Source organism: Burkholderia humptydooensis (assembly GCF_001513745.1).
GTDB lineage: Bacteria > Pseudomonadota > Gammaproteobacteria > Burkholderiales > Burkholderiaceae > Burkholderia > Burkholderia humptydooensis.
The window spans coordinates 2112766-2226797 of the sequence record NZ_CP013380.1 but is presented as its reverse complement, the minus strand read 5'-3'; the positions used below and the strand labels follow the sequence as shown (position 1 = coordinate 2226797).

The 114032-nt window shown below is 68.4% G+C and carries 94 protein-coding genes, 8 pseudogenes and 2 riboswitches (2 of these 104 only partly in view); of the genes and pseudogenes, 53 read left to right on the top strand and 49 right to left on the bottom strand.

The window, feature by feature from the left end:
* Together AQ610_RS10020 and AQ610_RS35930 are read right to left on the bottom strand one after the other, a co-directional pair.
* Positions 1-1364 carry the 5' portion of a cyclic peptide export ABC transporter gene (locus tag AQ610_RS10020; RefSeq protein ID WP_006026681.1) on the bottom strand. 325 nt of this gene lie to the left of the window's left edge, so 1364 of the gene's 1689 nt are visible here — the first part of the coding sequence; the start codon lies at positions 1362-1364; the stop codon falls past the left edge of the window.
* 71 nt (positions 1365-1435) lie between these two features.
* Positions 1436-1765, bottom strand: a complete 330-nt coding sequence (locus tag AQ610_RS35930) for a hypothetical protein (protein WP_144411939.1) — start codon at positions 1763-1765, stop codon at positions 1436-1438.
* Positions 1766-1770: 5 nt separating this feature from the next.
* On the opposite strand from AQ610_RS35930, the gene mbaJ reads away from it, so the two are divergent.
* From mbaJ to AQ610_RS09995, 5 genes are all read left to right on the top strand, one after another.
* Entirely contained in the window at positions 1771-11778 is a 10008-nt protein-coding gene (mbaJ, locus tag AQ610_RS10015; RefSeq protein WP_006026683.1) for a siderophore malleobactin non-ribosomal peptide synthetase MbaJ, read from the top strand.
* A 43-nt stretch (positions 11779-11821) separates the two neighbouring features.
* Positions 11822-16930, top strand: coding sequence for a non-ribosomal peptide synthetase (locus tag AQ610_RS10010; protein WP_006026684.1), 5109 nt, complete (start codon positions 11822-11824; stop codon positions 16928-16930).
* A gap of 128 nt (positions 16931-17058) precedes the next feature.
* Entirely contained in the window at positions 17059-18480 is a 1422-nt protein-coding gene (locus tag AQ610_RS10005) for a lysine N(6)-hydroxylase/L-ornithine N(5)-oxygenase family protein (protein WP_009912371.1), read from the top strand.
* 47 nt (positions 18481-18527) lie between these two features.
* Positions 18528-20747, top strand: coding sequence for a ferric malleobactin receptor FmtA (gene fmtA / locus AQ610_RS10000; protein WP_009912370.1), 2220 nt, complete (start codon positions 18528-18530; stop codon positions 20745-20747).
* A gap of 64 nt (positions 20748-20811) precedes the next feature.
* Complete coding sequence (locus AQ610_RS09995; protein ID WP_009912369.1) at positions 20812-21651, top strand: formyltransferase family protein; 840 nt, start codon at positions 20812-20814, stop codon at positions 21649-21651.
* 86 nt (positions 21652-21737) lie between these two features.
* On the opposite strand, the gene AQ610_RS09990 is transcribed toward AQ610_RS09995, so the two are convergent.
* The 5 genes from AQ610_RS09990 to AQ610_RS09970 form a co-directional block, all read right to left on the bottom strand.
* The gene (locus AQ610_RS09990; protein WP_043282594.1) at positions 21738-22310 is read right to left on the bottom strand and encodes an inclusion body family protein; all 573 of its coding nucleotides are present in this window, start codon (positions 22308-22310) and stop codon (positions 21738-21740) included.
* A 202-nt stretch (positions 22311-22512) separates the two neighbouring features.
* Positions 22513-23874 (bottom strand): cobyrinic acid a,c-diamide synthase CobB, encoded by a 1362-nt coding sequence (locus AQ610_RS09985; RefSeq protein ID WP_006026689.1) that lies wholly within the window; start codon positions 23872-23874, stop codon positions 22513-22515.
* Between the two features lie 4 nt (positions 23875-23878).
* Entirely contained in the window at positions 23879-24481 is a 603-nt protein-coding gene (gene cobO / locus AQ610_RS09980) for a cob(I)yrinic acid a,c-diamide adenosyltransferase (protein WP_006026690.1), read from the bottom strand.
* 44 nt (positions 24482-24525) lie between these two features.
* Entirely contained in the window at positions 24526-24963 is a 438-nt protein-coding gene (locus tag AQ610_RS09975) for a cobalamin biosynthesis protein (protein WP_006026691.1), read from the bottom strand.
* 409 nt (positions 24964-25372) lie between these two features.
* Positions 25373-26488, bottom strand: a complete 1116-nt coding sequence (locus tag AQ610_RS09970; protein ID WP_006029871.1) for an ISAs1 family transposase — start codon at positions 26486-26488, stop codon at positions 25373-25375.
* Between the two features lie 148 nt (positions 26489-26636).
* A riboswitch (cobalamin riboswitch) is annotated at positions 26637-26895 on the top strand.
* 326 nt (positions 26896-27221) lie between these two features.
* Between AQ610_RS09970 and AQ610_RS09965 the strand changes: the two genes are divergently transcribed.
* The 6 genes from AQ610_RS09965 (at position 27222) to AQ610_RS09940 (ending at position 36299) form a co-directional block, all read left to right on the top strand.
* On the top strand, positions 27222-28283 hold the full coding sequence (locus AQ610_RS09965; protein WP_006026693.1) for a HoxN/HupN/NixA family nickel/cobalt transporter: 1062 nt from the start codon (positions 27222-27224) through the stop codon (positions 28281-28283).
* Positions 28284-28367: 84 nt separating this feature from the next.
* Positions 28368-29441, top strand: coding sequence for a cobalamin biosynthesis protein CobW (cobW, locus tag AQ610_RS09960; RefSeq protein ID WP_006026694.1), 1074 nt, complete (start codon positions 28368-28370; stop codon positions 29439-29441).
* Positions 29442-29497: 56 nt separating this feature from the next.
* Positions 29498-33451 carry a cobaltochelatase subunit CobN gene (gene cobN / locus AQ610_RS09955; protein ID WP_006026695.1) on the top strand — a complete coding sequence of 1318 codons (3954 nt, stop codon included), beginning with the start codon at positions 29498-29500 and terminating at the stop codon, positions 33449-33451.
* Between the two features lie 158 nt (positions 33452-33609).
* Positions 33610-34815, top strand: coding sequence for a magnesium chelatase ATPase subunit I (locus tag AQ610_RS09950; RefSeq protein ID WP_043282671.1), 1206 nt, complete (start codon positions 33610-33612; stop codon positions 34813-34815).
* A gap of 71 nt (positions 34816-34886) precedes the next feature.
* On the top strand, positions 34887-35501 hold the full coding sequence (locus AQ610_RS09945; protein WP_006026697.1) for a vWA domain-containing protein: 615 nt from the start codon (positions 34887-34889) through the stop codon (positions 35499-35501).
* A 111-nt stretch (positions 35502-35612) separates the two neighbouring features.
* Positions 35613-36299 (top strand): alpha/beta hydrolase, encoded by a 687-nt coding sequence (locus AQ610_RS09940; protein ID WP_006026698.1) that lies wholly within the window; start codon positions 35613-35615, stop codon positions 36297-36299.
* Positions 36300-36402: 103 nt separating this feature from the next.
* Here AQ610_RS09940 and AQ610_RS09935 read toward each other — a convergent pair whose 3' ends face one another.
* Both AQ610_RS09935 and AQ610_RS09930 read right to left on the bottom strand, forming a co-directional pair.
* Positions 36403-36675 carry a hypothetical protein gene (locus AQ610_RS09935; protein ID WP_009912344.1) on the bottom strand — a complete coding sequence of 91 codons (273 nt, stop codon included), beginning with the start codon at positions 36673-36675 and terminating at the stop codon, positions 36403-36405.
* 203 nt (positions 36676-36878) lie between these two features.
* Entirely contained in the window at positions 36879-38240 is a 1362-nt protein-coding gene (locus AQ610_RS09930) for a T2SS-translocated chitinase (RefSeq protein ID WP_009912343.1), read from the bottom strand.
* Here AQ610_RS09930 and AQ610_RS37900 point away from each other — a divergent pair.
* Positions 38227-38355: a hypothetical protein gene (locus AQ610_RS37900; protein WP_009912341.1), complete on the top strand. Its 129-nt coding sequence runs from the start codon at positions 38227-38229 to the stop codon at positions 38353-38355. The two genes, AQ610_RS09930 and AQ610_RS37900, sit on opposite strands and share 14 nt — an antisense overlap.
* A 136-nt stretch (positions 38356-38491) precedes the next feature.
* Here AQ610_RS37900 and cobJ read toward each other — a convergent pair whose 3' ends face one another.
* The 4 genes from cobJ to cobG are packed head-to-tail and all read right to left on the bottom strand — an operon-like array spanning position 38492 to position 43116.
* Positions 38492-40330 carry a precorrin-3B C(17)-methyltransferase gene (gene cobJ, locus AQ610_RS09925; protein WP_043282596.1) on the bottom strand — a complete coding sequence of 613 codons (1839 nt, stop codon included), beginning with the start codon at positions 40328-40330 and terminating at the stop codon, positions 38492-38494.
* Positions 40327-41061, bottom strand: a complete 735-nt coding sequence (locus AQ610_RS09920) for a precorrin-2 C(20)-methyltransferase (protein WP_006026702.1) — start codon at positions 41059-41061, stop codon at positions 40327-40329. Before AQ610_RS09920 ends, cobJ begins: the two co-directional genes overlap by 4 nt.
* Positions 41058-41684, bottom strand: coding sequence for a precorrin-8X methylmutase (locus AQ610_RS09915; protein WP_006026703.1), 627 nt, complete (start codon positions 41682-41684; stop codon positions 41058-41060). The genes AQ610_RS09920 and AQ610_RS09915 overlap by 4 nt, the downstream gene beginning before the upstream one ends.
* Positions 41677-43116, bottom strand: coding sequence for a precorrin-3B synthase (cobG, locus tag AQ610_RS09910; protein WP_006026704.1), 1440 nt, complete (start codon positions 43114-43116; stop codon positions 41677-41679). Before cobG ends, AQ610_RS09915 begins: the two co-directional genes overlap by 8 nt.
* Before the next feature lie 109 nt (positions 43117-43225).
* A riboswitch (cobalamin riboswitch) is annotated at positions 43226-43434 on the bottom strand.
* Between the two features lie 85 nt (positions 43435-43519).
* Between cobG and AQ610_RS09905 the strand changes: the two genes are divergently transcribed.
* The 4 genes from AQ610_RS09905 (at position 43520) to cobM (ending at position 47400) form a co-directional block, all read left to right on the top strand.
* Positions 43520-44746 carry a bifunctional cobalt-precorrin-7 (C(5))-methyltransferase/cobalt-precorrin-6B (C(15))-methyltransferase gene (locus AQ610_RS09905; RefSeq protein WP_006026705.1) on the top strand — a complete coding sequence of 409 codons (1227 nt, stop codon included), beginning with the start codon at positions 43520-43522 and terminating at the stop codon, positions 44744-44746.
* Complete coding sequence (locus tag AQ610_RS09900; RefSeq protein WP_006026706.1) at positions 44743-45837, top strand: cobalt-precorrin-5B (C(1))-methyltransferase; 1095 nt, start codon at positions 44743-44745, stop codon at positions 45835-45837. Before AQ610_RS09905 ends, AQ610_RS09900 begins: the two co-directional genes overlap by 4 nt.
* Positions 45834-46604 (top strand): cobalt-precorrin-6A reductase, encoded by a 771-nt coding sequence (locus AQ610_RS09895; protein WP_045554848.1) that lies wholly within the window; start codon positions 45834-45836, stop codon positions 46602-46604. Before AQ610_RS09900 ends, AQ610_RS09895 begins: the two co-directional genes overlap by 4 nt.
* Before the next feature lie 70 nt (positions 46605-46674).
* Positions 46675-47400 (top strand): precorrin-4 C(11)-methyltransferase, encoded by a 726-nt coding sequence (cobM, locus tag AQ610_RS09890; RefSeq protein WP_006026708.1) that lies wholly within the window; start codon positions 46675-46677, stop codon positions 47398-47400.
* A gap of 37 nt (positions 47401-47437) precedes the next feature.
* Here cobM and AQ610_RS09885 read toward each other — a convergent pair whose 3' ends face one another.
* Both AQ610_RS09885 and AQ610_RS09880 read right to left on the bottom strand, forming a co-directional pair.
* Positions 47438-49009, bottom strand: a complete 1572-nt coding sequence (locus tag AQ610_RS09885) for a glycoside hydrolase family 10-like protein (protein WP_009912322.1) — start codon at positions 49007-49009, stop codon at positions 47438-47440.
* A 99-nt stretch (positions 49010-49108) separates the two neighbouring features.
* On the bottom strand, positions 49109-50281 hold the full coding sequence (locus tag AQ610_RS09880; RefSeq protein ID WP_006026710.1) for an MFS transporter: 1173 nt from the start codon (positions 50279-50281) through the stop codon (positions 49109-49111).
* A gap of 123 nt (positions 50282-50404) precedes the next feature.
* On the opposite strand from AQ610_RS09880, the gene AQ610_RS09875 reads away from it, so the two are divergent.
* A complete protein-coding gene (locus tag AQ610_RS09875) occupies positions 50405-50896 on the top strand; it encodes a MarR family winged helix-turn-helix transcriptional regulator (RefSeq protein WP_006026711.1) in 492 nt (163 codons plus the stop codon).
* A gap of 164 nt (positions 50897-51060) precedes the next feature.
* On the opposite strand, the gene AQ610_RS09870 is transcribed toward AQ610_RS09875, so the two are convergent.
* Positions 51061-51906, bottom strand: a complete 846-nt coding sequence (locus tag AQ610_RS09870; protein ID WP_231748909.1) for a ferritin-like domain-containing protein — start codon at positions 51904-51906, stop codon at positions 51061-51063.
* Between the two features lie 220 nt (positions 51907-52126).
* On the opposite strand from AQ610_RS09870, the gene AQ610_RS09865 reads away from it, so the two are divergent.
* Positions 52127-52591, top strand: coding sequence for a hypothetical protein (locus tag AQ610_RS09865; protein WP_043282598.1), 465 nt, complete (start codon positions 52127-52129; stop codon positions 52589-52591).
* A gap of 443 nt (positions 52592-53034) precedes the next feature.
* A complete protein-coding gene (locus AQ610_RS09860; protein WP_099975924.1) occupies positions 53035-54942 on the top strand; it encodes a hypothetical protein in 1908 nt (635 codons plus the stop codon).
* Between the two features lie 677 nt (positions 54943-55619).
* Here AQ610_RS09860 and AQ610_RS09855 read toward each other — a convergent pair.
* Positions 55620-56255 (bottom strand): DUF6988 family protein, encoded by a 636-nt coding sequence (locus tag AQ610_RS09855; protein ID WP_009917522.1) that lies wholly within the window; start codon positions 56253-56255, stop codon positions 55620-55622.
* Positions 56256-56437: 182 nt separating this feature from the next.
* Between AQ610_RS09855 and AQ610_RS33165 the strand changes: the two are divergent.
* The 4 genes and pseudogenes from AQ610_RS33165 to AQ610_RS09840 all read left to right on the top strand — a co-directional run bounded on the left by AQ610_RS33165 (position 56438) and on the right by AQ610_RS09840 (position 59909).
* Positions 56438-57011 (top strand): annotated as a pseudogene (locus tag AQ610_RS33165) (recombinase family protein).
* 4 nt (positions 57012-57015) lie between these two features.
* Positions 57016-58122 (top strand): annotated as a pseudogene (locus tag AQ610_RS09850) (transposase family protein); the annotation flags it as partial.
* 396 nt (positions 58123-58518) lie between these two features.
* Positions 58519-59055 carry a MarR family winged helix-turn-helix transcriptional regulator gene (locus AQ610_RS09845; protein WP_006026716.1) on the top strand — a complete coding sequence of 179 codons (537 nt, stop codon included), beginning with the start codon at positions 58519-58521 and terminating at the stop codon, positions 59053-59055.
* Positions 59052-59909, top strand: coding sequence for a DMT family transporter (locus tag AQ610_RS09840; protein ID WP_006026717.1), 858 nt, complete (start codon positions 59052-59054; stop codon positions 59907-59909). The genes AQ610_RS09845 and AQ610_RS09840 overlap by 4 nt, the downstream gene beginning before the upstream one ends.
* Before the next feature lie 30 nt (positions 59910-59939).
* Here the strand turns inward: AQ610_RS09840 and AQ610_RS09835 are convergent, their stop codons facing one another.
* The 5 genes from AQ610_RS09835 to AQ610_RS09815 all read right to left on the bottom strand — a co-directional run bounded on the left by AQ610_RS09835 (position 59940) and on the right by AQ610_RS09815 (position 65111).
* Positions 59940-60710: a class I SAM-dependent methyltransferase gene (locus AQ610_RS09835; protein WP_006026718.1), complete on the bottom strand. Its 771-nt coding sequence runs from the start codon at positions 60708-60710 to the stop codon at positions 59940-59942.
* 284 nt (positions 60711-60994) lie between these two features.
* A complete protein-coding gene (locus AQ610_RS09830) occupies positions 60995-62107 on the bottom strand; it encodes a branched-chain amino acid ABC transporter substrate-binding protein (protein WP_009912315.1) in 1113 nt (370 codons plus the stop codon).
* 222 nt (positions 62108-62329) lie between these two features.
* On the bottom strand, positions 62330-62827 hold the full coding sequence (locus tag AQ610_RS09825; protein WP_006026720.1) for a MarR family winged helix-turn-helix transcriptional regulator: 498 nt from the start codon (positions 62825-62827) through the stop codon (positions 62330-62332).
* A 434-nt stretch (positions 62828-63261) separates the two neighbouring features.
* A complete protein-coding gene (locus AQ610_RS09820) occupies positions 63262-63966 on the bottom strand; it encodes a glutathione S-transferase N-terminal domain-containing protein (protein ID WP_006026721.1) in 705 nt (234 codons plus the stop codon).
* A 224-nt stretch (positions 63967-64190) separates the two neighbouring features.
* Positions 64191-65111, bottom strand: a complete 921-nt coding sequence (locus AQ610_RS09815) for a LysR family transcriptional regulator (RefSeq protein ID WP_006026722.1) — start codon at positions 65109-65111, stop codon at positions 64191-64193.
* A gap of 97 nt (positions 65112-65208) precedes the next feature.
* Between AQ610_RS09815 and AQ610_RS09810 the strand changes: the two genes are divergently transcribed.
* Both AQ610_RS09810 and AQ610_RS09805 read left to right on the top strand, forming a co-directional pair.
* Entirely contained in the window at positions 65209-65658 is a 450-nt protein-coding gene (locus tag AQ610_RS09810) for a GlcG/HbpS family heme-binding protein (RefSeq protein ID WP_006026723.1), read from the top strand.
* Complete coding sequence (locus tag AQ610_RS09805) at positions 65655-66449, top strand: SDR family oxidoreductase (RefSeq protein ID WP_006026724.1); 795 nt, start codon at positions 65655-65657, stop codon at positions 66447-66449. The genes AQ610_RS09810 and AQ610_RS09805 overlap by 4 nt, the downstream gene beginning before the upstream one ends.
* Positions 66450-66587: 138 nt before the next feature.
* On the opposite strand, the gene arcC is transcribed toward AQ610_RS09805, so the two are convergent.
* The 9 genes from arcC to osmF form a co-directional block, all read right to left on the bottom strand.
* A complete protein-coding gene (gene arcC, locus AQ610_RS09800) occupies positions 66588-67529 on the bottom strand; it encodes a carbamate kinase (RefSeq protein ID WP_006026725.1) in 942 nt (313 codons plus the stop codon).
* A 76-nt stretch (positions 67530-67605) separates the two neighbouring features.
* Positions 67606-68616, bottom strand: a complete 1011-nt coding sequence (locus tag AQ610_RS09795; RefSeq protein ID WP_006026726.1) for an ornithine carbamoyltransferase — start codon at positions 68614-68616, stop codon at positions 67606-67608.
* A gap of 61 nt (positions 68617-68677) precedes the next feature.
* Positions 68678-69934, bottom strand: a complete 1257-nt coding sequence (arcA, locus tag AQ610_RS09790; protein WP_009912313.1) for an arginine deiminase — start codon at positions 69932-69934, stop codon at positions 68678-68680.
* A gap of 17 nt (positions 69935-69951) precedes the next feature.
* On the bottom strand, positions 69952-71412 hold the full coding sequence (gene arcD / locus AQ610_RS09785; protein ID WP_006026728.1) for an arginine-ornithine antiporter: 1461 nt from the start codon (positions 71410-71412) through the stop codon (positions 69952-69954).
* A 154-nt stretch (positions 71413-71566) separates the two neighbouring features.
* Positions 71567-71899 carry a hypothetical protein gene (locus AQ610_RS09780; protein ID WP_009912310.1) on the bottom strand — a complete coding sequence of 111 codons (333 nt, stop codon included), beginning with the start codon at positions 71897-71899 and terminating at the stop codon, positions 71567-71569.
* A gap of 503 nt (positions 71900-72402) precedes the next feature.
* Positions 72403-73230 carry an ABC transporter permease gene (locus tag AQ610_RS09775; protein ID WP_006026730.1) on the bottom strand — a complete coding sequence of 276 codons (828 nt, stop codon included), beginning with the start codon at positions 73228-73230 and terminating at the stop codon, positions 72403-72405.
* A complete protein-coding gene (locus AQ610_RS09770; protein WP_006026731.1) occupies positions 73227-74165 on the bottom strand; it encodes an ABC transporter ATP-binding protein in 939 nt (312 codons plus the stop codon). Before AQ610_RS09770 ends, AQ610_RS09775 begins: the two co-directional genes overlap by 4 nt.
* Entirely contained in the window at positions 74162-75382 is a 1221-nt protein-coding gene (locus AQ610_RS09765) for an ABC transporter permease (protein ID WP_006026732.1), read from the bottom strand. The genes AQ610_RS09770 and AQ610_RS09765 overlap by 4 nt, the downstream gene beginning before the upstream one ends.
* The gene (osmF, locus tag AQ610_RS09760) at positions 75379-76323 is read right to left on the bottom strand and encodes a glycine betaine ABC transporter substrate-binding protein OsmF (RefSeq protein WP_045554845.1); all 945 of its coding nucleotides are present in this window, start codon (positions 76321-76323) and stop codon (positions 75379-75381) included. The genes AQ610_RS09765 and osmF overlap by 4 nt, the downstream gene beginning before the upstream one ends.
* A 349-nt stretch (positions 76324-76672) precedes the next feature.
* On the opposite strand from osmF, the gene AQ610_RS09755 reads away from it, so the two are divergent.
* Positions 76673-77443: a class I SAM-dependent methyltransferase gene (locus AQ610_RS09755; protein ID WP_009916585.1), complete on the top strand. Its 771-nt coding sequence runs from the start codon at positions 76673-76675 to the stop codon at positions 77441-77443.
* Between the two features lie 110 nt (positions 77444-77553).
* Complete coding sequence (locus AQ610_RS09750; protein ID WP_006026735.1) at positions 77554-78234, top strand: GNAT family N-acetyltransferase; 681 nt, start codon at positions 77554-77556, stop codon at positions 78232-78234.
* Between the two features lie 93 nt (positions 78235-78327).
* Here the strand turns inward: AQ610_RS09750 and AQ610_RS09745 are convergent, their stop codons facing one another.
* The gene (locus AQ610_RS09745; RefSeq protein ID WP_009916587.1) at positions 78328-78702 is read right to left on the bottom strand and encodes a hypothetical protein; all 375 of its coding nucleotides are present in this window, start codon (positions 78700-78702) and stop codon (positions 78328-78330) included.
* A gap of 82 nt (positions 78703-78784) precedes the next feature.
* A complete protein-coding gene (locus AQ610_RS09740) occupies positions 78785-80773 on the bottom strand; it encodes an acyl-CoA synthetase (RefSeq protein WP_006026737.1) in 1989 nt (662 codons plus the stop codon).
* Between the two features lie 396 nt (positions 80774-81169).
* On the opposite strand from AQ610_RS09740, the gene AQ610_RS09735 reads away from it, so the two are divergent.
* Both AQ610_RS09735 and AQ610_RS09730 read left to right on the top strand, forming a co-directional pair.
* Positions 81170-81364 (top strand): DUF3562 domain-containing protein, encoded by a 195-nt coding sequence (locus AQ610_RS09735; RefSeq protein ID WP_009916446.1) that lies wholly within the window; start codon positions 81170-81172, stop codon positions 81362-81364.
* A 311-nt stretch (positions 81365-81675) separates the two neighbouring features.
* A complete protein-coding gene (locus tag AQ610_RS09730; RefSeq protein WP_006026738.1) occupies positions 81676-82188 on the top strand; it encodes a chemotaxis protein CheW in 513 nt (170 codons plus the stop codon).
* A gap of 87 nt (positions 82189-82275) precedes the next feature.
* Here AQ610_RS09730 and AQ610_RS09725 read toward each other — a convergent pair.
* The 3 genes and pseudogenes from AQ610_RS09725 to AQ610_RS09715 form a co-directional block, all read right to left on the bottom strand.
* Positions 82276-82554, bottom strand: a pseudogene (locus tag AQ610_RS09725) (DMT family transporter); the annotation flags it as partial.
* A 55-nt stretch (positions 82555-82609) separates the two neighbouring features.
* Positions 82610-82813 (bottom strand): annotated as a pseudogene (locus AQ610_RS37275) (NAD(P)-dependent alcohol dehydrogenase); the annotation flags it as partial.
* A 208-nt stretch (positions 82814-83021) separates the two neighbouring features.
* Entirely contained in the window at positions 83022-83324 is a 303-nt protein-coding gene (locus AQ610_RS09715; protein WP_006026740.1) for a hypothetical protein, read from the bottom strand.
* Positions 83325-83538: 214 nt separating this feature from the next.
* On the opposite strand from AQ610_RS09715, the gene AQ610_RS09710 reads away from it, so the two are divergent.
* From AQ610_RS09710 to AQ610_RS09690, 5 genes are all read left to right on the top strand, one after another.
* Positions 83539-84333: a hypothetical protein gene (locus AQ610_RS09710; RefSeq protein WP_006026741.1), complete on the top strand. Its 795-nt coding sequence runs from the start codon at positions 83539-83541 to the stop codon at positions 84331-84333.
* A gap of 167 nt (positions 84334-84500) precedes the next feature.
* Positions 84501-85316 carry a MipA/OmpV family protein gene (locus AQ610_RS09705; RefSeq protein WP_006026742.1) on the top strand — a complete coding sequence of 272 codons (816 nt, stop codon included), beginning with the start codon at positions 84501-84503 and terminating at the stop codon, positions 85314-85316.
* Between the two features lie 136 nt (positions 85317-85452).
* The gene (locus AQ610_RS09700) at positions 85453-85725 is read left to right on the top strand and encodes an EF-hand domain-containing protein (RefSeq protein ID WP_006026743.1); all 273 of its coding nucleotides are present in this window, start codon (positions 85453-85455) and stop codon (positions 85723-85725) included.
* A gap of 55 nt (positions 85726-85780) precedes the next feature.
* Entirely contained in the window at positions 85781-86548 is a 768-nt protein-coding gene (locus tag AQ610_RS09695) for a response regulator (RefSeq protein WP_006026744.1), read from the top strand.
* Positions 86545-87834: an ATP-binding protein gene (locus AQ610_RS09690; RefSeq protein ID WP_006026745.1), complete on the top strand. Its 1290-nt coding sequence runs from the start codon at positions 86545-86547 to the stop codon at positions 87832-87834. The genes AQ610_RS09695 and AQ610_RS09690 overlap by 4 nt, the downstream gene beginning before the upstream one ends.
* A 275-nt stretch (positions 87835-88109) precedes the next feature.
* Here AQ610_RS09690 and AQ610_RS33155 read toward each other — a convergent pair.
* From AQ610_RS33155 to AQ610_RS33145, 3 genes and pseudogenes are all read right to left on the bottom strand, one after another.
* Positions 88110-88346, bottom strand: a pseudogene (locus tag AQ610_RS33155) (PAAR domain-containing protein); the annotation flags it as partial.
* Between the two features lie 12 nt (positions 88347-88358).
* Positions 88359-88895, bottom strand: a complete 537-nt coding sequence (locus AQ610_RS33150; RefSeq protein WP_080595050.1) for a hypothetical protein — start codon at positions 88893-88895, stop codon at positions 88359-88361.
* Between the two features lie 9 nt (positions 88896-88904).
* Positions 88905-89312 carry a hypothetical protein gene (locus tag AQ610_RS33145; protein ID WP_231748908.1) on the bottom strand — a complete coding sequence of 136 codons (408 nt, stop codon included), beginning with the start codon at positions 89310-89312 and terminating at the stop codon, positions 88905-88907.
* Between the two features lie 308 nt (positions 89313-89620).
* Between AQ610_RS33145 and AQ610_RS09685 the strand changes: the two genes are divergently transcribed.
* Positions 89621-90826 carry an IS110 family RNA-guided transposase gene (locus AQ610_RS09685; RefSeq protein ID WP_006029866.1) on the top strand — a complete coding sequence of 402 codons (1206 nt, stop codon included), beginning with the start codon at positions 89621-89623 and terminating at the stop codon, positions 90824-90826.
* A 16-nt stretch (positions 90827-90842) separates the two neighbouring features.
* On the opposite strand, the pseudogene AQ610_RS38360 reads toward AQ610_RS09685, so the two are convergent.
* The 3 genes and pseudogenes from AQ610_RS38360 to AQ610_RS09675 form a co-directional block, all read right to left on the bottom strand.
* Positions 90843-91223: pseudogene (locus AQ610_RS38360) on the bottom strand (lytic transglycosylase domain-containing protein); the annotation flags it as partial.
* Positions 91136-92753 (bottom strand): annotated as a pseudogene (locus AQ610_RS09680) (DUF2345 domain-containing protein). The pseudogenes AQ610_RS09680 and AQ610_RS38360, both read right to left, overlap by 88 nt.
* Positions 92754-93210: 457 nt before the next feature.
* Positions 93211-93420, bottom strand: coding sequence for a hypothetical protein (locus AQ610_RS09675; RefSeq protein ID WP_006026749.1), 210 nt, complete (start codon positions 93418-93420; stop codon positions 93211-93213).
* Positions 93421-93607: 187 nt separating this feature from the next.
* On the opposite strand from AQ610_RS09675, the gene AQ610_RS09670 reads away from it, so the two are divergent.
* The 10 genes and pseudogenes from AQ610_RS09670 to AQ610_RS33130 all read left to right on the top strand — a co-directional run.
* A complete protein-coding gene (locus tag AQ610_RS09670; protein ID WP_006026750.1) occupies positions 93608-94234 on the top strand; it encodes a TetR/AcrR family transcriptional regulator in 627 nt (208 codons plus the stop codon).
* Positions 94235-94296: 62 nt separating this feature from the next.
* Entirely contained in the window at positions 94297-96471 is a 2175-nt protein-coding gene (locus AQ610_RS09665; RefSeq protein ID WP_197417868.1) for a TonB-dependent siderophore receptor, read from the top strand.
* Complete coding sequence (locus AQ610_RS09660) at positions 96468-97292, top strand: energy transducer TonB (protein ID WP_006026752.1); 825 nt, start codon at positions 96468-96470, stop codon at positions 97290-97292. The genes AQ610_RS09665 and AQ610_RS09660 overlap by 4 nt, the downstream gene beginning before the upstream one ends.
* Before the next feature lie 18 nt (positions 97293-97310).
* Entirely contained in the window at positions 97311-98051 is a 741-nt protein-coding gene (locus tag AQ610_RS09655; protein ID WP_009917247.1) for a MotA/TolQ/ExbB proton channel family protein, read from the top strand.
* Positions 98051-98461 carry an ExbD/TolR family protein gene (locus tag AQ610_RS09650; protein WP_006026754.1) on the top strand — a complete coding sequence of 137 codons (411 nt, stop codon included), beginning with the start codon at positions 98051-98053 and terminating at the stop codon, positions 98459-98461. The genes AQ610_RS09655 and AQ610_RS09650 overlap by 1 nt, the downstream gene beginning before the upstream one ends.
* A gap of 23 nt (positions 98462-98484) precedes the next feature.
* Positions 98485-100380 carry an extracellular solute-binding protein gene (locus AQ610_RS09645; protein ID WP_006026755.1) on the top strand — a complete coding sequence of 632 codons (1896 nt, stop codon included), beginning with the start codon at positions 98485-98487 and terminating at the stop codon, positions 100378-100380.
* 7 nt (positions 100381-100387) lie between these two features.
* Positions 100388-101437 (top strand): ABC transporter permease subunit, encoded by a 1050-nt coding sequence (locus tag AQ610_RS09640; protein WP_009917248.1) that lies wholly within the window; start codon positions 100388-100390, stop codon positions 101435-101437.
* A 14-nt stretch (positions 101438-101451) separates the two neighbouring features.
* The gene (locus AQ610_RS09635) at positions 101452-102552 is read left to right on the top strand and encodes an ABC transporter permease (RefSeq protein WP_006026757.1); all 1101 of its coding nucleotides are present in this window, start codon (positions 101452-101454) and stop codon (positions 102550-102552) included.
* Complete coding sequence (locus AQ610_RS09630; protein ID WP_006026758.1) at positions 102549-104129, top strand: ABC transporter ATP-binding protein; 1581 nt, start codon at positions 102549-102551, stop codon at positions 104127-104129. Before AQ610_RS09635 ends, AQ610_RS09630 begins: the two co-directional genes overlap by 4 nt.
* Before the next feature lie 469 nt (positions 104130-104598).
* Positions 104599-104893: pseudogene (locus tag AQ610_RS33130) on the top strand (integrase core domain-containing protein); the annotation flags it as partial.
* Here the strand turns inward: AQ610_RS33130 and sseE are convergent.
* The 7 genes from sseE to AQ610_RS09595 all read right to left on the bottom strand — a co-directional run bounded on the left by sseE (position 104866) and on the right by AQ610_RS09595 (position 109880).
* Entirely contained in the window at positions 104866-105285 is a 420-nt protein-coding gene (gene sseE / locus AQ610_RS09625; RefSeq protein ID WP_009917250.1) for a type III secretion system effector protein SseE, read from the bottom strand. The pseudogene AQ610_RS33130 and the gene sseE overlap by 28 nt on opposite strands.
* A 12-nt stretch (positions 105286-105297) precedes the next feature.
* A complete protein-coding gene (gene sseD / locus AQ610_RS09620) occupies positions 105298-105876 on the bottom strand; it encodes a type III secretion system translocon protein SseD (protein WP_015602295.1) in 579 nt (192 codons plus the stop codon).
* Positions 105877-105903: 27 nt separating this feature from the next.
* Positions 105904-107292 carry a type III secretion system translocon subunit SseC family protein gene (sctE, locus tag AQ610_RS09615; protein WP_231748906.1) on the bottom strand — a complete coding sequence of 463 codons (1389 nt, stop codon included), beginning with the start codon at positions 107290-107292 and terminating at the stop codon, positions 105904-105906.
* Positions 107293-107395: 103 nt separating this feature from the next.
* On the bottom strand, positions 107396-107881 hold the full coding sequence (locus AQ610_RS09610; RefSeq protein ID WP_045554901.1) for a SycD/LcrH family type III secretion system chaperone: 486 nt from the start codon (positions 107879-107881) through the stop codon (positions 107396-107398).
* A 47-nt stretch (positions 107882-107928) separates the two neighbouring features.
* Positions 107929-108489 (bottom strand): type III secretion system translocon protein SseB, encoded by a 561-nt coding sequence (sseB, locus tag AQ610_RS09605; RefSeq protein WP_015600588.1) that lies wholly within the window; start codon positions 108487-108489, stop codon positions 107929-107931.
* Between the two features lie 40 nt (positions 108490-108529).
* Positions 108530-108907: a hypothetical protein gene (locus tag AQ610_RS09600; protein ID WP_231748905.1), complete on the bottom strand. Its 378-nt coding sequence runs from the start codon at positions 108905-108907 to the stop codon at positions 108530-108532.
* Positions 108908-108944: 37 nt separating this feature from the next.
* Positions 108945-109880 (bottom strand): secretion protein EspA, encoded by a 936-nt coding sequence (locus AQ610_RS09595; protein WP_231748904.1) that lies wholly within the window; start codon positions 109878-109880, stop codon positions 108945-108947.
* Between the two features lie 173 nt (positions 109881-110053).
* Between AQ610_RS09595 and AQ610_RS09590 the strand changes: the two genes are divergently transcribed.
* The 8 genes in view from AQ610_RS09590 to sctW are tightly spaced (at most 13 nt apart) and all read left to right on the top strand, a layout consistent with a single transcriptional unit that may run on beyond the window.
* Positions 110054-110776, top strand: coding sequence for a helix-turn-helix transcriptional regulator (locus tag AQ610_RS09590; protein WP_006026766.1), 723 nt, complete (start codon positions 110054-110056; stop codon positions 110774-110776).
* Between the two features lie 13 nt (positions 110777-110789).
* Positions 110790-111005: a type III secretion system needle filament subunit SctF gene (gene sctF / locus AQ610_RS09585; protein WP_006026767.1), complete on the top strand. Its 216-nt coding sequence runs from the start codon at positions 110790-110792 to the stop codon at positions 111003-111005.
* Positions 111002-111301, top strand: coding sequence for an EscG/YscG/SsaH family type III secretion system needle protein co-chaperone (locus tag AQ610_RS09580; protein WP_006026768.1), 300 nt, complete (start codon positions 111002-111004; stop codon positions 111299-111301). The genes sctF and AQ610_RS09580 overlap by 4 nt, the downstream gene beginning before the upstream one ends.
* The gene (gene sctI / locus AQ610_RS09575) at positions 111301-111639 is read left to right on the top strand and encodes a type III secretion system inner rod subunit SctI (RefSeq protein ID WP_006026769.1); all 339 of its coding nucleotides are present in this window, start codon (positions 111301-111303) and stop codon (positions 111637-111639) included. Before AQ610_RS09580 ends, sctI begins: the two co-directional genes overlap by 1 nt.
* On the top strand, positions 111636-112379 hold the full coding sequence (gene sctJ / locus AQ610_RS09570; protein WP_006026770.1) for a type III secretion system inner membrane ring lipoprotein SctJ: 744 nt from the start codon (positions 111636-111638) through the stop codon (positions 112377-112379). Before sctI ends, sctJ begins: the two co-directional genes overlap by 4 nt.
* Entirely contained in the window at positions 112376-112984 is a 609-nt protein-coding gene (locus AQ610_RS09565) for a type III secretion system domain-containing protein (RefSeq protein ID WP_006026771.1), read from the top strand. The genes sctJ and AQ610_RS09565 overlap by 4 nt, the downstream gene beginning before the upstream one ends.
* Positions 112981-113670: a hypothetical protein gene (locus AQ610_RS33125; RefSeq protein WP_006026772.1), complete on the top strand. Its 690-nt coding sequence runs from the start codon at positions 112981-112983 to the stop codon at positions 113668-113670. The genes AQ610_RS09565 and AQ610_RS33125 overlap by 4 nt, the downstream gene beginning before the upstream one ends.
* A protein-coding gene (gene sctW, locus AQ610_RS09555) for a type III secretion system gatekeeper subunit SctW (RefSeq protein WP_006026773.1) crosses the window boundary here: on the top strand, positions 113657-114032 show its beginning. The gene runs 728 nt beyond the window's last position; the window shows 376 of its 1104 coding nt (coding positions 1-376); its start codon is at positions 113657-113659; its stop codon lies off the right edge, out of view. Before AQ610_RS33125 ends, sctW begins: the two co-directional genes overlap by 14 nt.

The following is a 114032-nucleotide window of genomic DNA, read 5'->3' as shown; positions in this document are numbered from 1 at the left end:
ACCTTGTGGTCGAGCGAGAGCTTCGCGACGAGCGCGTTCGCGCGCGCGTCGGCCTGCGCGCGCGCCGCGTCGCTCGGGTCGACGATGCCGAGCAGCGCGTCGAACAGATGGAAATCGTTGAACACCGCCGAGAAGCGCTCGCGGTACGCGGCGCGCTCGGCGAGGCCGACCGGCTTGCCGTCGAGCTCGATCGTGCCGCCTTCGGGCTCGTACAGGCCCGTCAGCACCTTCGCGAGCGTCGTCTTGCCGCTGCCGTTGCCGCCGACGATGAACACGAGCTCGCCCGGCTTGAGCGTCAGGTCGATCGGCCCGACGCGGAACATCCGCTCGTCACGCTCGTGGAAATACGAATGCGTGACGCCGCGCAGCGCGAGCGTGTCGAACGGCACGTGCGACGCGGTCTCGTCGGGCGGCGGCGCGGTGCGCAGCGCGCCGAACTGCGCCATCAGCTTCTCGATCCGCTCGAGCGATACGCGCGCCGCGTTCAGCGTCGGCACGTTGTTGAGCAGGCCGTCGAGCGGCAGCAGCATGAACAGGAACACGACGACGTAGCCGGACGCCGCGGGCCCGTCGCCGCGCACGCCGAGCGCGGGCCAGAACGCCGCGACGCCCAAGAACACATAGAACAGGAACACGATCCAGCCCACGCCGATCGCGTACGCGCTGAACGCGCGGCGGCGATGGTCGCGCACCTCGGCGATCGCCGCGCCGAGCTGCCCGTCGACGAACTGGCGCGAGCGCGCCTGATGCAGCTTCAACTCCTTCGCGCCCGAAAAGAGCGCGCCGAGATAGCCGAACAGCCTGTCCTGCGAGCGGCCCGCATCCTCGAGCCAGGCGATCGCGCGCTTGTCGCCCGCGTGATAGCCGAGCGAGCCGACGAGGATCGCCGCGACCGCGAGCAGGCACACGGGCCACGACAGCCACGCCAGATAGCCGAGGCAGCCGAACACGATCGAGCCGTGCATCACGAGATTGGGCAGCGCGAAGAACAGCATCGACACGTTGGTCGCGTCGTCGGTCAGCACCGACTGGACCGGCGCCGCGCCGATCCGCTCGACGTCCTGCAGCTCGGCCGCCGCGACGCGCCGCGCGACGTGCTCGCGCAACTGCGCCATCGTGTCTTGCGACAGCCGCGCGAACAGCACGCCCGTGACGATCCGGGTGACGAGCGCGATCACCGCGCACAGGCCGAAGCGCCATGCGAGCGACGCGTCGGCGGCTTGCGGCTCGGAGAGCGCGCGGCTCAGCGTCGCGACGAGCAGCACGCTCGACGCGCCGTTCATCACGCATGCGGCGAGCGCGATCGCGAACGCGCCGCGGGAGCGCTTGAGCAGCGCGACTATCAGGCGCCGCGCGTGCTTCACGGCGGGGCGGGAATCGGTCGAGGGCGGGGCGTCGAGACGCCCGGTGGCATCGGTCATCGGCGGAGCACGGGTCAGTGAAGGAAACGAATCGGCGCTTCGGCGGCGAAGCGAACGGCAAGGCGCGGGGCGCGCCTCTTCTGTCTGCTAGACGAATGGGCGCGCCGAATCTTTACCTGTGCTTCATTCGCGCGGTGCTTGCGCCGGTGCTTGCGCTTTACCCGCGCCGCGCATCTGCGCGTCGCCGGCGTCGCGCTGCGCTGCGCGACACGCCGTTCGTCGACGAAGGTAAAAACAGCCCGGTAAAAAATTTCGCGCGCGATTCGTCTCACTGTTGAAGCGGCCCGCTTGCGGCCGGCGACTTGAACGAAACGGCCGAGGCGGCCGGAATCAACGGACTTCACGCCCTATGACGAGCTTTCCGACTGCGCTGCATCATCGAATCCACGCGCTCGCGCGACTCGACCCCGACGCGCCCGCGCTCGCGTCGTTCACGCCCGACACCGTGCGCCTGTCGCGCGGCGAACTCGACGACCGCGCCGCGCGCCTGGCCGCGCAACTGCGCGCGGCGGGCGTGGCGGCGGAGGTGCCGGTCGGCGTGTGCGTCGCGCGCGCGTGCGACCTGTTCGTCGCGCTTTTCGCCGTGATGAAGGCGGGCGGCGTGTTCGTCGCGCTCGATCCGCGCCATCCGGCCGCGCGGCTCGACTGGGTCGCGCGCGACGCGGGGCTCGCGCACGGGATCGTCGATGCGTCGGCCGACGCCGCGATGCGCGCGCGCTTCGCGCAGTGCTTCGACGTCGCGAGCGTCGCGGCGGCGGACCCGGCCGCGCCGCGCGAGCACGGCGCGGCGGTGCATCCGCGCGCGGCCGCGTACATGATCTACACGTCCGGCTCGACGGGCACGCCGAAGGCGGTCGTCGTCGAGCACGGCCCGCTCGCCGCGCACGGCGACGCGCTCGCCGAGTCGCTGCCGATCGGGCCCGGCGATCGCGTGCTGCATTTCGCGTCGGTGAACTTCGACGTCGCGATCGAGGCGTGGCTCGTGCCGCTCGCGGTCGGCGGCAGCGTCGTGATCAGCGATCCGCCGCCGTTTCCGCCCGACGCCGCGCATGCGCTGATTTCGCGCGAGCGCGTGACGAACACGACGCTGCCGCCCGCGTACCTGCGCGAGTTCGCGGCCGTGTGCGCGCGCGAAGGCGTGCCGCCGTCGCTGCGCGTGCTGCTGTTCGGCGGCGAGGCGATGTCGCAGGACGCGTTCGACGAGATTCGCCGCGTGTTCCCGGCGATCCGCCTCGTCAACGGCTACGGGCCGACCGAAACTGTGATCTCGCCGATGCTCTGGCCGGTCGATCCGGGCACGGTGCCCGCGCTGGACGACGGCAACGGCTACGCGTCGTTGCCGATCGGCTGGCCGATCGGCTGGCGCGCCGCGCGCGTCGAGCATGCCGACGGCACGGTCGCGCGCGGCGACGCGGGCGAGCTGCTGCTCGGCGGCGCGTGCCTCGCGCGCGGCTATCACGGCCGCCCCGCGCTGACGGCCGAGCGCTTCCTGCCCGATCCGGCGGGCGAGCCCGGCGCGCGGATCTACCGGACGGGCGACCTCGCGCGCGAGCGCGCGGACGGCGCGTTCGACTATCTCGGCCGGATCGACGATCAGGTGCAGGTGCGCGGCGTGCGCGTCGAGCCGGGCGAGATCGCCGCGTGCCTGCTCACGCATCCGGGCGTGCGCGACGCGGGCGTGCTCGCCGAGACGGCGGGCGGGCGCACGCAACTGATCGCATGCGTCGCGCTCGCGGCGGCGCAGCGCGAAACGTCGGCCGGCGATGCGCGTTCCGATGCGCGGCCGGACGACGACGCGCTGCGCGCGCACGTCGCCGCGCATCTGCCGGCCGCGTGGCTGCCGCATCGGTTCGTGCGCTTCGACACGCTGCCGTACACGCTGAACGGCAAGCTCGACCGCGCCGCGCTGCGCGACGCGGTTGCGGCGCAGCCGGCCGGGGCCGCCGCGGACTTCGACGCGCCGCGCACCGACACCGAGCGCCGCGTCGCCGCGCTGTGGCAGCGGTTGCTGCACGACCCGGCGCCGATCGGCCGCGTCGACCGCTTCTTCGTGCGCGGCGGCGATTCGCTCGCCGCGATGCAACTGCAGGCGGCGATCCGGCTCGACTGGCGCGTCAACCTGCGGCTCGACGCGATTTTCGACGACGCGCCGCTCGCCGAACTCGCCGCGCGCATCGATGCGGCCGAGCGCGAAGAGCAGCGGCCGGCCGCGATCGGGACGCCTGCGACGCGCTCGATCACGGCCGATGCAATCGACGCGGGCAACGTGGACAAAGTGGGCGGGGCGGACGAGGCAATCGAAACAATCGAAACGGCCGGCGCGTTCGAGCGTCCCGCCTCGTTCGCGCAGCAGCGCTTCTGGGTGCTCGCGCGCACGCAGGACGCGGGCGCCGCGTATCACGTGTCGTTCCACTGGGACGTCGACGGCGCGCTCGACCCCGGCACGCTGCAGCGCGCGCTCGACACGCTGATCGCGCGTCACGAGGCATGGCGCACGACGCTCGTCGAGAACGACGACGGCGTCGTCGTGCAGCGCATTCACGCGGCGCTGCCGGTGCGGATCGCGGCCGTCGACCTGCGCGGCGAGGCCGGCGCGTCGCGCGCCGCGCGCCTGGCCGAGTTGACCGAGCGCCACGCGAGCGCGCCATTCGACCTGTCCGACGGCCCGCTCGTGCGCGCGCTGCTCGTCACGCTCGCCGACGGCGCGCAGCGCTTCCTGCTGACGACGCACCACGCGGTCAGCGACGGCTGGAGTTCGCGCTGCGCGTTCGCCGAGCTGACGGCCGCGTACGCGGCGCTCGCCGAGGGCCGGGCGCCCGAGCTGCCGGCGCTGCCGATCCAGTACGCCGACTACGCGCAATGGCAGCGCGACGCGCTCGACGCGAACGAGACGGCGCGCCAGCTCGCGTACTGGCGCGCCGCGCTCGCGAACGCGCCCGGGCCGCTCGCGCTGCCGCTCGACCGGCCGCGCGCGGCCGAGCGGGACTATCGCGGCGGCCGGCTCGCGCGGCGTCTTTCGCCCGCCGCGTCGGACGCGGTGCGCGATGCCGCGCGGCGGCTGCATGCGTCGCCGTTCACCGTGCTGCTCGCCGCGTTCGACGCGTGGCTCTTTCGCCTGACGGGCGAGCGCGATCTCGCCGTCGCCGCGCCGATCGCGCAGCGCGCGCGGCCGGAAACCGCGCCGCTCGTCGGCCTGTTCCTCAACACGCTCGCGCTGCGCGCGCGCGTGTCGCCCGCGCAGTCGTTCGAATCGCTCGTCGCTTCGGTGCGCGACGCCGCGTTCGGCGCGTTCGCGCATCAGGACGTGCCGTTCGACAAGGTGGTCGACGCGGTGAAGCCGCCCGTGCGGCGCGGCGACGAGTGGCTGCGCGTGAAGTTCGCGCAGCAGTTCGATCTGGCGCTCTCGGCGACGCTGCCGGGCGCGACCGTGCGGATGGCGCCGGGGCTCGATCCGGCCGCGCGCTTCGATTACGCACTCGATTTCACCGACGATGCGCGCGGCATCGAATTCGTCGCCGCGTATGCACAGGACGGGATCGACGAGGCGACCGCGCAGGCGTGGCTCGACAGCTTCGCGGCGCTCGTCGAGGACGCGGTGCGCGATCCGCGCCGCACGATCGCCGAGCTCGCGGTCGCGCAGGGCGGCGCGCCGCGCGCGCTGCTCGCGGGCCGGCCGCTCGCGACCGCGCCCGACGTGCTGGCGCTCTTCGCGCGCGAGGCGGCCGAGCATCCGCATCGGATCGCGCTCGCGGACGCCGACATGCAGCTCACGTTCGCCGAGCTCGACGACGCGTCGAACCGCGTCGCGCTCGCGCTGCGGCGCGACGGCGCGCGCGTGAAAGCGTCCGGCGTGGCGACGCCCGGCATGGAGACGCCCGTCGCGATCTGCATCGAGCGTTCGGCGCGCTTCGTCGTCGCGTTCGTCGGCGTGCTGAAGTCGGGCGCGTATGCGGTGCCGCTCGATCCGGCGTCGCCGCGCGAGCGGATCGCCGCGGCGCTCGCCGCGTGCGGCGCGCGCCGGATGCTCGCGGCGGGCGATCCCGGCGCGCTCGGCGATTTCGACGGCGTGGCCGTGCAGGACGTCGACGCCTGCGCGCACGACGCGTCGCTCGCGAACGCTGCGGCGCCACGCGTGCCGCCGCAGCCCGAGCAGGCCGCGTATCTGATTTTCACGTCGGGCTCGACGGGCGCGCCGAAGGGCGTCGTCGTGTCGCACCGCTCGCTCGCCGATTACGTCGCCGGGATGCTCGACGAGCTCGCGTTCGCGCCGGACGCATCGATGGCGATGGTGTCGACGGTCGCGGCCGACCTCGGCCACACGACGCTGTTCGGCGCGCTGTGCTCGGGCCGCACGCTGCATCTGCTGCCCGCGCACGCGGCGTTCGATCCGGACCGCTTTGCGCAAGAAATGGCGGCGCGCGAGGTCGGCGTGCTGAAGATCGTGCCGAGCCATCTGCACGCGCTGCTCGACGCGCAGCGCGCGGCCGACGTGCTGCCCGCGCACGCGCTCGTCACGGGCGGCGAGGCGCTGCCGTGGTCGCTCGTCGAGCGGATCGCCGCGCTCAAGCCCGGCTGCCGCGTGATCAATCACTACGGGCCGACCGAGGCGACCGTCGGCGCGCTCGTGTGCGACACGTCCGCGCCCGCGCAGGCCGATTTGCGCGCGGGTGTGACGAGCGCGAGCGAAGCGGGCGGCGCGCCGGCGCGCGGCGTGCCGCTCGGCCGCCCGCTGCCGAACGCGCACGCGTGCGTGCTCGACGCGTACGGCGCGAGCGTGCCCGTCGGCGCGATCGGCGAGCTGTATCTGGGCGGGCCGGGCGTCGCGCGCGGCTACCTGGGCCGCGCGGCGGCGACCGCCGAGCGCTTCGTCCCGCATCCGCACGAGGCGGGCGCGCGCGTCTACCGGACGGGCGACCGCGTGCGGCTGCGCGCGGACGGCCGGCTCGATTTCCTCGGCCGACTCGACGATCAGGTGAAGATCCGCGGCTACCGCGTCGAGCCGGGCGAGGTGAGCGCCGCGCTGCGCGCGCTGCCGGGCGTCGCGCAAGGAGAGACGCTCGCGGTCGGGCACGAAGGACGGCTGCGCCTCGTCGCGTTCGCGACGCCCGCTGCCGGCGCGCGGATGTCGGGCGACGCGCTGCGCGATGCGCTCGCCGCGCGCCTGCCCGACTACATGGTGCCCGCCGCGCTCGTCGTGCTCGATGCGCTACCCGTGACCGCGAACGGCAAGATCGATCGCGCGGCGCTGCGCGCGCTCGCCGAGACACCCGCGCCCGCGCCCGCCGCCGACGAGGACGCGCCGCAAGGCCCCGTCGAAGAGACGCTCGCGGCCGTCTGGCGCGACGTGCTGAAGGCGACGCGCATCGGCCGTCACGACAACTTCTTCGAGCTCGGCGGCGATTCGATCCTCGTGTTGCAGGTGATCGCGCGCTCGCGCAAGCGCGGCGTCAGGTTCACGCCGAAGCAGTTGTTCGACGGCCCGACGCTCGCCGAGCTCGCGCGCGTCGCGGCGGCGATCGAGGCCGCGGCGCCGAGGGAGGGCGCGGCCGCCGACGCGAGCGCCGCCGCCGCTGCGCGACCGCCGTCAGCCGCGCGACCGGACGAAGCGCGGCTCACGTCCGCGCAGCGGCGTTTCTTCGATCTTGACATCCCGCGCCGCGGCCACTGGAACCAGTCGATCGAGCTCGACGTTTCCGGCGTGTTCGATTTCGACGCATTCGCGCGCGCGTTCGACGCGCTGCTGACCCACCACCCCGTGTTCCGCGAGCGCTTCGCGCAAACGGGGGAAAACGGCGCATGGCAGATGTGCGCCGCGCCGCGCGCGTTCGACACGCTGCCGCTCGCCGCCGCCGCCGTGCGCGACGAGGCGGATGCGCTCGCGCAGTTCGACGCGCTGCAGGCCGCGCTCGACCTGACGCGCGGCCCGCTCGCGTGCGCGTTCGCGGCGGCGCTGCCGGCGGGCGCGACGAAGCTCTATCTGGCGATTCATCACGCGATCGTCGACGGCGTGTCATGGCGCGTGCTGCTCGACGATCTCGACGCCGCGTATCGCGCCGCGTGCGAGCGCCGCGCGGTGCGGCTCGGGCCGACGGGCGCGAGCGCGTCCGAATGGGCGGCGCGTCTTGCGCGCGCGGCCCGCGATCCGGCCGGGCCATTCGCGGGCGAGCTGCCGTACTGGGCCGCGCTCGCCGCGCCGCACGACGATCTGCGGCTCGACCGTCCCGACGCGGCGGCGACCAACGCGGACGCCGACGTCGTGATCCAGACGCTCGACGCGTCGCTCACGCGCGACGTGCTGACCGACGCGAACGCCGCGTACCGCACGCACGCGGTCGAGCTGCTGATCGCGGCGCTCGTCGCCGCGCTCGGCCGCCACACGGGCGCGGCGGCGTGCCGGCTCGAGCTCGAGGGGCATGGTCGCGAGGCGCTCTTCGACGACATCGACGCGAGCCGCACGCTCGGCTGGCTGACGAGTCACTATCCGGTCGCGTTCGCGGTGGAGCCGACGCCCGCAGCGACGCTCGCCGGCGTGAAGGACGCGCTGCGCGCGGTGCCGAACAAGGGGCTCGGCTTCGGCGTGCTGCGCCATGACGGCGACGACGCGACGCGCGCCGCGCTCGCGCAGGTCGCGCGTCCGCGCGTGACGTTCAACTACCTCGGCCAGTTCGATGCGCCGCGCGACGCCGCGCTCGTGCCGCGTTTCGGCGGCGCGGGCCGCGAGCGCGACCCGGCGGGGCCGCTTGGCAACGCGCTCGCGATTCACGCGTATGTCGACGAGAACGACGGCCGCGCGCTGAAAGTGCACTGGGTGTACGGCGCGACGCAGTTCGACCGCGCGACGATCGACGCGCTCGCCGCGCAGTTCGACGCCGCGCTGCGCACGCTCGCCGCCGCGTGTCGCGCGCGCGTAGCCGAGCGCGGCGCGGGCGCGACGCCCGGCGACTATCCGCTCGCGCGCGCGGCCGGCCTCACGCAGGCGGCGCTCGACCGGCTGCCGTTCGACGCGCGCGCGATCGACGACATTTATCCGCTGTCGCCGATGCAGCAGGGCATCCTGTTCCATTCGCTGTTCGCGCCGGAGCGCGCGACGTACGTGAACCAGCTCGTCGCGACGCTCGTCGAGCCCGACGTCGAGCGGCTGCGCGCCGCGTTCGACGCGGCTGTCCCGCGCCACGACATCCTGCGCACCGGCTTCGCCGCGCACGAGGCGGCGCCGATGCAGATCGTCCACCGCCATGCGCGGATGCCGGTCGAGATCATCGACTGGCGCGGCGCGCACGCGTCGGCCGGGGAGCGCGACGCGGCGCTCGATGCGTGGCTCGCCGGCGACCGCGCGCGCGGCTTCGATCTCACAGCGCCGCCGCTGATGCGCGTGACGCTGATCCGCACGGGCGAGACCGACTGGCGGCTCGTCTGGACCCGTCACCATCTGCTGCTCGACGGCTGGAGCACCGCGCGCCTCTTCGCGGACGTGCTGCGCGACTACATCGAGCCGCCGCGCGCGAATCCGTTCGCCGCGCCGGCGCGCACGCGCTACCGCGATTTCATCGCGTGGCTCGCGCGGCGCGATGCCGACGCGGACCGCGCGTTCTGGCTCGAACGCGTCGCGCGGCTCGACGAGCCGACGCGCGTTGCCGAGCGCGAGCACGGCGCGATCGGCGCATCCGTCGCGGCATCGGACAGCGCACCGGGCGAAGTACCGGGCGACGCATCGAGCGACGCATCGGACGACAGCGCGGCCGCGCGCGAGACGGCCGGCCGCGCGAACTGGCGCGCGACGCTGCCCGCCGCGGACACCGCGCGCCTTGCCGAGGCGGCGCGCCGGATGAAAGTGACCGTCAACACGATCGTGCAGGGCGCGTGGGCGCTTGCGCTGCAGCGAATGACGCATCGCACGGCGGTCGCATTCGGCGCGACGGTCGCGGGGCGCCCGGACGCGCTGCCCGACGTCGACACGGTGCTCGGTCTCTTCATCAATACGCTGCCGGTGATCGCCGCGCCGCTGCCGCAGCTCGCCGCGCGCGACTGGCTCGCGAGCCTGCAGCGCGACAACGCGGCGGCGCTCGAGCACGCGCACACGCCGCTCTACGAGATCCAGCAGTGGGCGGGCCTGGGCGGCGCGCTGTTCGACACGCTCGTCGTGTTCGAGAACTATCCGGTCGACGAAGCGTGGCAGGGGCGCGATGCGCGCGCGCTGCAAAAGCGCGACCTGCGCAACATCGAGGCGACCGATTTCGCGGTGACGCTCGTGATCGAAGCGGGCGACACGCTCGCGATCGACTACGGCTACGATCCCGCGCGAATCGGGCAGGCGCGCGTCGAGGCGCTGCACCGCGCGTTCGCCGCGTGCATCGCGGGCCTCGTCGGCGATCCCGACGCGCCGCTCGGCGCGATCTCGTGCGCGGGCGCCGACGATCTCGCGCTGATCGCGCGCAGCAACGCGACCGATGTCGACTGGCCCGCCGCGCAGCGCGCACCGCTTTTCGCGCAATTCGAGGCGGCCGCGCGCGCGCGGCCCGACGCGATCGCGCTCGAAATTGCCGATGCCGGCGGCGGCGGCACGGTCGCGCAGATGCGCTACGGCGAACTCGATGCGAAGGCCGGGCGCGTCGCGGCGGCGCTCGCCGCGTGCGGCGTGCGGCCCGATTCGGTCGTCGCGCTGTGCGTCGAGCGCTCGTTCGACATGGTCGTCGCGCTCGTCGGCGCGATGAAGGCGCGCGCCGCGTATCTGCCCGTCGATCCCGACTATCCGGCCGAGCGGGTCGCGTACCTGCTCGGCGACGCGAAGCCGCCCGTCGTGATCACGCAGGCGCATCTGCGCGCGCGCGTCGGCGCGGCGCTGGCGGGCGCGGATGCCGTCGTCGTCACCGTCGACGAATTGCTCGAACGCGCGCCGGCCGCTCGTCCGGGCAAAACCGCAACCGCAACCGAAAACGGAGCCGACCGCATCGCGGCGGCGGCCGACGTCGCGCCGGACCAGCTCGCGTACCTGATCTACACGTCCGGCTCGACCGGCCAGCCGAAGGGCGCGGGCAACACGCACGGCGCGCTCGCGAACCGGATCGCGTGGATGCAGCGCGCGTACCGCCTCACGCCCGGCGACGTCGTGCTGCACAAGACGCCGTTCGGCTTCGACGTGTCGGTGTGGGAGTTCGTGTGGCCGCTCGCCGTCGGCGCGACGCTCGCGATCGCGGCGCCCGGCGATCACCGCGATCCGGCGCGCCTCGTCGCCGCGATCGACGCGCATCGCGTGACGACGCTGCACTTCGTGCCGTCGATGCTCGCCGCGTTCGTCGCGTATCTCGACGATTTCGGCGCGGCCGCGCGCTGCGCGAGCGTGCGCACGATCGTCGCGAGCGGCGAGGCGCTCGCGCCCGAGCTGGTCGCGCGCGTGGCCGCGCTGCTGCCGCACGCGCGGCTCGACAACCTGTACGGCCCGACCGAGGCGGCGATCGACGTGTCGCACTGGCGCTGCACGGCCGACGACGCCGCGGCCGCCGCGGTGCCGATCGGCCGGCCGATCGCGAACGTGCGGTTGCACGTGCTCGACGCGGCGCTGCACGCGGTGCCCGTCGGCGCGACGGGCGAGCTGTATCTCGGCGGCGCCGGGCTCGCGCGCGGCTACCTCGGCCGCGCGGCGCTGACGGCCGAGCGCTTCGTGCCCGATCCGTTCGCACCCGGCGCGCGCCTGTACCGCACGGGCGACCTCGCGCGGCGGCGCGCCGACGGCGCGCTCGACTATCTCGGCCGGATCGACACGCAGGTGAAGCTGCGCGGCCAGCGCATCGAGTTGGGCGAGATCGAGGCGCTGCTGCGCGCGGCGCACGGCGTGCGCGACGCGGTCGTGATCGTGCGTGACGAGCGGCTCGTCGGCTACGTCGCGTGCGCGGCGCCCGCCGAATTCGACGCGGCCGCGCAGATCGAGCGGCTGCGCGCGCAACTGCCCGCGTACATGGTGCCCGCGCAGCTCGTCGCGCTCGAGGCGCTGCCCGTCACGCCGAACGGCAAGTGCGACCGCCGCGCGCTGCCGGCGCCCGTGTTCGACGCGCGCGTCGTCGACGCGCCGCGAACCGACACCGAGCGCGCGCTCGCGGCGATCTGGCAGCGCGTGCTGAAGCTGCCCGACATCGGCCGCGACGACGATTTCTTCACGCTCGGCGGCCATTCGCTGCTCGCCGCGCAGGCGAACGCGCAGGCGAATCTGCAGTGGTCGCTCACGCTGCCGCTGCGCACGATCTTCGACGAACGCACGCTCGCGCGCTGCGCGGCGGCGATCGACCGCGCGCACGAAGCCGGCCGCGACCACGACGCCGCGAGCGCGATCGACGCGCTGCTCGGCGAGTTCGAAGCCCAGTAAGGCGCCCAATCAAGAGCACAGGAACCCGCATGAAGGAGCCCGCATGACCTCCCCCGATCTGCTGTCGCTCGCCGCGCGCTTCGCGCGGCTGCCCGACACGCAGCGCAAGCAGTTCCTCGCGAAGCTCGGCGACGCGGGGATCGATTTCCGGATGCTGCCGATCCCGCCGCGCGAGGACCGCGCGGCGAGCGTGCCGGCGTCGTTCGCGCAGACGCGCCTCTGGCTGCACGCGCGCCTGCTCGGCGAATCGGCCGCGTACCACATCACCGAGCGGCTGCACCTCGACGGCGCGCTCGACGCGAACGCGCTGCGGCTGTCGTGCGACGCGCTGATCGCACGCCACGAGGCGCTGCGCACGACGTTCGCCGAAGGCGCCGACGGCGTGCTGCAGACGGTGCACGCGCCGATGCGCTGCCCGTGGCGATTCACCGATCTCGCCGGCGCGAGCGCCGCGGCGCGCGACGCGCGCGCGGCGGCCGTCGCCGAGCGCGACGAGACCGAGCCGTTCGATCTCGCGCACGGCCCGCTCGTGCGCGCGCACCTGATCCGGTTCGATGCGGCCACGCACTGGCTCGTGCTGACGACGCACCACATCGTGTCGGACGGCTGGTCGGCCGACGTGATGCTCGCCGAGCTGTCGTCGTTCTACCGGTCGTACACGACGGGCGACGCGGTGTCGCTCGCGCCGCTGCCGGTGCAGTACGCGGACTACGCGCTCTGGCAGCGCCGCTGGCTCGACGCGGGCGAGGGCGAGCGGCAGCTCGCGCACTGGCGCGCGACGCTCGACGCGAGCCGCGACGTGCTGCTGCTGCCGGGCGCCGCGACGCGGCCCGCGCGGCGCGGCGCGAGCGGCGCGCGCCATGCGTTCGACGTGCCCGCCGCGCTCGCGCAACGCACGCGTGCGCTCGCGCAGACGCGCCGCGCGACGCCGTTCGCGGTGCTGCTCGCCGCGCTCGCGACGCTGCTCGCGCGCGCGAGCGGCGAGCCCGAGATCCGGATCGGCGTGCCGTCGGCGAATCGCGAGCGCGGCGAGACCGTCGGGCTGATCGGCTTTTTCGTCAACACGCTGACGCTCGCGGCGAAAACGCCCGCGGCGCTCGCGTTCGACGCGCTCGTCGACGCGACGCAGCGCGGCCTGATCGATGCGCAATCGCACCAGGACGTGCCGTTCGATCAGGTGGTCGACGCGCTCGGCGTCGCGCGCAGCGCGAGCCACCATCCGCTCTTTCAGGTGATGGCGGCTTACGGCGCGCGGCGCGTGCTGCCGTCGTTCGCCGACGTGCGCGCGACCGAGCTGCCGTCGGGCATGCCGTACGCGAAATTCGATCTCGCGCTCAGCTTCGACGAGCGCGACGACGGCGGGCTCGACGCGCGCTTCGTCTATGCGACCGACATTTTCGACGCCGACGCGATCGAGCGTTTCGCCGCGCGCTACGTCGAACTGCTCGCGCACGCGCTCGACGCGCCCGGCGCGGCGCTCGGCGACCTGCAATGGCTGCCTGAGGCTGAGCGCCGTCAGCTCGCCGCGTGGAACGGGCAGACGCATGATTTCATCGATTTCTCGGGTCACGAGGCGCGCCGGGCAGCGCCGGAGCGCGGCGTCGGCGCGAGGCTCGGCGAGCCATTCGTCTCGGTCCACGACCGGATCGCCGCGCATGCGCGCCGCTGCCCGGACGCGCGCGGCGTTGCCGACGTCGAGCGTGCGCTCACGCGCGGCGAGGTCGACGCGCGCGCGGCGCGGCTCGCGAAGCGCCTCGTCGCGGCGGGCGTGCGCGCGGAGATGCGCGTGGGCGTCGCGCTGTCGCGCTCCGTCGATCTGCTCGTCGGGCTGATCGCCGCGCTCAAGTCGGGCGGCGCGTTCGTGCCGCTCGATCCGAGCCACCCGCGCGAGCGCCTCGCGCAGATGCTCGACGACGCGCAGATCGCGCACGTGATCACCGAGCGCGGCAGCGTCGACGCGCTGCCGCTCGCGGGCGCGACGCGCGCGTGGCTCGTCGACGATGCGATCGCCGACTCGGAGATCGACGGCGTCGCGCTGCCCGACGTCTCGCCGCATCAGGCCGCATACGTGATCTACACGTCGGGCTCGACCGGCAAGCCGAAGGGCGTCGTCGTCGATCACGGCGCGTTCGCGCGCCATTGCGAGGCGATCGCCGCGCGCTACGGCGTGACCGGGCGCGACGTGTTCATGCTGTTCCAGTCGGTCAATTTCGACGGCGCGCACGAAGGCTGGTTCTCGCAGTACCTGTCGGGCGCGGCCGTCGCGGTGACGGCCGACACGCTGTGGCCGCCCGCGCGTACCTGCGAGCTGATCGCGCGCGAGGGCGTGACGATGACTTACGTGCCGCCCGGCTGCGCGACGCAGCTCGCCGAATGGGCGCTCGAGCACGGCGCGCCGCCGTCGCTGCGCTCGATCACGGTGGGCGGCGAGGCGACGTCGCGCGAGGCGTTCGCGCTGATGCGCCGCGCGTTTCCGAACGCGCGTGTCGTCAACGGCTACGGGCCGACCGAAACGGTGATCACGCCGATGCTGTGGATGTTCGCGCCGGGCGACGATCCGGCCAGGCTCGCGGACGCCGCGTATCTGCCGATCGGCACGCTCGTCGGCGCGCGCACCGCGCACGTGCTCGACGCGCGCCTGAATCCGCTGCCTGTCGGCGTGATCGGCGAGCTGTATCTGGGCGGCGAGGGCATCGGGCTCGCGCGCGGCTATCTGGGGCGCGCCGCGCTCACGGCCGAGCGCTTCGTGCCCGATCCGTACGGCGCGCCCGGCGCGCGGCTGTACCGCACGGGCGACCTCGTGCGCCGCCGCGCGGACGGCGTGTTCGACTTCATCGGCCGCATCGACCATCAGGTGAAGCTGCGCGGGTTGCGGATCGAACTGGGCGAGATCGAGGCGCAGCTCGCCGCGCACGACGACGTGCGCGAGGCGGTGGCGATGGTGTTCGGCAAGGGCGCGCAGGCGCGGCTCGTCGCGTTCGTCGAGCTGACGGGCGACGCGCGCGAGCGCGCGCGGCGCGCCGACGCGGCCGGGCTCGACGCGCATCTGCGCCGCACGCTGCCCGACTACATGGTGCCCGCGCACATCGTCGTGCTCGACGCGCTGCCGCGCAACGCGAACAGCAAGGTCGACCGCGCGGCGCTGCCCGAGCCCGCGCACGTCGCGCGCGCCTACGAGGCGCCCGAGGGCGACATCGAGACGGCGCTCGCGGGGATCTGGCGCGAAGTGCTCGGGCTCGAGCGGGTCGGCCGCGCCGATCATTTCTTCGAGCTGGGCGGCCATTCGCTCGCGGCGGTGCGCGTCGCGACGCGCGTCGCCGAGCGGCTCGCGCGCGACGTGCCGGTGCGCGCGCTGTTCGAGGCGCCGATTCTCGCGCCGTATGCGCAGTGCGTGGCCGCCGCCGCGCAGGCGCACGCGCCGCACGGCGCGCCCGGCGCGAGCGCCGCAGCGCATGCGCCCGACGCCGACGGCGTGCTGCCGCTGTCCGCCGCGCAGCGCGGCCTGTGGTTCCTGTGGCGCGCGCAGCCGGACAGCGCCGCGTACAACATTCCGGTTGCGCTGCGGCTGCGCGGCGCGCTCGACATCGATGCGCTCGCCGATGCGTTCGCGCGCGCGGCCGCCCGGCATCCGGCGCTGCGCACGCGGATCGTCGCGCGGGCGGACGGCGCGCCGGGGCAGCGGATCGTGCCGGCGCGGCGCGTCGATTTGCCGATCGTCGACCTGCGCGCCGATTCGCGCGCCGCGGACGACGACGCGCGGCTCGCCGCCGCCGTCGCGCTGACCGACGACGACGCGCTCGCGCCGTTCGATCTTGCCGCCGATGCGCCGCTGTGGCGCGCGCGCGTGGTCCGGCTCGGCGCGCACGATCACGTGTTGTCGCTCGTCATCCATCACATCGTGTCGGACGGGCAATCGATCGATCTGTGGCTCGACGAGGTTCGCGCGGCATACGTCGCGCGGCGCGTGGGCGAATGGACGCCGGCGGCGCCGGATGCGCGGGCCGGGACGCGGGCGGATCGGCATCCGGATTCGCGCGACGCCCTGGTGCTGCCCGCCGCCGCGCCGCGCGCGCGCCTCGCATTCTGGCGCGAGGCGCTCGCCGGCGTGCCGTCGCACGCGCTGCCGCCGCCGCGCACGGGCCGCGCGGCGGCGCCGCGCTGGGACGCGGGCCGTCTCGCGTTCGCGCTCGACGGCGCGCTCGTGCGCCGCGCGCGCACGATGGCGCTCGCCGCGCACGCGACGCTGCCGATGCTGCTGCACGCGGCGCTGAACGCGGCGTTCTACCGCGCGACGGGCTCGACCGATCAGCCGGTCGGCGTGCTCGCGTCGACGCGCGAGCTGACGGGCGACGCGGCCGAGCGCGCGCTCGGGCTCTTCATCAACGCGGTCGTCGTGCGCACGCGGCTGTCGGGCGCCGATACGCCGGCCACGCTCGTCGCCGCCGTGCGCGACGCGGCGCTCGCCGCGTATGCGCACGCGGACGCGCCGTTCTGCGACGTCGTCGCCGCGCTGCGCGCGCCGCGCGCGGTCAACGGCAATCCGCTGTTCCAGGTGATGTTCAACTACCTGCGGCCGGCGGGCGCCGCCGCGCGCGACTGGGCGGGGCTTGCGGTCGACGAATTCAACGACGTCCGGCACCGCGTCGTGTTCGAGCTGGAGCTCGACATCGTCGAGCATCCGGACGGCCGCGTGACGGGCGCGTTCTCGTATGCGACCGAGCGCGTCGACGGCGCATTCGTCGCCGCGCTCGCGGCCGACTATCTGGACGTCGTGCGCGGCTTCGTCGACGCGCCCGCGCGCGCGCTCGGCGCGTGCGCCGCGCGCTTTCCGCTCGATATGCACGATATGCACGATGGGCGCGCCGCGCGGTCGCCGTCGTCGCACGCGGCAAGCGAGGCCGAGCGCCGCGCGCACGCGCTCGCCGACGTGTGGCGCGCGGCGCTCGGCCTCGCCGCGCCCGCGCCGCACGACGACCTGTTCGAAGCGGGCGCGACATCGTTCGACGTCGTGCGCTTCGTCGACGCGGCGCGCGCGGCCGGCTTCGCGCTCGCAATCGCCGACGTGTTCGCCGCGCCGAGCCTCGCGGCGCTCGGCGAGCGCGCCGCGCATGTGGCGGGCCAGCCGGCCACGGAGGCGCGCGATGCCGATTGAGCGCCGCCCGCCGTATTCGCCGCGCCGGGAGCGGATCGGCCGCATCGGCGATGCGCTCGATCCGCATTGCGTTTTTGTCCGGCCGGCGCCGTCCGCGCGCCGGCCACACCGTTAAGGGAATCAGAGACATGCAGAGAGATACCGTATTCGACCTGATCGGCGTCGGCTTCGGACCGTCGAACCTCGCGCTCGCCGTGCGCCTCGCTGAAGCGGGCGACGCGGCCGCGTTCACGCATTGCTACGTCGAGCGCCAGCCGGCATTCGGCTGGCACCGCGGGATGCTGCTCGACGACTGCCGGATGCAGATCTCCTTCCTGAAGGATCTCGTCACGCTGCGCGATCCGAAGAGCCGCTTCACGTTCATCAACTACCTGTACGAGCACGGGCGCCTGAGCGAATTCGTCAACCTGAAGAACTTCTACCCGACACGCGTCGAGTTCAACGATTACCTGAGCTGGGTCGCGAGCGCGTTCGGCGAGCGCGTCCACTACGGCGAGACGGTGACGGCGATCGAGCCCGTCGCGGCACCGGGCGCGCCCGGCGAGATCGACGCGCTGCGCGTGTTCTCGAAGGGCGCCGACGGGCGCGAGCGGCACCGCGTCGCGCGCGCGCTGTCGATTGGCGTCGGCGGCGCGCCGAGCGTGCCGGACGCGTTCGCCGCGCTCGGGCCGGCGTGCGTCGCCCATTCGTCGAACTACCTGACGTCGATCGACCGCTTGGTCGGCGCGCCGGACGCCCGTGCGCCGAACGCCCACGTGAAAAAACGCGTCGCGGTGATCGGCGCGGGCCAAAGCGCGGCCGAGGTGTTCGTCGATCTCGCGCGGCGCTTCCCGCACGTCGACGCGAGCCTCGTGATCCGCTCGGGCGCGCTCAAGCCCGCGGACGACAGCCCGTTCGTCAACGAGATCTTCAATCCGGCGTTCACCGACGTCGTCTACGCGCAGCCGGCGAGCGGCCGGCGCTCGCTCATCGAGCGCTTTCGCGACACGAACTACGCGGTGGTGGACCGGCCGCTCATCGAGCAGATCTACGAAATGCTCTATCTGCAGCGCGTGCCCGGCGCGTCGGACGGCGCGCCGCGCCACCGGCTGCTCGCGAACACCGCGATCGAATCGGCCGCGCGCACGGCGGATGGACAAGTCGAGCTCGCGTTGCGCGACCGCCTGACGGGCGACGCGCGCGCCGAGCGCTTCGACGCGCTCGTGCTCGCGACCGGCTATCGCCGCGACACGCATCTGCCGCTCCTCGACGCTCTCGCGCCGCATCTGGGCGACGCGCTCGCGGCGGGCGACGTCGCGCGCGACTACCGGCTCGCGACGCCCGCGCACTTCAAGCCGCGGATCTATCTGCAAGGCTGCTGCGAGGACAGCCACGGGCTGTCCGACACGCTGCTGTCGGTGCTCGCGCGGCGCGCGGACGAAATCGCCGCGTCGCTCGCCGATGGGGGCGACGCGGCCGAACACGACACAGCCGACCGGCGCGAAGACCGCGCGCGGCCACGACATGACAACAACGGGGTGAGCGACGGCCGGCTGGCCATCGCTCTTTGATGAAGGGGGCGGCCTCGCGGCCGCTTTGCAACTTGGAGCAAAGGAAGATGGAGTGGGCAACCAGCACGCGCGTGCGTGCGATCGCAGCCGCGGCAGGCGTGGCGTTCTACGCGGCGGCGGCGAGTCATGCGCAGGCACAGGCGACGCAGCCAGGAGGAGACCTGCGGCAGCCGGGCAGTCAGGTGAACGGGGGCACCGCGGCGGGCGGTACGTTGCCCGCGATCTCGGTGTCGGAGCAGACGGAGCGCGACGCGGCCGTCGGCCTCGTCGCGCGGCGCAGCACGACGGGCACGAAAACCGATACGCCGATCATCGAGATCCCGCAGACGATCAACATCGTCACCGCGCAGCAGATCGAGGCGACGGGCGCGACCGATATCAATCAGGCGTTCCGCTACATCCCGGGCTTCTCGAGCTACGGGTCGGACAACCGCTCGGACTGGTACGCGGCGCTGCGCGGCTTCACGCCGACCGTGTTCGTCGACGGGCTGCAGGTGCCGAACACGCTCAACCTGTCGAGCTGGCGCGTCGATCCGTACATGATCGACAGCATCGCCGTGCTGCGCGGCCCGACGTCGGTGCTGTACGGGCAGGGCGACCCCGGCGCGATCGTCGACGTGCAGAGCAAGCTCGCGAACGGCGAGCGCATCCGCGAGGTCGGCGTGCAGATCGGCAACTACGCGCGCAAGCAACTGATGTTCGACGTCGGCGACACGATCGACAAGGACGGCACGCTGTCGTACCGGATCGTCGGCGTGGGCCGCGACGGCAATGCGCAGACGGGGCCGCTCGCCGACCAGCGCGTGTCGTTCGCGCCGTCGCTCAAGTGGCAGCCGAACGCGGACACGTCGCTCACGCTCGCCGCGACGTACCTGCAGGACTGGGGCGACACGTCGACCAACTTCCTGCCGTCGCGCGGCACCGTGCTGCCGAATCCGAACGGCACGATCTCGAACGACCTGTACACGGCCGATGCGAATTTCGACCATTACCGCAAGAAGCAGTGGTCGCTCGGCTATCAGTTCGAGCACAGGCTGAACCCGGTATGGACGTTCCGGCAGAACGTGCGCTGGATGCACCTGTCGCTCGACGACGCGTCCGTGTACGGCGGCGGCCTCGACGACGCGGACCCGACGATGGCGACGATGACGCGCTACGCGGGCCTCTTCCAGTTCAACTACAGCCGCTTCGACGTCGACAACCAGGCGCAGGCGAAATTCGCGACGGGGCCGTTGAGCCACACGCTGCTGTTCGGCTTCGACTACAACCGGCAGACAACGACCGACAGCGAATGGCTCGCGAAGGGGCCGAGCCTGAATCTGTACCGGCCGGTCTACGCGCCGATTCCGGCCGACATCTTCAGCGGGCCGAACGCGTACCCGCGCACCGACACGAAGACGACGCTCAACGCGTTCGGCCTGTACGTGCAGGACCAGATCAAATGGCAGCGCTGGGTGCTGACGCTCGGCGGCCGGCAGGACTGGACGCGCACGTCGCAGGACGACATCGCGAACTCGGCGAGCTTCAGGCAGAACGACCACGCGTTCAGCGGGCGCGTCGGCCTCACGTATCTCGGCGACTACGGCCTCGCGCCGTATCTCAGCTATTCGACGTCGTTCAATCCGCAGATCGGCCTGAAGCTCGCGGGCGGCGGGCTCGCAACGCCGACCAAGGGCCGCCAGATCGAGGCCGGCCTGCGCTGGCAGCCGCCGGCCAGGAACCTGATGCTGAACGCGGCCGTCTACCAGATCAACCAGACGAACGTCGCGATGAGCAATCCGAACGATTCGACGAGCAGCACGTTCGTGCAGGTCGGCGAGGTGCGCTCGCGCGGGATCGAGCTGAGCGCGGTGGGCAACCTGTCGCGCGAGCTGTCGGTGATCGCCGCCTACGTCTACCAGGACGTGAAGAACGTGCAGGCGAACGACGACACGCTGAACAAGTGGCCCGTCGACGTGCCGCGCCCGCGCCAGATCGCATCGCTGTGGGCAGACTGGACGTGGCGCAACGGGCCGCTCACGGGCTTCGGCGTCGGCGCGGGCGTGCGCTACATGAGCGCGTCGGCGGGCGCGGCCGACAATTCGCTGACGGTGCCGAGCTACACGCTGTTCGATGCGGCGCTGCACTACGAGCTGCGCAACTGGCGCTTCGCGCTCAACGCGACGAACCTGTTCAACCGCCGCTACGTGGCCGGCTGCCAGTCGGATTCGGTGTGCCTGTACGGCAACCAGCGCACCGTGATCGCGACGGCGAAATACAACTGGTAAGCGCGTTTCATCATCCCAAGGGCGGCGCGGCGGCGCGCCGCCCGAACGAGAGGACAACACTGCGATGGCAAGGAAGAAGCTCGTCTACATCTGGTCGCTGAGAAACGCCGCCGCCGACAGGGCGGGGCAGCAGATCGACTACAAGGGCGGCACGCGCTACATGAAGTCGGTGCTCGAATCGCTCGTCGACGCATTGAACGACACCGAGCTCGGCGACGCGTACTCGCTCGAGCGCGTGATCTACGACGACGACGCGGGTTCGCCGCTCGACCGCGAGAAGCTCGCCGAATACGGCTTTGCGCACGAGCCCGGCAAGCGCTGGTTCTATCCGCCGGAGCTGCGCGTGCAGGGCCGGCTCGTGAACGATCTGCTGCTCGCGATTCCGTCCGGATACCGGCGCGAGCCGCTCGGCTCGCCCGCGCGGCCGGCGGGCAAGCACGCGTTCGAAGCGCGCCTGCGCGAGACGCTCGACGCGCTCGGCGCCGATCTCGTCGTGCTCGACGGGCTGCTAGTGATCCTCGACGAGCTCGTGCGGCCGGGCGCGCCGTATTGCCGGCGGGTCGTCAACATCCATCCGGGCATCACGCGCGCGGAGTCGCCATACGAGCGGCGCGGCGCGTATGCGACGCTCGACGCGCTGTTCGGCGCGCGCGGGCAGAAGGTCGTCGACTGGACGACAAAGCGGACCGTGCCGGTCGAGCCGCTGCGGATGACGGGCGCGTCGTTCCATTACGTCGACAACGGCGTCGATTCCGGCGAGGTGATCCACGACGTGCTGAACACCGAGATCGACCCGGACGACACGATCCTGGAGCTGCGCTGGAACAACTTCAACCGCAGCCTGTTTCCGGCGCTGCACGAGGGGCTCGCGATGATGGCGGGGCTCGACGCGCGCGTGGCGTGAGCGCGCGCGGGCGCGCCGCGGATGCGGCGCGCCCGCCTCGCGAGAATCCGTTCGGACGATACCGCGACGAGCGAGCGGATGACGGGTCAGGCGACGTTGACCGTCGGGTCCCACTTGACGTATCCGGCGAGCACCTGCTTTTCGCCGCTGTCGTCGAGCGTAAACAGCGCGGCCCACACGTAGAAGTTCTTGGCCTCTCCTTGCTGGGCCACCTTGGCGTCGCAACTGGAAAACGCCACCGGTCCGGTCGTGAACGGATAGCCGTCGGGCGGGGTCGGCTGCGCCGCGTTCTGGAGCTTGATCACGTTCACGTGGGACGGATCGAGTTGCGGATCGCCGCCCGTCAGCCTGTAGATGAAAGCGGCGTATTCGGAATTGCCGCTCGTGCTCGTGCAGTAGAACGACAGCGTGTCGGCGACATGGGCGTTGAGCGTGATGTTGCCGGGATCGTTGCCGACGCTCCAGCCGCGCGGGTCGTCCGACGACATGTAGATGTACTTGTGGCCGATCGGCGTTGCCGTGTCCGGCGTTTGCCCCAGATTTTTCTCTTGCGCCCTGACCTCGTCGATGATCGCGGCGACGTCCATCACCGTCATGACGTTGATCGTGATGTGGCTCGACGCGCTCGCGCTGTCGATTCTCGAATTGACCGTGACCATGATCTACCTCGTTCTGATGTGAAATATCCGTTTTTTGTCGAGCATTGCGCAGCGCGATCCGCGATCGCGATCCGGGCGAATGCCGCCCCGTGCCCGCTGTCGCCGGCGATGAGCGCCGACGATATGACCATGCTAGAAAGGCGCGAAGCAATGCGCCATTACACGGAATTACACCCGCATCTTCGAGGCGATCGCGCGACGGCTACAGCGCGTCGCGCGCGAACAGCGCCGCCGCCGCGCGCGGATTCGACGGCCAGTACGCGTGCAGATACGTCGCGACGATCGGCCCGTGCCGATAGACCGCTTCGCCCGCCGCGCCGTCGTCGGGCCGCGTCGCGCCGTGCCTCGGCGCAAGCGGCGTCGAAAACCGCGAGTAGTGGAACGTGTGCCCCGTCAGCACGCCGAAACGGGTCGCGAGCGTTTGCATGCCCAAGGCTGCGAAACGGCGCTGCATCGTCGCATGCCCCGGCACGAGGCCGAGCATCGGCGTCGTCACGCCGTCGGCGTCGGTGAGCGTTTCGCTCAGGTACAGCATCCCGCCGCATTCGGCGACGACCGGCTTGCCCGCCGCGACGTGCGCGGCAATCGAGCGCGCGGCCGTCGCGTTCGCCGCGAGCCGCGCCGCATGCAGCTCCGGATAGCCGCCCGGCAGGTAGAGCGCGTCGGAACCGTCGGGCACCGGCTCGTCGGCGAGCGGCGAGAAGAACGCGAGCCCGGCGCCGAGCGCTTCCAGTTGGTCGAGGTTCGCCGGATAGATGAACGAGAACGCCGCGTCGCGCGCGATCGCGATCCGCTTGCCGGCGAGGCTTGGCCCGGCGTCGGCGGCGCGGGCCGATGCGAAAGACGCGCCGCTGCCGTCTGCCGCGCGACTCGTCGCCGCATTCGCTTCGCCGTCGAACGCGAACTCGACGACGGGCGGCAGCTCGGCGAGCGCCGTGTGCGCGATCGCGTCGGCCGCGCGGTCGAGCCGCGCGTCAAGATCGGCGACGTCGTCCGGCTGATGCAGCCCGAGGTGCCGCTCCGGCAGCGCGATCTGCGCATCGCGCGGCAGATGGCCGAGCCAGCGGATCGATTCGGGCAGCGCGCTGCGCAGCAACTGCGCGTGGCGCCCGGAGCCGACGCGGTTCGCGAGCACCCCGTGAAACGGCACGCCGGGCCGGAAATGCGCAAGCCCGAACGCGAGCGCGGCGAACGTCTGCGCCATCGATTGCGCGGCGATCACCGCGGCGACGGGCACGCCGAACGCCTGCGCGAGATCGGCGCTCGACGGCGTGCCGTCGAAGAGCCCCATCGCGCCTTCGATCAGGATCACGTCCGCTTCGGCCGCGGCGCGCGCAAGCAGTGCGCGGCAGCCGCGCTCGCCGACCATCCCGAGATCGAGCGAATAGACGCTCGCGCCGCTCGCGCGCGCGAGCAGCATCGGATCGAGAAAATCCGGGCCGGTCTTGAACACGCGCACGCGCCGGCCGAGCCGCCAGTGATGGCGCGCGAGCGCCGCCGTCACCGATGTCTTGCCCTGGCCGGACGCGGTGGCGGCAACGAAGAGTGCGGGGCAGGCGGGCATCGCGTCAGAACTCCACGCCGCGCTGCGCCTTCACGCCTTGCTCCTTGTACGGATGCTTGACGAGCCGCATCTCGGTGACGAGGTCGGCCGCGTCGACGAGCGCGTCGGGCGCATGCCGGCCCGTCACGACGACGTGCAGCGCCGGATCGCGCGCGGCGAGCGTCGCGAGCACTTCGTCGAGCGGCAGGTAGTCGTACTTGAGCACCGTGTTCAATTCGTCGAGGATCACCATCCGGTAATCGCCGCTTTCGATCATCCGGCGCGCCTCGTCCCAGCCGCGGCGCGCGGTCGCGATGTCGGCGTCGCGGTTCTGCGTGTTCCACGTGTAGCCGTCGCCCATCGTGACGAAATCGCATTGCGCGTGCGCGCCGAGGAAATCGCGCTCGGACGTGTGCAGCGCGCCCTTGATGAACTGCACGACGCCCGTGCGCATCCCGTGGCCGAGCATCCGCACGGCCATCCCGAACGCGGCCGTGCTCTTGCCCTTGCCGTTGCCGGTGTGGACGATCAAAAGCCCCTTCTCGACGGTCGCGGCGGCCTGTTTCTTCTCGTGGCCCGCGCGGCGGCGCTCGGTCATGCGTTGATGCGATTCGGAATCGGTTTTCATCGACTGGAGTCCTGTGAGTCGTTGGGTTCGGGGATCGGCGCGCGTCACAGCGGGCCGGCGAGCGCGACCGTCACGCCGTCGAGCGCGAGCTTGCGCACGATGAGCGCGCCGTTCGGCGCGGCGAGCAGCGCGCACGGCTCGCAAACGCCGTCGATGCCGAAGCGCGCGCGCACGGCCGCGGACGGCGGGGCGCTCGCCGCGAGCGACGCGTCGCGGCCGAGGTGCGCAACGTGCGCAAAGTGGGCGAGACGGGCGAGGTGCGCGGCGATCTCGTCGCGCGAGAACGCGGCGAGCGGCCAGCCGTGGCGCGCGCAGCATGCGACGAGGCCGGGCTCGCGCGCTTTCGCGTCGAGCGTCGCGACGACGCCGACATCGGCGAGCGACGCCTCCGGCAAGCGGGCGAGCGCCGCGCGGATCGCCGCCTCGATCGCGTCGGCGGGCCGCCCCGCGCGGCAGCCGATGCCGAGCGCGACGCGCATCATCGGACGGCCGCGCGCGCATCGCGCTCGCGCGGGTTCCGGTGGCGTGAATCGGATCGGATCATGCGGTCTCGGCGATCGACGGCCGGCTTGCCGGCCGGGTGTCGGATCGCATGGGTTGCGTGGATGACGCGCCCGCTTCCGTCCCCGCGGAACCGGGCGTTCGGCGAGCGCGGCTCGCCCCGTGCGTCGGCCGGTATCCGGGCTGAGCGCTTGCCATCCCGCCGCCTTCCCGTCCGTGAAGACAGTGGCGCGTGGGCGGGATGCGCGACGCGCGGCGGGCACCGAACGCGCGCATACGATAGCACAGCGCCGGCGGGGCGGCCCGCCGCACGATCGCGGCGGCGCCTTTTGTTCTCCTTTTTGTTTGCTCTTTTGTCGGCGCTTCAGGGCTTCCGCATGAAGAGGCATGTCAGGCAAGGCCGAGGATGGAGTCACGCATAGCGGTATCCCATGCGGCGAGGTTACGGATGTTCTTCAGGCTCACCTTCTTGGGCTGCCGACTCTGAGCCAGCCGGGCGAGATTGAGTGTGATCTTGCGCAGACTGGCCATGTTGCGGGCGGCCAGGGTGTCGCGGATCAGGCTGGCATCCTCGCCCCACGAGACATCGAGGACCCAGTGCAGTTGGTTTTCGATGCCCCAATGAGCACGGATGATCGGAGCCATCTCAGTTGCTTTCACCGCTTTCGAGCTGATGTAGTAACAGCGCTCGGTCGTCACTTTCTCGCCAATCTGGCGTGTGCGCTCAAGCATCACCAGCCGCTGGAGACCCGCCCAGTGCTGTCCTGTCCCGCTCAGCCACGCCACATCATCGCTGACCCGGCAAACCCGGGTCTCCAGCCGCCCGTGGCCTTTGTCATGTTCGGTGTGCTCCCAGTACGAGCTTTCGAGCTTGCCGTCCTGGGCAGCCGCAAACCACTGGCGCACGCCTTCGGCCAGTCGCGGCTGATTGTCCTTGACCGCCAGAACGTAGTCGGCCCCGGCCTCCACGATCGTGCGTGCGATCTCGTGCTGCGTGCCGATCGCGTCGATCGTTATCGTCGCGCCCTGCAAATCGAGCGCGGCCAGCAATTCCGGGATCGCCGTGATCTCATTGCTCTTATCGGCCGTGCTCACTTGCCCGAGGCTCAAGCCGTTGTTCGAGCACCATGCCGACACCAAATGCAGCGCCGCATGCGTGCCGCTACGGTTGCCGCGCACCGCCTTGCCGTCAATCGCCACATGCTGGCCAGCCAGCGCCGGACACAGTTGCCCGACCCAGTCGATGAAGCAGCGCTCAAACGCTTTCGCACTGAGCGCGCCGAATACCCGCCGGAACGTATCGGGCGACGGCACGCCGTTCTCATACGCCAGATGGCTACGCAGCCAAGCAAGCTGCGTGCGGCCCCACAGTGTCATCGTTTCCCAGTCCTCGACGCCGCATAAAACCGCGCACAGGGCGGCAAACAGGATTTCCTGCAACGGATAACGGCAGGCGCGGCAGCGCGGGTCTCGCAGTTCGGCAAACGCGTCCATGATCGTTGGCATCTCTCGTCCGGCAAAAATCGAGAGTAAACCTGAGACGCCAAATGTTTACAACAACCTTTTCCGCTCTCAGCCTTGATTCATGGGGGCCTTCATGCGGAAGCCCTGGTCGGCGCTTTTGTCCGCCTTGACGCACCGCGCCCGCACGGCCTACACTCGCTCGCGTTTCGGTGCTCGCGTGCGGCTTCTGTCGCACGCAGTCAAACGGGAAACAGGGAGCGTCGCCGCGTCGCGGCTCGCCAACCTGTGCTGCCCCCGCAACGGTAAGCGAAGGCATCGCGCAAGCGGTGCGACGCCGGCTTCTCCGCGTGCCTGACGGCATGCGCGGCCAACCACTGGACGCATCGCGTCCGGGAAGGTGAAGCGGCGTTTTCGTCAGCCCGGATACCGGCCGAGACACGGGGCCCGTTCGCCGGTCGTGCGCATGCGCGGCCGCGGCGGCGAGCGGCCCCGAGGTTCAGCGCCGCGGGGATGCGGCGTATCGTCCACGGCTGCATCGCGCCGCTTGACGCGGCTTGCCTGCTTCATCCCCGTCCGCCGCCGCGCGCTTCGGCGCGCGCCGCGCATGTCGCGAACGCGCATGTCGCAAACGCGCATGTCGCGAACGCGCCGCCGCAGACGCATACCGGCGCGCGGGCGATCGACGCAAGGAAGGAGCGGGGAGCGCGCGCATCGCGCGCGATGCCGCGCGTGTTGGCATTCATCGTGTTTGTCGACCGTTCGCAAAGGGAGCGCCATGCTCAAATCGTTTCTCCGTCTCTTCAACGACAGCCCCGTCGAGTTGCGCAGCAAGATCGTCGGAATCTACGCGATGCTGATCGCGTTCAACGTCGGCGCGTGGGTCTGGGCGTTCGCCGCATTCCACGGCCAGCCGGTGCTGCTCGGCACCGCGCTCCTCGCGTACACGTTCGGGCTGCGCCACGCGGTCGACGCCGACCACATCGCCGCGATCGACAACGTCACGCGCAAGCTGATGCACGAGAAAAAGAACCCGCTCGGCGCGGGGCTCTTCTTCTCGCTCGGGCATTCGAGCGTCGTGCTGCTGATGACGGTCGCCGTCGCGCTGACGGCCGCGACGCTCGCCGAGCGCTTCGAAGGAATGAAGGCGTGGGGCGGCACGATCGGCACGAGCGTATCGGCATTCTTCCTGCTCGTGCTCGCGTTCGCGAACCTGCTGATCCTGATCTCGGTGTACCGCACGTTTCGCGCGGTGCGGCGCGGCGAGCCGCTCGTCGAGCAGGATCTCGACCTCCTGCTCAACCAGCGCGGCTTCTTCGCGCGGATCTTCCGGCCGCTGTTCGCGATCGTGTCGCGTAGCTGGCACCTGTATCCGATCGGCTTCCTGTTCGGCCTCGGCTTCGACACCGCGACCGAGATCGCGCTCTTCGGCATCTCGGCGACGCAGGCGCACGGCGGGCTGTCGTTCTGGTCGGTGATGGCGCTGCCCGTGCTCTTCACCGCGGGCATGACGCTCGTCGACACGACGGACGGCATCATGATGATGGGCGCGTACCGCTGGGCGTTCGTGCGGCCGATCCGCAAGATCTACTACAACATGACGATCACGTTCGTGTCGGTGCTCGTCGCGGTCGTGATCGGCGGCATCGAGGCGCTCGCCCTCATCGGCGGCAAGCTCGCGCTCAAGGGCGGCCTGTGGGACTTCGCAGCGATGGCGGCCGAGCACTTCGGCGTTCTCGGCTACGTCGTGATCGGCCTGTTCGCCGCGAGCTGGATCGTCTCCGCGCTCGTCTACCGGATCAAGCGCTACGACGACATCGACGTGACGATCTCCGCATGAGATCCGCGCGTGAAATTGCCTCGTGAGCCGCGCGCGTTCGCGCACCGCCCCGACACTGACCCGATACCGACCAACGGAACCACCATGCAGATGCGCAAAATCCCCGTGACGATCGTCACGGGCTTTCTCGGCAGCGGCAAGACGACGCTCTTGCGCCACATCCTCCAGCACGCGGGCGGCCAACGGATCGTCGTGATCGTCAACGAGTTCGGCGAGCTCGGCATCGACGGCGAGATCCTGAAGGGCTGCGGCATCGGCTGCGACGAAACCGGCCGCGAAGCCGACGGCCGCCTCTACGAGCTCGCGAACGGGTGCCTGTGCTGCACCGTGCAGGAGGAGTTCTATCCGGTGATGGAAAAGCTCGTCGAGCGCCGCGCGGACATCGATCACGTGCTGATCGAGACGTCCGGCCTCGCGCTGCCGAAGCCGCTCGTGCAGGCGTTCAACTGGCCGTCGATCAGGAACGGCTTCACGGTCGACGCGGTGCTGACCGTGGTCGACGCGCCCGCCGCCGCGCTCGGCCTGTTCGCCGAGAACCCGGTCGCCGTCGACGCGCAGCGCCGCGCCGATCCGAACCTCGATCACGAATCGCCGCTGCACGAGCTGTTCGCCGATCAGTTGTCGTGCGCCGATCTCGTGATCGTCAACAAGACCGATCTGCTCGACGACGCGGCGCTCGCGGCCGTCGAGACGACGATCCGCGACGAAGTTCCGCCGCAGGTGAAGCTCGTGCGCGCGCAGCGCGGCGAGCTCGATCTCGCGACGCTGCTCGGGCTGAATGCCGCGTCCGAGGAGACGATCCATCTGCGGCACGACCACCACGGCTCGGCCGACGATCCCGATCATCACCACGACGAATTCGATTCGGTCGTCGTCGAGGCGCGCGTGAGCTCGCGCGAGGCGGTGCTCGACGCGCTCGCGGCGCTCGTCGAGGCGCACACGGTTTATCGCGTGAAGGGCTTCGCCGCGCTGCCGGGCGCGCCGATGCGGCTCGTCGTGCAGGGCGTCGGCCGGCGCTTCGACAGCTATTTCGACCGCCGCTGGCGCGACGGCGAAGCGGATGCGAGCCGCTTCGTGCTGATCGGCGAGGATCTCGACGCGGCCGCGCTGCAGCGCGCGTTCGACGCGGCGCTCGCCGCGCGCGGGCAGGCCGCGTGACGCGGCGGCGGGCGAAGCGCGGCGCAGCCGGGCGCGATTGAAGCGGGAGTAGAGCGATGCATCTGTTGCGCACCACGCCGGGCGGTTTCGTCGACGATACGGCGGGCGTCGTCCGGATCGACCAGCGGCCGGCCGACATCGTGATCCTGAGCTCGGCCGACACCACGCTGTCGCTGCTCGCGAGCGTCGTGCCGACGCTCGGCGACGGCTTTCCGAGCGTGCGGCTCGCGAACGTGACGTTCCTCAGGCAACCGGCGTCGGTCGATTTCTACGTCGACGACGTGCTGCGGCATGCGCGCGCCGTCGTGATCGACCATCTCGGCGGCGAGACGTACTGGCCGTACGGGATCGAGCAGGCGGTCGCGCTCGCGGACCGCGCCGGGCAAAAGCTCGCGATGTTCTCGGGCGACCTGCAGGAAGATCCGAACCTGATCGCGAAGAGCACCGTCGCGCCCGGGCTGTGTCGGTTGTGGTGGCGCTATCTGCGCGAGGGCGGGCCGGCGAACGCGCAAGCGCTGTTGCGCAGCATCGCGCATCACGCGCTCGGCGTGGGCGGCGAGCCCGAGCCGCCGCGCCCATTGCCCGCCGCCGCGCTCTATCATCCGGGGCTCGCGAGCCCGAGCCTCGACGACTGGCGCGCACGCTGGCGCGAGCATGCGCCGGTGGTCGCGATCCTGTTCTACAAGGCGCACTGGCAGGCCGCGAACACCGCGGTGTTCGACGCGCTCGCCGACGCGCTCGCGCGCGCCGGCCTGAATCCGCTGCCGATCGCGGTAACGTCGCTGAAGGACGCGATGAGCCGCGCGGTCGTCGACGCACTGTGCGCGGAAGCGAACGTGTCGCTCGTGCTGAACACGACCGCGTTCGCCGCGGGCGCGCTCGACGCCGCCGAGCCCGAGGCGCTGGCGGGCGATGCGCCCGTGCTGCAGGTGATCCTGTCGGGCGGCAACCGCGACGCGTGGCTTGCCGATCCGCACGGGCTGAACGCGCGCGACATCGCGATGCACGTCGCGCTGCCCGAGGTCGACGGCCGGATCGTCACGCGCGCGGTGAGCTTCAAGGGGCTTGCGTACCGTTGCCCGCACACCGAGGTCGACGTCGTGCGCTACCAGCCGGACGACGAGCGGATCGCGTTCGTCGCCGAGCTGAGCCGCCGCTGGTGCCGGCTGCGCACGCTCGAGAACGCCCGCAAGCGCGTCGCGCTCGTGCTCGCGAACTATCCGGCGAGCGAAGGGCGGATCGGCAACGGCGTCGGGCTCGACACGCCGGCGTCCGCGCTCGCGGTGCTCGCGATGCTGCGCGACGAAGGCTATCGGATCGACGCGCTCCCGGGCGACGGCGACGCGCTGCTCGCACGGATCACCGAGGGCGTGACGAACGATCCGTCGACGCGCGCGTTGCGCCCGGCGTTCCAGAGCTATCCGCTCGACGATTACCTGCGCCGCTTCGCGCAGTTGCCGGCTGCGGTGCGCGATGCGCTCGACGCGCGCTGGGGGCCGCCCGAAGCGGACCCGACGCTGCGGCAGCGGCGCTTTCCGATCGCCGGCTGGCGCGCGGGCCACGTGTTCGTCGGCGTGCAGCCGTCGCGTTCGCACGGCAACGACGATTACGCGAACTACCACGACGCCGATCTCGTGCCGCCGCACGCGTATCTCGCGTTCTACTTCTGGCTGCGCGACGCGTTTTGCATCGACGCGGTCGTCCACGTCGGCAAGCACGGCAATCTCGAATGGCTGCCGGGCAAGAGCGTCGCGCTGTCCGATGCGTGCTGGCCGGATCTGATCCTCGGGCCGATGCCGCATCTGTATCCGTTCATCGTCAACGATCCGGGCGAGGGCAGCCAGGCGAAGCGGCGCGCGCAGGCAGTGATCGTCGATCACCTGATGCCGCCGCTCACGCGCGCGGAGAACTACGGGCCGCTGCAGGATCTCGAGCGGCAGGTCGACGAATACTACGACGCGCTGATGGTCGACGCGCGCCGTGCGAAGGTGCTGCGCGAGACGATTCTCGCGACCATCGTCGAGCACAAGCTGCACGAGGAATTGAGCATCGCGCCGCCTGCCGGGCGCGACGCGGAGGATGCGCTGCTCACGCGCGTCGACGCGTGGCTCTGCGAGCTGAAGGAGGCGCAGATCCGCGACGGGCTGCACACGTTCGGCAGTTCGCCGCGCGGCCGGCAGCGGCGCGACACGCTCGCGGCGCTCGCGCGCTTTCCGTCGGGCGACGGGCGCGGCGAGCACGCGGGGCTGATCGGCGCGCTCGCGCACGATCTCGCGCTCGGCGAATCGTTCGATCCGCTCGCGTCCGACTGGGCCGCGCCGTGGACGGGGCCGCGGCCCGCCGCGCTGTGCGCGATCGGCGACGAGCCGTGGCGGCACGCGGGCGACACGCGCGAGCGGCTCGAAGGGCTCGCGAGCCGGTTGATCGAGCGGATCAGCGCGGACGGCCGCGATGCGCACGGGCGTGGCGGCAAAGCGCTGCTTTGCGCGCATGCGTCGAGCGCCGCGCACGACCGCGCCACCGAAAGCCTCATCGGCCCAAGCGACGCGTCACGCGACGCCGGGACGCCGAACGACGCGCCGCGCCCGAACACAGCGGACTTCGCAGATCCCGCCTACGTCGCCGCGCACTGGCCGCGCACGCACGCGGTGCTCGAACGCATCGCGCGCGACGTGCTGCCGCGCCTCGACGCATGCGGCGACGAGGAACTGCGTCAACTGCGACGCGGCCTCGAAGGCCGCTTCGTGCCGCCGGGGCCGAGCGGCTCGCCGTCGCGCGGCCGGCCGGACGTGCTGCCGACGGGCCGCAACTTCTACTCGGTCGACACGCGCGCGGTGCCGACGCAGGCCGCGTGGACGATCGGCCTCAAATCGGCGCAGCAACTGATCGAGCGCCACCTGCAGGAGCACGGCGACTACCCGCGCGCGGTCGGCCTGTCGGTGTGGGGGACGGCGACGATGCGCACGGGCGGCGACGACGTCGCGCAGGCGCTCGCGCTCCTCGGCGTGCGGCCGAAGTGGGCGCCCGGCAGCCATCGCGTGACCGATTTCGAGATCCTGCCGATCGAGATCTTCGACCGGCCGCGGATCGACGTGACGCTGCGCGTGTCGGGCTTCTTTCGCGACGCGTTCGCGAACGTGATGCATCTGTTCGATGCGGCCGTGCAGGCGGTCGCCGAGCTTGATGAGCCCGAGCACCTGAACCCGGTGCGCGCGCGCGTGCGGCGCGAGGCCGACGCGCTCGTCGCGCGCGGCATGCCCGCCGACGAGGCGCGCCGGCGCGCCGGCTGGCGCGTGTTCGGCGCGCGCCCGGGCGGATACGGCGCGGGATTGCAGGCGCTGATCGACGGCCGCCGCTGGCAGACCGACGCCGATCTCGCGCACGCGTACCGGAACTGGGGCGGCTACGCGTACGCGCAGAACAGCGCCGGCGAAGCCGCGCACGACGCGTTCGGCGCGCGCCTCGCGATGATCGACGCCGTCGTGCAGAACCAGGACAACCGCGAGCACGACCTCCTCGATTCGAACGACTACTACCAGTTCCAGGGCGGGATGGCGGCCGCGGTGCGCCACGCGTCGGGCCGGCAGCCGGGGCTCTATCACGGCGACCACAGCAATCCGGCCGCGCCACGGATCAACACGCTGCGCGAGGAGATCGCGCGCGTGATCCGCTCGCGGGTCGTCAATCCGAAGTGGATCGACGGCGTGAAGCGGCACGGCTACAAGGGCGCGGCCGAGATCGCCGCGACCGTCGATTACCTGTACGGGTACGACGCGACCGCCCGCGTCGTCGCCGATCACCAGTACGCGCTCGTCGCCGACGCGTACCTGCACGACGCCGACACGCGCGCGTTCCTCGAGCGCTACAATCCGCACGCGCTGCACGGGATCTGCGAGCGGCTCGTCGAGGCGATGCAGCGCGGCCTGTGGCAGGCGCCGGGCGCGCACCGCGACGCGATCGAAGGCTATCTGCTCGCGAGCGAGCAGCGGCTCGAAGGCGGGCGGCGATGAGCGGCGGGGCGATCGACAGCGGGAGTGTCGCGCGCGGCGCGAACGGCATGAACGACGTTGCAAGCGCGGCGCGCGTCGCGAAACGCGCGGTCGAGCCGACCGTCGCGCCCGGCATATCCGATGCATCCGGCGCAACCGTCACCATCACGGGAACTCAGGTGAACCAAACGAACGAAGCCGGCGCGGCTGCGGCCGCCGCCTCCGACGACCGCGCACTGCCGGCCGTCTATCCGTTTTCCGCGCTGATCGGCCAGGCTGCGCTGCAGCAGGCGCTGCTGCTCGTCGCCGTCGATCCGGGGCTGGGCGGCGTGCTCGTCAGCGGCCCGCGCGGCACCGCGAAGTCGACCGCCGCGCGCGCGCTCGCCGAGCTGCTGCCCGAAGGGCGCTTCGTCACGCTGCCGCTGTCGGCGACCGATGAGCAGGTCACGGGCTCGCTCGACCTCGCGAGCGCGCTTGCCGACAACGCGGTGCGCTTCTCGCCCGGCCTCATCGCGCGCGCGCATCTCGGCGTGCTGTACGTCGACGAGATCAATCTGCTGCCGGACGCGCTCGTCGACGCGCTGCTCGACGCGGCCGCGAGCGGCGTCAACACGGTCGAGCGCGACGGCGTCTCGCACAGCCACGCGGCGCGCTTCGCGCTCGTCGGCACGATGAACCCGGAAGAGGGCGAGCTGCGGCCGCAACTGCTCGATCGCTTCGGGCTGATGGTCGAGCTCGCGAACTGCTACGACGCGGCGACGCGGCAGCGGATCGTCAAGGCGCGGCTCGCGTTCGATCTCGATCCGCACGGCTTTCGCGCGCAGTACCGCGACGCGCAGGCAGCGCTCGCCGCGAAAATCCGTGCGGCGCGTGCAGCGCTGCCAGCGCTTGCGTTCGACGACGCCGCGCACGCGCGCGTCGCCGAGCTGTGCATCGACGCGGCCGTCGACGGCTTGCGCGGCGACCTCGTGATGCTGCGCGCCGCGCGGGCGCTCGCGGCGCTCGACGGGGCGGCGAGCGTCGATGTGGCGCACGTCGGGCGCGTCGCCGCCGACGTGCTGCGCCATCGGCGCACGCGGCCCGAGTCTCGGTCTGAATCGTGGCCCGAATCGAAGCCCGAAGCGGCGACGGATGCCGCCGAGCGCGAAACCGCGACCGATCCGGCGCATCGCGATGCGCCGCCGCGCGATGCAGGCGGCGCGCGGCTGGCCGACGCGGCCGGATCGGCGCGTGATCGGGGGGCTGCGCCGTCCGATGCGGACCGACAAGCGGCGGGCGAGCGCCGCGCAGCCGCCGACGACAGCGACTGGGGCTATCTGCCGCCCGAGCCGGTGGGCATCGCGTCCGTCAAAGGCGTGATCCCGCTGCCGCTAAAAAAACGCTGAGCCATCGGACGGATGCCGCCGCTGTCGCCGCGCACGCGCCGGACAGCGGGCTTCGATGGCTCGAACGAGGCATGCGCCGCGACGATGCGCGAGGCCGCCCCGGCACGCGCATCGCATGGCGCGCGACGCTCGCGGCGAAGCGTGGCGAGGCGCTGCGCGCCGACCATCTGCGCTATCGGCCGCAGGCCGGCTCGCCGGGCGCGCTGCATTGCTTCGTGCTCGACTGCTCGGCGTCGATGCTGACGGCCGAGCGGCTTGCGCGTGCGAAGGGGCTCGTCGTCGCGCTGTTCGATTCGCTCGCGCGCGAGCGCGCCGACGCGGCGCTCGTCTGCTTCGGCGGCGGCTCGGCCGACGTGCGCTTCGGGCCGGCCGTGCCGCGCTGGTGGAACGAGCGCTGGCTCGCGCCCGTCGGCGGAGGCGGCGGCACGCCGCTCGCGCAGGGCATCGGCGTTGCGACGCGGCTGCTCGCGCGCGCCGCGCGCCGCCGCCCGCGGCAGCAGCGCTGGCTGTGGCTGCTGTCGGACGGGCGAACGGCCGAATCGCCGGCGCGGCCGGCGCTCGCCGACCGGGTCGTCATCGTCGACTTCGACGACGCGGCCGTGAGGCTCGGCCGCTGCGAGCGGCTCGCGCAGGCGTGGGGCGCGACGTTCGTCGCGCCCCACGCGCTCGCGCGCGGGAGCGTGTGACGGAACGGCGGGACTCGGCTGCCCATTGCACGCGCCGCGCGCCGATCGCCATCTCGATATGCGATCATCGACGCACTGTCCCCGATCCATCCCATCCCACGGAGCCTCAGCATGCTCGACGACCCGCCGACGATCGAAATCGAAACCGGCCCCCATCCCGCGTTCGCGGTGATCCTGATGCACGGCCTCGGCGCCGACGCGAACGACTTCGTGCCGCTCGTCCCCGAGCTGCGGATCGCGAACGGCCCGGCCGTGCGCTTCGTGTTCCCGAACGCGCCCGAGATCGCAGTCACCGCGAACAACGGCTATGTGATGCGCGCGTGGTACGACATCCTGTCGTTCGAAGGCGTGAACCGGCAAGTCGACGAAGCGGGGATCGACGCGTCGTGCGCGACCGTGCGGCGCCTGATCGCAGAGCAGAACCGGCGCGGCATCCCGACGTCGCGGATCTTCGTCGCGGGCTTCTCGCAGGGCGGCGCGATGACGTACTCGGCGGGCCTCACGCATCCGGATGCGCTCGCGGGCCTGATCGTGCTGTCGGGCTACGTGCCGTCGCCGCGCTTCATCGACGAGCGGCTCGCCGACGCGAATCGCACGACGCCGATCTTCGCCGCGCACGGCACCGACGACGACATCCTGCCGATCCGTCTCGGCGAGGTCGCCCGCGATTTCGCGCGCGAGAAGGGCGCAAGCGTCGACTGGCACGCGTACCCGATGCCGCATTCGGTGTGCATCGAGGAACTCGACGCGCTGCGCCAGTGGCTGCACGCGCGGATCGCGGCGCTTCAGACGGCATGATCACGCCCGTTCGGGGCCGCCGCCCGCGCGCAAGTGCGCTTGCGCGATGCCCTCGAACGCGTGCGCCGCGGACGGCGTGCGCGTCGCGTATGTCACGCACGCATCAAGGATGCGAATAGAAGCTATCGCTCCGCACGCTGCGCGCGCGGCGGTGCGTCCGATGATGCTTGCTCCGGTGCACGGGATGCCGATGCGGTTTCGCCTGACGCGTGCGCGCCTGCGCGGGCGCGGAAGCCGGCTGTGACGTGACGCCCGTCGGCGTCGTGCCGCCTTCGTCGAAATGGTAGGTCTGCTTTTGAGCCTGCGCGACGGATGCGACGAGTGCGACAGCCAGCGCGAGGCAGGAGAGGGTGACGCGTGACAGGAAGCGTTTCATGGCGGCTCCGGAAGGATCGGTGCGCTCAGGATACTGCAGCCGCGCGGCGTTGCTCCATCGTCCGATCGTCATATTGCAGCCGCGCCGACATCCGATCCGCCGGCGCGGCTCGCATCGCGATCCACGCGGGAGAGGCCCGCCCGCGGCCGGTCCCGCCGCGACAGCCGGCTACTGCGCGCCGGCGCGCGGCCCGGCCGGCGCGCTCACGCTCTCGCCCACGGCCCGCCCGCGGTCGGCACGTCGCCCTGCGTCCACCATTTCGCGCAATACTTCGCGCCCTGATACATCACGCACGCGCCGCCCGGATACGCGGCCGTCGACGACCACGCCGGCACGTTGCCGCCGACGGGCTTCCACACCGCCGCCTGCCCCGGAATGTCGCCCTGCGTCCACCATTGCGCCTGGTAGGTCGTGCCCTGGTACGTGACCGTCGCGCCCGCCGTGTAGACCTGCGTCGCCGACCACGGCGCGCCCGGCTGCGGCGTGCCGCCGCCGTCCGAGCCGCCGCCGTAGTTCGGGTCCTGCGTGACGCCCGAGCCCCAGTGGCCGCCCAGTTGCTTGAAGACCGACGAAAACGCATACGGCTGCTGCGCGACGCCCGAGCAGATCGGCGACGCGTATTGCGAGCCGCCGTCGCACGCCTTGTCGCGCGTGATCGACCAGATGCCGACGACGCCGTAGCCGTTGTTCGCAGCCGTCGTCTGCACGCTCTGCGCGTTCGCGAGCGTGAAGACCTCGCCCGCCACATCGTTGACGCCGATCATCGGCGTCACGCCGACGAGCTGCTTGAGCTGCGCGTCGGTCTGCGGCTTGCCCACCGACTTGTAGGCGGTGTCGAGCTGCGAGTAGAGGCCCTGCGCGGCGCTGATCGCGGCCGCGCCCATGTCGATGCCGGACGGGCCGTAATCCATCGTCATGATGTTCACCGCGTCGAGCGTCACGCTGTTCGCGAGCGCCGCGTTCAGCACGTTCAGGCCGTCCTGCACGAGGCCCGTGGGCATCGCCGGCAGCGTCAGCGTCACGTGCAGCGGCTTGCCTTTCGCCGCGTAGTCGGCCTGCAGTTGCGCGACCGCCTGGAAGTTGCGCGCGACGGCGGCCGAATCCTGCTGCGACGCGCCTTCGATGTCGAAATCGACGTGCGTGAGGCTGTACGTGTCGATCACGGTCTGGTACGCGCCCTTCAGCGCGGCGACGCTCGCGCACGCCTGCATCAGCGGCTGGCCGGCCGCGCCGCCGAACGACACCGCGACGTCGCCGCCTTTCGCGCGATAGGCCGCGACCGATGTCGCGATCTTGTCGAGCAGATCGCCCGTCGCGCCGTTGCCGATCGGCTGCACGCCGCCCCATGACGGCACGCACTGGTTGCCGCCCGACACGACGAACGCGAGCATGAATTGCTGGATGCCTTGCTGCACGCCGATCTGGTCGACGAGCGGCGTCGGATAGAGCGTCACGTCGACGTAGGGCGCGTAGACGCCCGCCGCCTGCGACGCGCCCGCCGCCGCGAACAGACAGCCCGCCGCGATCGCGCGCGGGACGATGCGGGACAACATGCTGAAGTTCATTGTTCTCTCCATGTTGATGGGTGGATATGCTGGCCTGCATATCGCCGTCGCGTCGCCGCGCTCGATGGGCGGTCGGCGCTTCGGCTTGCACATCATGGAGGAATCCACCGCATGATGGAATCGTTAGTCATTCTTTTTATTATTCGGATTCAAGGTTTGACGGACGACTTGATTTGATATCCGAAACGATTGGGCGTATTGGATTCACGGGTGAGATCGCGGCGCGTGCCGGGCGTCGCTGCGCCGCGGCGTCAGCGATACCAGCGCGGCGTGTACACCCAGTCGCGCGCGCCGTCGCGCACGATGCGCCGCGTCGTCGACGAGCCGACGATCACCATCGTGCGCATGTCGACCTGCTGCGCGGACAGCGCGGCGAGCGTCGTCGTCGCGAGCGTCGCGCCGGGGCGGCCGATGTCGCGGCCGAGCACGACGACCGTGTCCGGCGCGCGATGCCGGCGCACGATGTCGAGCGCGCGATCGAACTGCACGGGCCGCGCGCGCGACACCGGGTTGTAGAACGCGAGCGCGAAATCGGCGGCCGCCGCGTGGTCGATGCGCTTTTCGATGATCGCCCACGGCTTCAGGTTGTCCGACAGCGAGATGAGGCAGAAGTCGTGGCCGAGCGGCGCGCCGGCTTCGGCCGCCGTCGCGAGCGCGGCCGACACGCCGGGCACGACGTCGAGCTCGACGGCTGCCCAGCGCGCGTCGCCGGCGCCGTCGAGCGCTTCGAGCACGGCCGCCGCCATCGCGAATACGCCGGGGTCGCCCGACGATACGACCGCGACGCGCCGGCCCTGCGCGGCGAGCTCGAACGCGTGGCGCGCGCGCTGCAGTTCCTCGCGGTTGTCGGAGATGTGCAATTGCTGGTCCGCGCGGAACGGGCCCGCCATGTTCACGTAGGTCGCGTAGCCGACGATGTCGGTCGCGTCGGCAAGCGCCGCGCGCGCGGCGGGCGTCATCAGGTCCGCGCGGCCGGGGCCGAGGCCGAGCACCGTCAGGCGGCCGCGCGCTGCGCCGAGCGCATCGGCGTCGACGGGCGCGCCGGCGATGGCGATGGCGATGTGGCGCGGCGTCGGCGACGGCTCCGCATCGGCGCGCGGCGCATCGGCGCGGCGCGCGAGCGTGGCGGGCAGCGCGGCATCGAGCACGCCCGAGGCGTCGTGCGCGTTCGTCTCGATGAAACGCAACGGCACGCGCAGCGCGCGCGCCGCATCGGTCAGCGCGCGATCGGCGATGCGTCGCGCCGGCGCGACGACGGCCGCGAGCGCGAGCGTCGCGAGATCGTGCGCGGCGAGCGTCGCGACGATGCGCGCGGCGAGCGGCGGCAAGCCGGGCGATGCGGCGTTCGCGTTCGCCGCCGCGTTTGCAGGGGTGGATGCGAGTGCATCGTGATCCGAAGCGTTGCTCGCAACGTCGCCGATGCCGTTGGCGTCGCCATCGCCATCGCCGTCACCGAGCGCGACGACGACGCTACGCGGATGAATCAGCAATTCGCGCGCGTCGCCGCGCGACGCATGCGGCGTGACGCGGATCGCGTGCGGCGCGTGCGCGTCGCGCGGCAGCGCGACGTCGTCGAGCCACCGTGCGTCGCCTTCGATGCGCGTGCTTTCGCCCGCGAGCAGATCGGACACGAAGCGCTTGCCCGCGTCGAGATCGGCGAGCGCGTAGCCTTCGGGCGGATTCAGCATGCACGCGCCGAAGCGCAGCTCGCCGCTCGTCGTGATCGCGGCGGCGACGCCGAGCGCGTCGGCGATCTCGCGCGCGAGCACGTTCGCGCCCGCGAGGCCGCCCAACAGCGGCACGACCGCGCTGCCGTCCTCGGCCACGGCGAGCACGGGCGGCTCCGCGCCCTTGTCGGCGAGACACGGCGCGACGCAGCGGATCGCGATGCCGGCCGCGAACAGCGCGACGATCGGCGCGCCGCGCGCATACAGCTCGCGCAGGTGCGCGCCGAGCTCGGAAAACGCCACGTCGGCGTCGGCGCGCCCCGCGAGCGCGTGCACCTGCGCGCCGTCGAATCGCGCCTGGAGCCGGCGCGCGGTCGCGAGCGCGCCCGGCCCGAGTATCACGATCGCGGGCGCGATAGTCATCCTTGCCATTTTTCCCCCGGCACGACGAGCAGCGAAAAATACGGCGACGCCATTGGATCGACGTCCGCGAGCGGCACGATCCGCTGCGCGGCCATCGTCGCGCGCTCGACGTACAGCGCGCGCCGCGCGAGCCCGAGCTCGTCGAGCACGCGGCGCACCTTGTCGAAGTTGCGCCCGAGCTTCATCACGACGGCCGCATCGGCGCTCGCGAGACGCTCGCGCAACTCGTCCTCGGGCAGCACGCCGGAGAGCACCGAGAGGCTCTGGTTCCGGTAGACGAGCGGCACGCCGAGCACCGCCGCGCCGCCCAGCATCGAGCACACGCCCGGCACGACCTGGGCGTCGTAGCGCGGCGCGAGCCGGTCGTGCAGGTACATGTACGAGCCGTAGAAGAACGGATCGCCTTCGCAGATCACCGCGACGTCGCGGCCCGCGTCGAGGTGCGCGGCGACGAGCGCGGCCGCCGTGTCGTAGAAATCGGCGATCACGGTTTCGTAGCACAGGGGCGGCGGCAGTGCCTCGGTCGTCACCGGGTAGACGAGCGGCAGGTGCGTCTGCGCGTCGCCCAGGTGCGCCTCGACGATGCTGAACGCGTTGCCTTTCTTGCCCTTCGCGACGAAGTACGCGACGACGGGCGCGGCCTGCAGCATCCGCAGCGCCTTGATCGTCAGCAGCTCGGGGTCGCCCGGCCCGACGCCGAGCCCGTAGAGGCGCCCAGTCCTGCGCGTCATTCGGCCTCCGAAGCGAGCGCGTTGACGGCGGCGGCGACCATCGCGCTGCCGCCGCGGCGGCCCGCGACCGCGACGAACGGCACGCCGCGGCTGTCGGCCGCGAGGAGCGCCTTCGATTCGGCCGCGCCGACGAAGCCGACCGGAAAGCCGAGGATGAGGGCGGGGCGGGGCGCGCCCGCGTCGATCATGTCGAGCAGATGGAAGAGCGCGGTCGGCGCGTTGCCGATCGCGACGACGCTGCCCGCGAGATGCGCGCGCCACAGTTCGAGCGCGGCCGCCGAGCGCGTGTTGCCGATCTCGCGCGCGAGCCGCGGCACGTCCGGATCGCCGAGCGTGCAGATTACCGGGTTGTTCGCGGGCAGCCGCGCGCGCGTGACTCCTTCGGCGACCATCCGCGCGTCGCAGAGGATCGGCGCGCCGGCCGCGAGCGCCGCGCGGCCCGCTTCGCCCGCGCCGTCGGAAAACCGCAGGTCGCGGACGACGTCGACCATGCCGCACGCGTGGATCACGCGCACCGCGAGTTTTTCGAGGTCGGGCGGCACGCCCGTCAGATCGGCTTCCGCGCGGATCGTCGCGAACGATTCGCGATAGATCGCGCCGCCGTCGCGAAGGTAGTCAAGCATCGAGGTCATCCTGAGTGGGCCGTGCGCCGAGCGCGAGCGCGGCGGCGGCCTGGTCGATCGTCAATTGGCGCGCGATGGCGCGGCCGAAGCCCGTCGCGCCGTCGCGCCGATAGAGGTCGTAGCGGCCCGCCGCGCTCGCGACGAGCGTGTGCGCGGCCGCATGCGGCAACGCGCACGAGCGCGCGCAGCCCGTGACGTGCACGTCGACGGGGGCGGCGAGGCGCGCGGCGAGCGCGAGCGCGTCGGCTTTCGTGTCGGCGGGCGCGCGCGCGCAGCCTGCCGAGCCCGCGCACGCGACGACGTGCGCGAGCGGAGCGGCCGCGTCGCACACGAAGCCGAGCGCGGCGAGGCGCGCGAGCGCGTCGGGCGCGGCCGCGCGCGCGACGGCGGGCAGCATCACGCCTTGCCACGGCGTGATGCGCAGCGTGCCGTCGCCGTGCGTGTCGGCAAGCGCCGCGAGCGCCGCGAGCGCGTTCGCGTCGAGCCGGCCGAGCGGCGGCTGCGCGCCGACGACGCAGCGCGCCGGGTCCCGTTCGGGCTGGATGCCGAAACGCAGCGCCGTGTCGACGCGCGCGCGCCGCCAGCCGGCGAGATCCGCGCGGCGCCGCAGCGCGAACGGCGGCTTCGATTCGGACAGCTTCGATTCGGCATGCGAAAGGAACGCGTCGGGCGCGCACGTCGCGAGCAGGTCGCGCATGCGCGTCGCGCCCGGCGGCGCGAGCTCGACGAAGCTCGTCACGAGCGCGCGCACGCACTCGACCGCGTGCGCCGGCGCGATGGCCGCGAGCGCGCCGGTAAACGTTGCGCCCGGTGCGACGCGCTCGCCGTCGACGGGCGGGCAGCCGGCGAGCCCGACCGCGAGCAGCATGTCCCCGCGCGCGTCGCGCAGCGCGGACAGCCAGATGTCGTGCGGGTGGTCGAGCGCGGCGAGCCGTTCGCCGCCGTCGAGCAGCACCGAGAATTTCGGCGACAGCGCGGCGCAGCGCGGCTCGGTCTGCAGCATCGCGAGGAGGCGGGCGGCGAGCGCGGCGCTGTCGACGAGCGCATCGGGGTCGCGCCCGGCCGTCGGGCTCAGCATCACGTTGCGCACGTCGTCGCGCGCGGCGACGCATGTGTCGGGCGGCGCCGCGGGCAGGCCGTCCGTCAGCGGCCCGAGCCCCGCGTCGATCAGCGCGCGGCTCACGCAAGCCTCGCTGCCGGCCCGCACGCCGCGCAATTGCAGGTTCGCGCGATTGGTCGCCTCGATCACGCCCGAGCCGAACGCGCGCGCGACGGCCGCCACCGCGCGCGCCTGCGCGGCGGCAAGCGCGCCGCCCGGCAGCTTGATCCGGCACAGGCCGCCGTCGCGCGCGGCGACGATGCGCACGAGTCCCGGACACGCGCTCGCGGCGCGCGCGGCGTCGGATGAAAAAACAGCGGTGCAAGGATTCAACAGCGCTCCGGATCAAGCGTCGCGCGGCGGCCCGAGGCGGCCGTTCCCGCGCGGCAAGCGCGCGAGCGGCGGGCTACGGCATCGGTACACCCCGCCCGATGAAGGCTGGCACGAACGAAACGTCCCGGCAGGTCTCCTGGCTGGCAGGTCGTCATCCGCAGCGGGCCTTCCCGGCGGCCGCGAAAAGGGCGGCCTGGCCAGTGGCGTGGATCGGATGCGGACTCGCTGCTCACAGTTGCGGGGGCAGCCGCAGCGGCGCGGCGCGCCCTGCGTTCCCTCTTGGGCCCCGTGGGGCGCCGGTCGACGGACGCTGTATTATGCCTTTTTTCGCGACGCCCGAGCGCGCGATGCGCGAGGCGGGCGACGCTTTCAGGATCGACAGGAACACGATGGAGCACGACGGATGAGCGCGTGGCTGACGGTGGTGGGCATCGGCGACGACGGATACGCGGGGCTCGGCAGGCCGGCGCGGCGCGCGCTCGCCGACGCGGCGGTGGTGATGGGCGGCGAGCGGCATCTCGCGATGCTGCCGGCGCGGCACGGCGCCGAGCGCGCGCCGTGGCCGAAGCCGTTCGATCTCGCGCCGCTCTTCGCGCGGGCTCCGGCGCGCGTGTGCGTGCTTGCGAGCGGCGATCCGATGCTGTTCGGCGTCGGCGCGACGCTCGCGCGCACGCTCGCGCCGCACGAGTGGCGCGTGCTGCCCGCGCCGTCGTCGCTGTCGCTCGCGGCCGCGCGCACCGGCTGGGCGCTGCAGGATGTCGACACGGTGTCGCTCGTCGGCCGGCCGCTCGCGTCTTTGCATCGGCATCTGTATCCGGGCCGGCGGCTGTTCGTGCTGAGCGCGGACGGCGCGACGCCCGCCGCGATGGCCGGCGCGCTCGCCGCGCGCGGCTTCGGGCCGAGCGCGATGACAGTGTTCGAGCATCTCGGCGGCCCGCTCGAACGGCGCATCGACGCGCGCGCCGACGCGTGGGGTGATGCGCGGGCGGCCGCGCTCAACGTCGTCGCGATCGAATGCCGCGCGTGCGGCGCCGCGCCGCGCCTGGCGCTCACGCCCGGCTTGCCGGACGACGCGTACCGCCACGACGGCCAACTGACGAAGCGCGATCTGCGCGCGCTCGCGCTCGCGCGGCTCGCGCCCGCGCCGGGCGAATTGCTGTGGGACGTCGGCGCGGGCTCCGGGTCGATCGGCATCGAATGGATGCGCGCGCATCCGAGCTGCCGGACGATCGCGATCGAAGCGCATCCGGACCGGCAGCGCTTCATCGAGCACAACCGCGACGCGCTCGGCGTGCCGGCGCTCGAACTCGTCGCCGGCCGCGCGCCCGACGCGCTCGCGGGCCTTGCCGCCCCAGACGCGGTGTTCGTCGGCGGCGGCGTGAGCCGCGACGGCGTGCTCGACGCGTGCTGGGGGGGCCTGAAGCCGGGCGGCCGCTTCGTCGCGCATGCGGTGACGCTGCAGGGCGAGGCGGCGCTCGTCGCATGGCGCGAGCGGCACGGCGGCACGCTCGCGCGCGTGTCGGTCGCGCACGCGCAGCCGCTCGGCGGCTTCGACGCCTGGCGGCAGGCGCTGCCCGTCACGCTGTACGACGCGCGCAAGCCGCGCGGCGCGCAGCCGGAGCACGGATGATGCGCGACGAAACCCCCGAGCAGCCGCGGCCGCTGCGCTTCGGCTACACGACGGGCAGTTGCGCGACCGCGACGTCGCTCGCGGCCGCGCGCCTGCTGCTGACGGGCCGCGCGAGCGACATGGCCGACATCGTGCTGCCGAAGGGGCAGCACGTCGCGATGCGTCTCGCGTTCTGCCGCGCGACGGACGCCGGCGGCGCGGAGGCGGGCACGATCAAGGACGCGGGCGACGACCCGGACGTGACGCACGGCGCGCTCGTGTTCGCGCGCGTGCGGCTCGTTCACGAGCCGGGCGTGCGCTTTCGCGCGGGGCCGGGCGTCGGCACGGTCACGCGCGCGGGGCTCGCGATTCCCGTCGGCGAACCCGCGATCAACCCGGTGCCGCGCCGGATGATGAGCGAGCATCTCGCGGCGCTCGCGGCCGAGCACGGCTATGCGGGCGGCTTCGACGTCGCGATCGGCGTCGAGAACGGCGAGGCGCTCGCGCAGAAGACGATGAATCCGCGCCTCGGCATCGTCGGCGGATTGTCGATCCTCGGCACGACGGGCATCGTGCGGCCGTTCTCGTGCTCCGCGTATATCGCGTCGATTCACCAGGGCATCGACGTCGCGCGCGCGAACGGCGTCACGCACATCGCCGCGTGCACGGGCAATGCGAGCGAGGACGCGGTGCGCGCGCGCTACGGCCTGCCCGACATCGCACTGATCGAGATGGGCGACTTCGCGGGCGCGGTGCTCAAGTACCTGCGCCGCGCGAGCGTCGCGCGGCTCACGCTGTGCGGCGGCTTCGGCAAGCTGAGCAAGCTCGCGGCGGGCCATCTCGATCTGCACAGCCGCCATTCGAGCATCGACTTGCCGCTGCTTGCCCAATGGGCGGGCGAAGCGGGCGCGAGCACGGTGCTGCAGCACGAGATCCGCGCGGCGAACACGAGCCAGCAGGCGTTGGCGCTCGCGCTCGCGCATCACGTGCCGCTCGGCGACGTCGTCTGCGCGCACGCGCGCCGCGTCGCGCGCGACATCGTGCCGGACGAGGTCGACGTCGAGGCGCTCGCGATCGACCGCGAGGGCCGCATCGTCGGCGTCGCGCGATGAGCGCGCGCCGCGTGTTGCTGCTCGGCGGCACGGGTGACGCGCTGCGCGTCGCGCGCACGCTCGCGCCGCACGACGTGTACAGCCTCGCCGGCCTCGGCAAGGTGCCCGACGATCTCGCGTGCGACGTGCGAGTCGGCGGCTTCGGCGGCGCCGACGGGCTCGCGCGCCATCTGCGCGAGCACGCGGTCGCGCTCGTTATCGACGCGACCCATCCGTTCGCCGCGCGGATCAGCGCGAACGCGGCCGCCGCGTGCCGCGCGGCGGGCGTGCCGTATTGGGCGCTGCGCCGCGCGCCGTGGCGGCCGCGGCCGGGCGACGACTGGCGCGGCGTCGCGGACTGGGCGGGCGTTCTCGCCGCGATCGCGCCGTTCGCGCGGCCGCTTTTCACGCTCGGGCGCGAGCCGCTCGCGCATCTCGACGACATTGCGCCGCATCAGCACTGGCTCGTGCGCTGCCTCGACGCGCACGCAGGCAACGCGCGCGCGCACGTGCTCGCCGCGCGCGGGCCGTTCTCGGTCGAAGGCGAGCGCGCGCTCTTCGCGACGGCTGCAATCGACGTCGTCGTCAGCAAGAACAGCGGCGGCGCGGCGACGGAGGCGAAGCTCGACGTCGCGCGCGAGCGGCGCTTGCCGGTTGTGATGGTCGAGCGGCCGGCGCTGCCGGATGCGGATCGCGAATTCGGCGATATCGCGGCGCTCGTCGACGCGCTGCGCGCGTTTCGTGCGGTTCGTGCGTTTCGTCCGTTTCGCGCCTTTCGCACGCCGTGACGGGCCGCGCGCGAGCGCGCGTCGGCGAATCCTCGAATCGAATCATCGAACGAATGACGGAGTATTTTGAATGACGGTGTACTTCATCGGCGCGGGTCCGGGCGACCCCGAGCTGATCACGGTGAAGGGCCAGCGCCTCGTGCGCAGTTGCCCGGTGATCCTGTACGCGGGCTCGCTCGTGCCGGCCGCGGTGCTCGGCGGGCATCGCGCCGAACTCGTCGTGAACACGGCGGAGCTCGATCTCGACGCAATCGTCGCGCTGCTCGCGCAGGCGCACGGAAAAGGGCAGGACGTCGCGCGCGTGCATTCCGGCGATCCTTCGCTGTACGGCGCGATCGGCGAGCAGATCCGCCGGCTCGCCGCGCTCGGGATTCCTTACGAGATCGTGCCGGGCGTGACAGCGGCGGCCGCGTGCGCGGCGGCGCTCGGCGTCGAGCTGACGCTGCCGGGCGTCGCGCAGACCGTGATCCTCACGCGCTACGCGGGCAAGACGGCGATGCCCGAAGGCGAATCGCTCGCGAGCCTCGCCGCGCACCGCGCGACGCTCGCGATCCATCTCGGCGTGCGGCATCTCGCGCGGATCGTCGACGACGTGCTGCCGCACTACGGCGCCGATTGCCCGATCGCCGTGATCTATCGAGCGAGCTGGCCGGACGAGGCGCGCGTGACGGGCACGCTCGCCGATATCGTCGGCAAGGTCGCGGGCGCGCGGATCGAGCGCACCGCGCTGATCCTGATCGGGCGCGTGCTCGACGCCGAGGGCTTCGACGAATCGACGCTCTACGCGAAGGCGTGAAGGCCGGGGCGCGTGGCGCGGATGCGCGGTCGGATCGTCAATACGGCTTCGCCGCGGGCATCACGACGTGGGCCGGCTCGCTCTCGTTCCAAAGACGATCGAGCGCCGTGACCGCGTAGCGGTAGCCGCGATCCGCGCGCGCGGTGATGTCGACGAATTCGGTTCCCCGAACCGTTGCGAGCAGATGGCGTGCATCGTGGTTGCCGCACATGTCCTGCCGCCCAAGCTCGTGACGATAGACCGCGTATGACGCCGTCGCCTTCGAGCGCGGCTTCCATCGCAGCCGCACGCCGTCGGGCGGGCGTTGCGCGCGCAGGTCCTTCACGGGCGGCGGCGCCGCTCCGTCGAGCGCGGGCATCGCCGGCACGAGCGCCGGCCGCGAATACCAGGTGCGATTGACGAGCGTCGTCGCGCCGAGCCGGTCCGCGCGCACGTCCTTCGCGGAGAAGTAGACGTCGCCCTTCACCTCGGGCGCCGTGCGATTGAACGCCAGGTGGTTGCTCAACTCGGCCGGATCGGACCAGCCCGGCGATTGATTCGACGTGCCGACCTTGTACGCCGCCTGCCCGATATACAGGTGCACGTCGCGGCCGCGCGCCTCGTTCGCCCACCACGACACGACCTTGTCATAGTCGGCAGGCGCGAAGCCGCGCGCCCAGTACGCCTGCGGCACGACGTAGTCGATCCAGCGCTCGCGCAGCCAGCGGCGCGTGTCCGCGTACAGATCGTCGTAGGTCTGCACCGAAGCCGACGTCTGCGAGCCCTGCGGATCGGTGGCCGCGTTGCGCCAGACCGCGAACGGCGAGATCCCGAACTTCACCCACGGCTTCGCGGCCTTGATGCGCCGCGCGAGCGACTCGACGAGACGATCGACGTTGTCGCGCCGCCAGTCGGCGTGCGTCGCGAAGCCCGCGCCGTATTGCGCGTATGCCGACGCATCGTCGAACGCCGCGCCCGCGACCGGGTACGGATAGAAGTAATCGTCGAGATGCACGGCGTCGATGTCGTAGCGGCCGACCGCGTCCATGATCGCATCGACGACGAACGCGCGCGCGGCCGGCACGCCCGGGTTGTAATACAGCTTGCCGCCGTAGCGGACGATCCAGTCCGGATGCAGGCGCGCCGGATGCGTGGCGGCGAGCGCGTCGATCCGGTCGTCCATCGCGACGCGATACGGATTGAACCACGCGTGCAGTTCGAGATTGCGCCGATGCGCCTCGGCGACGGCGAACGCGAGCGGATCGTAGCCCGGGTCGCCGCCTTGCGTGCCCGTCAGATACTTCGACCACGGCTCGAACGGCGACGGCCAGAAGGCGTCCGCGGTCGGTCGAACCTGCAGGATCACCGCGTTGCGGTTCATCCGCACCGCGTCGTCGAGCCACGCGCCCAGCTCGGCCTGCTGGTCCGCGACCGATAGGCCCGGGCGCGACGGCCAGTCGATGTTGGTCACCGATGCGATCCACGTGCCTCGGAACTGGCGCTTGGGCATCGTCTCGTCCGGTCGGCACGCGACTTCAGGCTCGGGCGCGGCGTCCGGCGCAGCGGCGCACGCGCCGGTCGACAGCACGAGCGCGGCTGTGGCGAGGTGACGGAATCGAGTCGACAGCATGGGCAGGTCCTTGGGCCGGATCAGCGTGTTGAGACGAGGAGATCCAGTAGGGACCGTCACGCCCGGAGCGAGTTCCGGAGCGGGCGGGACGGGGGCCGTTCACGCGCCGCTTCGCGCGGCGGCGAGCCGCGGCGGCGCGAAGCGTGCGGCCATCGCGGCCATCACGACGCACACCGCGGCCATGAAGCCCCAGGCCGGCGACAGATCGTCGACGTTCTGCCGGATCACGCCGGCGACGAACGGAAACAGGCCCGCGATCAGATAGCCGATGCCCTGGACGAAGCCGGTGAGCGCGCCGGCTTCGGTCGCGCTTGTCGCGTGGTCGAGCGTGACGATCAGCGACAGCGGAAACAGCGCGCCGATCCCGAGGCCGAGCAGCAGCGACGCGGGCAGCGCGGAGCCGAGCGGCGCGGCGATCAGCGCGATCAGGCCGACGAACAGCGACGCGATCGCCGCGAAGAGCGCGGGGCGGCGGTCCGGCAGCCGGTCGATGAACGCCGACACGGCGAGCCCCGCGACGACCTCGGCGAGCGTCACGCCGCCGAGCAGGCCGCCCGCCGCTTCGGGCGACCAGCCGAGCGACATGTAATAGGGCGGCAGCCACGCGAGCACGAGCGTATAGGCGCCCGTGCCGAGGCCGAAGAACGCAGCGAGCAGCCAGGCACGCGCGCCGTGCGTGCGGCGCGCGGCGGGGCGCGCTCGCGCGTCGCGGGCTGTCGCGCGGGTCGCGAGCGGCCACAGCAGCGCGGCCGCGACGGCGGGCAGCGCCCAGCCGGCGAGCGCGGAGGTCCATCCGATCGCGTGCGCGGCGAACGGCGTCGCGACGCTCGCGAATACGGCGCCGCCCATGATCGACGTCGAATAGAAGCCCATCACGCTGCCCGCGCGCGCGGCGAATTCCGCCTTGATGAACCCGGGCAACAGCGCCTGCACGGCCGCGATGCCGAGCCCCGCGCACAGCGCGGACGCGAGCAGCGCGGCGGGCGCGCGCGCCGCGCCGCGCGCCGCGCACGCGAGCCCGATCAGCGCGACGCCGAGCCAGACGCCCGCGCGCACGCCGGCGCGGCGCGCGAGCCACGGCGCGGCGAGCGCGCCCGCGCCCATCAGCAGGACCGGCACGGTCGTCAGCAGGCTCGCGGCGCTGTCGGACAAGCCGCTCGCGCGCTGGATCGTGTCGAGAAGCGGCCCGACCGATGCGAGCGCCGGCCGCAGGTTGAGGCCGACGAGTATGATGGCGGCGAGCCGCCATGCGGGAGAAAGGAGTCTGTGCATGAGCGTGGATGCGGCGCGCGTCCGGACGTTTGCCGGGCGTGCGCGTTGCGTATAATTGTCTCGACATCAAGATAGATTCGACTTGTCTCTACGTCAAGATAACTTGGACGAACAGGAGGGTTAATGGATCGCGCAGCCCATGCGATCGAGCAATGGCGCCGCGAGCGCCCGGATCTCGATCCGTCGTCGATGATCGTGCTCGGGCGGCTGCAGGAGGCGGCGCTCGTCATCGCGCGCGACAGGCTCAATCCGCTTTTCGCGCGCTACGGCCTGCAGCCGGGCGAATTCGACGTGCTCGCGACGCTGCGGCGCAGCGGCGCGCCTTACGCGCTGACGCCGACGGCGCTCTACGACGCGGCGATGATTTCGTCGGGCAGCATGACGAACCGGATCGATCGGCTCGAGAAGGCGGGGTGGGTCTTGCGGCGTCCGAACCCGGCGGACGGGCGCGGCACGCTCGTCGCGTTGACGCGCGCGGGGCTCGCGCTGATCGACGACGCCGTCGTCGCGCACGTCGACAATCAGCGGCGCGTGCTGTCCGCGCTCAGCGCCGCGGAACAGCGTCAGCTCGCGAAGCTGCTCGACAAGCTGTTGCAAGGGCAGGCGCAGGGCTGAAGCGCCGGGCCCGTGCCGCGACGATCGCGCGCCGGCGGCGCGTGTTTGACGGGACGCGCTCCCCGGATCGACAGCTCGATACCCGCCATGCGATCCGGGGAACCGCTTTGCCGATGACTTCGGGATGCCGAACATCATCGCCGCCGCTCGTCCTGCCAACGACCTCATCGATTCGGTTGCAATTCCGAAGGGATCGTCTGCGCATCGAATGCCTGCGCGCTGCCCGGATCGACCGGCTGATACTCGAAGCTCGGCGCGGGGAGGGGCTTCGCCGCCGGATTCGGGATGCCGGACATCATCGCGGTGGCTTGCGCCTTCAACGACATCATCAGTCCGATGACAGCATTGAAGCGGTCGCCTGGGGTTTGTCCGTTGAACAGCGCATGCAATGTCTTCAGCAGGCTCGTATAGGTGTAGTTGAAGTTGTTGCAGGCACGCCGCTGCGCGGATCCGGAAGGATAGTCGGCGACCTTCGGGTTGCCCGGCACGTCATAGACGCCGCTCGGATCGAAGACGATGGAATCGCCTGAATACGAATAGCCGGACTGGTCTTTCACGAGTTTTCGCCCCTGCTTGATTTGCATGAGGCGGTAGTAATGCGCGTAGCGGTAGCGCCCGACCACCTCGGTCGGCGATTTCGACGTGCCTTCTCCTTCTTCGACGATCGTGCGGATTGCCTGCTGCGCGGTTGCGACGTTGGTGACGATGACGGCGTCCGGCATCAGAGCGGGGCCGATCTGATTGCGGGGCGGGTTGATGAATGCCTTGTCGCCGACTTCGCCGATCATGTTCGAGATGAGGCTGTAGAACTGGCCGATCGTCAATCCCCGCGCGGCGTCGATTTCGAGGAGCGCCGATGTCGCGCGGAAGCGCGCCTTCCACGTTCTCAGAGAGTGTTGCACGTCTGTCATCGCAGCGCCTGTCAGTGCGCCAACCCGCAACAATGAACCATGCAGTTTGCCGACGATGGCGAAGCCTCGTTGGTCGATCGCTTGGATCGCGTGAAACAAATGCGCTCCCGCCATCGCGCAGCGGAACGGATTCCGCCCGGCCACGCGCGCAAGGCCGCCCTCGCGGAAACGGCAATGCCCGGCAAACCTGCGGCAATCCCACTACATTTTCCAGGTTGAACTTCAGCCGTCGGATACCTTAAATACGCTGGGCGTGACCTGAAGACACGCGACGCCCCTCGATATTGAGGCAGCCTACCGCTCAGTGGAGAAAACCACCATGTCGACAACTGTTCTAGGTTTCAAAGGAAGGGTGACTATCGCAATCAACAAAGTGACCAAGCAGTATCCGCACGCCAAGCTCTATGAAGCGGATGGTGTGGCCTCAGGCGGCCCGACCACTGACCCCAAGCAAATCGACAAACTGCGAGTCGTGTTTCAAGACGAGAACAACACTGTCATCATCGAATCCACAAGCTACGACGAATTCGGTTCCCCCGTGCTTTATCCAGAGCCCTGGGTCGGAGACGTGGTGATCGAATGGCCCGTCAAGCTGGATCTGGACGAGGCCGATCGCGCGAAGAACGCAGCGGGGCAAACAGGCGCATACGATACGGTCGCGCTGCGCAATCCGCTCGGCCCCAAACCAGGAAACCCCCTCTATATTTTCGGTTCGGGGTCCCGCCAGGCGAGGAAATTCGTGTTCGTAGACGCGATAACCGGAAAAGTGACCGTTGGGGAATGACGAGCGGGGATGAAGGCTCGATTCGCACTCGGATGGTGTGTGCCGCAGCGGTGACGCGCGATGAGCGATGAGCGATCGCATCGTCGGTGATCGGCTTCGACAATGCACGGGGCGCGTTCGACGCGCGCCCAACGGCTCGCGCGCTCAGCCTCGTCGAGATCGGCGCGCTGCATCGCAGGCGGCTCGTGCCGCGGGCGCGAGCCGCGCCCGCATGGTGCGATCGCTACCCGCGCCGCGCGCTACGGGCAGCCGCACCGCGCAGAACGCGCCGTTCGGGCCGCCGACTTCGCACGGCAGCCGCAACCGGTTCGGGCACACCGCCTTGGTTCAACGTCCGCGCCGCGAGCGCGCATGTCGCGCGAATGGGGCCTTGAGATTGGCTCGCGGCACACTGGTTCACCAGCATGGCAGTTCGAGGCGTTCAATTTCCGGGAGAGCATGCAATGGGAACAATCGAAAATCATTCGCGTTCTTACGGCGACGGCAACCTTCGGAACCGGCTCAGGCAAGCTTGCCTGTATGGAACGATCGGCCTTGTGGCATCGCTGAGCGCGACTTGCGCGATGTCCGCACCCAATGACGACGCGCATGCCACGGCTGAGCACCGCATGCCGCACATGGAAAGCGAGCACATGATGAGCGCGCCGCCCGGCAGCAGCACATCGTTCTCGCTTTCGAAAATCGCGGCCGACGATCCCGAGCCGCCGACGGATTTCCGCCTCGGGACACTGACGAAAAAAATCAAGACGGAAAACCCGCAAACGCAAGCTTTCTTCGATCAAGGCTTGCGCTTCTACTGCGCGTTCAACTTTCGCGAAGCGTACCGCGCGTTCAGGGCCGCGCTCAAGCGAGACCCCGACTGCGTCATGTGCCGATGGGGGATCGCGATGTCGCTGGGCGTGAACATCAACCAGCTCGATCAGCCGGAAGCGGATCGCCAGATCGCGCAACAGAATCTCAAGGACGCACTTCGCATACGTGATGCCGATCCGAAGGAACGCTCGCTCGTCGACGCATTGCTACCGCGCTATGAAGCTCATGCGCAACTACCCGGCGAACTCGAGCGCCAGAACCGGCGCAACCGAGACTACGCCGAGGCGATGGCCGCGCTGGCCCACCGCTACCCGGACGATCCCGACATCCAAACCCTGTACGCGGATGCCGTGATGAACCTCAAGCCTTGGGAATACTGGGACCGTCAGGGGAACGCCACTTACCGTGACATTCCCCAGGCAGTCGAAGCGATCGAAGGCGGGCTGAAGGACCATTCCGATCACATGGGTCTCATCCATTGGTACATCCATATTCGCGAGGGATCGACCGAGCCGAACGACGTGACGCCTTATGCGGACAAACTGGCCAAACTCGCGCCCGATGCCGGCCACTTGGTTCACATGCCCTCGCACATTTATTACCGCACCGGCGCGCACCTGCAATCGTTCGAAGCGAATCGGGACGCAACGTTGAGCGACGAAGGCTACTTCAAGAAAGTCGATGCCAAGCTCGCGGGCGGCATCGATCATCCGGACGGCGACCGTTATCGCTGGGGCTACTACCGGCACAATATCCATTTCGCGCTTGCTTCGGCGATCATGGCCGGCAACGTCGAGAACATGAGCTGGGCGGCTGATCGTCTGCGGAAATCGGAAGGCGAAGGCATTACGTTCCGGACCGACCGTTATCGCGGCATCTATTACCAATCGCTGCCGTATTTCATGTCGCCGGACGAGATTATCCGGCAGCCGCCACCGCACGGGACAGAAAAGGACTGGCGCTTTGCAAGCGTTTCCTGGAACTACGCACAAGCGCTTGCATACGTCCGCAAACACGATGTTCGCGGTGCGCAACGTGCGTACGCGAAACTTGTAAAGGACGTGATCGCCTTCAGGAAAGAGCGGCCCGACGAAGTGATGAACAGCCAGACGGCAGAAATCATGCAATCGGTCGCGCGCGCGCGGATCGACCAGATGAAAGACGACGCGCAACGCGGGGTGCGCATTCTCGAACGCTCCGTCAAGCAGCAGGACAAGATGAACTACGACGAGCCGCCTTATTGGATGGTTCCGGTCAGGCAAACCCTGGCCGCGCTCCAGATCGGCCTCGGCCAATACGACAAGGCGATCAAGACGCTCCACGCGTCGCTCGGCGACGACGACCCGAAACACAACGCGTACACGAGTTTCAGAGGCAACAGTTGGGCCTATTTCGGCTTGACGCAGGCCTATGAAAGAATCGGGCTAGGAAATTTGACACCCGAGCAGCAAAAGGACTACGACAGCGCGCGGAGCCGGCTCGCCGAATACTGCCCGCCCGACAAGAATGTTTGCGCTTTGTCGCTCGATCGTATGTAGGTGGGCAAACACGGTCGGCTCCGAGTTGAAAATCCGCCGGCTCCGGCGCCTTTGCTCGCTGGTCGCTGCTCGCGGCGCATGCGGTTGGCGCTTGGCGGCGTCAAGCACAAAGCGTTCGACGCTGTCGCTGGCGGATGGCGCGGAGACGATTTCGATAAACGCCTCGCCTATGACGGCGAGGCGTTCGAATCGAATGCGCGGACACCTCGCGTCGCGCAGTCAAGCAAGCGCACGCTCGCCAACCCACCGGGGTCGATCGAGACCACGGTCAAACGGAACAATTCTCCGCGATGAAACGCGCCGTTCGTTGCGACGCCAATGACATCGGGCGCGGCCTGCTTCCGCTGCGGATGCTCAGCAAACCACCCGAATATCTCGACGATCCATCAGGCCCCGGGGCGTCGAAGCATTGCTTTCCCGGCCCGATCAACGGTATGCGGTCCATGAACGTATGCGATCCACGAACGACGTCCTTCAGAGTAAATCGGTGGAGTGCGTGATGTGTGGTAGCGAAGCGCATCAGCGCAGGTCGGCCGGCATTTTCCAGGGCAGCAACGCGTCGTAGTCGTCGACGGTCTTTGCTAGCGGCAGGCGCCTTACACTTGTGAAAGTATCCTGGATAGGTTCTCTCAAACTCAGTCTGATTCATCACGGATTCCTCCGCATTTACCAATTTACTATTGCTTCCCGAGCTTGAACCCCAGTTCTTTTGCTTTCTCGCCAACCGACATAAGGGAAGTGCCGTCAGCCAGCACCTGTGCAAAGCCGACTCCGATCAATATGGCAATAGCCGCAGTCATGTGGGTCAGACTAGCCTTATCTTGAGCAGAAAAATTCGGCGAGATTTCAGCGTTCGTCAGGCGCCGTGTCACTTGCAACCGCGCGCCATGCGCGTAGTCGCAGATCGACGGCCAATGTGCGCGATGTAGCGTTGAAAACTGTTCCGTCTCGAAGTCCGGGTTCTTCTCCAACTGATCAATCATCTTCTGCGCGCTAGGAAATTCTTTGTGGGTGTCATCTTCCGCAAACGAGCGCAACCAACCCATGTTCGCGCAAGATTGAATCCATCGTCCCCTTACGTATGCCTCGTAGGCCGCGCGAAAGAGCGCGAACGCCGACGCAGTCATGTCGAGCTTGATCAGCTCGACGATAGCTGAAACGTGATCCAAGGCAAGGGAATAAAAGCACGCTGCTATTGGCTGTGGAACGCCGTCCTCAGTCTGCTTGCCATCGACCTCATCCCAAAGCCACGAGACGAGAGAGGCCAACACATCAAGCGATGGCTCCTGCCAGTCGGTCGGAATGTTCGACATGCTCCCTCCCATCAATATACGCGCGCAGCGATAGACTTGGCCGTCCAGGAAACGAAGGTTTGATGGACGCCGGCCCGTGCAACCGGGTGCGGGCGGCGAATTGCACCAAGAGCGTCCAATATCGGCTTCCATTTTTCAACATCCGACGATACTGAATTTTCAGCGGACAAACTGGAATTCCTATGTTGATAGGATACGCTCGCGTCTCCACGGACGATCAGCAACTCGACCTGCAACGCGACGCATTGGCACAGGCCGGGTGCGAACGCGTGTTCGAGGACACCGCGAGTGGCGCGAAATCGGAACGCACCTGCTTAACGGCGCTGCTTGCCTCCTTGCGTCAGGGCGACACAGTGGTGATCTGGCGGCTGGACCGGCCTGGGCGCTCGCTGAAAGACCTGATCTACCTCGTCGAGCGGCTTGACGCCGCCGGCGTCAGCCTGCGCAGCTTGCAGGAAAACATCGACACTGCGTCGATCGGCGGCCGCCTGGTGTTCCATCTATTCGGCGCGCTGGCGGAGTTCGAGCGCAACCTGATCCGCGAACGCACGCGCGCGGGTCTCTCTGGCCCGCGCGCGTGGCCACAAGGGCGGACGCAAGAAGCGGCTCGATCCGGAGCGCGAGCAACTTGCCCTGCAGCTCTATCACGAACGTCGCCACACCGCCGAAGAAATCTGCCGGTTGACGGGCATTGGCCGCTCGACCTTATACAACTATCTGGCCGAGGCAGAACTCAATGCCCAGCGGGCGGCGTAAGGCGATCCCGCCCGACTCGCTCATGCAATTGCGGCAGCGGCTCGACCGTCTGCCGCATAAATGCCCCGAACGGGCTGCCCAGGTCGGGGCAGTCGCCGAACTGTACGGTGTTTCGACGACCAGCGTGTATCGCGCACTGCATCGCTTCCAGCAACCTCATTCCGCGCATCGTGCCGACTACGGCAAGCCACGGGTATTGCAGCAGACGGAGCTGGAGCGCTACTGCGAACTGATCGCCGCGCTGAAGCTGCGGACCACGAACAAGCAGGGGCGGCACCTCTCGACCAAGCGTGCGATCGAGCTGCTGGAGGAATACGGCGTCGAAACGGTGCAAGGCCTGGTCAAAGCGCCCCAAGGCGTGTTGCGCGTCCCGACGATCAATCACTATCTGTCGGCGCTGCGACTGGACCAGCCGCACCTGCTGCGGCAACCGCCCGCGGTACGGTTCCAGGCCGAGCATGGCAACGACTGCTGGCAGTTCGACATGTCACCCTCAGACCTGAAACACATTGAACGACCGGCCTGGATCGATCCGACGAAGGGCGAGCCTACGCTGATGCTGTTCGGCGTAGTCGACGATCGCAGCGGCGTCGCCTACGAGGAGTATCGCTGCGTGTATGGCGAAGACGTGGAATCGGCGCTGCGTTTCCTGTTTAACGCGATGGCGCCGAAATCCGACCCCGGCTTCCAGTTCCAGGGCCGACCGAAGATGATCTATCTCGACAACGGTCCGGTCGCCAAGAGCCGCGTGTTCCAGAATGTGATGCAGGCACTGGGCGTCGAGTGGCAGACACATATACCTGCGGGCAAGGACAGCACGCGCACCAGGGCGCGATCGAAGGGCAAGGTCGAGCGGCCGTTTCGCACGATCAAGGAAGCGCACGAAACGCTGTATCACTTCCACAAGCCGGAGACCGAGGCACAGGCGAATGAATGGCTGTTGCGCTATCTGCTGCGCTACAACGATCAGCGGCATCGGTCAGAGAAGCACTCTCGGCTCGAGGACTGGCTCACGTATTTACCCGCTGAAGGGGGGCGCGATATGTGCACGTGGGAACAGTTCTGCCGGTTCGCGCGCGAACCGGAGCGGCGCAAGGTTGGCAACTCAACTATTCCCTCGTACGCTGGGCCAAACGGAAATACAAACGACTGGGTAGCGCCTCACGGGCGACGGCCTGGCTAAAGCGCGTGGTTGCGCGGTGGCCTCGGCTGTTCGCCCACTGGTCTATTACTCATGCCGGTCTGGCTGGACGATAGGAGCCGGATGAATCGAGAGATTCACGTCCGGTTGCGTGAGGGCCTGAGGGTGAGATTCCCTTGGGCTACTCGACCAGCTAGCCGGTTGAGCGACGCGCGCCCCTTCGCGCGCCGCACCGCCCCCCATCCCCACTCGAAACCCGTCGCCGGCAATGCGGCCGCCGCGGCGTCACGGATGCAAAAAAGTCTTGCGGCAATTTTGATTGCCATATACTTGCATCATGCAAGTACCTGATCGGGAGCCGCCCGCATGCCTGCCGCACCGTCCGCCCCTCGCGCGCCGAAGTCGTCCGGATCGCAGAAGCCCGCCGCGCCGCTGCGGCTCGGCAACTGGCTCCCGTATCGGCTGTTCGTCGTCGCCGCGCAGGTCGCACGCCCGCTCGAGGCGTTCTATTCCGAGCGCTTCGGCCTCACGCAGGCCGCATGGCGCATCCTCGCGGTGATCGCCGAGCGCACCGGCGCGAACGCGACCGAGATCGGCCTCGCATGCGCGCTCGATCCGTTCACCGTGAGCCGCGGCATCGGCCAGCTCGTCACGCTCGGCTTCGCACGGCGCACGGCCGCGAAGAACGACCGGCGCTTCGCGTCGGTCACGATCACCGCGAAAGGCCGCGCCGCGTTCGACGAGATCGCGGCGCTCGGCATCGCGATCGAGCGAAATCTGCTCGCGACGTTGTCGAACGACGAAACGCGCGTGCTCGACGCCGCGCTGCGCAAGCTCGAGAACGCGAGCGCGCGGATCGAGGCCGGCGACTGGCGCGCGCTCGTCGGGCAACGCTCGCGATGACCGCGCTGCTCTTCGGCCTGACCGCGCTGCTGTGGGGCGGCGGCGCGCTCGCGACCGCGATGCAGGCGGGCGCGACGCCCGTGCTCTGGTCGGTGTCGATGCGCATGGCGCTCGCGGGCGTGCTGCTGCTCGGCTACGGACGGTGGAAGGGCCACGCGCTCGCGATTCCGCGTGAGGATCGCGTATTCGTCGCGCTACAGGGCGCGCTCTTTTTCGCGTTCGCATTCATCACGTTCTACGAAGCGACGCGACGCATTCCGAGCGGACTCGCCGCGCTCGTGCTGTCGACATCGTCGCTGTTCGCCGCGCTGATCGGCCGCGCGCTGCTCGGCACGCCGCTCACGCGCGCGCTGCTGTGGGGCGCCGCGTGCGGGATCGCGGGCGTGGGCATCATCGTCGGCCCGTCGCTCGGCGCGGTGCGCGCCGATTCCGCATCCGGCTTCGCGTGGGCGCTTGCGGCCGCGGTCGCGACCGCGGCGGGCACCGTCGTCGGCGCACGCAACCAGCGCGCGGGACTGCCGACCGTCGCGATCCTCGGCTGGGGCGCGCTCGTCGGCTCGGCGACGAGCGCCGCCTGGGCCGCCGCGCAGCACGTGCCGTTCGTCGCCGACTGGTCGGCGCGCTATGTCGGCAGTCTGCTGTATCTCGCGATCGGCGCGTCGTGCGTGACGTTCATGCTGTACTTCGACCTCGTGCGACGCCTCGGCCCCGGCAAGGCCGCCTATACGCTCGCCGCGGTGCCGATCGTCGCGCTCGGGCTGTCCGCGCTGTTCGAAGGGCTGCATCTCGATGCGCGGATCCTCGCCGGCGCGGCGGCCGTGCTCGCCGGCAACGTGCTCGTGCTGCGCGGGTGAGCGGGGCGCGCGACATCCGCCGGCGCCGTGTCAAGCGAGCCGCTGCGTGACCATCACCGTCATCGGCCACATCAGCGCGTAACCGGTGCGCGTCGTGCTCACGCTCAGGAACGCCTCGGCCGCCGCGAGACAATCGTCGTCCGAGTACGCGTCGGTCGCGGAGAAAAGCAGCCTCAGGAAATGGCCGATCGACTTGCGGCTGTCGAATTCCCACGGCACCGTCACGTCGTGGAAACGCGGTTCTGCCCAGCCCGTCAGCGCGCACAGCGTTCTCGCGAAATCCTCGGACAGGAACGCGACCTCGTGTCCCGTCGAGCAGCTCTTCGCGATGAAGCCGTCGAAGTAGCGCGCGAGCGGCGTGCCCGCGAAGATGTCGTAGATCACGAAGCGCGCGCGAGGCCGCGCATGGCGCGCGCTCGCGGCGAATGCGGCGGTCTTGTCGGGCACGTGGTGGATCGCGCCGCGGCTCCAGATCGCGTCGAAATCGCGCGTGTCGAGATCGAGCGCGTCGGCGGCCTGCTGAACGACACGGATGTTCGAATCGGGCATGCCGCGCAGCGCGTCGAGTTGCTCGATCGACGGATCGGTCACGACGAGGCGCCCGGACGGGCCGAGCGCGGCCGCGATCGCGCGGCTGAAGTAGCCGCTGCCGCCGCCGATTTCGAGAATCGTCTCGCCCGGCGACGGCCGCAGGAAACGATGCATGCATGCGATGTCCTGCAGCCACGCGTCGGGGTAGAGCGACAGCGCGTCCTTGTAGTGCGTCGCGCGATTGCCCGCGAATTCGATGACGTCCATCATGGGAGATCTCCAGGCTGCCGGGCGTCTCCGGGTCCGCGGCCGCCGTGCGTTCGGGATTGTTTTTCGAATGGGCGTTGGTCGTGCGTGTGCGCTTGCGCGCGGTGCGGGCGGGGCCCGCGCATGCGTGGACGAGGCGAGCTGGTCTCCTCGCGCCGTCCCGGCTGCATTCGTTCGGCTCGTTCGTCACGACGACGTCTGTGTCCGGGCCGTTCTGCGGCGCGCTCCGGCCCGCATCGCCCGGCGCCGGACGTCGTCGTGCGCACGCGCGGCCGTTGCGTCCCGCCTCAGTCGGGCACCGGCACGAGCGCGCCGCGCTGCACGCGGTAAACCGTCACCGCGCCGTTCACGTTGTCGCCCTGCGGATTGAAGCGGATGCTGCCGATCACGCCGTCGTAGCGGGTCTTCGCGAGCGCGCCGAGATAGACGGCCGGATCGGTCGAATTCGCGCGGCGCATCGCGTCGGCGAGCAGCATCACCGCGTCGTAGCCGTACGGCGCGAATACGATCACCTTGCCGTAGCGGGCCTCGAAACGCCGCTCGAACGCCGCGTAGCCCGCCATCCTCGTGCGCGGGTCGCCCGCCTGCGTGCAGAACTGGCCTTCGTTCGCGCCCGACGACAGCGCCGTCCACTGCCCGGTGCACACGCCGTCGCCGCCGACAAACGCCGCGTCGATCCCGAGCGCCTTCATCTGCCGCACCATCGGCCCCGCCTGCGCATCGGCGCCGCCGTAGACGATCACGGCCGCATGCTCACCTTTCACGCGCGTGAGGATCGACGCGAAATTGACCGCGGTGTCCGTCGTGTAGTCGCGCGTGATTCGCGTGACGCCGTTCGCGCGCAGCGTCTTCTCCGCCTGATCGATGAGGCCCTGGCCGTACGCGCCGCGATCGTCGATCAGCGCGATCGGCGCGCCTTTCGCGAGCTTGGCGGCGAGCGCGGCGAGCGACGCGCCTTGCTGGCTGTCGGTCGCCATCAGCCGGAATGCCGTCTTGTAGCCTTGCTGCGTATACGCGGGATTGGTCGCGGCGGGCGCGATCTGCGCAATGCCGGCCGCCGCGTAGACCTTCGCCGCGACGATCGTCGGCCCCGAGTTCAGATCGCCGACGACGCCCGCGACGCGCGCGTCGACGAGGCGCTGCGCGACCTGCACGGCCTGCCGCGGATCGCCCTGATCGTCTTCGACGACGAGCTCGAACTTCACGGGCTTGCCGCCGATCGCCGGCGGCGCGCGGTTCAGATCGTCGACGGCGAGCTGCGCGCCGTTCTGCACATCCTTGCCCAGATGGGCGACGGGCCCCGTCAGCGGCATCGCGACGCCGATCCGGACGACCGATTGCGCATGCGCGTCGAACACGACGGCAGCCAGCAGCGACAGACACCCTATGCGAACGTTCATGTCGACCCTCGCTCGAAAAAAACGTCACGGTTTTCGATCCGCCGGGCGGCCGCGAAAAGATCCGTCGATTCGGATGCCAAATCGTTTTACGCATGAATCGACGGCAGCGGGCACGCCCGGCCGGAAGCTCGCCGCGCTCTCAGGTTCTCGTTATGTTCCGCGCGCGGTGCGGCGACGCCGCTCGCGAAGCCAGGCCCCCGGAATGGGCGACAAAGCCGGCGCTCAAGGCTCGTCGAGCAGACGCCGCCAGCCGACGATCGCGATGCGCTCGCTCTCGCGCCCGATCTTCAGCAGCGCGGCGTCGAGCATCGCGCGCTCGCCGGGCGTCAGCACGTCCAGCATCCGTTGCTCCGCCGCGAGGCCCACGGCGGCGATCTCGTCGAATGCATCGCGGCCGGCGGGCGTCGCCACGACGCACGCGTAGCGACGGTCGTTGCGCGCCGCGTCGCGCCGGGCGAAGCCGACCGCGACGAGCTGCGCGATCCCTCGGCTGACGGACACCGAATCCATGCCGAGCGCCGCGCCGATCTGCCGCGCGTTCGCGCCGGGCCGATCGACGATCGTCGCGAGAATCCGCCATGCTTGCTGGCTGATCCCGTAGCGCGGCCCATAGAATTCGGCGAGCAGGCGCGCGACGTGCTGCGCGGGCAGGAACAACTGATACGGAAGCCATTCGTCGAGCCGCAGCGCCGCCCCCGACTGTTTGCCGATTGGTTGCATTTTGAAAATACTCGAGCCAAAAAAAACGGCGGATGCCGGTCCCGTATTCGAGTCGCCGCCGTTGCTGTTACCGCTTTATTGCGTGCGTCGCGTCCTCTCGTACCGCGTGCGCATGCAAGGAGCGGACCAGGGCCGGCGCGATCGTTGGCCGACGCGGCTTCCCGGGCGAATGGCCGCGAAATGGCCACGCAATGCCCTGAAACGGCGTCGCGCTTTATGCACCACTCGGGGAATGATCCGCACCAAGGTGCATCCGGCATGTCGTGAATGGAGGCATGCGACGCGCGAGCGCGCGGCGGCCGGACATCGGGATTTCGGCGGAAAAATCGACGGGCAAGGAACGCCCGGACGGGACGCGCGCGGCTCCGCATGCGCGATGCAACGAAGCCGCGACGAAGCCGCGATAAGAGGTGAGACGAAGCGGAACGAAGCGCTTACGGCCGCGCCGGAACGTTCAACCCGCGCGCCACCGCCGGCCGCGCGACGAATGCGCCGAGCACGCGCGCGACGTTCGGATAGCGGTCGAATTCGACGAGCTCGCGCGCTTCATAGAATCCGATCAGGTTGCGCACCCACGGGAAAGTCGCGATATCGGCGATCGTATAGGCGTCGCCCATGATCCACCGGCGATCCGCGAGGCGGCCGTCGAGCACGCCGAGCAGGCGCTTCGCCTCGCCGACGTAGCGGTCGCGCGGCCGCTTGTCCTCGTACTCGCGGCCCGCGAACTTGTGGAAGAAGCCGAGCTGGCCGAACATCGGCCCGATGCCGCCCATCTGGAACATCAGCCACTGGATCGTCTCGTAGCGGCGCGCGGGATCGGCCGGAATGAACTGGCCCGTCTTGTCGGCAAGGTACAGCAGGATCGCGCCCGATTCGAACAGCGCGAGCGGCTTGCTGCCCGGGCCGTGCGGATCGATGATCGCCGGGATCTTGTTGTTCGGGTTCAGCGACAGGAACTCGGGCGACATCTGGTCGTTCGTGTCGAAGCGCACGACGTGCGCCTCGTACGGCAGCCCCGTTTCCTCGAGCAGGATCGACACCTTGACGCCGTTCGGCGTCGGCAGCGAATAGAGCTGGATGCGGTCCGGATGCTGTACGGGCCATTTCTTCGTGATCGGGAACTCGGAAAGATCGGACATGGATGGACTCGGTCGATGAATCGATGATGAACGCGCGACGCGCTGCCGGGCAAGCCGGGGCGGGCGGCGCGGTCCGCACAATGTAGCCGATCCCGCGCATTGTTGCTGGCGGCGGCGCGAGATGACGAAATCGTGACATCGCGCGAACGCTTTCGTCAGGCGTGGCGAACCTGGTCGCGGCAGCGCGCATGCAAAGTGCGCAGTGCAATGGAGCTTGCCAGCCGTCAGCGCCGCCCGTCGGCCGCCGCGTGCTCGCGCAGCACCGCGATGAACGCGCGCAGCTTCGGTGGCACGTGCTTGCGGTTCGCGTAGTAGAGCCACATCGGCGGCAGCGTCCGGCATGCGCCCGGCAGCACCTCGCGCAGCGTGCCGCGGCGCAGGTCGCCCGCGATCCGCTCGCGCATGAACACGAACGCGATGCCCGCGCCCGCGCGCGCGGCGTCGATCACCGCGCCCGTATCCGTGCTGACGAAGCGGCCGGCGACGTCGAGATCGACGTCGCGGCGGCCGTCGCGCAGCGGCCATTTGTGCAGGCGGCCGCTCTTCGGGAAGCGAAAGCGGATGCACATGTGCCGCGCGAGGTCGGCGACCTTCGCCGGCGTGCCGTGTTGCGCGAGATAGCCGGGCGTCGCGACGAGCGCGCACGTGAGCGCGGGCGCGATCCTCACGCCGACCATCCCGGGATGCAGCCGGTCGGCGAGGCGTATTCCGGCGTCGAGCCGCTCCTTGACGATATCGACGAGATGATCCTCGTAGCGGATCTCGACGCTCACCTTCGGATAGCGGTGGAAGAATTCGGCGAGCACGTCGGCCGTCACGACCGATTTCGCGAGATGCAGCGCGCTGATCCGCAACAGGCCCTCGGGTTCGTCGCGCGCGTCGTTCAGCGCGTCGCGCGCCTCGACGACCTGCCGGTACGGCTGCGCGGTCGCGTCGCAATAGCGCTGGCCGGCCTCCGTCAGGCTCACGCCGCGCGTGCTGCGGCTGAAGAGTTTCACTTTCAGCTCGCTTTCGAGCTGCCCGATCGCGAGGCTCACCGCAGCGGGCGTGAGGCCGAGCGCTGCCGCCGCGCGCGTGAAATTGCCGTGCGTGACGACGCTCATGAAAACGTGGAGGCCGCCGAGCGGATCGCGTCGCAGAGTCATTAGAAAAACTTGATACGTTTGTGAGCGGAATGCCGATTCTCTCAGATACCGCCGATCTCTACACTGGCTCGCAGTCGAACCGCACAAGGAGCCGCCGATGTCCGCCGAACTCACGCTTCAACACGCGCAGCGCATCGTCGAGGCTGGCGTCGCCCGCGCCGCGCGCCGGAACGGGGCGGGCGTCGCCGTCGCGATCGCCGTCGTCGATGCGGGCGCGCATCTCGTCGCGTTCGCGCGGATGGACGGCGCGTTCATCGGCGCGATCGACCTCGCGACGCGCAAGGCCGGCACGGCTGCGCGCTTCCGGACGCCGAGCGCGTCGCTCGGCGCGCTGTCGGCCGCCGACGGGCCGATCCGCACGATCGAACACAGCAACGGCGGGCTCGTCACGTTCGGCGGCGGCCTGCCGCTCGTCGGCGCGCACGGGCGTTGCGCCGGCGCGGTCGGCGTGTCGGGCGGCGCGGTCGACGACGATGTCGCGATCGCGCAGGCGTGCGTCGACGCTTTCGCCACTCATCTGGACACAGCACAAGGAGCAAGGACATGACTGACAAACGCATTCTGGTGACGGGCGCAGGCTCGGGATTCGGCCGAGAGGTCGCGCTGCGGCTCGCCGCGAGGGGCCATCACGTGATCGCGGGCGTGCAGATCGTCCCGCAGATCACCGAGCTGAACGCCGAGGCTGCGCGGCGCGGCGTCGCGCTCGACGCCGTGAAGCTCGACGTGACATCCGCGCGCGACCGCGAGCAGGCCGAGCGCTGGGAGATCGACGTGCTGCTGAACAACGCGGGCGCGGGCGAGGCGGGCGCGCTCGTCGATCTGCCCGTCGACATCGTTCGCGAGCTGTTCGAGATCAACGTGTTCGGCCCGCTCGCGCTGACGCAGCAGGTCGCGCACGGGATGATCGCGCGCGGGCGCGGCAGGATCGTGTTCGTGTCGTCGATCGCGGGGCTCGTCACCGGCGCGTATACGGGGGCGTATTGCGCGTCGAAGCACGCGGTCGAAGCGATTGCCGAGGCGATGCACGCGGAGCTCGACGCACACGGCATCCAGATCGCCGTCGTCAATCCGGGGCCGTACAGCACGGGCTTCAACGACCAGATGATGGAGACGCCGCGCCGCTGGCTCGACCCGGCGCGCGCCGCGGCGACGCCCGAGAGGCTGACGTTCCCGTTCGAGCAATACGATCCGCTGGAGATGATCGAGAAGATGGTCGACGTGACCGAGGGCGATGGCGGGCTGTTCCGCAACCTGCTGCCCGCCGCCGTCGAGCAGTTCGTGCGCGACGAGCAGGCGCGGGCGTGGACGCGCCGCCAGAACGAGCGGCGCGGCGCGTGAGCGCACGACGCCGTGTGCATCGCGACTGCGGCGGCTGAGGCGGCTGCGGCGACGATCATCGCGCCGCCAACGCGGCTCGGCGGCTCAGGCTGCGCAGCGGACAGCCCGCCGCGGCCGCCGTTCCATGTCACCGCGCGGTTACTGCGGCTTCCGGTAGCGAATCCCGTCGACCTTCGTGCTGACCCGCGTGCCGGCTCGGCCCTCGGCGATCGCGACGATGTCGGCGAGCGAGCCGATCACCGCATCGTGCCCGGTTTGCCGCGCGAACTCGATCGCCGCCTGCACCTTCGGCCCCATCGAGCCGGCCGCGAAGCCGAGCCGCTCGAGTTCGTCCGGATGCGCGGCTTCGATCAGCGCTTGGGTCGGCTTGCCCCAGTCGATGTACGCGCCGTCGACATCGGTCGCGATCACGAGCAGGTCCGCATGCAATTCGCGCGCGAGCAGCGATGCGCACAGATCCTTGTCGATCACCGCCTCGACGCCCGAGAGCTTGCCGCTCGCATCGTAGCGCGTCGGAATGCCGCCGCCGCCCGCGCAGATCACGATCGTGCCCTTCTCGAGCAGCCACTTGACCGGCCGGATCTCGAAAATGCGCCGCGGCCGCGGGCTCGGCACGACGCGGCGGAACTTGTCGCCGTCGGGCGCGATGTGCCAGCCTTTTTCCCGCGCGAGCCGCTCGGCCTCGCCGCGCGAGTAGACGGGGCCGATCGGCTTCGTCGGATGCTCGAACGCGGGATCGGCCGGATCGACCTCGACTTGCGTGAGCAGCGTCGCGAACGGCGCGTCGGGCGGCAGCAGGTTGCCCATTTCCTGTTCGATCAGATAGCCGATCATCCCTTCCGTCTGCGCGCCAAGCACGTCGAGCGGGTAGGGCGCGACTTCGGCGTATGCCGCGCCCTGCAACGCGAGCAGGCCGACCTGCGGCCCGTTGCCGTGCGCGATCACGAGCTCGTTGCCGGGCGCGATCTGCGCGATCTGCGCGACCGCGATCTTCACGTTCTCGCGCTGCTGGGCTTCGGTCATCGGCTGATTGCGCTGCAAGAGCGCATTGCCGCCCAATGCGATGACGATACGCATCATGTTTCTCCTTGTTGTGCCAACGGTGCGGACGGCGCGGCCTCGCGCGCCATCCGGTTCGATTGCGCGCGCCGGGCCGTCAGATGCTGCCGAGCGTCGACACGAGGACCGCCTTGATCGTGTGCATGCGGTTTTCCGCCTGCTCGAACGCGATGCAGCGCGGCGACTCGAACACTTCGTCGGTGACTTCGATGCCGTCCTTCAGGTGCGGATAGCGCTCGGCGATCTGCTTGCCGACCTTCGTTTCGCAGTTGTGGAACGAAGGCAGGCAGTGCATGAAGCGCGTGCGCGGATTGCCCGTCGATTCGATCAGCTTGCGGTTCACCTGATACGGCAGCAGCGCGTTGATCCGCTCGTCCCACGCCTCGATGGGCTCGCCCATCGACACCCACACGTCGGTGTGAATGAAATCGACGCCCTTGACCGCTTCGTATGGATCTTCGGTCAACGTGAGCCGCGCGCCGCTTTCAGCCGCGAACGCCTCGCACTGCGCGATGAAACCGGCGGCAGGCCAGAGCGACTTCGGCGCGCCGATGCGCACGTCCATTCCGAGCTTCGCGCCGATCAGAAGCAGCGAATTGCCCATGTTGTTGCGCGCATCGCCGAGATACGCGTAGCTGATGTCGTGCAGCGGCTTGTCGCTGTGCTCGCGCATCGTCATCACGTCGGCGAGCATCTGCGTCGGGTGGTATTCGTCGGTGAGCCCGTTGAAGACGGGCACGCCCGCGTGATGCGCGAGCTCCTCGACGATCTCCTGGCTGAAGCCGCGGTACTCGATCGCGTCGTACATCCGGCCCAGCACGCGCGCCGTGTCCTTCATGCTTTCCTTGTGGCCGATCTGCGACGACGAAGGATCGATGTACGTGACGTTCGCGCCCTGGTCATACGCGGCGACCTCGAACGCGCAGCGCGTGCGGGTGGACGTCTTTTCGAAGATGAGCGCGATGTTCTTGCGCAGCAGGCGCGGCTGCTCGGTGCCGCTGTACTTCGCGCGCTTCAGGTCGCGCGCGAGGTCGAGCAGATAGCGCAGCTCGCGTGCGCTGTGATGGATCAGGCTCAGCAGATTGCGATTGTGCAGGTTGAAGCTCATCTCGTTTCTCCGTAGGTTGGTCGGGGCCAGCGGCGCATGCGCGCGCGCCGCGACGCTTGCGTCAGTAGTCGACGGGGTCGCGCAGGACCGGGCAGGTCATGCAGTGGCCGCCGCCTCGGCCGCGGCCGAGCTCGCTCGAGCCGATCGTGATCACCTCGACGCCCGCCTTGCGCAGCAGCGTGTTCGTGTACGTGTTGCGGTCGTAGCCGACGACGACGCCCGGCTCGATGCAGACCATGTTGTTGCCGTCGTCCCATTGCTCGCGCTCGGCGGCGAAATCGTTGCCGCCCGTCTCGACGACGCGCAGCGACTTCAGGCCGAGCGCCTGCGCGACGACGTCGATGAACGGCTTGTCCTCGCGCTCGATGTCGATGCCGTAATGCGCGTCGCCGCCGGGGCGCAGCGAGAACGGCACGATCCGGTTCACGACTTCGGGGAAGATCGTCACGAGATCGCGATCGCAGAAGCTGAACACGGTGTCGAGGTGCATCGACGCGCGCGAGTTCGGCAGCCCGGCGACGATCACGCGCTCGGCCGCGCCCTTGGCGAACAGCGACTGCGCGAGCTGGCCGACCGCCTGGCGCGACGTGCGCTCGCCCATCCCGACGAGCACGACGCCGCGGCCGATCGGCATCACGTCGCCGCCTTCGAGCGTCGCCATGCCGTGATCCCGATCGGGGTCGCCGTACCAGACGTCGAACTTCGCATCGGCGAACGCCGGATGGAATTTGTAGACCGCGGCGACGAGGAGCGTCTCCTGCCGGCGCGCGGGCCAGTGCATCGGATTGAGCGTGACGCCGCCATAGATCCAGCACGACGTGTCGCGCGTGAACATCATGTTCGGCAGCGGCGGCAGCACGAACGACGACTTGCCGAGATAGTCGCGGAACAGCGTGAGCACCTTCGAGCGCTCGGCGCCCGGAATGTCGCTCGCCGCGACGCCGCCGATCAGGAACTCGGCGAGCGCGCGCGGCTCGAGGCTCTCGAGCCACGCGCGCACTTCGTCGACGAGGCCGATGCCGACGTTGTCCGGCGTGATCTTGCGATCGAGAATCCACTTGAGCGCGACCGGGTTCTGCACGGTCTCGGTCAGCAGGTTGTGCATCTCGAGCACCTCGGCGCCGCGCTCGCGCATCTTCGACATGAAATCGAAGTGGTCGCGCTTCGCCTGGTTCACCCACATCACGTCGTCGAACAGCAGCTCGTCGCAGTTGCTCGGCGTGAGGCGCTGGTGCGCGAGGCCCGGCGAGCAGACGAGCACCTTGCGCAGCTTGCCGACTTCGGAATGGACACCGACTTGAGGAGTGGCTTGGGACATGTTGATTACCTCTTCGATCAAAGTGTGATGAGCCCGCGGTGGAGCGCGTAGGCCGCGGCGAGTGCGGCGGCGGCCGCCGCCGCGAAGATCAGCTTTTCGGCGGCGGTGAAAACCGGCTTGCCGAGCTCGCGCTTCGCCTTCGCGAAGAAGAGCGCGCCCGGCGCATAGAGAAGGGCGGACAGCAGCAGGTACTTGACGCCGCCCGCGTACAGCAGCCACACCGCGTAGAGCACGGCGAGCGCGGCGACGAAAAGATCCTTGCGGCGCGCGCGCGCGTCGCCCTCGTAGGTTTCGCCGCGCACGGCGATGAGAAGCGCGTAGGCGGCCGACCAGAAGTACGGGATCAGGATCATCGACGTCGCGAGATAGATCAGCGACAGATAGGTGCTTCGCGAAAACAGCGTGATCAGCAGGAACACCTGGACCATCGCGTTCGTGAGCCAGAGCGCGTTCGCCGGCACGTGATTCGCGTTCTCCTTGCGCAGGAACGCGGGCATCGTGTGGTCCTTCGCGGCAGAAAACATGATTTCCGCGCAAAGCAGCACCCACGACAGCAGCGCGCCGGCGAGCGACACGACGAGGCCGGCGCTGATGAGCACCGCGCCCCAGTGGCCGACGACGTGCTCGAGCACGGCCGCCATCGACGGGTTCTGCAGCTTCGCGAGCTGCGGCTGCGTCATGAGGCCGAGCGACAGCACGTTCACGAGCACGAGCACGAGCAGCACGCCGACGAAGCCGATCACGGTCGCGCGGCCGACGTCGCTGCGCTTTTCGGCGCGCGCCGAGAAGATGCTCGCACCCTCGATGCCGATGAATACCCAGACGGTCACGAGCATCATGTTGCGGACCTGGTTCATCACCGAGCCGAGCGACGGATTCGTGCGGCCCCAGATATCGGTGCGGAACACGTCGAGCTTGAACGCGAAGAAGCAGATCAGGATGAAGACGGCGAGCGGGACGATCTTCGCGACGGTCGTGACGAGATTGACGAACGCCGCCTGCCGGATTCCGCGCAGCACGAGCAAGTGCACGGCCCATAGCAGCACCGATGCGCCCGCGATCGCGGCGGGCGTGTTGCCTTCGCCGAACACCGGGAAGAAATAGCCGAGCGTCGAGAACAGCAGCACGAAGTAGCCGACGTTGCCGAGCCACGCGCTGATCCAGTAGCCCCACGCGGACGAGAAGCCCATGTAGTCGCCGAAGCCTGCCTGCGCATACGCGTAGACGCCGCCGTCGAGCTGCGGCTTGCGGTTCGCGAGCGTCTGGAACACGAACGCGAGCGTGAGCATGCCGACCGCGGTGATCGCCCAGCCGATCAGGATCGCGCCCGCTTCGGCGGTGGCCGCCATGTTCTGCGGCAGCGAGAAAATGCCGCCGCCGATCATCGATCCGACCACGAGCGCGGTGAGCGCGCCGAGCCGCAGCCTGTTCGTCACGGATTGCGCCGCGACGTCTCGTTCTTGTGTCACTTCAGCCATGATGTTTCCTCGCAATCGCGTTCGCGCAAAAACGCGGCGCGCACGCGGCCATCGCGCGTCCGCCGGGGGCGGGGGAGCACGGCGGTTGCCGCTTGCGCGCGGTCCGGCGGAACGCGCGTCGTTTGAATTGGGTCGATGCTTGCCCGTTCGGGCGTTATCGGCGGAGCGTCGTCATGGGCGTGCTCCTTGCCGCTTGTGTCCGGGCTTCGCGTTGACGCCGCACCTCGGCTGCGTCGCTGCGGTCCCAGAATGAAAAGAGCCAGACGCCGATCCGGCGCCGCTTCCAGTACATGCCGTGCAGCCGGCGGCGGATTTCCGCGAGCGCGCTCCAACTGGCGCCGTCGATATCGATCAGCGCGCCCGGCCTCGGGCCCGACTCTCCGATGAATTGAATATCGGTAAATGTCTTTCCGGTGTATTTGAATAGAAAAGCCTGCAGCTCTTCTCGCGTGACCCCCGGTTGAATATTTTCAATGCAGATTCTCATCGTGCTTTCCTGCTTTTCCGTTCGACCTTGCTCACGAGCGCTTTTGGCGCCGCATTTACGCACGCGACCGAATCAGGCCTTGAATCCCGCTTCTCGTGTGCAAAACGAGCCGATCGAACGCGTTCCAAATCCGTCAAATTCGGCATTTGAATTCGCTGTCGTCGATTCAATTCTTCCCGATGGCTTACTGATTGGAAACAATTTAAACGGCACTTCATGTCATGGATCAAAAAACGCCGGAAGGCAGCCGGAAGGCGGTCGGAGCATGTGCAAACGGTGCTAGGATCGGTGTGCATGTCGCTGTCGTACACGCACGCGGCGAGCACGTTTCAACGGCACGGATCGGCATTCGTCGGACAGGTAGGTGCCTGTCGCGATGACCTCGTTCGATACGATTCCATCTTGCTGAAATCGCTGCAGGCCGCGCGTGCCGAAGCCGACACGGGCGGGCTGCGCTGCGCCAAAAGCGATGCCGGGCGCCGCTCGCGCCGCGCGCGGCCGGGCTACGCGCAGCCTTCGCGCCGCGCCGCGCCCGCCGGCGCGAGCCATCGGCCGAGCGCGCCGAGCGCGTCGTAGATCAGCACCGCGAGCAGCGCGACGACGAGGCCGCCTTGCAGCACGAACGCGGTGTTCGCCGTCTGCAGCCCCGCGATGATTACGTCGCCGAGTCCCTTCGCTGCGACGGTCGAGCCGATCGTCGCCGTGCCGAGATTGATGACGACCGCAAGCCGGATGCCGTTCAGGATCACCGGGAACGCAAGCGGCAGCTCGATCCACGCGAGCCGCTGCAGCCCGCTCATCCCCATCCCGCGCGCGGCGTCCACGGCGTCGGCGGGCACGTCCTGCAGCCCCGCGATCGTGCTTTCGAAGATCGGCAGCAGTCCGTACAGGATCAGCGCGATCAGCACGGGCTTCACGCCGAAGCCGATCGCCGGCACCGCGAGCGCGAGCACCGCGACGGGCGGAAAGGTTTGCCCGATGTGCACGACGCTGCGCGCCACGGGCAGGAACTCCGCGCCCGCGCGCCGCGTGACGAAGATCCCCGCCGCGAGCGCGACGATCGCGCCCGCCGCGCTCGCCGCCGCGACGATCGCGAGATGCGACAGCGTCAGGTCGAGGAGGCTCGCGCGCCGGTAGATCGCGGGCGCGCCGTTGTCGGCGAACGGCGCGAAAAGGGGCTCGAGCCAGCCGGGCCGCGCGAGCATCACGGCGAGCACCGCCAGCGCGGCGATGCGCGCAAGCGTGACGCCCGCGCGCCGGCTCGCTGCGCCGAGCGCGCCCGGCGCGCCCGTATTGCGCGCGGCGCTCGCGGCTTTCATCGCGCGCCTCATTCCGGCCGCTTCGCCTGCGCGACGATCGCATCGAGCGTGATGCGCGTCGTCACCGCGCCGTCGGCGCTCGATACGGGCAGCATGCTCACGCCGCGCCACAGCAGCTCGGAGATCGCGTCGCGCAGCGTGAGCGCGCCCGGGATCGGCTCGCCGGGCGCGGCGCCCGGCTCGGCGAGCGCCGCGACGCGCGTGAGCGCGAGCAGGCGCAGCGGCCGGTCGAGGCCCGCGACGAGCCGCTCGACGACGCCCGGCTGCGGCCGGCCGAGAATCTCGGCGGGCGTGCCTGCCTGCAGGATGCGCCCCGCGTCCATCACCGCGATCTGGTCGCCGAGCCGCAGCGCCTCGTCGATGTCGTGCGTGACGATCACGATCGTGATCTTGAGCCTGCGCTGCAGCGCGACGAGATCGTCCTGCGCCTTGCCGCGGATGATCGGATCGAGCGCGCCGAACGGCTCGTCCATCAGCAGGATCGCGGGCTCGGCCGCGAGCGCGCGCGCGACGCCGACGCGCTGCTGCTGGCCGCCCGACAACTGGTGCGGCAGCTTGCGCGCGTATGTGCCGTAGTCGAGCTCGAACAGCTCGAGCAGCTCGCGCACGCGCGCGTCGATGCGCGCCGCGCGCCAGCCGAGCAGGCGCGGCACGGTCGCGATGTTGCGCGCGACCGTCCAGTGCGGAAAGAGGCCGTGCCCCTGGATCACGTAGCCGATCCCGCGCCGCAGCGTCTCGGCGGGCACGCTCGCGGTGTCGACGCCGTCGACGCGAATCGTCCCGCTCGTCGGCGCGATCAGCCGGTTGATCATCCGCAGCAGCGTCGACTTGCCGCTGCCCGATGCGCCGACGAGCGCCGTCACCGTGCCGCGCGCGACGGCGAGCGACACGTCGTCGACCGCGGCGAGATCGCCGAACAGCCGGCTCACGCGTTCGATCTCGATCATCGGCGCGCTCCTTTCGCGAGGTCGGTCGCGGCCTCGAACAGCACGGCGGTGACGAGCGCGAGCGCGATCGTCGGCAGCGCGCCGAGCAGCACGAGATCGGTGGCGGACTGGCCGATCCCCTGGAAGATGAACGTGCCGAAGCCGCCGCCGCCGATCAGCGCGGCGACGGCCGCCAGGCCGATGTTCTGCACGAGCACGATGCGCACGCCGGAGAGCACGACGGGCAGCGCGAGCGGCAGCTCGATCGCGACGAGCCGCTCGCGGCCCGTCATCCCCATCGCGAGTGCCGCCTCGACGACAGTGGCCGGCACCTGCGCGAAGCCGACGACGACGCTCGATACGATCGGCAGCAGCGCATACAGGAAGAGGGCGATCAGCGCGGGCGCGACGCCGATGCCGCTCACGCCGAGGCGGGCGGCGAGCGGCACGCACGCGGCGAGAATCGCGAGCGGCGCCATCAGCAGGCCGTACAGCGCGATGCTCGGAATCGTCTGCACGACGTTCAAGAGCGGCAGCAGCGCGCCGCGCAGCGCGGCGAAGCGCGTGCAGCCGATGCCGAGCGGCACGCCGAGCGCGACGGCCGCCGCCACCGAGCCGGCGACGAGCGCGAGGTGGCGGATCGCCTCGCTGCGGAACGTGTCGGCGCGCACCGCGTATTCCTGCATCACCGACAGCCCGTCCCAGAAGCCGCCGTGGATGAACGCGGCGAGCGCCCCGAGCGCCGCGGCGAGCGCGACGAGGCGCATCGCCGGGGTGGGCGCGATCCGGGCGAGCGCGTCGGCGATCAGCACCGCGAACGCGAACAGCAGCAGCCAGGCGCCCGCCGCGGGCGACACGCGCGCGAGCGGCGTATCCGGCGTGACGAGATGCGCGGGCGCCGCGCCGAGCGCCACGCACAGCACGAGCACCAGTACGACGCCGACGGCGGCGCGCGCGGCCGCGCGGCTGCGCGCGAGCGCGAAGAGCGCGCCTGCCGCCCACAGCGCGTCGAGCGCGTAAGCGTGGAGCGCCGGAAACACCGCGCCGAGCGCGAGTTCCGAGCCCGCCGCGATCCGGTTCGCGCGCAGCGTGACGAAAGGCTCGACGAACGCCGCGTACGCGACGAGCGCGGCGATCAGCGCGCCGACCTTGTCGACGCGCGCGGCCCATCCGGGAATCGCGCGCGGGCGCGGCGCGGGAGCGGGGGCGCCGGCCCCGCCCGCCGTGCGCGCCGTCATTTGACGAAGCCCTTCGCTTTCAGATAGCTCGCCGCGACGCTCGCGGCCGGCTCGCCGTTGATCTGGATTCGCGCGTTGAGCGTCTGCAGCGTCTTCAGATCGAGGCTCGCGAACACGGGCTTCAGATAATCGGCGATCTGCGGATGCGCGTTGAGCACCGCCTCGCGGATGATCGGCGCGGGCGCGTAGACGGGCTGCACGTGCTTGTCGTCGTCGAGCACCGCGAGCCCCGTGGCCGCGATGCCGCCGTCGGTGCCGTAGACCATCGCGGCGTTCACGCCGTCCGTCTGCTGCGCGGCGGCCTTGATCGTCGCGGCGGTGTCGCCGCCCGACAGCACGAGCATCTGCTCCGGCTTCAGCTTGAAGCCATACGCCTTCTCGAACGACGGCAGCGCGGACGCGCTGTTGACGAACTCGGCCGACGCGGCGAGCTTCACCTTGCCGCCCGCGCCGACCCACTTGCCGAAATCGCTGAACGTCTTCAGATGCTGCGTTTGCGCGATCGAATTGAGCACCGCGACGCCCCACGTGTTGTTCGCGGGCGCGGGCGCGAGCCAGACGATCCGGTTCGCCGCGTAATCGAGCTGCTTCGCGAGCGCGTAGCCTTGCGCGGCGTTCTTCCACGCGGGATCGTCGGCCTTGTTGAAGAAGAATGCGGCGTTGCCCGTGTATTCCGGATAGATGTCGATTTGGCCCGTCGTCAGCGCCCGGCGGACGATCGGCGTCGCGCCGAGCCCGATCTTGTCGACGACGGCGATGCCGTGCGCCTTCAGCACCTGCGCGATCACGTTGCCGAGCAGGTTGCCTTCGGTGTCGATCTTCGACGCGACGGTGACCGCGCCGGCGGCGCGCGCGCCGGGCGCGGCGGCGCAGAGGGAAACGGCGAGCGCGGCGGCGGCCGCGGCCGCGCGCACGGGACGGCTGAAACGGGGGACTCTCATCGGGGCTGGCACTCCTGTCGGACAGCGGATGAACGGATGCGACGGCGTGCGCCGGCCCGGGCGGCGGGACTCGGCCGTGGGCGAAGCGGGGGCCGATCGCAGGCGGCAGGGGTTCAAGGTACTTGAGCGGGCGCGCTTTGGCAAACAAGGGCGCGTTCACGCGCGGGCCGGATCGGCGCGGATCATCGCGAACCATCGTTTTGGACTGCGCATTTCCGTATCGCGGCGATACAATGCGACGGACGGCGCCGCGCGTGGAACGGATATTGCGCCGCACCGCCGCCCGTCGCCTCGAATCGTCTTGAGCCGCTTTCCCGCCGATTGCCGTCTACGTCAAGGAGCGTCCATCGTGAGCAGCGATCCCAACACGGCGCCTCCGTCCGCGCCGCAAAACATCTACGACGACGCATCGTTCTTCGAAGGCTACCAAACGCTTCGACAGGGCGACACCGGCCTGAACGGCGCACTCGAATTTCCCGCGATGAAACGTCTGCTGCCGAACCTGGCGGGCCTGCACGTGCTCGACCTCGGCTGCGGCTTCGGCGATTTCGCCCGCTATGCGCGCGCGCGCGGCGCGGCGACGGTGACGGCCGTCGACGTGTCGTCGCGGATGCTCGACGAGGCGCGCGCGCGCACCGACGACGACGCGATCACCTATCTGCAGCGGTCGATCGAGACCTATCACGCGGCGACGCGCGCGTTCGATCTCGTCGTGTCGTCGCTCGCGCTGCACTACGTCGAAGATTACGCGGGCGTCGTCGCGCGGATCTACGACGCGCTGCGCTCGAACGGCCGCTTCGTGTTCTCGGTCGAGCATCCGATCTGCACCGCGTATCCGCACGGCTGGGTGCGCGACGAAGACGGCCACAAGCAGCACTGGCCCGTCGACCGCTACCGGCAGGAAGGGCGGCGCGACACGCGCTGGTTCGTCGACGGCGTCGTCAAATACCACCGGACGGTCGAGACCTACGTGAACACGCTGCTGAAGGCGGGCTTCACGCTCACGCACCTCGGCGAGCCGGCGCCGATTCCCGACGCGCTCGCGGTGCGGCCGGACCTCGAGGCGGAGTGCCGGCGCCCGCCGATGCTGTTCCTCGCGGCGATCCGGGCGGGGAGCTGAGCGGCGGCCGCGCGCGCCGGCGCATTGGCCCGCCGACGGCGGCCGATCGGCCGTGGCCGGCGTCACGTTCTTCGCGCATACGATCCGCCTCCATCCCATCAATCCCATCCATGCCTCCGACCGAATCTGAATCTTCGTCCGCCCGCGCGCCGGCGCTCTTCGAAATCGACGACCTGTGCGCGATCGTGCTCGGCGCCGACGATATTCCCGCGATCCAGGCGTTCTTCGAGCGCAACCCCGAGTATTTCGTCGACACGACGGGCAAGCCGCCCGCACCGGACGAAGCGGCCGTCGAGTACGCGGGCATGCCGCCTGCCGACCGGGGTTGCACGGCCAAATGGACGATCGGCTTTCGGCCTTCCGCGCCGGCCGGCTGCAATGCGCCGACGCCTTCGTCGCCCGTTTCGTCCGGCGCGCACGCGCCGCTCGCCGCGTTCGCGACGCTTTTCGCCGACATGTTCGCGCCGGGCATCTGGCACGTCGATCTGTTCATCGTCGAGACCGTGCGGCACGGGCAGGGTGTCGCGCGATGCATTTATGCGGCGCTCGAGGCGTGGATGCGGGCGCGAGGGGCGCGCTGGCTGAGGCTCGGCGTGGTCAGCGGCGCGCCGCGCGCGGAGCGCTTCTGGGCGCGCGCAGGCTACGCCTGCGTGCGCACCGTCGAGAACGTTCCGATGAAAGACGCGGTGCGCACGGTGCGCGTGATGGTCAAGCCGCTCGACGGCGGCGACGTGCGCGCGTATCTCGATCTCGTCGCGCGCGATCGCCCGACGCGGCCTGATCCGGACTGATCCGGACTGATCCGGACTGATGCGGACTGATGCGGACTGCGCCGAGATCGTCGGCCGAATCGACGTGACCGGCGGGCTTCCGCGCGCGCCGTCTCATTCCCGCGATCGGCGCGCCGGCCCCGCAAGCCCTTCGCCAGCGCCGGCCGGCAGTGCGGCGAACATCGGCACCGACGCGAGCACGACGAGCGCGATCGCCACGAACGCGCACGCGAAATCCGCCTGGCTTGCCCGGCCGCGCCCGCCGATCAGCATCGCCAGATGCAGCGCGCCCGCCGCGACGGCGACGCCCGCCGCCCGCATCAGTTGCTGCGCGGCTCCCTGGAACGACGTCGCGGCCGACAGGCGCTCGCCCGGCACGTCGGAGAACACGAGCGCGCCCAGCGACGCGAAGCTGAGCGAGCGCGACAGCCCGCCGATCAGCAATAGCGAGAAGACGGCCGCGGTCACTCGGAAGTTGCCGGCGCGCATCAGGATTCGGCCCGCATGACGAATCGGCGGAGAAATCGGCGACGAAATCGGCGACGAAACGGCGGGCGGCCCAGGGCGGCGCTCACGACGCGCGCTCGCGCGCGGCGGTTTCGCCGCGCGTCGCCCCGGCGGCATGCGCATGTGCGCCGTCGCGCTCGCCTTCGCCGCGCCAGTCGACGGCGAACGCATAACGCGCGAGCCGCTCGGCGAGCGCGCCGTGCGCCCCGCGCACGGCGACCTGCGCGACGAGCCCGCGCCGCGCGTCCTGCACGACGTCGACCCGCTCGAGCGCGACCTGCGCGTCGCGCGCGCACGCGGCCACGACATCCGCGATTTCCAGCCGCTGCAGCTCGGGCTTGAAGATCTTGCCGACCGCGGTCGTCGGCACCGCGTCGAGTATCCTCACGTGCTTCGGCACCGCCGCGCGCTCGGGGATCGCGCCCGCGGCGAACGCGAGCAGCGCGGCTTCGTCAGCGCTCGCCCCCGCCTTCAACTGCACGTACGCGACGGGCAGCTCGCCCGCGTGCGCGTCCGGGCGGCCGATCGCCGCCGCGAGCGCGACGGCCGGGTGGGCGGCGAGCGCGTCCTCGATGATCCGTGGATCGATGTTGTGCCCGCCGCGAATGATCAGCTCCTTCTTGCGGCCGACGAGCCAGAAATAGCCGTCGGCGTCGCGGCGGCCGAGGTCGCCCGTGTTCAGCCACCGCTCGCCCGCGATGTCGATCCACAATCCGCGCTCGTGCGCCGGATCGAGGTAGCCGCGAAACACGTTCGGCCCCGCGAGCGCGATCAGCCCGACCTCGTCGACGAGCGCGTCGCGCACGTAGCGCCCGGTGTCGTCGACGATCACCGCGCGCATGCGCTGATAAGGCAGGCGCAGGCCGATCGAGCCGATGCGCCGCTCGCCGTCGAGCGGATTCAGCGACGCGATGCATGCGCTCTCGGTGAGCCCGTAGCCCTCGACGATCTTCACGCCGGTCGTGCGCTCGAAGCCGCGAGCGAGCCCGACTGGCATCGGCGCCGCGCCGCACGCCGCGTATTCGATCGAGCGGATGTCGTGCCGGCCGACGGGCTGCTGCAACAGCGCCGCGAAAAGCGTCGGCACGCCGGAAAACGCGTTGATCCTGTAAGCCTCGACGATCGCCCAGAAGCGCGCGATCACGTGCTTGCCGCGATAGCCCTGCGGCGTGCCGAGCACGACGTGATGGCCGCGCAACCACGCCATCAGGCCCGTCACGAGCTGGCCGTTCACGTGAAAGAGCGGCAGCCCGCAGAAGATGGTGCGCGCGTCCTCGCCGTCGCGCGCCTGCGTCTCGCTCGCCGCCCACACGTCGAACACCTCGCAGCCGTGCGTGCGCACCGCGATCTTCGGGCGGCCCGTCGTGCCGCCCGTGCAGAAGTACGACGACGGCTCGTCGGGCCCGATCGTGCGCGGCCGGATCAGCCGGTCGCCCGGCTGCCGCCGCATCTCGGCGTGCAGATTGACGATCCGGACCCGCTCGCCGCGCAGGCGCGCCTTCTCGCGGCGCTCGACCCACGCGAGCGCCGCGCGCTTGGCGAGCGGCACATAGGGCCGCAGATCGACCCACATGACCGTCTCGACGGTCGGCATCGCGCTCAGATGCGGCGCGAGCTTCGGCCAGATGTCGACGCCCGGCGTCGGCGCGACGCAGATCAACACCTTCGCGCGCGCCGCGTCGACGAGCTCGGCGATCTGCGCGCCGTCGAGGAGCGGATTGATCGCCATCGCGATGCCGGCCGCCTCGCCGCCCCAGATCGCGAAATGCGTGTCGGGCAGGTTCGGCAGCACGAACGCGGCGACGTCGCCCGCGCCCACGCCGACGCTCGCGAGCACGTTCGCCGTCCTGACGATGTCGGCGCGCAGCTCGGCGAAGGTCCACGTGTGCGACCGGTCGAGCCGGTCGGCGTCGAGAAAGAAGGTGAGGGCGGGCGCGTCGGGCGTCTTCGCCGCGCGCTCGTCGAAGATCTGCAGCGTGTTGGCGGGCAGCGCGCGCGCGTGCAGCGGAACGCGCTCGATCTGCTCGATGTCATGGATGTCGCGAACCGCCATGCATGAACTCCTGTCGGACTGTGAAAGCCGTGTGTCGGATGCGAACCGCCGCCGCGCCTTGCAGCCGGTAGGCAAGGCGCGGCGGCGGTTCGTTCGGGCGGCGCCGGGACGCAATGGCGCGAATGCGACGAGAGTGTAACGTGCCGCGCGCGGGATCGCCGGCCATCGGCACCCGCTCCTTCCGTTGCGTCACAGCGCGGCGAGGACGTGGCGCCGGAACGCGCCGTCGCTCCGGGCGTTCGCCACGTGCGGCCGGATTCGTCCGAATAGAGCCCCGGTTGCGCAGACGCCGCGGTCATAGACGGATTCAATTTGCATCGGCGCTTTTGACGACATTCAATAGGCATCCCACCCCAAGCCGTTTTTGTCCGTCTTTCCTCCTTGCGGAGCGCAAACATGGTTCAGAACCGCGTCAGCGTCAACGAGATCGTCCAGGCAATCGCTTCCGAAACCCACACGCCCGCCGACGCGGTGTCGCGGCTTTACGAAGAAACGCTCGCCGAATACAGTGAAGGCGCACGGGTGCGGGATTATCTGACCGTGCTCGTCGCGAAGCGGGTGAGAGAGACACTGCGCAATCGAACGCATTGATCGCGTGCGTCGCGCCGCCTCGCGTGGTGACACGCGATCGTCATCGAATACGGCGAAGCGGTTCGCCGAACGTTTCGCTGGAAACGCGACCCGGCGCTGCTTTCGGCGATGAAAGCTGCGGCCTTCGTCGGACGGTGTACGCTCCGACGTGATTGCCCTTGTTTTCCCGATGTTTTCCTCGTCAATATCGAAACGCTGCTCAAGCATTCGGCGTGGCGGCCGTTACCACGTGGTAATGCGCCGCACGGCGTTCCGCACGCCACGCCGACGTTCTGACGGCGGCGCGCGCCCCACACGAGGAGGACAGCGCAATGAATGCAATTCTGAAAGCGCCGCGCGCGGCGCGCATGGGCGGACAGGACACGGCACGCGATGCGCAGGAGTTCGTCACGTTCCGCCTCGGCGCCGAGGAATATGGAATCGACATCCTGCGCGTGCAGGAAATCCGGTCGTACGAAGAGCCGACGCACATCGCGAACGCGCCGGCGTTCATCAAGGGCGTGATCAACCTGCGCGGCGCGATCGTGCCGATCATCGACCTGCGCCTGAAGTTCGCGCTCGATTCCGCCGAGTACAACACGTCGACCGTGGTGATCGTGCTGAACGTCGCGGCGCGCACGGTGGGCGTCGTCGTCGACGCGGTGAGCGACGTGCTCGAACTCGCGGCCGCCGACCGGCGGCCGGCGCCCGAATTCGGCGCGGCGATCGACACCGGCTTCATCACGGATCTCGGATCGATCGCGGGCGAAGACGGCGACCGGATGCTGATTCTGCTCGACATCGAGCGGCTGATTGCGTCGGCCGACATCGGGCGAGTCGGTTGAGCGGGCGTTGCCGCGTTACCGCGGAGCAGGGCGATTGCGGGCAGCGCCGGCGATGTCGACGCCGCCCGTCGTGCCTGGGCGATCGCTTCAGGCCGCTTCCCGCGAATCCGCCGCGGCGGCGGCCGAACGCATCGCGCCGGACCGCGGCCGGATCGCGCCGACCGGCACGCCCGTCACCGCCATCGCGATGCCGGCGAGCCGCGTCCCGCCGAGCGGCTCCCCGAACGCCGCAACCGCGAACAGCACCGCCGACGCCGGCGCGACGGCCGTGAACAATGCGGCCTCGGTGCCGCTCGTGCGCGCCGAGCCGGCGTACCAGCACAGATAGCCGAGCACGGTCGGCACGAGCGCGTGGTACGCGATCGAGGTGCTCGAATGCGGCGCGCACGTCGGAGAACAGATGGACCGAGTCGACGACCGGTTTGATCGCGTGCCGATCGATTGCGCGGGCGAGCGCTTCGAACGACTGCCGGCTGCCTACCGAGACACCGTGAATCGACGCGCGCGTCAGCATCAGCGGAATCGCATCGATGCGCACCTTCGGGCTTCCCAGAAAGCCGACCTGGACGAGATGACCATGATCCGCGACCGCGCCGATCGAATGCACCACATTGTCGCCGCCGATGAGCTCGACGATGACGTTCGCACTTCGGCCAGTGGTGGGCGCGAGGACGGCATCCTCCCATTGTCAATGCCTCGGCTTGCGCGGACGGATCGCCAAACGCGTCGACGAATATTGTGCAGCCGTAGCGTTGCGCGAGCTCGGCAACGTCCGGCGGCGCGGCATACGGTACTGCGCTGAGGGGGGCGGGAGGCACGCCGCACGCAAATCTTTAGCGTACGACGACCGGGCCGTGCGCCCAATATCCCGTACGGACCGTGACGACGGGACTCGCGACCACCGGCCGCACGGGCGTGACGTACGCGGGCGTCACCACGACAGCCGGCGGCGGGACGACGACGGGCGGTGGCGCGATCACGGCCGGCACGGCGTAGACGGGCACCGCGGGCGCCGCCGCGACGACCGGCGCAGTAACCGGCACTGTGATGCCGACGGCGACACCGGCGAATGAGGAGGGGGCAATCAGCGCGAGCGCGAGACCGCTTGCGGCGGCAAACGATGCATGCAGTTTCATGGCAGTTCCTTGATCAGAAAGGGATCGGCTGGCCGCGGCCAGGACGACATCGCCACGTTAGAAGCAAGGCCGATGAAAATCTGTTGGGAAATCATGTCATCTCGTTTCAACGGATTCACGACATCGTCTGACATGAATTGCTAACAGTTTTTTCGGACCGGATTCTCTACATTGCGAGGCATCGAATCACCCAATCCGTCTCGGGAGAGTCCACATGACGAAGATCTATCTTGCCGCCTGCGCTTCGCTGCTGATCGCGCTCCGCATCGAGCCGGCCCTCGCCGAGGCATTCGGATACGGTCGCGAGGCGTCGGTCCGGAGCGCATCCTGCGGCGGCGGCAACTGTACGCACCGTGGCGCGTTCGTCGGCCCGCGCGGCGGCCTGACGACGAATGACGGCACGGTCACGCGTACGGGGCCGGGGCAGTTCGCCAACACAGGAACAACCGTCGGTCCACGCGGCGGCCGCTATGAGCACAGCGGGACGACGGCCTGCAGCGGCGGCACTTGCACGCACGACGGCAGCATGACCACGCCACACGGGCAGACGATCGACACGGCCGGCAGCGTCACGCGATCGTCGCCCGGTCACTATTCGTCGACCGAGACGGTCACGGGGCCGAACGGCACCTATACGCATACGGCCAGCACGAGTTGCGCTGGCGGCGGGTGTACGCATTCGGCGAGTGTCGCCGGCTCCGACGGCCATTCCGTCAGTTGGACGGACACGGCGACGCGAGTCGCGCCCGGAGTCGTGACGACGACGAGCAGCGTGACGGGACCGCGCGGCGGGACAGTGACGACGGGTGGGGTGGTGGTCGCGGGTGCCCCGCGCGTCGCCGTCGTCGCGCCACCGCCTCCTGTCACCGTCGTCGCGCCCGCCGTGGTCGCGGCGCCCGCCGCGGTTGCCGTTGTGCCGCCCCCGGCGCCTGCTGTCGTCGTCCGTCCGCGCGTCTGGGTGCCCGAACATTGGGTCGGCGGCGTCTGGGTCACGGGACACTGGTCCTGAGCATCGGATCGGCCGATCCGATCGGCGCGGCAGGCGGACGTTCCCGGACCGTCACGGCAGCGTCGCGCCGCATTCTTTATTACCGCCGAATACGGTGCGCGTCCGAGCCCGGACATGCGCGACACCGCTGGCAAGCCATCCTGACTCCTTGTAAGGAACACCATTCGATGTTGACTCGTACGACTCGATTCGACGGGCCGGCGCACGTTGCCGCGCGTTGCGGCGCCGTCGCGGCCGCGCTCGCGCTTCAGGCCATCGTCGGCAATACTCACGCATTCGCCCAGTCTTCCGCGACGGGCAGCGTCGGCCTGGACCTGGCAGCGGTGCCGCGCTACGCGGGCGCAAGCAGCTATCACGTGCTGCCACTGCCGGCGGTGGCGTTGGCCGGCCATTCCGCGTCGAACTGGCATGTCTTCGCGAGCGGTCTCGAGGCCGGCGCCGCGTGGTCGGTCACGCCGAACCTCTCGATCGGTCCGCTCGTCGGCCTGGGGCTCGGTCGCAAGGAGGACGACGCGGCGATCCTGAACGGCACCGGCAACATCGCAGACAGCTTTCTCTACGGCGCATTCGTTCGCTGGCAAGCGGGCCCGGCGAGCGCCAACGTGCGCTTCCTGCAGTCGGCCCATTCAGGCTACGGCAATCACGTGACGCTGGCGCTCGCATACCGGATCTTCGACGGGCCGCGCGATCGCGTGACCGCGTCGCTGAGCACGGTCTGGGCCAACCGCTCGGCCGCGCAAACCGAATTCGGCATCGACGACGCGCAGGCGGCGGCCAGTGCCGCCCATCTGCCGACTTATGCGCCGTCGTCGGGCTTCCAGCGCACTGATCTGCGGGTGACGCTCGAGCACCGGCTCGACGCGCACTGGTTGGCACGCGCGGGCGTGGGCGCGGGCACGCTCGTGGGCGACGCGGCCAACAGCCCGATCGTCGAGCGGCGGGCAAGCGTGTTCGGCTCGATGGGTGTCGCTTACCGCTTCTGATAGGTTCGTCGCGGCGTACCGTGACATGACTTGACATCGAGTTGTAACAGACCGAAATCTTTGCTCACTTTAGCGTTCTGCAATTCGCCACTGGCGAAAAGCGACTTTTTTTATCATCTTTACCAAGGAGAACAGAATGAACCGTTTTAGTCTGATGCTCGTAGCTGCGCTCGGCACATCTTTCGTCCTCGTGTCGAACGCGATGGCGCAACAGGATGACGCAATGCAGCAGAAGCTCGAGGCGCGCTTCGCAGCGGCTGACGTCAATCACGACGGCAAGCTGACACGCTCGGAAGCGCAGGCCGGCATGCCTCGCGTCGCACAGCATTTCGACCAGATCGACACGGCGCACAAGGGTTACATCACGCTCGCCGATCTCAAGCAGTTCGCCGCACGCAACCAGCGTTGATCGGACGTGACGGCGCCCGTTCATCTTTTTCAGCACAGGAAATCGCCCGGTCGTGATGCCGAACGCCACCTCTTGCCCGAATGACATCCCGTCAGGCCGCATCATCGTCCTGGACGACGAAGCGGAGATCCGAAACATACTGCAGCGCTTTCTGGCGTCGCACGGCTTCGATGTTCGGTCGGCGAGGAACAGCACCCAGCTCGACGTCTTTCTCGAGCGTCAGCCATACGATCTGCTGATTCTCGACATCATGATGCCCGGCGAGGACGGGCTGGCCGTCTGCCGACGGCTGCGCGCGCGGGGACAAACGATCCCGATCCTCATGCTGACGGCGCGCGGCGATCCGGTCGATCGTGTCGTCGGGCTCGAACTGGGCGCGGACGACTATCTGGCGAAACCGTTCCTGCCGCGCGAGTTGCTGGCCCGCGTTCGCGCGATGCTGCGTCGTCAGCAAGTCACGCTGCGCCAACGCGATCTGCGCGATGGCGCGCTGCAGGAAAGCGGGGGGGCGATACTGCGTTTCGGCGGATATCAACTCGACACCGGACGCCAGGAGCTTGGCGGGCCCAACGGCGCCGCTGTCGAGGTCGGGTTGGCCGAGATGCGTCTCCTGTGCGCGCTCGCGCAAACACCGAACCGGCCCGTGAGCCGTGCGAACCTGATCGAGCGGGCGCGTGGGCCAAACTACGATGCGAACATGCGCAGCGTCGACGTGCAGGTACTGCGCCTGCGGCAGATCATCGAAGCCGATGCGTCTGCGCCGCGCCATATCCGGACGATATGGGGTATCGGCTACATGCTCGTCGCGGAGCTGGAATCATGAAGGTGCCGCGGCCACGCACGCTGCTCGGACGCAATCTGCTGTTGCTGGTCTGCATCGTCGCCGCGAGTCAAGTGGCGACGGCCGTGCTCTATTTCCTGCTGATCCAGTTGCCGAGGATCGACGAGATCGCGTCGGTGGTCGCTTCGCAGACGAAAGCCGTCGAACGGCTGCTGGCCGCGCGGCCGGAGCCGGAGCGTCGACGCGAAGTCGTCGCGATGAACGGCGGCCTGCAGGGCCCGCCCGAGCGGCATCTGACCGCCGTGCCGCGCAACTACCAGATCCGTCGCTTCGTGACGCAGCTCGCCGCGCGGCTGACGCCGGGTACGTTGGTGCTGTGGGAGGGCGGCCCGCAACACCGATTCTGGGTCAGGCTCGCGATCGACCGCGATAGCTACTGGGTCGCGCTGCCCGTCACGGCGCATATCGGAAATGCGCAACCATGGAGTGTCGCGTGCCTGTTGCTGGTGTTCGCGACCTTTCCGGTATTCGGTGCTTGGATGATCCAGCGCGATACGACGGTGCCGCTGCGACGCCTGTCGCGTGCTGCTGCGACGATCGAGCGTGGTGAGTGGCCCGACGCCGTGCCCGTCACGGGGCCCGCCGAGCTGGCGATGGTCGCCGATGCGTTCAACCGGATGGTCGCGTCGCTCGCCGTCATGGAGACGACCCGCGCCGAGATGCTGGCGGGTATCTCTCACGACATCCGCACGCCGCTCACGAAGCTGCGGATGGCGATCGCCGCGCCGGAGGCATTCGATGCGCCGCGAGAGAGTGCCGAGCGCTTCGTCGCGGAAATCGACGCGATCGTCGACCAGTTCATCGATTTCGCGCGCAGCGGGGACGGCGAAACGGTGTTGCCGGGCGACCTGAATGCGCTGATCGAGCAGCTCGTCGCGGACTACACCGGCCTCGGATATCGATTCGACATGCGGCTCGCGCCGCTGCCGGCGATGCGATTTCGTCCGGTCGGCATGCAGCGTCTGCTGATGAACCTGATGCACAATGCGGCGATACACGGGCGGGTCGGGCTGTCGGTGCACACCTCGGTGGAAGGCGGGCGAGTCGTGATCCGCGTCGAGGATGCCGGGCCCGGCGTGCCGGAAGACGCGTTGCCGCTTCTCACGCAACCGTTTCGGCGCGTCGAGCGGCCCGACCGTCCATCGGGCGGCACGGGCCTTGGGCTCGCGATCGCCGAACGCATCGCCCGTCAGCACGGCGGCCGGCTCGATCTGTCGCTGCGCAACAGCGGCGGGCTCAAGGCTACAGTGCGGCTGCCCATTGCATGAACAGTCATCGACGCTCCCAGCAACGGGAAACTGATGTCGGATTGTGACGAGGGCATTCCATGTGATGAGAAAATTCGATAATTGATATTATGTCAAATTACTGCAGTTAACGAGAAACTGGCATTCCTGAGTGCGGCACCTCCCCGGTCACCCATTGAATGGTCGACGGCGCGCCGGCCGGCGCAATCTCTAGCGTCTCCGAGATCGCGCGGGTGCGCAGCACGTCGCCCAGCCGGCGCGGCTACTGTAGGATTTAGACGAGGCTCGAAATCAGGTATCAGGTGACACCCGCACGTTGCGCGATGGCCGTGCCGTGCGATCGGAATGCCGCCATCCGTCATCGACGGATCGCCTTCCACGATGATGTTCGGCGACACATCGGGATGCTGCGGGCACGACACGCGATCCCCCTTGCGAGCGACATAGCGGCTGTCGAAGCGCATTGTGCTGGAGCCCGTTTCAACCTTGCCGCCATGGTCGATGGCGTCACCGACGCGGATGAGATTCATCATTGGCGGTCTCGCTTACGGGTACATGTATTCGGTGTGATGTCCGACGAATTTGTCGCCAACAAATTCAAAACAGAAGTCTCCTTCCTCAAACGATCTGTAGACCAGTATCGCGCCACCAATACACACTTTGTTGCTGCTAATGGAGTAACTAATTTTTCCTTCGTCTTTAGCGGCACGTCGGCCATGCTTAAATCCAGAAAATGCGTCGATTGGACGTGGATAGACTACCCCGGTTTTGGTGTCGATTGCAACAACCGACCTTTGGTGATAATTTTTGAATTCCGGATAGGCCAAGACAATATAGTGCTGGTTAAAATTCGCCGCCTGCGTTTTCAGTGCGTCGCTGTACGCGGCGACATGCTTTTCATCGAAAAAATCAACCGGACTGTATTGAAAAGAGCATTTTGTTAAATCCGATGTCACGTAGGAAATTTTCACCTCTGTGTACGCGTGATTTTTCGTGGCGCCTGCATTCGGTTGTTTTGCACAAATTCCGAAAGACAAAACTGCAAGGGCAGCCAAAATGGTCGAAACAAGTAATTTTTTCATGTCGCCTGCCTACCTGGAGCTTTGAATTTCTTCGAGTATTTCTCGCAGTTTCTTAGTGGAAGTCATGCTAGCTTTATTAGCCGCGCCTTCGTTTTGAAAGTAAGTTAAAGTTCCATCAGAAAGAACTTTCTCTTTGGTTCCATCCGGGTGCTTCTTCACCTTGTTAGTCGGGTATCCATTGGGGACTGCAATCGAGGCCCACTCTTGGGATGCCGCAAACACGGCATCATCGATAGTCCCTTTCCATCTTTTTACAAACGCAGACAATCTACCGCCGCCAGCTTTGTCAAACAGGAAGTCTCGAAACACTCGCTCCTGCATGTCGGCATCGTATATTTCATTCCCGCTAAGAGAAAGGCGCGCCTTTCCCGCGCCGAGCGTTTCGAATGTGGTTTGATATTTCCCAGTGGCGAACATTCGATTTACATTCGTTCCTGATAATGGCTCGGTTGCAAGAATTTCGTTGATAGTCTTTCTCGTAACGGGGCCGGCAGCCCCGTTACTATCTTCATGCCCCGATAATCGGGGCTTTGGCCAGCCAGGCCCGGCATGATTCCCGCCCCCAGTCGCAGTCATGATCCGGGGGGTGTTGTCACCGGGCCCGGTGGGTGGCTGGTGATCGCTGATAGGGGTTTGGCCGGGCTTTCCCGACGCCGTCCGTAACGTGGATGCCGAGACTTGCCACCGTTGTTGCAGGCCAATCCGTTCACTCTGCACAAACCGCGATGCAAGAAACCAAACAACATGACGCCGTCGATGTCTTCGTCGGCGTCGACGTCGGTAAAGGCCAGCATCACGCCGTCGCACTCGATCGAAACGGCAAGCGTCTTTACAACAAGGCACTACCCAACGACGAGGTCAAGCTGCGCGCCCTCATCGCCGAACTCAAGACTCACGGTCGACTGCTGTTCGTCGTCGATCAGCCTTCCACCATCGGTGCGCTTCCTGTAGCCGTCGCCCGCGCTGAAGGCGTACTCGTCGCCTATCTGCCCGGACTGGCCATGCGCCGCATCGCTGATTTGCATGCCGGCGAAGCCAAGACCGATGCCCGCGACGCCGCGATCATTGCTGAAGCCGCCCGCTCGATGCCACATACGCTGCGCTCGCTTCGACTGGCCGACGAGCAGCTCGCCGAACTCACCATGCTCTGCGGCTTCGATGACGACCTCGCCGCTCAGGTCACGCAAACCAGCAACCGCATTCGCGGCCTGCTTACTCAAATCCATCCGGCGCTCGAACGCGTTCTCGGACCGCGCCTCGACCATCCGGCGGTGCTCGATCTGCTTGAGCGCTACCCGTCCCCGAGCGCACTTGCTGCTGCCAATGAAAAGACGCTCGCCAACCGCCTGACCAAGCTCGCACCGCGCATGGGCAAGAACTTGGCGGCCGAAATCGTTCAAGCGCTGAACGAGCAAGCCGTAATCGTGCCCGGCACGCAGGCCGCCACCATCGTCATGCCTCGTTTGGCCCAGCAACTTGCCGCCTTGCGCAAGCAGCGTGACGAAATCGCTGCCGAAGTTGAGCGGCTGGTGCTTGCTCACCCTCTTTGGCCAGTCCTGACCAGCATGCCGGGAGTCGGCGTCAGGACCGCTGCCAGACTCCTGACCGAAGTCGCCCAAAAAGCCTTCGCCACGGCTGCTCATCTGGCGGCCTACGCTGGTCTCGCGCCGGTCACCCGGCGCTCAGGCTCGTCGATCCGGGGCGAACACCCGTCCAGACGTGGCAACAAGGTGCTCAAACGCGCCTTGTTCCTCTCCGCCTTCGCTGCCTTACGAGACCCAGTCTCACGGGCCTATTACTTGCGCAAGATCCAGCAGGGCAAGCGCCACAACCAGGCACTCATCGCGCTCGCACGGCGACGCTGCGACGTCCTGTTTGCCATGCTGCGCGACGGCACCATTTACCAACCCAAGTCAGCCCCTGACGCTTGACGAAACACATAGGGGCACCCCCGCGTATGTGAGAGTGACCGACATGACCGCCCGAAACACCTTTCGTTTCGGTGTTATAGGCATCATACTCCCCTTCGCCACTCGCGATAATATCCCCGATCTTCCTTATAAGTTCGTCCAACGCGGTGCTGGCACTGACTTTGAAATTCCCAACGATTTCAATCGGATGGAAATGCCACGGGTTCGGTTCCTTCGGGAAACCATCCACCTTTTTTTCAACGACCTGCTCCCACCACTGCAATTTCCCGATCCGCTCGATCTCGGTCTTCCACAGCCACAGCAGTTTCTTCATGAGCGGCGACAACGCTTCCCACTTACCCAGGCCGCCGCCCCACTCGCTCTCACACCGTACCACGAGGTGGGAGAGGGCTTCAGCGGATCGCGAATCGTCCCGCTTGCGCCGCTCGGCTTGTCCCAGCTTCCGCATTTTTCGAGAATCTGCCCAGTCGTCACGTTCTCGATCAAACCGCCCTTGATGCTGATGTACGATCCGCCCGCACCGATCCACACTTCTTTCGCGGCCGTAAAAATCAACCGCCCGTCCGCGCTTTCGATCTTCACATCCTGCAGCGCCACCAGCGACGCCGTGCTACTTTGCGCCTGAATGTCCACCGGCCCCTTCGCCGCGAAAATCTTGATGCCGAGGTTCTGCGCGAACAGGCTGATCTTGTCGAGCACGCTCGCCAGTAGCGACTTGCCGGCCGCAAGGTTGACGTTCTTGCCGGCCACCATGTTCGTATGCTGGTTCGCCGTGACGTGCACCGATTGCTGCGTCGACGCGGCGATGCCCTCGGGGCTCGACAATAGCATCACCGGCTTCGAAAAGCCGTTCGCATTGCCGGTGCCGCCGCCGGCCGTGCGGCCGCCGCTGGTCGAACCTGCGACCGCGCGCTGCGTCGCATCGGTGAACGACTTCAGCGCGGTCTGGCCGTCTTGAAGGCTTTAAGCTCGGTTTGTTTCGCTGGCTTTCGACACAGTGTCGAATACGGCCTCCGCGCTCGCGAGCGGCTCGGTCGCAGCCGTCACGTTCAGCGGCTGCGGTGGCCGGCTGGGTCGAAACATACAGCCCCTGTTCGGCGCGCACGGCGCCGTGTGCGCCGGACTTCAGGTCGAACCCGTTGTCGAGGAACGCTCCGCGCGTGTTGTCGGACTGTTCGATCAGATAGCCCAGATGCAGGTGAGAGCTGTAGCTCGATGAGTACAGGTGGACCCGGTTCTGGCCGCTCGAGTCGTCCATCACGAGCTGGTTGAAACCGTCGCCACCGTATTCGCGAGACCGAAAGCCGGACAGCAGGCCGTGCGTATGCCATACAGGCATCGTCGCGCCCCCATGCAGTCTCGAGATGATCACCGGCCGGTCGCAATCGCCGTTCACGAATCCCAGGAGCACCTGGTCATCCTTGCGCAACGGGAAGTAGTCCCCACGCTTTGCGCCGGCGTCCGGCATGGCCGCGCGGATCCACGACGTCGATTTCGTGTTGTGATCGTTCCGGCTGTTCGATCGCCGTCTGCAGGTGCATCTCCGGCTTTCCTGCCAATCTCGCCGGTCACTGCTCAGTTTGAGGAAGCTCAACCAAGACGCGAAGCGGACCTGAAAATACGAGAGCGATCCATCACTTCCCAGACGCCGAACCTGCTGTACGTAGCCGTGAATCGGCAGATATTCACCGTCTGTCTGGCAAATCCAGAGCGTGACGGGCTGCAGCATCAGTGCGTTGAGCTTGATCTTGTCGCCAACGACCGATGACGCATCGACGACTACCTCGAAATTGCGCCCGAGCCTCGCATGAATCTTGACGTACAGCGGCACCAGCCAGTCGTCGCCGAGCGGCGTGTCGAGTTTGACGATGCGATCGAACTGCGCGTGCCCGCCGCGCAGCGCCTTCAGCAAGACTTCCCCGCTCATGCTGACATCCCATGGTAGGCAATCCCGGCCGTTATTGCTCTCTCAGATCCGCGACTGCGTGATTCAAATAATATGACGTCGCGATTACAAACCATTTCACAATCATTTTACATCATGCACTAATTAAACCGTTGGACGTGAGTCGTGATTTAAATCGCTTCGTCGAAAAAGACAAAATCTAATCATATGGCAATACGTGAATTTGCGCAGGTTGACCAGTCAATGGGAATGCCAGCGATTGTTAAATCGAATTCACGTCTCACCCAATGCCCACGGAGTCGCTTCAATATACTAAACAGTTAAGCGATGGCGCCGCCATCGGAAATGATCACGTTCTTCCGCGCCTTGAATGCGTACGTTGGAATCGGCTCGATCCCATACCTGACCGAAGTGCGCAACGCGCGGCGCATTCCGATATTGCGTCATTTCGTTCGACGCCAAGAGGATGAAGCAGCGCCTAGCGCTTGCTATGCACTTCGCTGCGACTGAGCGAGAAGGATTGCTGGTCGCGCTGGAACTGGACGAAGTATTCGGCGCAGTTCAGCAATTTCAGGCACGACAGCTGCTTGCCCTTCACAGCGATCGCCCACAGCAGCACCCGTTCGGCTTCGCGCCGGTACGCGCGGCGAGTGCCTTCGCTGCGTGCGCCGCGGATCGCGATCCACACGTGCGCCGCCTGCAGGTCGGGAACACCAAAAACAGTACGAATTCGTGAGATTCATATCTAAGTATGTGACGATAACTCGTTGGACTGAACCCCTGGGGGCTCACTAAGATGCCGAACGTACTGTTTCATTCTCGTTCGTATCGACGCGCCATGTTGAGCGTCTTCGCCTCCGGCACACATTAGCCTCATGAACATTGCCACGTCCTCGGTCACGGGCCGCCACCGACGCCCGCAAAGCGAACGCCGCGCCGCGACCCGCCACGCGCTGATCAACGCCACGCTGCGATGCATGAAGGAAATCGGGCTCGCAAAGACATCGATCAACGAGATTTGCAATCAGGCCGGCTTCTCTCGCGGCGCACTTCTACATCATTTCCCGCACAAGAACGACCTTCTGGTTGCGTCGTACATCGAGTGGCTGGAAGGCAAGCTGGCCTCGCTCCAGCAGCGCATTCACGTCACAGCCACTGTACGCGAGGAGGTCGTTGCCTGGCGCACACAGATGCAGGAAACGTTTCCGATGACGCAAGAGTTCTACTGGGCTCTGCACAACGACGACGACCTGCGCGAACGATTCAACGCTGCATTGCTCACGCATTCGATCGGCTCAGACGTGAGCGCGTCCCTGCCGAGCACGTCGATCGACAGCACCGAAACCCCCTTGCTCACGCGCTACGTGATTGCATGCTTCATCCGCGGATTGTGCTTTCAGGAACTGTTCGTGCGCGATCAATCCATCCCGGATCAGGCATTCGATCATTTCGTCGAGATTCTGAGTGCTTTCGTAGAGCGCCTCCCGGCCGCGCGCGAGTGAGATCCTGATCCGGTCGATCAATTCATGCACGGCGTCAAATGATGTACATCGGATTCCTAATTATGAAAGACAGTAATTTAAAGCTGCACATATTGTCCGTACTGTTGTTCGGGACAGGATCGCTCTCGCTTGCGCACGCCGAGACCGACACCGTCTCGCCCAACCTGTCGACGCCCGACACGCAGACACCCGCGACCAAGGGCGCCCGCCAGGATACCGACAAGGTTCGCAGTCTCCCGACCGTGACCGTGAATGGCGCGCGTCAGCGGGCACCGCAAGTCTCGAGCGGCGCACTCGGCACACGCTCGGACCTCGAAACGCCGTTCTCCACGCGTGTCGTCAAGCAACAGGACCTGGAGGACCGCCAGGTCAAAGCACTTGGAAAAGTCTTCGCGGAGGATGCCGCAGTCATGTCGCTCGGCGACACCTATTCGTTCAACGCCTACTCGGTCAACGTGCGTGGCATTGCCCTCGACGACTACAACGGCTACAAGATCAACGGGTTGCCGTTCTACATGACGACGGTGGAATTGCCGGTCGAATCGTTTGAGTCGATTCAGTTGCTCAAGGGATCTTCCGGCTTCATGTACGGCTTCGGCGCCCCGGGCGGCATCGTCAACTTCGTGACGAAGAAGCCGACCGATGTATTCACGTTCAGCGCGGACGTCGGCTACAGTTCGGACAGCGTGTTCAGCGAGCACATCGACACCGGCGGCCGCTTCGGCCCCGGACACATGTTCGGCTATCGTTTCAACATCACGCACGAGCAAGGCGACACCTATAACGGATCGCACGTGCTTCGCAATTCCGAATCGTTGTCGCTCGACGCGCGTCTTGCAAGCGGCCTCACCTGGACGTTCGACGGCATCTACCAATCGCGCAAGGTCAGCGGCGGCATCCAGGATCTCATGCTCGATTCGTATGCGAGCAAGGCTTTGCCTCGTGCGCCGAGCGGCCGCACGAATCTGTCCGCTTACAACGACACGTGGTTCAACTCGAACGTCTATTTCGCGACGACTGGCCTGCACTGGCAGATCAATCCGGACTGGAAAGCCGGCGTCGACTATAGCCACAGCAAGGACGAGCGCAGCTACTCCGGGCAATGGCTCGGGTTGCTCAACGAACAGGGCGACTTCAATACATTCCTGAATCGTGCGCGCGGTTCGTCGATCTACGACCAGGTACAGGCCACGCTCGAGGGCAAATTCTCGACCGGTCCGGTCGATCATCAGATCGTGGTGGGCGCGTCTGAACAATGGCTCAGCAAGAAGACCGTGCCCGCGTCGCTCTACACCGACATCGGCGCCAACAACCTCTACCAACCGATCGTCACGCATACATGGGATGGCACATACGACTACGGCCTCCAATTCGACAACTTCAGTTCGCAGCAAAAATCAGTCTTCGCGAGCGATACGCTAAGCTTCCTGAAGTACTGGTCCGTCCTCGCCGGCATCCGCTACACGAGCTATCACCAGACCTCGCTGACCAAGCCCGGCGCCGCAGCAAAGACGTATACGCTCACGCCCACTACGCCCACGGTCGCGCTGATGTTCCGCCCGCGCAACGACCTGCTATTCTACGCAAGCTATGTCGAGGCGATCGAGGACGGCGGAACGGCCGGTGTGACCTACGCCAACGCAAACGAAGTGCTGTCGCCGCTCAAGAGCAAGCAGTACGAGGTGGGCGTGAAATATGACGGCCGCAAGGTGGGCGCTTCGGCGGCGCTGTTCCGGATACAGCGCGGCGCCGAGTATGGCAATGCGCAAAACGTCTATGTGTCGAACGGTTCCGAGCGCATCGAGGGCCTCGAACTGAACGGCCGTGTCGACCTGCCTGCGGGTTTCCGCATCTCGGCAAGCGCGTCGTGGCTGTCAGGAACCTATACCGACACCGAAGCCGATCTCGTCGGCAAGCGCCTCGAAGGCATTCCGCGCTGGCAGGGCGTGCTGCAGGTCAGCGATCGCATTCCGGGTCTGCCCGGGCTGACCGCTAGCGCCGAAGCACACTATTTCGGCAACATGAAGGCCGATGCGCTCAATCAATATGTGCTGCCGAACTACACGCTCTTCAACGCCGGACTGAGTTACCGCACGACGATTGGCGGGCACGGCGTCACGCTGCGCGCCGAAGTCGACAACATCTTCAATCGTCACTACTGGGGCTTCCTGCAGTCCGACTACATCTTCGTCGGTCAACCACGCACGGTGGCGCTCAACGCGAGGTTCGACCTGTGAGCGCCGCGCACTTTTCCTGGGATGGCGCGGCGCAGGGCGAGCGCCGCCGGGCGACGTATCTTGTGCTCATGATGCCGCGCCGCAAAACGCACGCGCTCGACGAACTTCGCTCGCAAGACCGGCGACGCTCGCCCTGCGCGCACGGCCTGATTGACGCCCCATCCTTTCCTTCGCGCACCGTGCTCGCATGCGCGCTCGGCGTGGCGGCGCTGCATGCCGCATTCGTCTGGACGTGGCTGCATGCGCCGGCACCGGCGAACAAGCCGCCCATTACGCCGCCCATCGCGCTCGAAATGACGGCGCCGCCCACGCCGCTGCCGCAGGCGCCCAAGGCTGCCCCCGTCGCGCCGCCGAAACCGCTGCCGCAGGCGCGCAACCCGCATCCTCCTCGCCCGCGCCCCGTGCCAACGGCAACGCCCATGCCGCTCGCCAACGTGCCGCCGCCCCCGGTCGCAGCACCCTCGCCCGCTGCCGCGGACTCGCCCGTGGCGACGCCGCCGGCAGCGCCGCGCGCAGCCACGTCGCCGCCCACCGAAAAAACGACGCTGCCGGACGGCGATGCCGCCTATCTGCGCAATCCCCCGCCCGCCTACCCGGCAATCGCACAGGACTATGGCTGGCAGGGCAAGGTCATCCTTCACGTGCATGTGCTTGCGAACGGCACGCCCGACTCGATCCAGCTGCGCAGTTCCAGCGGACATCGCGTGCTCGACGACGCCGCAATCGCCGCCGTGCGTCGCTGGAGCTTCGTGCCCGCCAAGCGCGGGACGACACCCGTCGACGGCTGGGTCGACGTCCCTCTGAATTTTCAGCTTGACTGATTCATCAGGAGTTTGAACATGAATTCACTTCCGCTTACGACCATTGTGCAGGGCGCGCTGTGGGCGCTCGGTCTCTTTTCCATCGCCACTTGGACGATCATCATCGTCAAGACCATCCAGCATGTGCGCGCGGCGCGCGCCGACGACCGCGCCAGCGCCGTGCTCGCCGACGCGAATAATCTGCGCGAAATCGCTGCGCGTCCGCTGCAAGCAGGCCCCAAGGCGCGGGTGACGCAAGCCGCGCTCGATGCGCTCGCGGACGCGCATGCATTCGCAGGCGAAACACCGGAAGATCTGTGGAGCCGCCAAGACACGCTCGAGCGCCAGCTCGCGCGGCAGATCGGCCACGAACGCCGACGTCTCGAGCACGCGCTCGCATGGCTCGCATCGGTCGGCAGCGTTGCACCGTTCGTCGGCCTGTTCGGCACCGTGTTCGGCATCATCAATGCCCTCGGCGCGATCTCGCACGCGGCGTCGGCAAGCATCGCCGTCGTGGCCGGCCCGATCGGCGAGGCGCTCGTTGCCACCGGCATCGGCATTGCGGTCGCCGTGCCCGCGGTGCTTGCCTACAACATCTTCGTGCGCCGCGTTAAGGTGGTGGTGGCGCTCCTCGACGACCACGCAGGCGATCTCTATGCGCTCGCGCAGCGCGATCATTTCCGTCTCGCAGGCGACGGTGGGGACGTTGCAGGTACTGCCTCGTCGCGCGCGGAACGCAGCGCGGCGTCGTTCGCCCGTGCGCAGGAGGTCGCAGCATAATGGCCTTCTCTTCTTCCAGCCAGGACGACGACGTCCTCAGCGAAATCAACATTACGCCGCTCGTCGACGTGATGCTCGTCCTGCTCGTCGCCTTCATCGTCACCGCGCCGCTGCTCAACAAGGCGATACACGTCAATCTGCCGAAGACCGAAGCCACAGCCTCCGTCGATCCGAAGAAGCCGCTCGCGGTGAGCGTCGACGCAGCCGGCGCCGTATGGTTCGACAAGCAGCCAGTGCCGCTTGCGCAGGTGGAGAACCAACTCGAAGCGCGCAAGCAGCAGGATGCCGATCTCGCGGTCTCGCTGCAGGCTGACGAAACCGTGCCGTACGGTCCCGTCGCGAAAGTGATGGGTGCGATCCAGCGCGCGGGCATCGCGAAGCTGTCGCTGGTGACGCAACCGGAGCATTGATGACACGCCCCCGTTGCTCGCTTATGCGCCATCCGCGTCGCACTGGGCACCGCGCGGCATGGCGTGTCGCGGCGTGCGTCGCGCTGTGCGTCGCCGCCTCGGCTCAGGCCAGGTTCTCGCCTGCCGCGGCCGCGTCTCCAGCGCCCCGCTGGCAGACCACGCTCTCCGAGTTCGGCGACGCACGGCCCCGTGCCACACTGACGCGCTTTGCCTATGCCGACGCCGCCCCGCCGCGCGAAGGCACGCTCACGCTGGCGAACTACAGCGAAGTCTCGACCTACGACTCGCTGAACCCGTTCCTGCTGCGCGGCAATGCGGCGCCCGATCTGCTCAATCTCGCATTCGAGACGCTGATGCAACGCAGTCTCGATGAAGTCGGCATCCAGTACCCTCTGCTTGCCGACCGCGTATCGCTCGCCCCGGACGGTCTCTCGGCCACGTTTCATCTCGACCCTGCTGCGCGCTTCTCGAACGGCGACCCCGTCACAGCCGACGACGTGCGCTACTCGTTCGATTGCCTGACGAACCCGGCTGCGTCCCCCGTCTACAGCAGCCGCTACGCACTGATCCGCGGCGCCGTCGTGGTCGACGCGCGCACCGTTCGCTTCGAGTTCCGCCGCGCCGATCGTCGCGCTGCGCTCACGGCAGGCGATCTCTACGTGTTTTCGCGCCATTGGGGACGCTCGCCGGGCCGCGCCACACTACGCTTCGATCAGCTCTCCACTGTCGAGCCACTCGCGAGCGGCCCCTACGTGATCGCGTCGCGCGCGAGCAACCGCGAGATCGTCTATCGGCGTAATCCGCGCTATTGGGCTACGAATTTGCCGGTGCGCCGCGGCATGTTCAATTTCTCGACGATACGCTTCCGGCTATACAGCGATCCGTACGTGCCGCTGCAGGCGTTCCGCGCGGGTGAGATCGACGCGCTCTTCGAAGGCAGCGCCGAGCGATGGGTACACAACTACGACGGCCCGGGTTTCACGAACCGCACGCTCTACAAGCGTGAGTTTCCCGAACACGGCATTAGCAGCGCGCAGGGCCTCGTCTTCAATCTTCGCCGTGCGAAGTTCCGGGACGCTCGCGTGCGCGAGGCGATCGGGCTCGCGCTCGATTACGAGTGGATCAATCGCAACATGTTCTACGGGCAATACACGCGCACCCGCAGCTACTTCGACGACAGCGAGTTCGCGGCCACGGGCGCACCCGGCGCGGCCGAGCTGGCGCTGCTCGAGCCGCTGCGCGCCGAGGTGCGGACCGCCGTGTTCGGGCCGCTGCCGCCGCAACCCGACTCGTCTGCCCCCCACGACCTGCGCCGCAATCTCGCAAGGGCCGAAGCCCTGCTCGCGAGCGCGGGCTGGCGGTACCGCGACGGCGTGCTGCGCGACGCGTCCGGCGCACCGCTCGTCGTCGAGTTGCTCGACGACGGCAGCGGGATGGAGCGCATCCTGATGATCGTGGTGCGCAACCTGCGGCTCCTCGGAATCGACGCGCGTCTGCGCATCATGGACCAGGCCGTTATCAACGAACGGCTCAAGCATTTCGACTTCGATATGACTACAGTAGGCTATCGCCCGGCCAGCATCCCGGGCGCGGAACTCGCGCGCCGCTTCGGCAGCGCGGCAGCGCGTACGCCCGGCTCGGAAAACTATGCGGGCGTGGCTTCGCCCGCCGTCGACGCGCTCATCGATGCCGTCCAGCGCGCGCAATCCGAAACCGAACTTGTCGCAGCGACGCGCGCGCTCGATCGCGTCCTGCTCAGTGAACGCGTCATGGTCCCGGAGTGGCATAGCACGCATGCGCGCATTGCATGGAATGCCCGCATCGCACCGCCGTCGAGCGTGCCTCGACAGTACGACGGGGCCGACTGGGTCATCGGCTGGTGGCATCCGCAAGCGGGCTCGCCGCTGCGAAGCAAGTGAGGCAACCATGATTGCGTACATCGGTCGCAGACTTCTGCTCATGGTGCCGACGCTGCTCGGCGTGCTGACCCTCACCTTCATCATCATGCAGTTCGTGCCCGGCGGCCCCGTCGAACAGGTCATGGCGCGCCTTCAGGGAACGTCGCTGCACGGAGAAAGCACAAGCGGCGGTGACGGCTATCACGGCAATGAAGGCGTCGATCCTGTGCAGGTCGCGGCAATCCGCCACGAGTTCGGCTTCGACGTGCCGCCGCTCACGCGTTATGTGCGGATGCTCGGCCGCTACGCGCGGTTCGATCTCGGCCAGTCGTTCTTCCAGCATCGATCGGTGTGGGACCTGATCGTCAGCAAGCTGGCCGTCACGGTCACGCTCGGCGGCGGGGCGCTCGCGCTCACGTACCTGATCTCGGTACCGCTCGGCATCGCGAAAGCGCTGAGACGCGGCACGCCGTTCGATTTGGCGACGAGCCTCGCGCTGCTCGCGGGTTACGCGATTCCGGGCTTCGTGCTCGGCGTGCTGCTGTTGATACTCTTCAGCGGCAACCTGTTCATGCACGTGTTTCCCCTCGGCGGCCTCGCGTCGGACGGCTACGGCCAGCTCGGTTTCGGTGCGCGCATCATGGACCGGCTGTGGCATTTGGTCCTGCCCGTCACGGCGGCGGTCACGGGCAATCTCGCGGTCGTATCGCTACTCACGCGCAACGCGTTCCTCGACGAGCTCGCGCGTCAATATGTGCTGACCGCCCGCGCGAAAGGCGCGTCGCGCCAGCGCGTGGTGTGGAGGCATATGCTGCGCAACGCGCTGATCCCGCTCGCCACCGGCTTTCCGGCCGCGTTCGTCGCAGCGTTCGTGAGCGGCAGCTTGCTCATAGAAACGCTGTTCTCGCTCGACGGCGTCGGCCGCCTCTCATACGACGCCATTATCGGCCGCGACTATCCGGTCGTACTCGGCTCGTTGTTCGTGTTCACCGTGACGAGCCTCGTCGCGAAGCTCTTCGGCGACATCGCCTATGCGTTGATCGATCCACGCATCCATTTCGGCGGCAACGCCCATTGACTCTCTCGTCCATCATGGCAGCCATCACCCCTCTACGCCCGCCTGCACCGCATCTTCCGGCGGCCGATATCGCATCGATCCGGCGCACGGCAAGCTTCTGGCAACGCTTTCGCGTGCACCGGCTCGGCTTTGCCAGCCTCGGCGCATTCGCGGTGCTTTTCGTCGCGAGCCTGTTTGCGGGCTGCATCGCCAACGATCGCCCGCTGGTCGTGAGATACGACGGCCAATGGCTGTTCCCCACGGTGCTCACGTACCCCGATACACGGTTCGGCGGCACCTTGCCGACGGAAGCCGACTATCTCGATCCGTTCATCCGCCAGCAGCTCGCGCGCGACGGCAATTTCGCGCTCTATGCGCCCGATCACTATCGCTACGACACCGTGAACTATCATGCGGCGACACCGTTTCCCGCGCCACCCTCCAGGGAAAACTGGCTCGGCACCGATGCATTCGGCCGCGACGTATTCGCGCGCGTGCTCTATGGCTTTCGCAGTTCGATCCTGTTCGCCCTCGCGCTGACGCTCTCGGGTGCGCTGATCGGCGTGCTGACGGGCGCGCTGCAGGGCTACCACGCGGGACGCGTCGATCTCGTCGGGCAGCGTCTCATCGAGATCTGGAATGCGCTGCCCGACCTCTATCTGCTCATCATCCTCTCGTCGATCTTCGAGCCGAGCCTGCCGCTCCTCCTCGTGCTGCTCGCCGCATTCGGCTGGATCACGCTTTCCGATTACGTGCGCGGCGAGTTCCTGCAGAAGCGTTCGCTCGATTACGTGCGCGCTGCGCGCACGCTCGGCCTCTCCGATCGGCAGATCATGTGGCGGCACATTCTGCCCAACAGCCTTACGCCCATCATCACGTATCTGCCGTTTCGCATGAGCGCCGCCATCGTTGCGCTCACGAGCCTCGACTTCCTCGGCCTTGGCGTTCCGCCGCCCGCGCCGAGCCTCGGCGAACTGCTCGCCGAAGGCAAGAGCCATCTCGACGCGTGGTGGATCTCGGCAACCGCCGTTGCCGCGCTCGTGCTCACCCTGCTTCTGCTCACCTTCATTGGCGACGCGGTGCGCGAATCGCTTTCCGTTCGCCGGCCGGGCGCCTTCGGATCATCACGAACATGAACACTTCCATACTCGCGGTTGAAAAGCTGCACATCCGCTTCGGCGCCCACACAGTCGTCAATGGCCTCGATCTGTCGATCGGGCGGGGCGAACGGGTCGCGCTGGTCGGTGAATCCGGTTCAGGCAAGAGCCTCACCGCGCTCGCGATGCTGGGACTCGCCGACGGCGCCACGATCAGTGGCCGCGTACGCCTGGACGGCAAGGACCTGCTCGGCAATACCGACGCGCAATGGCGTGCCGTGCGCGGGCGCGACATCGCCATGGTTTTCCAGGAGCCGATGAGTGCGCTGAATCCGGTGTGGAGCATCGGTCGCCAGATCGGCGAGAGCCTTCGTCTGCACGCGGGCCTGCGCGGAGCCGCTGCACGTGCCCGCGTCATCGCGTTGCTGCGCCGCACCGGCATTCCACAACCCGAGCGCAAGGTCGATTGCTTTCCGCATCAACTGTCGGGCGGACAGCGCCAGCGGGCAATGATCGCGATGGCGCTCGCGTGCCAGCCGCGCCTGTTGATCGCCGACGAACCCACCACCGCACTTGACGCCACGATTCGCCAGCAAATCGTCGATCTGCTGATCGATCTGCAGGAAGGGGAGTCCGGACTCGCGGTGCTGCTGATCACGCACGACCTGCATCTCGTACGACGCTTCGCACACCGCGTTGCCGTGATGCGCAGCGGCGAAATCGTCGAAAGCGGTGAAACCGACACGCTCTTCGCCACGCAGCGGCATCCGTACACACGGATGTTGTTCGGCAGTGCGCCGAAATGCACGCTCGCACCGCTCGCTGTCGACGCATCTCGCGTGCTGGAAATCAACGGGCTGCGCGCGGGCTATCGCATGCGGGCGCGCGGCTGGCGCGGCGTGTTGCGCAGCGACACGTCGCACGTACTCGACGGAATCGATCTTCATCTTCGCGAGGGAGAAACGCTCGGCGTGCTCGGCGAGTCGGGCTGCGGAAAGTCCACGCTCGCGTCGACCATCGTCGGACTGCTACGGCCGCGTGGCGGCGCCATCGGCTTTGCCCAGCTCGGCCACGCAGACACGCAGTCGCGCATGGCACGCGCGGCACACGTGCAGATGGTGTTTCAGGATCCGTTCGGCTCGCTGCCGCCGCGCATGACGGTCGGCGAGATCATCGGCGAAGGGATGGCGCTGCATCATCCTCGCCTGACGCCAGATGTGCGGCGCGGGCGTGTCGCCGCACTACTCGCCGAAACTGGCCTGCCGACGGATGCCGCGTCGCGCTACCCGCACGAGTTCTCCGGTGGACAGCGGCAGCGAATTGCCATTGCGCGCGCGCTTGCCGTCGGTTCGCGCATTCTCGTGCTCGACGAGCCGACCAGCGCACTCGACGTCTCGGTCCAGCACCAGATACTCGCACTCCTTGTCGATCTACAGCGCCGACACGGGCTCAGCTACGTTCTCATCAGTCACGACATCGACGTGCTGCGCACGACTGCGCATCGAATCGCGGTCATGCAAAATGGGCGCATCGTAGAGAGTGGCGAGACGCTTCAGACATTGCATTCGCCTCGGCATGCGTATACCCGGGGGATCGTGGCAGCCGCGCGCAAGTAGTGCTCCAGTCGACACAGTTGTCGATCCGACGCCTTTTCGCGTTCAGCGATTCTGAACATTACCCGTGCCTTGGCTCCCATCGAGAAACTTCTAAAATGCCTCTTCGTAGAAGGGTCTGGGGGCAATCGGTCATGGACGACGCTACTCTGCAGCTCGGTAGACATGCTCGAGATGCGCGATACCGATAAATTCGCCGCCACTGGGAATTGCCAGCTTGGCCGCGTTGTTGGGGTATCAAAAAAGTAAGCGCTTATGCACTGCAGCGCATGAGCGCTAATCTTGCTGATACCCGTTACGAGATGAGGCTTGGCCGGGATTCGCAAAAAATCCGCCACATCTCGAATTAAGCTGCTGATTTGAAGGCGAAATCGATGGTCGGATCGAGTGGTGGAACGGGGCGTTGCAGATCCAGCAGATAGTCCCCGAGTCGATTGATATGCTCTCGCCGGTACGGTGACAGCACCTTGTCGCGTTCAATATAAACGTTTCAGTAAGCCGCCGTTCCAACGCATGGGCTAACGCTCCGATGGAGAGCTTTTTTCAAGACGCTCAAAATTGAAAGAATCTACCAGACTCATGACAAAACGCATGCCCACGCCAGCGTGAATATCGTCGATTGGCTCGAGGGCTATACAATCAGCAGCGCCCTGCGTACCTCGATCGACTTCCTCACCCCCGTCTACTACGAGGCCGGCTTGATCGCCGCTGTACGTGAAAACGAGGCAGGGTCAGTCGGCTATTGCCTAGATCCCGCGACCGGATAGTGCAGCCACCAGTCGCCGTCGATCTTCCGCCAGTACGCACCCTGCGCTTCGAGTACCGAGGCGAGCCGGCGGCGCAACTCGTTGATCGACGGATTCGACGCGGTCTCGAACAGCATGCCGCGCACGTCCCGCAACGGCACGTTGCCCCGCTCGATTCGATGAATCAGGCGAATGAAGGTGGCCACGGCATCGCTCGCGCCATTCGTTCCTTCGGCCGCGACAAAATCGCAAATTATCAGGCTGTCGCCGTCTAGCCGATAGACCAGCTCCAAGTCGTTCACCCGTACGCGCCAGCCCACCCGAAAGCTGCTTTGTCCGAAATGGGCCGGCTCCGGGCGCATCCCATGCGCGACCAGAAAGTTCGTCACGCCGTCTGCCGTCTGTTCCGTCATCGTTTCGCCCGATCAGAAGCGCACCGCGGAAGCGATCCGGTCGTGCAGCGACACCAGGTCGCGTGTCACATCGCGCATCTGCCGCGATGCATCTGCGGCGCGATCGACAGCCGTTGCCAGCGTCTTGTTGAAGTTCTCGGCCGCCTGGTGCTCGAAATCGCCCTGCAACTGGATCTCCTGTGCTTCGCGAGTCATATTCGCCGACGCGACGCCAGCGATCCCTTGGCCACTTTTCGACAGCCCCTCGGTTGCACTTGTCGCAATCTGGCTGCCGGATAGTGCGCCGAGCGCACTCACCGTACCGCCGACGATCTGCGTCACCGCGGCCGCCATCGACGCGTTGAAGTTGTGCTCGATCGCTTGCCGCTTCGTATCGAGCGCAAGCACCTGCCGATCAAACGCGATTCGCTGCATCGTCTCGCTGAATTGCCGTTCGAGATCGCGCATGTCGCTACCGATCTTCTGCAGCCGCGCGATGATCTCGTTGATCGTCGCAATCGCACCGTTACCCGATCCATACGCATCAAGCGTGTCGATCCCCAACGTGTCCATGCTGACCGGTACTCGACTGGATGACGTGATTTCACTCATGTTGACCTCCTGCTTGATTACGGTTAGTCAGACCATCGATGCGGCGATCTGCGCCTGCACCGTTGCCGTCTGCTTCAATGTCTTGCTGCCGTCCGCAATGATCTCGCCCGATTTCTCAATCAGATCCTTGACTTGCTTGGTCTGCGCCTCTTTCTGCTGCGCATAGAACTCGAAGCACATCTGCAGCCACTGCTGGTCGAGAATCAGTTGATCAATTTCCTTTTGCAGCTTCGCGCGCTCGACAGCGAGCACCCCCGCCGTTACCTGTTGCGCCGCACCGACTGATGCCCGCGTCGCATTCAGCAAAACCGAAGTCGATGCTCTCAGCGCAGCAGACATCACCTCCTTGTTGACCTGCCTGGTGATCGCTTTGGTCAATTCCTTCGCCGACATTTCGATGCCCTCTTCGATCGCCTTGCTGGCCACTTTCTCGACGCTCTTCGCCACCATCTTCTCGATCGCCTCGCGCGAGAAACTCTCGAGCATCCGGTTCACGCCGAGCTGCTGTACGGCCTTCTGCGCGGCATCCTTGCCGGCCTTCTTCGACGCTTCGAGCGCGGCCTTGCCTATGCCCTGCAGGATCTGGTCCGACACCTGCGCGGCCACTTCCTTTCCAACCGCCTGGGCAGTGCTCTTGATCGCATCCTTGCTGCCTGCCTTGATCGCCGATACAAGCGCCTGCTCCGCGCCTTGCTGCAAGACCGCGGTGGTCGCCTTCGGGATCGCCTTGGTCAACAACATGTTGCGCGCCGCACTGGTTATGTCGACCACCGCGCCTGCAATCTCGAACGCAAGCTGGACCTTCGCGGCGACGTCGGCCACCGCGTGGTACTTTTCCGCATTGTTCTTGTCGATCAACGCGAGCGTGTTCATCGTCGCCTTGATCACACCCGCGAATCCGGCCATCAGGTCCATGGCGCCGCCCGCGACCGTTGTCACGTTGCCAGTCAACGCGCCACCGACGATCTTCGCGACGCCCGACACCACTTCGACGGCCGCGACGATCCAGTCGAAGATCACGCCGAAGATGCCTGCCTTCTTCGCCTTCTGCTGCTGCTCGATCGCCTTGTCGATCTGTTCGCGATACTCCTGGACTTCCTGCCGGCGCACCTCATCCTGCTTCGCCGACATGATGCTGAGGGCCTTGGTCTTCAGCTCCGCCGTATTGCCCAGCACCTTGGACGACAGTAGCGTGGTCGCGAGCAGCATCGAATCCATCGACACGTTGCCGAAGTCGCGCAAATCGGCCGCGCCGTGCTTCGCACCCGGCGCGGTCGCGCTGTCGAATTTGTCGATGATCCGCCCGAGCGCCTGCGCGGCGTCCTTCAGCGACACCAGCGCCCGGCAGGCGATGCCGGTCGCGTCGGGCAGCCGGGCGCGCACGTCGTCGACGATCACCGAGACGCCGCCCAGCATCGCCTGGGTCGCGGCGCGCGCTCGCTCGGCCTGTTCGGCCGGCTCGCGTGACGCGATCGGCACGCTGCCTTGTGGCCCAGTCATGCTCAATGAAACAGTCATCTCACCCCTCCTGATCGCACAATGCCAAGTGTTGTTCGATATCCGCCTTAAGCGCACGATGGTCCGGCACCTCGCCGCACCAGTTGCGCGCGGCGTTGAACGCCTTGCGCGCATAGTCGAGATTGCCTGCGACAAGGTAGCTGATTCCCGCATGGTACGAGGAGCGCGGATCGTCGATGTGGATCATCCCCGCGCGGCTCAGGCAGAATATCGCCTCATCGTGCTGGCCAAGACGCTGATAGCAGATCCCCAGCCAGAACCAGTAGTCGAACTTCCAGTGATCGATGCGCGCCAGCATGAAATAGACATTGCGCGCGGCTGCCCAGTCTCCGGCATCGAACAACTGGCCAGCGAATACGAACATCGTGTCCATGTCTTGCTTGTCAACGTCGACAAGCATCCTGATCGAGCCGCCCGACGCGAAGAACTGCTGCAGCACTTCGTGAGCGTCGTCCGGTGCTCCGGCTGCGGATGATGGTGCGGACATGCATTGGTCTCCTGCGGCCGGCGCGATGGTGCCGGCCGCCACGCGTCTTAGCGAATCGCCGAAGCGATGCCCTTGGTCGATTCGGCCAGCATGCTCTGCAGGCTGTTGATCATCTGCACCGCCGTGTTGTAGTTCTGCATCAGTTGCTGCATCTTGAGCTGGCTCTGCTGCACGAAGTCCGACGCACGGCCTGCCACCGATTCGAGTGCCGCCTTCACCGACATCAGGTCCGCCTTGTCGAGCTTGCCACCCTCTTTGTCCGCGAGAAATTCATCGATCGTCTTGTCGTTAACGAGGATGTTATTTTCACGCAGATACTGAATGACACTGTCGTCGAGCGTCGTCTTGTCTTCCGCCTTGATAAGTTTGGCGAGCGACGCCTCCACCTTGTTCGCCATGTCCTGCGCATCGCGCGAGATATTCGACTTCTTCTGCATGTCGTCGAGCTTCGCGCTTGTCTGCCGGCTCAGCAGATCCATGATCACCAGCATCATCGCGATGCTGTCGCCGATCGGATGCGAGTTCTTCACGTTGTGGCCGCCGGCTTCGCTGCCCGACACGGACTGGGACATCTGGAATTGAACTGGGTTATGGGTGATGGTGGTCATACCGTTTCCTCGATGGATGAAATGTTGATTCAGGAACAACTCAAACGAATGCGCGACGAAACTTCGCGACCTGCCGCACCTGGCGCGGCGCGGCTTCGGCCGGCGCGGCCAACTGCTGCAACTCCTCGCCGATTTTCTGCATGCAGCGCTCGGCCTGCCCGGCCTGCTTGACGAGCGCATCGATCAGGTGCTGGCCGCCATTCTTCATCAGCGCGTCCAGCCGTTCGAGCTTGCGGCGCGCCTCGCCTTCCGCCTGCGAGCGTTGGCGCAGGCTGACGATCTCGCGCTGCAGCGCGTCGAACGCCGTCATTTCCCGTTGCAGGGTCGAGCGGCGACGCTGCAGGTCGCCCATTGCATCTTTCAGTTGCTCCACGGTTTTCATGCGATACCTCCTTCGACGACAGTGCGTCATGGTCATAAGGTTGGTGCCGGCCGGCGCTTGCGGCAGGCGCGGCTTAGCGGATCGCCGAGGCGATGCCCTTGGTCGATTCGGCCAGCATGCTCTGCAGGCTGTTGATCATCTGCACCGCCGTGTTGTAGTTCTGCATCAGTTGTTGCATCTTGAGCTGACTCTGTTGGACAAAATCTGATGCGCGGCCCGCCACCGATTCAAGCGCCGCCTTCACCGACATCAGGTCCGCCTTGTCCAGGCCGGTCGAACTCTGGAGCGCGTTCAGAATCGTCTTCATGTGCTCGAGACTGATCTTCCTGCCCGATTGATAATCGACCTCCGGCAGGCTCCAGATGTAGTCGCACACGCGCTTGCCGTCGATCTTGATGCCCACCGAATCCATGTAGCTCACGACGTCCTGCCATTCGCGCGACTGCATCCCGTCCGGGCCCGACTGCGCGATCATCTGCTGCAGCTTGGCAACCATTGCGGCGAACTTTGCCGGGTCGTTGCCCGGCGCGGCGCGCGCGGCCAGGAAATCATCGATCGTCATGTCGTTGACGAGAATATTGTTGTCGCGCAGGTATGCCACCACGTCGTCAGGCAACGGCGTCTTGTCGTCCGCCTTGATCAGCTTCGCGAGCGCGGCTTCCACCTTGTTCGCCATGTCCTGCGCATCGCGCGAGATATTTGACTTCTTCTGCATGTCGTCGAGCTTCGCGCTTGTCTGCCGGCTCAACAGATCCATGATCACCAGCATCATCGCGATGCTGTCGCCGATCGGATGCGGGTTCGTCACGTTGCGACTGCTGTCCGACGGCGACGCCGATACCCGGCCCGCGTCGGGCAGCGCCCCTTGACGTTCGATAGCGAAATTCATCGTGGTTGCTCTCCTGGTTGCGCGGACTGACGCCCGCCGCCTTCGTTCCGATCGCTCGTCCGCACCGGTTGTCCGTGCGTCGAGGCATCCGGCGCCGCGTTCGTGATACCGCAGCGCCAACACCCACATCGTAGGCGCGGGCGTTCAGGGCGTTTTTCGGAATTCGGCCTGTAGTTGCGTTTTTCTCGCGCCGCCGCGGCGTGCGGTTTCAGGTGATGACCTGAGGGGATTTCAGCAACGGATCGGCGATCATGCAGGCAACGCAACGACACGACGTATTCGCCGGAGATCTGATGCAAGTTGTACGAATGATGTTCGGCTGCTACGGCGGCCAGATTCGAACCGCCGGGACCAATCACCACGTGCCCGATCACTGCGTCGTCGTGACGCAAGCCGACGCGGCGCTGTGCGATGCCGGCGCCGATTCCGATTTCCAGACAGTCGATTTCTATCCGGCGCATTTCCGCCAGGTTTTCTCGGAAATCGCCGAGCTGGTCGATCCGGATCAGCGCGCGCGCTTCTGGCCCGAGCCGCTTCGGATCGTCGAGGCACCCGTCGCAGTGATCCGCATGGTGGACCTGCTGAGCCGCACGTCGCCGCCGCTTCTGCTGCGCTTCGTGTACCTGTATTGCCTGGGCGTCGACCGCGCGTATTTCTCGCGGCTGCTGCACCACATGATGGCCGGCGACACGGCGTTCGTCGACTTCGTCGAGGCCAATGCGCTGCAACCGTGGACCGTCGCGCGCTTCGCGGACGGCTTCGGCCTGCCGCTGCGCAAGTTCAACATCCTGTTCACCGAGAAGTTCGGCATGCCCGCGAAGCGCTGGCTGCTGGAACGCCGGCTCGGCCATGCGCGGTATCTGCTCACCGCCACCTCGATGCGGGTGCTCGACATCGCGCTCGAATGCGGCTTCGCGAACCACGCGCACTTCACCGACAGCTTCCGCAAGCACTTCCTCTGCAATCCCACCCAGTACCGGCTGCGGACCACGCAGCCCGAGCGCTCGGCGGCCTGACCTTCTGCGCATCATGGATATCGAAGCGGTCAATCAACAACTGTCCCAGCTCGTGGACAAGGTCGGCAACGACGTCGAATCGAAGATGTCTGCGTCGGATCTCAACAACCCGGCCAGCATGCTGCAGGCCCAGTTCGCGATTCAGCAGTACTCGGTGTTCGTCGGCTATCAGAGCGCCGTGCTCAAAGCGGTCAAGGACATGCTGTCCGGCATCATCCAGAAGATATGACTCCGCTGTCCGCTGCCGCACGCCGCCTGATCGTCGAGGCCGGGCTCGCCGCCGTCAATCACGGGCTGCATCGCGAGGCCTGGGCGATCCACGCGGCGCTGTCCGCGTTGATCCCCGATGCGCACGATCGGCTCGCGCTCGAAGCCGTGATGCTGATCGGACTTGGTCGAAGCGAGTCGGCCGCGCGGCTACTTGAACGCGCAGGCGCGCAGCACGCGCGGTTGCTCGCCCCTCTGCTCGCACCACCCGCCGCCCCGCGCGGCACTTCTCGACCTTGCCATTCAAAGGAATTCTGATGGAAGTCAGCGCTACCCAATCCGCCGTCCAGGCCCTGCAATCCCAGACCACCGTACAACCCGCCGGCACCGACGAGATCAACGCCTTCACGCGCGCGCTGTTCGGGCAGAATGCGCAAACGCCCGAGCAACAGGCCGTCGACCGCTTCCAGCAGGTGTCGCAGCAAGTGGACCGCGCGCTCGCGCCGGCGCGCGACACCGGGGCGATGCTCGCGAGTCCGCTCGAGATGCTCGCGACGCAATCGACCATGCTGCGCTCGATCGTCGAGGTCGACCTCATGGCCAAGACGGCCGGCGCGGTCTCGCAGGGCGTCAACAAGCTGGTGAACATGCAATGAGCGCACGCAGGACGCACTGGCTCGGCGTCGGCCTGCTCGCGTGCGCGCTGGCCGGCTGCAAGACGGAGCTGTACAGCAATCTGCCGGAGGCGGAGGCGAACCAGATGCTCGCATTGCTGATGCTGCGCCACATCGATGCGGACAAGAAAGTGATCAAGGACGGCAACGTGACGATCCGAGTCGAGCCCGGTCAATTCGTCAACGCGGTTGAGCTGCTGCGGCAGAACGGCCTGCCCGCGCGCAAGCTCGCGACCATGGAGGAAATGTTCCCGTCCGGCCAGCTCGTGACGTCGCCCGCGCAGGAGCAGGCGAAGATCCAGTTCCTCAAGGAGCAGCAGCTCGAGAAGATGCTGCGCGCGATGGACGGCGTCATCAACGCGCAGGTCTCGGTCGCCGAAGGCGCGGCGCAGGACCGGCGCGATCCCGAGCCGCCTTCCGCCGCGGTTTTCGTCAAGTACAGCCCGGAGTACAACTTCGCCGCGCGCGTGCCGGAGATCCGCAGTCTGGTCGTCAGCGGCGTACCGAATTTGAGCCCCGAGCGGGTCAGCGTCGTCGTGCAGGCGGCCGATTATCGCTACGCGCAGCCCAGCGCCGCTGCATCGGGCGTCGTCGGGCGCTTCGAGGAGGCGCGGCTGCGCGTGGCCGGCGTGCTGGCCGCGCTGGCCGTCTGCGCCGCGCTCGCGGGCGCCGGCTACGGCTGGTATCGACGCATGCGGCTGCGAGGAGGCGTATCCTCATGACGATCGGTGCGATTGCGCCGGCCGTGTCGCGCCTGCATGCGCTCGCGTGGCGGCCCGGCGCCAACATGCATCCCGACTGGTGGCCGGCACTGGATCTCGACGCCTGGCGGGAAGGCTACGCTTATCCCGCCTGCCACGCGTCAATCGATCGACTGATCGTCGCGCGACGCGGTTTTCCGCGAGCGGCGTTGCCGGCCCGGCTCGATGCGTCCCAAGCGGCCCTGATTGCGCTTGAGCCACGGCTCGATATGCTGGTGGTCGCGCTCGGCCTGCTCGCGCACGGACGCCCCGACTACCTGCTCGCCCAGCCGTATCGGACCCTGCTTGCGGCGCAACTCGGCGAGCAAGGCTGCGCGCAGCTCCTCGCGCTGTGCCGTGATCGGCCCGTTCGCGGGCCGGACCTCGCGCCCGACCGGCTCGTCGACGCGCTGCGCGATGCCGGCGCGCGCTGGTGGCGCACGGACGCCGCCGTATGCCTCGCCACGCGACTGCTGAGTACCGTGCTGCCACCGCTGCCGTCATCGCCACCGTGGCCTGCCGCACCGATCGACAACCAACAAGGCCGGGCATCCGATTGGCTGGTCAGGATGGGACGCCTGCTATGACCGGTTTCCCCGTCTCCATCACCTACCTTCCGGGTCCCGCACCCGCGGGGTCACTCATCCCTGCCGCGGCGCTGGCCGCTTATGTCGACGCGGCATCGATCGTCGAGCGCGCGCAGGCGCACGCCGCGCGCATGCTCGACGAGGCGCGCGCCGCGCTTGCCGACGCCGAACGCGACGCACGCCAGCTCCGCGAGGACGCCCATCGACAAGGGCTGGCGGATGCCGCCGCCGAGCTGGCGCGCGCGCGCGAGGACCTGATCGGCGAGACGGTCCAATGGCTGGTCGACGAGGCCGACCTCGAAGCCCGGATCGCAATGCATCTCGACGACCGGCTGCGGGTCCTGGTCGCTAGCGTCGTGGAGCCCTATCTGCGCGACCGCGACACCGTCGAGCTGCTGCTGGCGCAGGTGCGGGCCTGCATTGCAGCCGACCACGGCGCAGCGCCGCTCGTGCTGCAGGTCGGCGCGGCAAGCGCAGAACGCATTCGCGTCGCATTGGAGGACGCGCCGCGCGTGCGCGTGGAAGTCGATGCGGCGCTGAGCGCCCACGAGGCTCGCCTCGCATCGCCGTACGCGATCGTCCACTTCGATCCCGGTCGACATCTCGATCTGCTGCTGTCCCGCCTGCTGCCCTCCCCTTCAACTGCCATCGCACCGACGCCCACGAACCATGATGAACCGCATTGACCCCGCGGCCGGCCGGCCCGCTCCCTCCGTCACGCCGGCCGGCCCGTCCGCCACGCCGATCGCGCGGGAAATCGTCCCGGCCGGCTCCGCGCTCGATCTGGCCCAGGAGGCGCTCGCCGACTTGCCGCACGATTTCGACACCATGCCGCCCGAGCTTGCCGGCGTGTCCGCCGAGTCCTTCGCCGAGACGCTCGAGGACATCGGCTTCGTGGTCGGCACACGGCTGCGCGAAACGCGCCGCGCGCAGGCCGGCGGCTCGACCGACCGGCCGCGCACGCGCGGGATGCTGCAGCAGTTGATCCGGCAGATCGGCGCTGTTTCGGCCGCGCAACTCGACGATCTGCGGCGGCGCATGCCGGGAA

Excerpts from the sequence above, each read along its gene's own strand:
- AQ610_RS09930 (WP_009912343.1), bottom strand. The coding sequence starts at position 38,240 with ATGAACTTCAGCATGTTGTCCCGCATCGTCCCGCGCGCGATCGCGGCG.
- AQ610_RS09735 (WP_009916446.1), top strand. The coding sequence starts at position 81,170 with ATGGTTCAGAACCGCGTCAGCGTCAACGAGATCGTCCAGGCAATCGCT.
- AQ610_RS09630 (WP_006026758.1), top strand. The coding sequence starts at position 102,549 with ATGAACACTTCCATACTCGCGGTTGAAAAGCTGCACATCCGCTTCGGC.
- AQ610_RS09565 (WP_006026771.1), top strand. The coding sequence starts at position 112,376 with ATGACGATCGGTGCGATTGCGCCGGCCGTGTCGCGCCTGCATGCGCTC.
- AQ610_RS09700 (WP_006026743.1), top strand. The coding sequence starts at position 85,453 with ATGAACCGTTTTAGTCTGATGCTCGTAGCTGCGCTCGGCACATCTTTC.
- AQ610_RS09885 (WP_009912322.1), bottom strand. The coding sequence starts at position 49,009 with ATGCTGTCGACTCGATTCCGTCACCTCGCCACAGCCGCGCTCGTGCTG.
- AQ610_RS09635 (WP_006026757.1), top strand. The coding sequence starts at position 101,452 with ATGGCAGCCATCACCCCTCTACGCCCGCCTGCACCGCATCTTCCGGCG.
- AQ610_RS09580 (WP_006026768.1), top strand. The coding sequence starts at position 111,002 with ATGACTCCGCTGTCCGCTGCCGCACGCCGCCTGATCGTCGAGGCCGGG.
- AQ610_RS10005 (WP_009912371.1), top strand. The coding sequence starts at position 17,059 with ATGCAGAGAGATACCGTATTCGACCTGATCGGCGTCGGCTTCGGACCG.
- cobN (WP_006026695.1), top strand. The coding sequence starts at position 29,498 with ATGCATCTGTTGCGCACCACGCCGGGCGGTTTCGTCGACGATACGGCG.
- AQ610_RS09610 (WP_045554901.1), bottom strand. The coding sequence starts at position 107,881 with ATGTCCGCACCATCATCCGCAGCCGGAGCACCGGACGACGCTCACGAA.
- AQ610_RS09645 (WP_006026755.1), top strand. The coding sequence starts at position 98,485 with ATGCGCCATCCGCGTCGCACTGGGCACCGCGCGGCATGGCGTGTCGCG.
- AQ610_RS09905 (WP_006026705.1), top strand. The coding sequence starts at position 43,520 with ATGAGCGCGTGGCTGACGGTGGTGGGCATCGGCGACGACGGATACGCG.
- AQ610_RS09815 (WP_006026722.1), bottom strand. The coding sequence starts at position 65,111 with ATGACTCTGCGACGCGATCCGCTCGGCGGCCTCCACGTTTTCATGAGC.
- AQ610_RS09875 (WP_006026711.1), top strand. The coding sequence starts at position 50,405 with ATGGATCGCGCAGCCCATGCGATCGAGCAATGGCGCCGCGAGCGCCCG.
- cobJ (WP_043282596.1), bottom strand. The coding sequence starts at position 40,330 with ATGACTATCGCGCCCGCGATCGTGATACTCGGGCCGGGCGCGCTCGCG.
- arcC (WP_006026725.1), bottom strand. The coding sequence starts at position 67,529 with ATGATGCGTATCGTCATCGCATTGGGCGGCAATGCGCTCTTGCAGCGC.
- AQ610_RS09895 (WP_045554848.1), top strand. The coding sequence starts at position 45,834 with ATGAGCGCGCGCCGCGTGTTGCTGCTCGGCGGCACGGGTGACGCGCTG.
- AQ610_RS09695 (WP_006026744.1), top strand. The coding sequence starts at position 85,781 with ATGCCGAACGCCACCTCTTGCCCGAATGACATCCCGTCAGGCCGCATC.
- AQ610_RS09665 (WP_197417868.1), top strand. The coding sequence starts at position 94,297 with ATGAAAGACAGTAATTTAAAGCTGCACATATTGTCCGTACTGTTGTTC.
- AQ610_RS09810 (WP_006026723.1), top strand. The coding sequence starts at position 65,209 with ATGTCCGCCGAACTCACGCTTCAACACGCGCAGCGCATCGTCGAGGCT.
- AQ610_RS09965 (WP_006026693.1), top strand. The coding sequence starts at position 27,222 with ATGCTCAAATCGTTTCTCCGTCTCTTCAACGACAGCCCCGTCGAGTTG.
- AQ610_RS09805 (WP_006026724.1), top strand. The coding sequence starts at position 65,655 with ATGACTGACAAACGCATTCTGGTGACGGGCGCAGGCTCGGGATTCGGC.
- AQ610_RS09835 (WP_006026718.1), bottom strand. The coding sequence starts at position 60,710 with ATGATGGACGTCATCGAATTCGCGGGCAATCGCGCGACGCACTACAAG.
- AQ610_RS33150 (WP_080595050.1), bottom strand. The coding sequence starts at position 88,895 with ATGAAAAAATTACTTGTTTCGACCATTTTGGCTGCCCTTGCAGTTTTG.
- sctF (WP_006026767.1), top strand. The coding sequence starts at position 110,790 with ATGGATATCGAAGCGGTCAATCAACAACTGTCCCAGCTCGTGGACAAG.
- AQ610_RS09985 (WP_006026689.1), bottom strand. The coding sequence starts at position 23,874 with ATGCCCGCCTGCCCCGCACTCTTCGTTGCCGCCACCGCGTCCGGCCAG.
- AQ610_RS09690 (WP_006026745.1), top strand. The coding sequence starts at position 86,545 with ATGAAGGTGCCGCGGCCACGCACGCTGCTCGGACGCAATCTGCTGTTG.
- AQ610_RS09840 (WP_006026717.1), top strand. The coding sequence starts at position 59,052 with ATGACCGCGCTGCTCTTCGGCCTGACCGCGCTGCTGTGGGGCGGCGGC.
- AQ610_RS09820 (WP_006026721.1), bottom strand. The coding sequence starts at position 63,966 with ATGTCCGATCTTTCCGAGTTCCCGATCACGAAGAAATGGCCCGTACAG.
- AQ610_RS09990 (WP_043282594.1), bottom strand. The coding sequence starts at position 22,310 with ATGGTCACGGTCAATTCGAGAATCGACAGCGCGAGCGCGTCGAGCCAC.
- AQ610_RS09855 (WP_009917522.1), bottom strand. The coding sequence starts at position 56,255 with ATGTCGAACATTCCGACCGACTGGCAGGAGCCATCGCTTGATGTGTTG.
- AQ610_RS09780 (WP_009912310.1), bottom strand. The coding sequence starts at position 71,899 with ATGAGAATCTGCATTGAAAATATTCAACCGGGGGTCACGCGAGAAGAG.
- fmtA (WP_009912370.1), top strand. The coding sequence starts at position 18,528 with ATGGAGTGGGCAACCAGCACGCGCGTGCGTGCGATCGCAGCCGCGGCA.
- AQ610_RS09845 (WP_006026716.1), top strand. The coding sequence starts at position 58,519 with ATGCCTGCCGCACCGTCCGCCCCTCGCGCGCCGAAGTCGTCCGGATCG.
- AQ610_RS09935 (WP_009912344.1), bottom strand. The coding sequence starts at position 36,675 with ATGAAACGCTTCCTGTCACGCGTCACCCTCTCCTGCCTCGCGCTGGCT.
- sseE (WP_009917250.1), bottom strand. The coding sequence starts at position 105,285 with ATGACGGAACAGACGGCAGACGGCGTGACGAACTTTCTGGTCGCGCAT.
- AQ610_RS09590 (WP_006026766.1), top strand. The coding sequence starts at position 110,054 with ATGCAAGTTGTACGAATGATGTTCGGCTGCTACGGCGGCCAGATTCGA.
- AQ610_RS09655 (WP_009917247.1), top strand. The coding sequence starts at position 97,311 with ATGAATTCACTTCCGCTTACGACCATTGTGCAGGGCGCGCTGTGGGCG.
- AQ610_RS09710 (WP_006026741.1), top strand. The coding sequence starts at position 83,539 with ATGACGAAGATCTATCTTGCCGCCTGCGCTTCGCTGCTGATCGCGCTC.
- AQ610_RS09865 (WP_043282598.1), top strand. The coding sequence starts at position 52,127 with ATGTCGACAACTGTTCTAGGTTTCAAAGGAAGGGTGACTATCGCAATC.
- arcD (WP_006026728.1), bottom strand. The coding sequence starts at position 71,412 with ATGGCTGAAGTGACACAAGAACGAGACGTCGCGGCGCAATCCGTGACG.
- AQ610_RS09705 (WP_006026742.1), top strand. The coding sequence starts at position 84,501 with ATGTTGACTCGTACGACTCGATTCGACGGGCCGGCGCACGTTGCCGCG.
- sctE (WP_231748906.1), bottom strand. The coding sequence starts at position 107,292 with ATGCTGGGCGGCGTCTCGGTGATCGTCGACGACGTGCGCGCCCGGCTG.
- sseD (WP_015602295.1), bottom strand. The coding sequence starts at position 105,876 with ATGAGTGAAATCACGTCATCCAGTCGAGTACCGGTCAGCATGGACACG.
- AQ610_RS09765 (WP_006026732.1), bottom strand. The coding sequence starts at position 75,382 with ATGACGGCGCGCACGGCGGGCGGGGCCGGCGCCCCCGCTCCCGCGCCG.
- AQ610_RS09825 (WP_006026720.1), bottom strand. The coding sequence starts at position 62,827 with ATGCAACCAATCGGCAAACAGTCGGGGGCGGCGCTGCGGCTCGACGAA.
- AQ610_RS09920 (WP_006026702.1), bottom strand. The coding sequence starts at position 41,061 with ATGACGCGCAGGACTGGGCGCCTCTACGGGCTCGGCGTCGGGCCGGGC.
- osmF (WP_045554845.1), bottom strand. The coding sequence starts at position 76,323 with ATGAGAGTCCCCCGTTTCAGCCGTCCCGTGCGCGCGGCCGCGGCCGCC.
- sctJ (WP_006026770.1), top strand. The coding sequence starts at position 111,636 with ATGAGCGCACGCAGGACGCACTGGCTCGGCGTCGGCCTGCTCGCGTGC.
- AQ610_RS33125 (WP_006026772.1), top strand. The coding sequence starts at position 112,981 with ATGACCGGTTTCCCCGTCTCCATCACCTACCTTCCGGGTCCCGCACCC.
- AQ610_RS09670 (WP_006026750.1), top strand. The coding sequence starts at position 93,608 with ATGAACATTGCCACGTCCTCGGTCACGGGCCGCCACCGACGCCCGCAA.
- AQ610_RS09770 (WP_006026731.1), bottom strand. The coding sequence starts at position 74,165 with ATGATCGAGATCGAACGCGTGAGCCGGCTGTTCGGCGATCTCGCCGCG.
- arcA (WP_009912313.1), bottom strand. The coding sequence starts at position 69,934 with ATGTCCCAAGCCACTCCTCAAGTCGGTGTCCATTCCGAAGTCGGCAAG.
- AQ610_RS09775 (WP_006026730.1), bottom strand. The coding sequence starts at position 73,230 with ATGAGGCGCGCGATGAAAGCCGCGAGCGCCGCGCGCAATACGGGCGCG.
- mbaJ (WP_006026683.1), top strand. The coding sequence starts at position 1,771 with ATGACGAGCTTTCCGACTGCGCTGCATCATCGAATCCACGCGCTCGCG.
- AQ610_RS09650 (WP_006026754.1), top strand. The coding sequence starts at position 98,051 with ATGGCCTTCTCTTCTTCCAGCCAGGACGACGACGTCCTCAGCGAAATC.
- AQ610_RS09970 (WP_006029871.1), bottom strand. The coding sequence starts at position 26,488 with ATGCCAACGATCATGGACGCGTTTGCCGAACTGCGAGACCCGCGCTGC.
- AQ610_RS09600 (WP_231748905.1), bottom strand. The coding sequence starts at position 108,907 with ATGACCATGACGCACTGTCGTCGAAGGAGGTATCGCATGAAAACCGTG.
- AQ610_RS09880 (WP_006026710.1), bottom strand. The coding sequence starts at position 50,281 with ATGCACAGACTCCTTTCTCCCGCATGGCGGCTCGCCGCCATCATACTC.
- AQ610_RS09995 (WP_009912369.1), top strand. The coding sequence starts at position 20,812 with ATGGCAAGGAAGAAGCTCGTCTACATCTGGTCGCTGAGAAACGCCGCC.
- AQ610_RS09750 (WP_006026735.1), top strand. The coding sequence starts at position 77,554 with ATGCCTCCGACCGAATCTGAATCTTCGTCCGCCCGCGCGCCGGCGCTC.
- AQ610_RS09715 (WP_006026740.1), bottom strand. The coding sequence starts at position 83,324 with ATGAAACTGCATGCATCGTTTGCCGCCGCAAGCGGTCTCGCGCTCGCG.
- AQ610_RS09940 (WP_006026698.1), top strand. The coding sequence starts at position 35,613 with ATGCTCGACGACCCGCCGACGATCGAAATCGAAACCGGCCCCCATCCC.
- sctI (WP_006026769.1), top strand. The coding sequence starts at position 111,301 with ATGGAAGTCAGCGCTACCCAATCCGCCGTCCAGGCCCTGCAATCCCAG.
- AQ610_RS09740 (WP_006026737.1), bottom strand. The coding sequence starts at position 80,773 with ATGGCGGTTCGCGACATCCATGACATCGAGCAGATCGAGCGCGTTCCG.
- AQ610_RS09900 (WP_006026706.1), top strand. The coding sequence starts at position 44,743 with ATGATGCGCGACGAAACCCCCGAGCAGCCGCGGCCGCTGCGCTTCGGC.
- AQ610_RS09860 (WP_099975924.1), top strand. The coding sequence starts at position 53,035 with ATGGGAACAATCGAAAATCATTCGCGTTCTTACGGCGACGGCAACCTT.
- AQ610_RS09745 (WP_009916587.1), bottom strand. The coding sequence starts at position 78,702 with ATGCGCGCCGGCAACTTCCGAGTGACCGCGGCCGTCTTCTCGCTATTG.
- AQ610_RS33145 (WP_231748908.1), bottom strand. The coding sequence starts at position 89,312 with ATGTTCGCCACTGGGAAATATCAAACCACATTCGAAACGCTCGGCGCG.
- AQ610_RS09730 (WP_006026738.1), top strand. The coding sequence starts at position 81,676 with ATGAATGCAATTCTGAAAGCGCCGCGCGCGGCGCGCATGGGCGGACAG.
- AQ610_RS09830 (WP_009912315.1), bottom strand. The coding sequence starts at position 62,107 with ATGAACGTTCGCATAGGGTGTCTGTCGCTGCTGGCTGCCGTCGTGTTC.
- sseB (WP_015600588.1), bottom strand. The coding sequence starts at position 108,489 with ATGACCACCATCACCCATAACCCAGTTCAATTCCAGATGTCCCAGTCC.
- cobM (WP_006026708.1), top strand. The coding sequence starts at position 46,675 with ATGACGGTGTACTTCATCGGCGCGGGTCCGGGCGACCCCGAGCTGATC.
- AQ610_RS10010 (WP_006026684.1), top strand. The coding sequence starts at position 11,822 with ATGACCTCCCCCGATCTGCTGTCGCTCGCCGCGCGCTTCGCGCGGCTG.
- AQ610_RS09685 (WP_006029866.1), top strand. The coding sequence starts at position 89,621 with ATGCAAGAAACCAAACAACATGACGCCGTCGATGTCTTCGTCGGCGTC.
- AQ610_RS09795 (WP_006026726.1), bottom strand. The coding sequence starts at position 68,616 with ATGAGCTTCAACCTGCACAATCGCAATCTGCTGAGCCTGATCCATCAC.
- AQ610_RS09945 (WP_006026697.1), top strand. The coding sequence starts at position 34,887 with ATGCGCCGCGACGATGCGCGAGGCCGCCCCGGCACGCGCATCGCATGG.
- AQ610_RS09975 (WP_006026691.1), bottom strand. The coding sequence starts at position 24,963 with ATGATGCGCGTCGCGCTCGGCATCGGCTGCCGCGCGGGGCGGCCCGCC.
- AQ610_RS09640 (WP_009917248.1), top strand. The coding sequence starts at position 100,388 with ATGATTGCGTACATCGGTCGCAGACTTCTGCTCATGGTGCCGACGCTG.
- AQ610_RS37900 (WP_009912341.1), top strand. The coding sequence starts at position 38,227 with ATGCTGAAGTTCATTGTTCTCTCCATGTTGATGGGTGGATATGCTGGC.
- cobW (WP_006026694.1), top strand. The coding sequence starts at position 28,368 with ATGCAGATGCGCAAAATCCCCGTGACGATCGTCACGGGCTTTCTCGGC.
- AQ610_RS09915 (WP_006026703.1), bottom strand. The coding sequence starts at position 41,684 with ATGCTTGACTACCTTCGCGACGGCGGCGCGATCTATCGCGAATCGTTC.
- cobO (WP_006026690.1), bottom strand. The coding sequence starts at position 24,481 with ATGAAAACCGATTCCGAATCGCATCAACGCATGACCGAGCGCCGCCGC.